Origin of the sequence: Variovorax paradoxus (genome assembly GCF_000834655.1) — a bacterium.
In the GTDB taxonomy this organism is placed as follows: Bacteria; Pseudomonadota; Gammaproteobacteria; order Burkholderiales; family Burkholderiaceae_C; genus Variovorax; species Variovorax paradoxus_F.
In genome coordinates, this window is the sequence record NZ_JXQQ01000005.1 from 1 (window position 1) to 97,498 (window position 97,498).

A 97,498-nucleotide genomic window follows, 5' to 3' on the forward strand; every position below is an offset into this window, starting at 1 on the left:
GCGGCGCATCCATCGCGCGCTCTGCCTGCCCCCATCCCAACCTTCCCCCAAAGGGGGAAGGGGCAAAACCGGTGCATAAGCCGACTCACATTCCGGCATAAGCGTTGCAGGACAATCCGCCTACCCATGGGAATCAGCCAATACATCAAGGAAATCGGCCGCGGCGCGCGAGGCGCCAAGCCGCTCACGCGCGAACAGGCCACCGACCTGTTCGGCCAGGTGCTGGACGGCACCGTCACCGACCTGGAGATCGGCGGCTTCTGCCTGGCGATGCGCATCAAGGGCGAAACGCCCGAGGAGATGGCCGGCTTCCTCGATGCCACGCATGCGCGGCTGCACCACATTCCCGCCGGCGACCGCCCGCTCGTCGTGCTGCCCAGCTACAACGGCGCGCGCAAACTGCCGGTGCTCACACCGCTGCTCGCGCTGCTCCTGGCCCGCGAAGGCCTGCCGGTGCTGGTGCATGGCAGCGCCACCGAAACGGCACGCGTGCTCGCCTCGAACGTGCTTGCCGCGCTCGACGTGCCGCCCATGGCCGCCATCGGCCCCATCGCCAACGGCACCGTGGGCTTCGCCGCGACCGAATTGCTGAACCCGGCGCTCAAGCGCCTGCTCGACGTGCGGCGCGTCGTCGGCCTGCGCAACCCCGGCCACAGCGTGGTCAAGCTGATGCAGCCCACCGCCGGCCCAGCCGTGGTGGTGGGCAGCTACACGCACCCCGAGTACGCGCGCGTCATGGCCGAGACCTTCGAGCTGATGGGCACCACCGCCCTGCTCTCGCGCGGCCTCGAAGGCGAGGTCGTCTCCGACCCGCGCCGCACCGCGCAGATCGACGGTTTCGCGCGCGGCGTGCGCACCGAGCTGCAGGCGCAGGCCAGCGGCACCGCGGCCGAGGTGCCGGGGCTGCCCAAGGAAATCGACGTCGCCACCACGGCCGGCTACACGCGACGCGTATTGAACGGCGAGCTTCCCGTGCCCGAAGCCATCGCCGCACAGGTCGGGCACATCAAGCAACTGGCATCCCACGCATGAACACCTCCTCGACACCCATCGCCGGCCGCTGCACGCTCGTGGGCGCCGGCCCCGGCGACCCGGAACTGCTGACCGTCAAGGCCGTCAAGGCGATCCAGGCCGCCACGGTGCTGCTGGTCGACGACCTCGTGAGCGAAGAGATCCTGGCCTATGCCCGCCCGGACGCGCGCATCGTGCACGTGGGCAAGCGCGGCGGCTGCAAAAGCACGCCGCAGGCGTTCATCGAGCGGCTCATGATCACCGCGGTGCGCGAAGGAGAGACCGTGGTGCGCCTGAAGGGCGGCGACCCGTTCATCTTCGGACGCGGCGGCGAAGAGGTGGAGCACCTGCGCGAAGCGGGCATCGAATGCGCGGTGGTCAACGGCATCACCGCGGGCCTCGCGGCCGTGACCTCGCTGGGCGTGCCGCTCACGCATCGCGACCATGCGCAGGGCGTGGTGTTCGTCACCGGCCATGCCAAGACCGGCGCGGGCGCGCAGGAGGACCCAACCGACTGGCGCGCCCTGGCCGCGATGGCGCACAACGCGCGCCTCACGCTCGTGATCTACATGGGCGTGGCGGGTGCGCGCCACATCGAGCGCGAGCTGCTGTACGGCCTGTCCGGCGACACGCCGGTGGCCGTGGTGCAGCACGCGACCCTGCCGCACCAGCGCCACATCGCGACAACGCTCGACGGTTTGCAAGCCCGCATCGCCGAGGCCGGGCTCGCGAGCCCCGCGGTGATCGTGGTGGGCGACGTGCTGCGTGGGCTGGCAGCGGCCGCGCTGCCGGCGGACGCGGACCGCTTCGGCACCTAGCCGCCCTCAGAAACGCCCGACAAGCCCGGGCCGCGCGCGCAACGCCGCGGCGCCCGGTTCGGGGCTGCCGCGCAAAACCACCGGCGTCGGGCTCCCAAGGCTCGCGACAAGCGCGATCCAGGCGATGGCCAGTTCGCCGTCGGCCGCGGCCAGGCGCTGCTGGTCGAGCATCAGGCCCTGGAAGTCTTCCAGCATCTGGACCTCCGACAACTCTCCGCGGCTCATCCGCACCTTCGATCGTTCGAACTCGTCTTTCGCCCGGCGCGCGCGCCCGGTCGCGCGGGCGGCCAGCTCGTTCGATGCCTGCAGACTTCGCAAGGCCTCGGCCACCTCCGCGCGGCCCTGCGCCACGGCCTGCGGAAAGAGCGGATAGCCGGGAAGGTCCGCGCCGGCCGACGAGTCGCCGTTGTCGCTGTCGCCCTGGCCGGCGTCGATGGTGCCCACGAGCAAGGCCTGCGGCTCGATGCCGTAGAGCGACGCCGCCAGCCGGATGTCGTCGCGATTGGCCAGCAGCGCAGCAGGCACGGCCTGCGGCAGCGAGGCCGCGAAACGGGGCAGCCTGCGCTGTGCGACCTCGTCGTCGATGGTTTTTTTCAGCGCCTCTTCCGTCAGGCCGCAGCGCGCCACGAGATAGGCCAGGTTCGCTTCGCGCTGCGCATCGATCTTCTTCATCGCCGCCGCGGCACCGGCTTCGCGACGCTCGAGTTCCTTGCTGAAGTCGTCGTGCAGCGCCGGGCTGGCCGCCATGAGCTGCGACTGCCGGCGCACCGCGGTGAGCGCGCTCTCGATGTAGGTCAGGCGCAGGGTCTGGACGAGCAACGCGACGTAGGCGGCCGAGACGCCGATCTCCGCGGCCGGCGCATCGAGGCCGTCGCCCGGAGCCGTGCCGCGGCCCGCATCGGCGATCAACGCGTTCAGCGTCTCGCTCTCGAAGGCCGACCACCAGGGGCGCGCGCCGGGGCGCAATGCGGGCGCCGCCAGCGGCATCGCTTCCCGGTGCGCCATGGCGTAGCTCGCGCTCACGCCCGAGCCGGCGCAGGCAACGCCCAGCGCACCGACAAGCATCGCAACCATCGAACGATTCACCACCATCGCAAGCTCCACAGGACTCCGGAAGCCGCGATGGTTCCTCGCAAATTCGGAGAAATCGGAGAGACGGCGGCGCGGTGTCGTCGCAGTCCATGGCATCCGTGCAACACAAGTTGCGATCCGTCGCGCCTCGGCAAGATTCCTCCCAGATTGGGCGAAACCATCCATCCGTCATCGGCAAGGCGCGCGTGTCGTTCGTGCCCAGCCTCACACGGAGAAGAACCCATGAAGACTTGCCCGCGCTCGCCGAGCGTCTTGCGAACGCGACCGCGCCGATGGATCGGCGCTGCGGTCCTTGCCTTCGCCTCGATCGCCGCGCACGCGCAGAACGCGATCGAAGCCGTCACGAGCACCGCGAGGGCCGGCGTGGAACTGGTGCGCATCGATTTCACCGAGCCGCTCGCCGCACTGCCCACCGGCTTCGTCGTGCAGGCGCCGGCCCGCATTGCGCTGGACTTTCCGGGCGTGCGCAGCGCGATCGGCCGCGCGGCCATCGAATTCAGCAGCGGCAACCTGCGCTCGGCCAACGTCGTGCAGGCCGCCGAGCGCTCGCGCGTGGTGCTGAACCTGCAGCGCGCGGCGACCTACCAGGCCGAAATCCAGGGAAAGTCGCTGCTGGTCTCGCTGCAGCCCGGCACCGGCCAGCCGGCGAGGACGCCCGCCAACGCCGAGTTCGCCGAAGGCAGGGACCGCCAGGTCACGCCGCTGCAGGACATCGATTTCCGCCGCGGCAACGACGGCGCCGGCCGCGTGCTCATCGCCATGGGCAGCAGCCAGCTCGGCGTGGACGTGCGGCGCCAGGGCGCGACGCTGGTGGCCGAGTTCATGCGGGCGTCGCTGCCCGAGGGGCTGCGGCGGCGCCTGGACGTGTCCGACTTCGGCACGGCCGTCGACACGGTGAGCGCGCAGCAGCTGGGCGACCGGGTGCGCCTGTCGATCGCCGCGCACGGCGACTGGGAGCAGAGCGCCTACCAGGCGGACGACCGGTTCGTCATCGAGGTGCGCCCGCGCAAGACCGATCCGGCCAAGCTCACGCAGGGCACCGGCTACACCGGCGAGAAGCTCACGCTCAATTTCCAGAGCGTCGACGTGCGCGCGCTGCTGCAGGTGATCGCCGATTTCACCGGCTTCAATGTCGTGACCTCCGACGCCGTCTCGGGCGCCCTCACGCTGCGGCTGAAAGACGTGCCGTGGGACCAGGCGCTCGAAGTCATCCTGCAGGCGAAGAACCTGGGACTGCGCAAGAACGGCAGCATCCTGTGGATCGCGCCCAAGGACGAGATCAACGCCAAGGAAAAGATCGAGCTGGAAGCGCAGGCCACCGTCGAGAACCTGGTGGCGCTGCGCACGCAGTCGTACCAGCTGAACTACGCCAAGGCGGCCACGGTGGTGCAGAGCCTGACGGGCACCGGGAGCGGAGGCGGCGGCGGTGGCGGCACCGCGACGACCCGCCTCCTGAGCACGCGCGGCAGCGCCATTGCCGAGGCGCGCACCAACCAGCTCTTCGTGACCGACACGCCGGTGCGCCTGGCGGAAGTAAGCGAGCTCATCCGCAAGCTCGACGTGCCGGTGAGGCAGGTGCTGATCGAGGCGCGCATCGTCGAGGCCTCGGACACCTTCGGCAAATCGCTGGGCGTGAAGCTGGGCGGCGGCGCCACCGGCAAGAACGCCTCCTTCGGCACCAGCCCCACGGGCACCGACAACGCCTTCACCGCGTTCACCAACAGCAACTTCGTGAACCTGCCGGCCGGCGATGCGGGCGGCACGGGCAACAGCGCAGGGGCCTTCTCGCTCTCGCTGTTCAACTCGAGCTTCACGCGCATGCTGAACCTGGAGATCTCGGCGCTGGAAGCCGAAGGCAAAGGCCGGCTGGTGTCGAGCCCGCGGGTGGTGACGGCGGACCAGACCAAGGCACTCATCGAGCAGGGCGAGGAAATTCCCTACCAGCAGGCCACGTCGAGCGGCGCGACGTCGATCTCGTTCCGCAAAGCGGTGCTGAAGCTGGAAGTGACGCCGCAGATCACGCCCGAGGGCAACATCATCCTCACGCTGGACGTGAGCAAGGACGCGCGCGGCGTGAACACCTCGGCGGGCCCGGCCATCAACACCAAGCATGTGCAGACCGAGGTGCTGATCGACAACGGCGGCACGGTGGTGATCGGCGGCATCTTCGAGCTGACCGAGACGAACGACGAATCGCGCGTGCCCGTTCTGGGCGAGGTGCCCTACCTGGGAACGCTCTTCCGCAAGCGCGAGCGGGTGGTCAACAAGGTGGAGATGCTGGTGTTCATCACGCCGAAGATGATCGGGCGCACCAACACGGCGCCCTGACCGCCGCCCCGTTCCGGGGCCCATGTGGCATGGAGCGTGCTTAGACCGTGCATGCACGCCTCCAGCCTGTTTTCCGCCCGGCAATGAACGCCGTCGCCCCGCTTCCGCCCGCCGCGGTCGAGATCGTCGCGCTCAGCAAGCGCTACGCCCCGGGCACGCCGGCCGCCGTCGATGCCATCGACCTGCGCATCGCCAGCGGCAGCTACTGCTGCCTGCTGGGGCCCTCGGGCTGCGGCAAGAGCACCACGCTGCGCATGATCGCGGGCCACGAGTCGGTCACCAGCGGCGACATCCTGCTGGACAACCGCAACATCACCAACCTGCCCGCGGCCGCGCGCGGCACGGCGATGATGTTCCAGAGCTTCGCGCTGTTTCCGCACCTCTCGGCCACCGACAACGTGGCCTTCAGCCTCAAGATGAAGGGCGTCGGCAAGGCCGAGCGCCAGAAGCGTGCGCGCGACCTGCTGGCGCGCGTGGCGATGGGCCACCTGGCCGACCGCAAGCCCGGCGAGCTCTCCGGCGGCCAGCAGCAGCGCGTGGCGCTGGCGCGTGCGCTCATCACCGAGCCGCGCGTGCTGCTGCTGGACGAGCCGCTCTCGGCGCTCGATCCGTTCCTGCGCATCCAGATGCGCGCGGAGCTTCGGCGCTGGCAGAAAGAGCTGGGGCTGACCTTCGTGCACGTGACGCACTCGCAGGAAGAAGCCATGGCGCTGGCCGACACGATGGTGGTCATGAACCATGGCGTGATCGAGCAGGTCGGCTCGCCGCACGAGATCTACAACCACCCCGCCAACGAGTTCGTCGCGCGCTTCATGGGCGGCCACAACGTGATCGACACGCCCGCCGGACCGATCGCGGTGCGCAACGACCACATGCGGATCGCGCCGGGCCCGGACGGCAACGGCATTCCCGCGGCGGTCACCGACGTCGAATACCAGGGCACCTATGTGCTGCTCGGCCTGGCACTGGAAGCCGCCGCGCCGGAGCGCCGGAACGTGTCGGTGCTGCTGGGCGAGGCCGCCTTTCTCGCGAGCCCGTACGCGCAGGGCGAGACGGTTCGCCTGTCGTGGGCCGAGGCCGATGCGCGCGCGCTCGCCGTGGCCCCTTGATTTGATTTTTCTCCCTTCCTTTCGTCCGCCACTTTCTACGGAGACCCTGCAATGACCGATTCCATCGACTCGTCCACCGGCGTCAAGCGCCGCGCCCTGCTGCAAGGCACCGCCGGCATCCTGGCCACGGGCATCGCGCCCTTCGTGCACGCACAGGAAAAGATCGTGCTGCGCTACCTGGGCACCGCGGTGAACCAGGACAAGGCCATCGCCGAGAAGTTCAAGGCCGACACCGGCATCGAGATCCAGTACGTGGCGGTGACCACCGACGACGTGACCAAGCGCGCCGTGACCGCGCCCAACAGCTTCGACCTGATCGACACCGAGTTCTTCTCGCTCAAGAAGATCGTGCCGACCGGCAACCTGAAGGGCATCGACAGCAAGCGCGTGAAGAACGCCGCCAAGATCACCTCGCTCTTCACCAAGGGCGAAGTCGGCGGCAAGAAGGTCGGCGACCAGGGCACGGCGCCCATCAAGGTGATCTACCTCGAAGGCGAGAAGAGCAAGGCGTTCGCCAAGTCGCCGACGCAGTTCATGTCGCTGATTCCGACCACCTACAACGCCGACACGCTGGGTATCCGCCCCGACCTGATCAAGCGCCCGATCGGCTCGTGGGCCGAACTGCTGAACCCCGAGTTCAAGGGCAAGGCGGCTATTTTGAACATTCCCTCGATCGGCATCATGGACGCCGCGATGGTGGTGGAGGCCAAGGGCATCCACAAGTACGCCGACAAGGGCAACATGACCAAGGCCGAGATCGACCTGACGATCAAGACCCTGATCGAGGCCAAGAAGGCCGGCCAGTTCCGCGCGCTGTGGAAGGACTTCAACGAGTCGGTCAACCTCATGGCTTCGGGCGAGGTGGTGATCCAGTCGATGTGGTCGCCCGCCGTCACCGCCGTGCGCGGCAAGGGCATCGACTGCACCTTCCAGCCCCTGAAGGAAGGCTATCGCGCCTGGGCCTCGGGCTTCGGCCTGCCGGCCACGCTCTCGGGCAAGAAGCTCGACGGCGCCTACGAGTTCATCAACTGGTTCCTCGACGGCTGGGCCGGTGCGTACCTCAACCGCCAGGGCTACTACAGCGCCGTGCTGGACACCGCCAAGACCAAGATGGAAGCCTACGAGTGGGCCTACTGGATGGAAGGCAAGCCCGCCGCGCAGGACATCAAGAGCCCGCAGGGCGACGTGATCGCCAAGGCCGGCGCGGTGCGCGACGGCGGCAGCTACGAGCAGCGCATGGGCGGCATCGCGTGCTGGAACGCGGTGATGGACGAGAACGAATACATGGTTCGCAAGTGGAACGAGTTCGTCGCCGCCTGAGCTCGCTTCCGATTCCGTGAGCGCTCCCGCCACCCGCGCCTCCGCAGCCGCCGACCCGCTCCACACCGTGAAGGCGTGGTGGCAGGCGGCGCCGTTCGCGCTGGTGTTCCTGTTGTTCTTCCTGATTCCGCTGGCGCTGGTCGCGATGGTCAGCCTGTGGAATTTCAACGAGTACGAGCTGATCCCCGCGGTCACGCTGCGCAACTACCTGAGCCTGTTCGAGGGGTGCTCGCGCCTCACCGACAACGGCGACCTGTGCGTCACGCTCAACACGTACCTGAGCACCTTCAAGTTCTGCGTGCTGGTCTGGGGCATCACGCTGCTGGTCGGTTTTTCGGTCGCGTACTTCCTTGCGTTCCACGTGCGCTCGTCGACCGTGCAGACGGTGCTGTTCGTGCTGTGCACCGTGCCCTTCTGGACATCGAACGTGATCCGCATGATCTCGTGGGTGCCGCTGCTGGGCCGCAACGGCCTGGTCAACCAGGCGCTGATGGGTGCGGGCCTGGTGAACCAGCCGGTCGAGTGGCTGCTGTTCTCCGATTTCTCGGTGGTGCTGGCCTTCGTGCACCTCTACACGATGTTCATGATCGTGCCGATCTTCAACAGCATGATGCGCATCGACCGCTCGCTGCTCGAAGCGGCGAGCGACGCGGGCGCCTCTGGCTGGCAGACGCTCTGGAACGTGGTGGTGCCGCTGTCGCGCACCGGCATCCTGATCGGCTCGATCTTCGTCATCACCATCGTGATGGGCGACTTCGTGACCATCGGCGTGATGGGCGGCCAGCAGATCGCCTCGATCGGCAAGATCATCCAGGTGCAGACCTCGTACCTGCAGTTTCCGCTGGCCGCTGCCAACGCGATGATCCTGCTGGCGGTGGTGCTGATGATCATCTGGGGATTGACCCGCCTGGTCGATATTCGCAAGGAACTCTAGAAAAAATGATGCCCCCACGCTCATCGCTTCGCGTATCGCTGCCCCCCAACGGGATGCGTCAGTGCCTTCGGGCGGCCGGGCGGCACTGACATGCAGACGCCCATCAGCGCACAGCGCGCCCCCGGCTTCTGGCCCCTGGCGATCGTGTTCGCCTTGTTCGTGCTGTTCCTCTACGGCCCGATGATCACGATCTTCGTGCTGAGCTTCCAGGGGCCCGAGGGAGGCCTGACCTTTCCGCTGCGCGGCGTGTCGCTGCACTGGTTCTACAAGCTGGCCGAGGGGCTGGGCACGGTCGACATCGGCGCGGCGTTCCGGCGCTCGCTGGCGCTGGGCGCGGTGGTGATGGCCTTCACGGTGGTGCTGTCGGTGCTGGCGGGGCTCGCGTTCCGCAAGAAGCTCAAGGGCGGCAACGCGCTCTTCTTCGTGACGGTGGCGAGCCTCATCATGCCGTCGATCATCATTTCGCTGGGCATCGGGCTGCAGTTCAGGCTGCTCGACACGGGCATCAAGGGCATGCTCACGGCGATGGACGCCACCACGCTGCTCGAAGGCTACGGCACGGCGCTCGGCCTCTTCAGCTCCGCCCTCGGCGCACACCTGACGTGGACCCTGCCCTTCGGCCTGCTCATCATGTTCGCGGTGTTCAACCGCTTCAACCCGGCCTACGAAGAGGCCGCGCGCGACCTCGGCGCCACGCCGTGGCAGGCCTTCCGCCATGTGGTGCTGCCGCTGATCGGCCCCTCCATCGTGGGCATCGGCATGTTCGGCTTCACGCTGTCGTGGGACGAGATCGCCCGCACCTCGCAGGCGATCGGCGACGTCAACACGCTGCCACTGGAGCTGCAGGGCCTGACCTCGACAGTCACCACGCCGTCGATCTATGCGCTGGGGACGGTGACCACCGTCGTCTCGCTGCTGGTCATGGGCGTGGCGCTGGGCGCGGCGGCGCTGCTGCGGCGGCGGGCCGTTCGGCCTATGTGAGATTTTTCCTACGCCGCCTAAAATCGCGCTCCAACAAAGCACAAGCGATAGAGAGAGAGGCGGACATGCTCGACAAACTGAACGATTTCACGGGGAGCCACGGCCAGCTGCAGCGCGGCCGCGGCCTTGTCACCGGCACCATTGCGCTGAGCCTGGGCATCCTGTGCTTCCTCGGTGTGCTGGCCTTCCACTTTCCGCAGTACCTCACCACGCCCGAGCTGCGCAAGAGCTACAACGTCGACGTGATGCGCTACATCCTGCTCACGGCGCTGGTCGTCTCGGGCGGGCTCTCGCTGGTCAACATCATCTTCAACCGCTCGCGCTGGCTCTCGTCGGCCGCGTTCCTGCTGGTGGCGGCCTCGGCGCTGCTGGGCGGGCACAAGGTGCCGGTGCACGACTTCGCGGACAACACGCCCTACATCGGCCTGGACTGGTTCATCCTCGACCTGCTGGGCTCGTCGCTGATCTTCATCTTCATCGAGAAGCTCTTCGCGCTGCGGAAAGACCAGCCGGTGTTCCGCGAAGAGTGGCAGACCGACTTCCACCACTTCGTGGTCAACCACATGATCGTGGGCTTCGTGCTGCTGGCCACCAACCTCATGGTGCACAAGCTCTTCGGCTGGGCAGCCAACGACGGCATCCGCGGCTGGGTGGGCAACCTGCCGTTCTGGGCGGGCATCCTGCTGATCATCCTGGTGGCCGACCTCGTGCAGTACTGGACGCATCGCGCCTACCACGAGGTGCCGGTGCTCTGGCGCCTGCACGCGGTGCACCACAGCGTGAAAAGCATGGACTGGATGGCGGGCTCGCGCCAGCACATCCTTGAATTGCTCATCACCCGCACGCTGGTGCTCGCGCCGATCTACGTGCTGGGTTTCAGCAAGGAAGTGATCGATGCGTACATCGTGGTGGTCGGCTTCCAGGCGGTGTTCAACCACTGCAACGTGAGCGTGCGCCTGGGGCCGCTGCGCTACCTCATCGTGACGCCCAACTTCCACCACTGGCACCACAGCCAGGACATCGAGGCGCTCGACAAGAACTACGCGGCGCACTACGCCTTCCTCGACTACATCTTCGGCACCGCGGTCAAGAGCACCAAGCTCTGGCCCGAGAAGTACGGCGTGCTGGGCGACTACGTGCCCAACGGCTTCTTCAAGCAATTGAAGTTCCCGTTCGTCTGGAAAGGATGATGCGCGCCGCTCTTCGTGCCGCCGCGCTCGTGGTCGCGGCGGGTGCAGCGCTGCTGCTTTCGGCCTGCGCCACCCGGGTCGACCTGCCCTCCAAGGACTCCGGCCTGCGCCTTCGGGTGCAGAGCTCGGTCATCGCGCCGGGCAACGGCGGCGAACTCATCACGGCCAAGGCGCTCGCGCCCGGCGACATCCTGCTGACCTCGATCGCGACGGTCAATTCCTTCGGCATCCGGCTAGGCACCTTCTCGCCGGTGAGCCATGCGGTGCTGTACCTGGGCGACGGGCTGATCGCCGAAGCCGTGGGCACCGGCGTGCGCGCGCGGCCGCTGGCCGACGTGGTGGCCGAAGAACAGATGGTGGTGGCCTTTCGCGTGCCGGGCCTGGACGACGCGGGCGTCGCGAAGCTGCGCACCTGGGCCAATTCGCAGGTCGGCACGCGCTACAACACCGCCGGCGTGCTGCTGAACGCGCCCTTCGTGCTGAACCGGCGCCTCTGCGAACTGCCGCTGATTCCCGCTTCGGTGAGCAACTTCTGCATCAGCGGCATGGCCATGGTGCAGTTGGGCGCGAGCCGTGACGACCAGTTCTTCTGCTCGCAGTTCGTGCTGGAAGCCTACCGCCAGGCGGGCCTGCCGATCACCGCGGCCGATCCGCGCTGGGTGAGCCCGGCCGACCTCTTGCACATGCGCGAGGGCGACGTGCCCTCCATCGCCGCCACGCAGCCGCTGCGCTATGTGGGGCACCTCAAGTACAACGCGCCGCCGCTGCTGGCCGCCGATGGGCCCTGACGGTTTGAACGCTCCTTTCCAATTCGACGTCGTGGTGGTGGGCGCCGGCGCGGCCGGGCTGTTCTGCGCCGGGGTGGCGGGCCAGCGCGGGCTCAAGGTGCTGCTGGTCGATCACAGCGAGAAGGTCGGCGAGAAGATCCGCATCTCGGGCGGCGGGCGGGCCAATTTCACCAACCGCGACCTCGACGTGCGCGCGCCGCAGCGCCACTTCATCGGCGACAACCCGAATTTCTGCCGTTCGGCGCTGTCGCGCTATGCGCCGCAGCAGTTCATCGACCTCGTGCAGAAGCACGGCATCGCCTTTCACGAAAAGCACAAGGGACAGCTGTTCTGCGACGGCTCCTCGCAGCAGATCGTGGACATGCTGCTGGCCGAATGCGCGGCAGGCGGGGTGACGCGGTGGCAACCATGCAAGCTGGGCAACATCGCTTTTTCTCCTGCATCCCCTGATGCAGCGGGCGCCGGAAGCTATCGAATCGATAGCGATCGCGGCGTGATCGAGACACCGAAGCTGGTCATCGCGACCGGCGGCCTGTCGATCCCCCAGATCGGCGCCAGCGACTTCGGCTACCGCCTGGCCGGGCAATTCGGCCTGCGCGTGGTTACGCCACGCCCAGCCCTCGTGCCGCTGACTTTCGGCGGCGAAGGCTGGGCGCCCTACGCCGAACTGGCCGGGCTGGCGCTGCCGGTACGAATCGAAACCGGGGCGAAAAAAGAAAAGATGGCGTTCCTCGAAGACCTGCTGTTCACCCACCGCGGCCTCTCGGGCCCGGCCGTGCTGCAGATTTCGAGCTACTGGAAGCCCGGCGCACCGCTCACCATCGATTTCGCCCCCGGCACGGATGTGGCCGAGGCATTGGGCGAGGCCAAGCTGCGCTCGAAGAAACGCATCGCCAACGAATTGGCCACGCACGTGCCCTCCCGACTGGCCGACGCCTGGGTCGGGCAGGACCCGGCGCTGCAGCGGCCGGTCAACGAGGCGGCCGACAAGGCGCTGGCGGTGCTGTCCGAGCGCATTGCCCGCTGGCAGATCACTCCGAGCGGCACCGAGGGCTACAAGAAGGCCGAAGTCACCGCCGGTGGCGTCGACACCCGCGATTTGTCGTCCCAGACGATGGAATCGAAGCAGCCGGGCCTTTATTTCATCGGCGAAGTGGTCGATGTGACGGGCTGGTTGGGCGGATACAACTTCCAATGGGCCTGGGCGAGCGCCCACGCGTGCGCAACCGCGCTATAATCTCGGGCTAACTTCTGGCCTCCCCTCAACGGCCGCAAAAGATTTTCAGTTGAGGAACCCCGGCTTTGGGCCTCGATCTCCCCGAGCCAACTTCAGTTCAACGATTCATCAATGACCACCATCCGCGTTAAAGAAAACGAGCCCTTCGACGTCGCTCTGCGTCGCTTCAAGCGCACCATCGAAAAGCTCGGCCTGCTGACCGACCTGCGTGCCCGCGAGTTCTACGAAAAGCCGACCGCCGAGCGCAAGCGCAAGAAGGCAGCCGCCGTCAAGCGCCACTACAAGCGCGTGCGCAGCATGCAGCTCCCCAAGAAGCTGTACTAAGCAACACCTGCGGGCAGCCGGCCCTCGACGAAAGTCACTGCCAGCGCCCCGTTGCCTCAGCCGCGCCAGGGAAACCTGCCGCGGCTTTTGTTTTTTCCGAAAGGCTGACGAATGACACTCAAAGAACAGATCACCGAAGACATGAAGACGGCGATGCGCGCCAAGGACTCCGAGCGCCTGGGCACCATCCGCCTCCTGCTCGCCGCCCTCAAGCAAAAGGAAGTCGACGAGCGCGTGGAGCTGGACGACCCCATGGTCGTGGCCATCGTCGACAAGATGGTCAAGCAGCGCAAGGACTCGATCGCCGCCTTCACCACCGGTGGCCGCGCCGACCTCGCCGACAAGGAAGCCGCCGAGATCAAGGTGCTGGAGGTCTACCTCCCCCAGCGCATGAGCGCCGATGAAACCGTCGCCGCCGTGAAGGCCATCGTGGCCGAACTGGGCGCCAGCGGCCCCGGCGACATGGGCAAGGTGATGGGCGTGGTCAAGACCCGCCTGGCCGGCAAGGCCGACATGGGCCAGGTCAGCGCAGCGGTCAAGGCCGCCTTGACGGGCGCCTGATGAGCGACAGCGGCGCCAGCCCCTCCGATCCGATCCTCAAGGCCTGCGCCTGCCTGGTCGACGCACGGGGCCGGCTGCTGGTGTTTCGCCACCCCGGGGACGGCAACACCCAGTTGCCCAAGGGCACCATCGAGCCGGGCGAATCGCCCGAGGTGGCGGTGCGGCGCGAGCTCCTCGAGGAGTCGGGCATCGATTTCACGGGCGAGCTGCATCCGCTCGGCACGCTCGACCGCGAATGCGAAGCCGGGGTCGAGGGCAACACGCACCGTCATCCGCAGCTCTGGCACCTGTTCCTGATGCGCGCCGAGGGCTCGCTGCCCGAGACCTTCGAGCACATGGCCACCGGCAGCCCCGAAGAAGAAGGCTTGGTGTTTTCGTTCCGCTGGCTGACCGCCGACGACGCTCTCGACGACTTCGCCCCACCCTATCGCCAGGCCATCGAGCGCGTGCGCGCCGCCCTGGCGCCCGTCGCCTGACGATCGTCGTCAAGCCATGGCGCGCAGCGCCATGTAGGCGCCCAGCAGCGCGAGCCCGGCCAGGAAGCAGCGCTTGAACACCGCCACCGGCAGCTTCTGCCGAAGCCAGGTGCCGATGACCATGCCGCCGATCGCCGGCACCAGCATCGCGACCGAACTGCCCACGGCCGCCATCGGATAGCCCCCGTTGCCCGCGAGGCCGATGCCCAGGACGATGGTCGAGGTGGTGAACGAGATCCCCATCGCCTGGATCAGCGAATCGCGCTGGAAGCCCAGCGCCTGCATATAGGGCACGGCCGGCACCGCGAACACACCGGTCACCGCCGTCACCAACCCGGTCGCAACGCCCACCAGCGGCCCCAGCCACCACTCGTGCGCCGCGGGCGCATGCAGCTGCCGCCCCGTGAGCCCCCAGAGCGCATAAGCCACCAGCGCCGCGCCGAGCGCCACCGAGGCCCATGCCCCGCCAGGCGCGCCGAACCACAGCGCCCCGCCCAGCGTGCCCACCACGATCCCCGCCTGCATGCCGCCGATGCGCCGCAGCACCGCCCCGAAGCTCTCGCGCGGCCCGGTCTGCCAGATGTTCGTGACGAGCGACGGCACGATCAGCAGCGCTGCCGCACGCACCGGCGGCATCCACAGCGCGAGCAGCGCCATCGACACGGTCGGCAGCCCCAGGCCGATCACGCCCTTGATCACCCCGGCCAGAAGAAACACGGCGGCGGCCGCGGCCCAGTGGCCCGCCGTCAGTTCGTTGGAAAAGATCGTCATTGCCGCCAAGTCTGCAGACCCGGCGCGCCGCTGGAAATGCGGCATTCGCGCACCCAGCCTCAGGCACAGACTGAGGCTCCCGTGCTACCTTGCGGCCCACCATGCGATTCGATCTCACCGACCTCAGGCTCTTCATCCACGTCGTCGAGGCCGGCAGCCTCACGGCCGGCGCGGAGCGCTCGCACATGACGCTCGCCTCGGCCAGCCAGCGCGTGCGCGGCATGGAAGACGCGCTCGGCAGCCCTCTCCTCACCCGCCATGCGCAGGGTGTGCGCCCCACCGAGGCCGGCCGTACGCTGCTGCACCATGCGCGCGTCGTGCTGCAGCAGATGGAGCGGCTGCGCGGCGAGCTCGGCGAATACGGCCAGGGTTTGAAGGGCCACGTGCGCTTCATGTGCGGCACCTCGGCGCTGACCGAGCACCTGCCCGAGGTGCTGAGCCGCTTTCTCGCGCAGCACCCGCGCATCTCGGTCGACCTGGAGGAGCGGCCGAGCCCCGACACCGTCGATGCGCTGCGCGCGGGCCTGTGCGACATCGGCATCGTCTCGGACGCGATCGATTCCGAGGGCCTCGAATGCCATCCCTTCCGCCGCGACGACCTCGTGCTCGTGATGCCGCGCGGCCATGCGCTGGCCGCGCGCCGCCGCGTGCACCTGGCCGAAGTGGTCGACGACGAATTCGTCGGCCTGCCCGCGGACACCGCGCTGCAGCAGCTGCTGACCGGCCACGTCCGCGCCCTCGGCAAGCACCTGGCCTACCGCGTGCGCGTGCGCAACTTCGAGGCGGTGTGCCGCATGGTCGAGTACGGCATCGGCGTGGGCATCGTGCCGCAGACCGCGGCCGAGCGCTGCGCCCGCTCGATGAAGATCGCGCGCGCCTCGCTCGCCGACGCCTGGGCCGAGCGCACGCTGATGGCCTGCGTGCGCTCGTCCGAAGACCTGCCGATCAACGCGCGGCGCATGCTCGAGCACCTGATCGCGCCGCCGGAAAAAGCTACGAAGAAGTGACCGGCCGCCCCTGCCGCGCAAGCGCCGCCACGAAGGCATCGAAGGCTTCGCTGCTGGTCTTTCGCGGCACGTAGCCGAAGCGCTCCTTCAGCGCGGTGTTGAGCAACACCGGCCGATAGCGAAGAAAGTCGAGCTGCTCCGGACCGTAGCGGCTGACGCCCAACGCAGAGCCCACCGCGAGCGCCGCCTTCAGCACGCCGGCCGGCCAGTCGGTCGCCTGCTTGCCCAGGCGCGATGCGATCTCGTGGATCGTGAGCGCACCGTCGCCCGCGAGGTTGTAGCAACCGGCCGGTGCATCGCCGAGGGCATGCGCGATGGCGCCCGTCACGTCTTCGTCCCACACGAACACGAACGGGCTCGCGCTGCCGCGGATCGCGATCAGCCGCTTCTTCTCGAACAACGCGGTGATCTGGTTGTCGACCCGTTCGCCGAGGATGGTGCCGATGCGCAGCACCGTCTGCGCGAGCGCGGGGTGCTTCTCGCGATAGTCCGCGAGCATCTCCTCGACCTGCCGCTTGTGGTCGGCGTACGCGAACACCGGGTTGCCCCGCAGCGGCTGCGACTCGGTGATCCACGCCGGGTTGTCCGCGTGGTACCCGTAGGCCGCACCGCTGGACGACACCACGATTCGCCGCACGTCCTGCGCCACGCAGGCTTCGAGCACGTTGCGCGTGCCGCCCACGTCGACCGAGTGCTCGAAGGCTCGGTTCGAGTCCTTGCCCGGCGTGACGATGGAGGCCAGGTGCACGACGGTGTCGATGGCGTATTCGGCCAGCGTGTCGCCGATGCCGGCATCGCGCACGTCCTGGCGGCGATAGGCCACGCCCGGCAGTTGCCGCCCTGCAGGCACCTCGCGCACATCGAGCGCCACCAGCGCCTCGAGCGATTTCCCCGCCAGCGCCGCGAGCACGCCGCGCCCGAGGAACCCATCGCCCCCCGTCACGAGCACGCGGCGCGCGCTCATGGCGTCGCGGGCTTGCGCCCCCACCAGCTCGCGAGCGCGAGGCCCGCGATGATGTCCCAGAAGCCCCACACGCCCGCCACCACCGCCATGCCGCCGAGGCCGCCGAAGAAGCTGAAGATCAGCACCAGCCCGAGCCCCGCGTTGCGGATGCCCACCTCGATCGACACCGCCCGCCGGTCGTAGTCGCCCAGCCCCGAGAGCCGCGCGCACAGGTAGCCCGTGCCGAAGGCCAGCGCGTCGTGGATCACCACGGCCATCAACACCAGCCCCACGTAGTCGAGAAAGTAGCGCCAGTTGCCCGCGATGGCACCGACGATGAAGGCGATTAGCGCGAGAAAACTCAATATGCGCGCTGGCTTCTTGATGCGTGCAGTGAGCCGCGGCAGCTGGTGCGCGCAGGCCACGCCCAGCACGAACGGAATGCCGATGATCATCACGATATGGCCCAGCATGTCGAGCGGGTCGAGCGCGATGGTCTTCAGCAGCGCCGAGGCCGTCGGATGCAGCCCGCCCCAGAACGCGAAGTTCAGCGGCATCACGACGATGGAAAGCGCATTCGAGATCGCCGTCATCGACACCGACAGCGCCACGTTGCCACCCGCGCGGTGCGTGAGGATCTGCGAGATGTTGCCCGGCGGGCAGCATGCCACCAGGATCATGCCCAGCGCGATGCTCGGCCCCGGCTTCAGGATGAGCGTGAGCGCGAAGGTCACGGCCGGCAGGACGATGAACTGTGCGCCGATACCCACCGCCATCGCGCCGGGCATACGCGCCACGCGCCTGAAGTCGTCGATGCGCGTGTCCAGCGCAATGCCGAACATCAGGAAGCCCAGCACCACGTTGAGCAGCACCAGCGAGGCGGGGTTGAAGTGAAGGCGGATCTCGTCGACGGGCAGCATGGGTGTCGTGGCCTCGTTCAGCGTGGATCGGCCAGCGCCGCCGAGGCGCTGCGCACCGCCGCGCGGTAGGTGTCCTTGTGCACGTAGTACGCCATGCGTTCGAGCTGCAGGTACTTGTAGCCACCCGAGAGGTCGGGCGCCGGACCCTGCACCGCCGCGCGCAGCGCCTCGGCCTTGGGCGATCCGTCGGCTCGCGCGCGGAAGTAGCGCGCCAGCAGTTCGGCCTGCTCGTAGCGCCCCTGCCAGCCGATGCCGCTCGCCTCGATCATGCCGAGCACGCCGATGCTCTCGAAGCGCGGCGAGAAGATGTTGAGGTACAGCCGCGGTGACATGCCCTCCCAGTTGAGGAATTCGCGATCGATGAACGGGTAGTGCAGCGCGTAGCCCGTCGCGGCCAGGATCAGGTCGTAGTCGCGCGCGCTGCCGTCCTTGAAGTGCACCGTGTGCCCGTCGAGCCGCGCGATGTCGCCGCGCACGCCGATGTCGCCGTGGCCCACGTGATGCAGCACCAGCGAATTCACGATCGGGTGCGACTCGTACATCCGGTAGTCGGGCTTGGGAAACCCGAAGCGAACCGGATCGCCGGTAAACCACTTGAGCACTGTCGCATCGACCCGCTGCTTGAGCCATGGCGGCAGCGGCCGCTTGCCGCCCAGCGTGTCGGCCGGCTTGCCGAACACGTACTTCGGCACGAAGTAGTAGCCGCGCCGCACCGAGATGTCGACGCTCCTCGCGTAATGCACCGCATCGACCGCGATGTCGCAGCCCGAGTTGCCCGCGCCGACGATCAGCACGCGCTTGTCCTTGAAGAGCTCGGGGTGCTTGTAGTCGCTGGTGTGCAGCAGCTCGCCATCGAAGCGGCCCTCGAACTTCGGGCGCTTGGGTTCGGCGAGCGTGCCGTTGGCGATGACCACGCCCTTGTACTCGGCGGTCTCCGCGCCCCCTGCGCCGGTGTCGATGGTCACGCGCCAGCGCGTGTCCGGCGCATCGCTCACAGGCGCCACGTGCAGCACGCGCGTGTTGAAGCGAAAGTGTTCGCGCAGCCCGAAGCGGTCGGCGAAGTCGCTGAAATAGCGGCGCAGCTCGCGATGGCTCGGGTAGTCGGCCACCGTGTCGGCCATCGGGAACTCGGCGAACTCGGTGGTGCGCTTGCTGGAGATCAGGTGTGCCGAGTGATAGACCGTGGAGCGCGGGTTGTCGATGTCCCAGAGGCCGCCCACGTCGCTGTGCGCTTCGAAGCCCTGAAACGGAACGCCGTGCTTCTGCAGGTTGCGCGCCCCGGCCAGGCCGGAAGGGCCGGCGCCGATGAGGGCGATCTTCTCGTGGGTGGGCGTGTTGTCTGCCATCAGGTGGGTGGAGGTTTTTCGGAAAGGCCTGGAATGGCGGTGGCGCCCGCCTCGCCCAGGCGCGGCTTGCGCGGCTGACCGCGCAACAGCCGGTCGTGCAGTTTCCCGGGCAGCAGGTCCAGCAACTTCGAGAGCCAACCGATGCGGCGCGGCAGCACGATCTGCTCGCGCCCCGCACCCACGCCGGCCAGCAGCTGGTGCGCGGCCTCGTCGGCTTCGAGCAGGCCCGGCATCGCGAAGCGGTTGCCCGCGGTCAAGGCGGTGCGGATGTAGCCGGGGCTGACGGTGTGCACCGTGATGCCGGTTTCGCGCAACTCGGCGCGCAAACTTTCGAGATAGCGGATCAGCCCCGCCTTGCTCGCGCAGTAGGCGCCGTTGCCCGGCATGCCGCGCCAGCCCGCGATGCTGGCGACGCCGACCAATGCGCCACCTCGCTGCGCGCGCATCGGCTTCACGAACGGCTGGAAGGTGGTCGCCGCGCCGAGCAGGTTGATCTCCAGCATCCGGCGCAGCACCGCGAGGTCATCGGCCTCGGCCGTATCGAAGCCGCCCGCCACGCCCGCATTCGCGATCACAAGGTCCGGCACGCCGGCCCTGGCCATCCAGTCGATGGCCATGGACTGCATCGCAGCGCTGTCCGACACGTCGGGCGCGTAGGCTGCGCATCGCCCGGGTGCCAGCGCAACCAGCGCATCGAGCTTGCCCACATCGAGCCCGACCAATGCCACCTCTGCACCGTCGTCGATCAGCTCGCGCGCCAGTGCCTGGCCGAGGCCACCACAGGCTCCGGTGAGGACGACGTTGCGAAACGCAAGGGGCATGGGTGAAGAAGCGGCGAGTGGCAAGACGCAGTCACTTTAGCCGCGCACCATCGGCGCGCTTCCCGGCGTTTTCCCTTGCGCGGCACGGGTGGTTCAGGTGACGTCCACCGCCACCTGCCCCGGCGTCACGACGCTGATCACGCCGCCCCACACGCACTGCAGCGTGCAGCCGTCGTGCAATGCGGGCATGCCACCGAGCTGCACCATCGCAGCCCCTGGGGTCCACGGCGCGGGCGTCACCGGCACGCAGGGCATCGGCGTCAACACGCCGGCCGCGGCCGCCGTGGCCGATGCCACCGAAGGATTGGCGGGACTGCGGCACATGCCGAAAGGCGTGATGTTGAGAAAGGGCACGCTGTCCTGCACGTTGCCCGGCGGCCCCGCGGGCATCGCGACCACCTTGGGCGTCGCGTTGAACGCCGAAGGCGCAAGGCCCATCGAGCACGAGACCTGGGCACCGCTGCACACCTGCTTGGGCATTCGCACGCTCCTTCGATCGTTCGTTGCGGGACGGTTTGCACCGGTTCCAGCTTAGCGGCGCACCCGTGGAGTTCAAGCGCCAGGCGGCAGATTCGTGCTCGGCTACACGGCCGATGGAGGTTCGTCGTACCTCCACAGGTCTAGCGCCGATGGCCTGATTGCGCTGGCCAGACCCCGGGAATATGGTTGCGCTCCCCGATCCCGAGGGATGCTTTTCGAAGGGTGCAAGGTGATCGACACAGCGCTTGCTTTCATCGCCGACGAGGTCAATGCCCACCTGCGCAAGCGCACGGGCAGCGAACTCGGTGCCGTGGACATCGGCCCGCTGGTGGACGACCGCGGCAACTGGGTCGGCGCGGTCGACACCACGCGCCTGACGCTGTTCCAGATCGACGAAGAGCGCGTGCTGCGCGAGCAGATGCCCGAGCGCGCCATCGTCGCCGGCCGCGAAGTGATGCTGCCGCCGCCGCTCAAACTCAACCTCGTGCTGCTGTTCTCGGGCCGCTTCCAGCAGTACGCACAGGCGCTGCGCACGCTCTCGCACATCATGGGTTTCTTCCAGGCGCGGCCGCTCTTCACGCCGGCCGACAGCCCTGCATTGCCGGTGGGCCTGGAGCGCGTGGCGCTCGACCTGCTGAGCTACGGCCCCGAGCAACTGAACCAGATGTGGACCTGCCTCGGCGCCAAGCACTTGCCCTCGGTGGTGTATCGCCTGCGGCTGGTCGCGCTGCAGGACATGGAGCCGATCGGCACCGGCATGCCGGTCACGTCGATCCAGACGTCCCTGCACGGACGCTGAAGACCATGGCACGCATCGACTTTCGCCCGCTGTGGACCGTCGAGGTGCAGCACGCCTTCTTCGGCGGTGCATGCGATGCCATCGAGTTCGTCGTGCCGCCCGCCACGCAGCGCGCGCTCGCCGGCGCGCACGCCATCGCAAGGCAACGCGACGGCCGACTGCATGTGCTGTACGAAGCCGACGAAAGCGGCCGGCCGCTCTCTTTGCTCGCCGGCCGCAGTTTTATCTTCGGCCTGCGGCCGCGGGAGCCGTCGTTCGAGCTCATCACCGTGCCCCTGGGCCTGCCGCCGGGCGACACGGCGCTGTGGCGCAACTCGCCCGATGCCGATGCACTCACCGGTCCCGCAGTTGTGCGAATGAGCGGCGAGCAGCTGCGCATCGAGCCGCGCTCGGCGCAGCGCCCGCTGACATTGCGGCTCTTCGATGCCACCGACACGCAGCGCGCGCAGGCCGTGCTCAACATCGGCGACGAGGCCTGGACGCCCTTGGGCCTGTTCACCCGCGGCATCTGGCGCATCGAGGAAGACGACGGCAACGCGCCGCCCCAGAGCTGGCGCCTGCAGGTCGAGCCCGAGCTGGCGGGCGCCTGGGGCCTGATCGAACTCGCGGTGGACGCTGGCCACATCGCCGCCGGCCACGCCTTCACGCTCGCCTTCGCCGCACGCAGCGACACGCTGCGCTACTACGTCGTGGCCAGCCGCTTCGGCGAGGCCGAGTTCAACCAAGTGCAGGTGCTGGACAACGGCTTCGCCGCCGAGTCGCGCCCCGCGATCCAGTTCAACCGCGTGCTGCCCGCCGCCTTCGGCGCCGGCCACCTGGCGCCCGGCTTGCTCGACCCCACGGGCAGCGCGCGCATCGCACTGTTCGAGGCCCAGGCCAGCGTGGCGCGCCGCGCGCGCGGGCCGTCGGGGCTGGAACTGCACCGCAACGGCGACCTGCTGATCGGCAACCTGCCGCAGCCCGGCGCCGACCGACCCGACGCGCAATTCGTCGTCCACCTCTCGCAATCCTGAATCACTTCCCAAGCACAGCAAAGGAGCCTTCGCCATGCCGACCTACCGCACGCCCGACGTCTACGTCGAAGAGATCTCGGTCTTTCCACCTTCGGTGGCAGAGGTCGAGACCGCGATCCCGGCCTTCATCGGCTACACCGGGCAAGCCCGCAAGGTGAGCGCTGGCGACCTGTCCAACCGGCCGACCAAGATCTACAACTTCGCCGAGTACGAGCAGTACTTCGGCGGACCGGATGCGCCCGACATCGACGTGGCACTGGTGGCCGACGGCCCGGGCTTCATCGCCACGGTCACACCGCCCGACATCACCTACCTCATGTACTACGCGGTCAAGATGTTCTTCGACAACGGCGGGGGCAAGTGCTACATCGTCTCGGTGGGCGGCTATGCCGACGCCATCGACCTGGCCGACTTCACCGCCGGCCTCGACGCCGTCGCGCTGGAGGACGAGCCCACGCTGCTCGTATGCCCCGAGGCCGTGCAGCTGGGCGGCACGGGCTACGACACCATGTCGCAGAACATGCTGATCCAGTGCGGCACGCTGAAGGACCGCTTCGCGATCCTCGATCTCTTCGGGGGCGAGGCCGCGCAGGACAACACGGCGCTAACCGCCAACCGCGCGCGCGTGGGCAACAACAACCTGAAGTACGGCGCGCTGTACTACCCGTTCCTGCGCTCGAGCTTCAACCATGCGGTGACAGACCTGGGCACCAATGTCAACGTCACCATCGACGGCGGCGCCGCGGCGACGCTCGACACCCTGCAGACCACCGCCACGGCAGCCTTCAACGCCGCCAAGGCGGCGCTGCTGGACCACTACATCGTGCTGCCGCCCAGCGGCGCGGTCGCCGGCGTGTATGCCGCCACCGATACCGCACGCGGTGTGTGGAAGGCCCCCGCCAACGTGGGCCTGGCCGACGTGGTGGAGCCGACCGTGCGGCTGGACAACGCGCACCAGGACGAGCTGAACGTCGACGCCACCACCGGCAAGTCGATCAACGCGATTCGCGCCTTCGCGGGCAAGGGCACGCTCGTGTGGGGCGCGCGCACGCTGGCCGGCAACGACAACGAGTGGCGCTACGTGCCGGTGCGGCGCTTCTTCAACATGGTCGAGGAGTCGGTCAAGAAGAGCACCTACTGGGCCGTGTTCGAGCCCAACGATGCCAACACCTGGGTCAAGGTGCGCGGAATGATCGAGAACTACCTGACGCAGAAATGGCGCGAGGGGGCCCTTGCGGGCGCCACCACCAAGGACGCCTTCTTCGTGCGCTGCAGCCTGGGCACCACGATGAACGCGCAGGACATCCTGGAAGGCCGCATGAACGTGGAGATCGGCATGGCCGCGGTGCGGCCGGCCGAGTTCATCGTCCTGAAGTTCTCGCACAAGCTGCAGACCAGCTGATAGCGATCGATTGAACGAACCCTCAAGGAGCCGACGCCATGCCGCAGCAATACCCTCTTCCCGTCTTCCACTTCACCGTCCAGTGGGGCGGCACACGCCTGGGCTTCTCCGAAGTCAGCGGGCTCACGCAGGAGAACCAGGCCATCGAATACCGCGACGGCTCGTTCCCCGAGTACTCGTCGATCAAGATGCCGGGCCTGCGCAAGTTCAGCAACGTGACGCTCAAGCGCGGGATCGTCAAGGCCGACAACGACTTCTTCAAGTGGCTCTCCACCGTCAAGCTCAACCAGGTGGAGCGGCGCGACGTGGTCATCTCGCTGCTCAATGAAGAGCACGCGCCGGTGATGACCTGGAAGATCCACAACGCCTTCCCGGTGAAGGTGGAAGGCCCGGGCCTGAAAGCCGCGGGCAACGAGGTCGCGATCGAGTCGATCGAGATCGCGCACGAAGGGCTCGAGCTGCAGAACGACTGACGGACCGATCGGCAGGCCCCGTCATGTTCACGCCCCCTCTGGGCTTCCACTTCAGGGTGGAAGTGCTCGGCATCACGCCCGTTGCGGACGACCTCCGGTTCACCGAGGTCGGCGGGCTCGCGCTGGAGATCGCCACCGAGGACATGCCCGAAGGCGGCGAGAACCGCTACGTGCAGCGCTACCCCGGCGTGGCCAAGTACGGCGACCTGGTGCTCAAGCGCGGGCTGCTCAAGGACAGTGAAGTGTGGAACTGGGCGCGCCGGTGTATCGAGGAACTCGACATCACGCCGCGCGACGTGGACGTGACGCTCCTGAACCCCGATCACGACCCGCTCATGACCTGGCATGTGGTGGGCGCCTTTCCGACCAAGTGGTCGATCGCCGACCTCAATGCATCGGCCAACACCTTCGTCGTCGAGACGCTGACGCTGGCCTACAAGTATTTCCGGATCGACAAGAGCTGAAGGAGCCTTCCATGCCCATCGTCGTCGATGAAGTGGTGATCACGGTCGAGGTCGGCAATGCGGCCGGCGGCGGAACCGCGACGCCGCCCGCGCCGGCGGACGACCGGCAGGCGCTGGTGGCGGAGTGCGTCGAGCGGGTGCTCGAGATTCTTCGTGATCGGGAGGAGCCGTGAAATGAAATCGCAGCTGTCGATTCGCGCCTGGCTGGGTCATTCAGGGCGCGATCCCGTCGACGGGGTACCTTGCTCCGCGAATGTCCCCCGGCCTTCGGCCTCCTCCTTTAGTTCGCTGCGCAAGGCACCCCATCGGCGTGCTCGTCATTCAGTGCGGTGGTTGATCGGCCAGCACAACGACGGCGCCTTGCGTGCGCAGGGCATCGGGTGCTCCCCGCAGCGAAATCAAGGAGGAGGCTGCAGGCCGGGGGACATTCGCGGAGGGGAGTACCCGGTGGCCTGCGCACGCGCCCCGAACACACGCGCCTCGAACGCACGCGCCGCGAGATGGAGTCACTGACATGCCCTCAGGACATCTAGAAAAACTGCTGGTGCAGGCCTTCACCACGCCCGACTGCGCACCCGGCAGCCAGATCGGCACCTTCGAGTCGTACGTGAACCCGAGCGAGATCACGCTCGCCTACGAGATGGAGTACGACGCCGCGCAAGGCTCGGGCACCACCGGCAGCCGCATGGACTTCAAGAAGGTCAAGCCCGGCGACATGTCGCTGAACTTCTTTCTCGACGGCACCGGCGCCAACGGCGTGAAGATCGATGTGCAGGAGCAGGTCGAGAAGTTCCAGACCGTCACCGGCTACAACGGCGACATCCACCGGCCCAACTACCTGCTGGTGGCCTGGGGCACGATCCAGGTCAAGCGCTGCGTGCTCAAGAGCGCATCGATTGCGTACAAGCTCTTCAAGGCCGACGGCACGCCGCTGCGCGCGACCATCGCCGCCACCTTCGTCGATGCGGTGGAAGACCAGACGCGCGTCGCGCTCTCGCAGGATTCGTCGCCCGACCTCACCCATGTGCGCGTGCTGCGCGCCGGCGACACGCTGGCCGCCCTGTGCGCGCAGATCTACGGCGACCCCGCGCTCTACCTGAAGGTGGCGCGCGCCAACAACCTGGACGGCGTGCGGCACCTGCCGGCCGGCACGCGCGTGCGCTTTCCGCCGCTGCGCAAGTGAGCGAAGGACGAAACATGCCCAACGCCGTCGCGCCCCCTCCGCCCGCGCCCGCCAAGCCCGCCGAGCGCACGCTCCCCATCAGGGCCGAGCACCGCGAATTCACCGTCAAGGTGAACGGACAGTCCGTGCCGCGCGAGCACGCGCTGCACTCGGTGAGCGTGGTGGCCACGGCCAACCGCATCGCTTCGGCGCAGCTCGCATACGTCGATGGCGCGGCGGGCGCGGGCGACTTTCCGCTGAGCAAGCTCGACCTGGTGAAGCCTGGCGGCACCATCGAGATCCTGGCGGGCAACGGGGCCGACCCGACGCTGGTGTTCAAGGGCCTGATCGTCGGACAGCGCCTGCGCATCCGCGAGGCCTCGTCGTCGATGCTGGTCATCGATTGCCGCCACGCGGCGACCAGGCTCGCACAGGTGCGCCGCAGCGCGAACTTCTTCGACCAGACCGATGCCGATGTCATCGAGTCGTTGCTGGGCGCGGCCACCATCGAGGCACAAGTCGATGCCACCACGGTCACGCACGCGCAGCTGGTGCAGCACGACTGCACCGACTGGGATTTCATCGTGACCCGGGCCGCCGCCAACGGGCGCATGGTCTTCACGCGTGGAGAAAAGCTCGCGGTGAGCGAGCCCGCGATCGGGGCTTCGGCGGTGCAGCTCCAGTTCGGTGCCACGCTGCTCGAATTCGATGCGGGCATCGACGCGCGCATTCAGGCGCAGGCCGTCAAGACCGTGAGCTGGAACCCGGTCGACCAGGCGGTCGAGGAGCAGGAGGGTGAAGCACCCGCCTTCAAGTCCACCGGCAACTTCCAAGCCGACGCGCTCGCTGCCGATGCGGGCATGGACACCGTGCGGCTGCCCCACACCGCCCTCGACGCCCCCGAAGGCGTGGCGCTCGCGAGCGCGGTGCGGCAGCGCACGGCGGTCGATCTGGCGAGCGGGCGCGCGATGTGCATCGGCATCGCGACCGTCCAGCCCGGCGACACCGTCAAGCTCGGCGGCGTGGGCGACCGCTTCAGCGGCGACGTGCTCGTCACCGGCGTGCGGCAGGCATTCGACACGCAGAAGGGCTGGAAGACGCACCTGCAGTTCGGCAGCGCCGAGCCCGACCCCGGGCTGCGCGAACGCCTGCAGCGCCAGCGCGCCGCCGACCTGCTCGCGCCCGCGGCCGGCCTGCAGCTGGGCGTGGTCACCGACAACGAAGACCCGCAGGGCGAATTCCGCGTCCGGGTGCGGATGCCGCTGGTGAACGGCGGCGACGACGGCGTCTGGGCCCGCGTGGCCGCGGCCGACGCGGGCAGCAGCCGCGGCCTGTTCTTCCGCCCGGAGATCGGCGACGAGGTGCTCGTCGGCTTCCTGGACGACGACCCGCGCCACCCGGTGGTGCTGGGCATGCTGCACAGCAGCGCCAAGGCCGCGCCGCTCGCGCCGAGCAACGACAACCACGTCAAGGGCTACACGAGCCGCAGCGGCATCACGCTCGCCTTCGACGACGAGAAGAAATCGCTCACGCTCGCCACGCCCGCGGGCAACACGCTGGTGTTGGACGACCAGAGCGGCGGCATCACCATCAGCGACAGCAACGGCAACAAGATCGTGCTGTCGGCGTCGGGCATCGCCATCGAGAGTGCGAAGGCGTTCTCGGTGAAGGCGAACACCGAGATGAAGTTCGAGAGCGTCGTGGGTACCGACGTCAAGAGCGTCGGCGTGGTCAAGGTCGCGGGCTCGGCGCTGCAACTGGGGTAAGCCATGGACGACACACCGCTCTTCCTCGGCCGCGGCTTCGGCTTTCCGCCGTCGTTCGCGAACGGCCAGGCGCGCATGGTCGAGGACGAGGTGGACATCCAGCAAAGCCTCGCGATCCTCTTCGGTACGGCGCCGGGCGAACGCGTGCTGAATCCGAAGTTCGGCCTGGATCTCTCGCCGCTGCTCTTCGAGCCGTTGAGCACCACGCTGCGCACGCTGCTCGAAGACCGCATCACCACCACGCTGCTGATCCACGAGCCGCGGATCCGCGTGCTCGCGCTCGCGGTGGACGATTCGCGCGCGTTCGAGGGCTTGCTGCAGATCCGGCTCGACTACACGGTGCGCAGCACCAACACCCGCTTCAACCTCGTGTTCCCCTACTACCTGGGCGATGCGAACGAGCTGCGTGAACGCGTGGTGCCCGCGTTACCGGCAAGGAGCTGAGATGGCCGCCCAAGACCTCCTGGCCGCCTTCGCCGCCGCACCCGGCACGGCGCAGGCCGAGCGAGACGATCCGCGCCTCGCGCCCGCGTCCACCCCGATCGACGACCGCAGCACCGCGCAGCTGCTGCAATCGCTGCATGCATTGGCCGGGCTGATCCAGCATCACGAGCAGTGGCCCGTGTCGGCGACGCCCGGCAACTGGCAGTCGTACTTTCCATCCGGCGACATCGCCGCGCTCGAAGCGATGGTGCAGGGCACCGACGGCAAGCAGCAGCCACATCACGGCCTGCTGATCGCGTTCCTGCAGCTGCTGGCCCGGCCGCAGGCCCGGCTGAACGACTTCACCGCGCAGCACCTGAACTACCAGATGCAGCGCGTGCTGGGCTTTGCCGCCCGCGGGCCGCAGCCGGACCGTGCGCACCTGGTCTTCGAGCTCAAGAAAGGCGCGGCGCCGGTCGAGATCGCCGCGCCGCAACTGTTCTCCGCAGGCAAGGATGCGAGCAAGGTCGAGCAACTGTTCGCGCCGGTGCGGGCCACTGTGGTGGGCCGCGCACGGGTGGCACGGCTCGCGAGCATCGTGCGCGACGGGCAGCGGCTGTTGTTCGCGCCCGTGGCCAATTCGGCCGATGGACTGGGTACGCCGCTCTCGCCCGCCGCACCGCACTGGCCGCCCTTCGGCCGCACGGGACTGCCGGCCGCGCCCGTGGGCTTTGCCATCGCTTCGCCGCTGCTGCGTCTGGCCGAAGGCGCGCGCACGGTGCGGCTCAAGTTGCGGCTGTCGGGTCTTCCCACGGGAGTGAGTGCCTCGGCGCTCGCCGCTGCCTTCGATGCCCACCTCACGGGCCCGACCGGCTGGATCGGCCCGCTGCCGATGAGCGGTACCTTGAGCGGCGACCTGCTGACGCTCGAAGTGGCCGTCGGCCCTGCGCAGCCTGCCGTGGTCGACCACAGTCCCGCAGTCCACCTTCACGCTTTCCCTGCCGCGCTGCCCGTCATTCAATGCCTGCTGAAACCGGGTGCCGAAGTCGCCTATGGCGCGCTCGAAGACGTGACCGTGCGCAGCGCGAAGGTGACGGTGAGCGCCGACGACATGCGCGCCCTCACGCTGGAGAACGACGACGCGCCGCTCGATCCCAGGAAGGCCTTCCTGCCCTTCGGTGCGCAACCCACGGTCGGCTCCCGCTTTCACGTCGGGTGCGCCGAGGCGCTGGCCAAGCCGGTCACCTCGCTGGCGATCCGCCTCGCCTGGCAAGGCGCACCGGCCGACCTGTACGACTGGTACGAAGGCTATGCACGCCGCGGCACGATGAGCAACGGCGTGAGCGCCGCCACCAGCTGGCGCGATGCCTCGGGCACGGAGCACCAGGCCGCCAACATCACGCTGATCGCGCGCGCTCCGGCCCCCACCACGCTGAACGTGATCGCCGGCGCGGCGAGCGGCCTCCAGGCCTATGCACCGGCGATGCAGATGCAGTCGCTCTTGCACGGCGGCAGCGCGATGGCGGCGCATGCGGCGGTGTCGATGCAGGTGGCGCAGCCGGTGGCGCGGTCGATGTCGTTCATGTCGAGGCCGGTCGCCGGGTTCAACGGCATCGGCGCGATCGCCGACATCACAGGCATCACAGGCATCACGGTCATCCCCGGGCTCTTCGGGAGCCTTTCGAACTCCGCGCTGGCCGCGGCCACGCCCACCGCACCGCGCGCGGGCTTCGTCACCGTCTCGCTGATCGACGACCTGCTGCACCGCGACTTCATGCGCGATGCCACCTCGGCCGCGACCGCCGTGCCGCCCAAGGTGCTGAACCCGCCCTATACGCCGAAGGTGCAGGAGATCACGCTCGGCTACGCGGCCGAGAGCGACGAGAGCCGCCTGGCCGATCCGTCGCAGGCCGCGTTCACCGACACGGACGTGCAGTTCTTCCAGATCGATGCACTGGGCCTGGCGCGCGAGCACGCGTGGCTCGACACGCGCCGGCCGTGGGCGCCGCAGCGTGGCGTCGGCCTGCTGCCGGCGCATGCGGCGTCGGCCGAGTTCCTGATCGCACTCGACGGCGCGCAGGCCGGCGATTCGCAGAGCCTGCTGATCCAGGTCGCCGAAGGCACGGCCGATCCGTTGGCCGAAGCAGCGGCCATTCAATGGTCGGTGCTCGCCGACAACGCCTGGCGCACGCTGGGCACCGGCGAACTGATGCAGGACGACACGCGGGGCCTGCGCGCGAGCGGCCTCGTCGGCTTGGTGCTGCCGCGCGAAACCACCACCGCCAACACCCGCCTGCCCGCCGGCCCCGTGTGGCTGCGCGCGACCACGGCGGGCGCGCCGCACGCGGCCTGCGACATCGTGGGTGTGCACGCCAATGCGGTCGAGGTGGTGTTCGCCGACCGGGGCAACGACCCCGCGCGCCTCGCGCGAGCGCTCCCGCCCGGCAGCATCGCGAAGGCGCGCACGCCGCTCGCGGCGGTGAAGTCCATCGCCCAGCCCTACGCCTCGTTCGGCGGCGCGCTGCAGGAAGACGACGCCTCGCTCTCGCGCCGCGCCGCCGAGCGGCTGCGCCACCGCAACCGCGCGGTGAACCGGTGGGACTGCGAGCGGCTGGTGCTGCAGGCCTTTTCCTCGGTGCACCGCGCCAAGTGCATTCCGCACGCGAGCGAGAGCTCGTGGCTCGCGGCCGGGCACCTGACGATGGTGGTCGTGCCCGACCTGCGCAACCGGCCGACGGGCAACCTTCTGCAGCCGCGCGTCGACCTCGACACGCTCGCGCGCATCCGCGAGCACCTCGCGGCGCGCTGCGGACCGCAGACCCGCGTGCATGTGCGCAACCCCGGCTACCGGCCGGTGCAGCTCGATTTCAAGGTGCAGCTGCGGCCCGGCTTCGGCTTCAACTTCTACGGGCCGCAGATCGACCGCGCCATCGTGCAGGCGCTCTCCCCGTGGGCCTTCGACAGCGCGACCGAGCTGGGCTTCGGTGGGCGCGTGGTGCGCTCGGAGCTTCTGGATTTTGTCGAAGCGCTGCCGTGGGTGGACTTCGTCACCGACTTCCGCCTGGCGCTCGAAGGCGACACGCGCGACCGCGACGAACTCGTGCCGGACTCGCCCGACGCGATCCTGGTCTCCGCGCCCTCTCACCGCATCGTGGAGATCTGAGCGATGTTCGACACCCCCGACACCATCACCGCGCTGCCGCCGATCTCGACAGCGCCGGAGGCCGACGCCGCCTTCGACCCGCGCGCGCTGTTCGACGAGGGCCTCGCCACGGTGCGCCGCCTGTCGCGGGGCCTGTGGACCGACCACAACACACACGACCCCGGCATCACGATGCTGGAGGTGGCCTGCTACGCGCTCACCGAGCTGTCGTACCGCCACTCGCTGCCCATCGAAGACCTGCTGACCGCGCCCGGCGAAGGCAATGCGCAGGCGATGGAGCGCCTGCACTCGCCGCGCACCGTGCTGCCCAACCGTGCGCTCACCGAACTCGACTGGCGCAAGCTGCTGATCGACCTGCCCGATGTGAAGAACGCGTGGATCGAGCCGGTGACGGATTCGCTTCTGTATGCCGACCTGCGCCGCCGCGAACTGCGAACGACGCCGCCCGCGCATCCGGCCTTCGAGCCCGTGCCGCTGGCCGGCCTGTATCGCGTGCGGATCGAGTTCATGGATTCGGTCAACACGCAGGTCGAGCGTGCGGCCGTGCTCGCCGCGGTGCGCAACACGCTGGAGACATCGCGCAACCTCTGCGAGGACTTCATCGAAGTGCGGCCGGTGCGCGCAGAGTACTTCGCGCTCTGCGCCGAGATCGACCTCGAAGGCGATGCCGATCCCGTCGAGGCCGCGGCGCGCCTGCTGTTCGACATCGGCCAGGCGGTCGCGCCGCCCGTGCTCAACCACGACCTCGCCACGCTGCTCGCGCGCGGTCTGACGCTGCCCGAGATCCTCGACGGCCCGCTGCTCCAGCACGGCTTCATCGACGACGCCGAGTTGCAGGCCGCTGCCCTGCCCGCCGAGCTGCGCCTGTCGGACCTGATCGGCGTGGCGATGGACGTGCCCGGCATCCGCTCGGTGCGCAACATGCTGCTGAACCCGCTGGTGCGCCTCGACGAGAACGACGAGGACGCGCCCGACGCCGACCCCACCGAGGTGCAGGCCGACCCGGCGCCGCTCGCCAATGCCTGGCGCATTCCGGTGCGCACGGGACGCCTGCCGCGCCTGTCGCTCGCGCAGGGCCGGCTGGTCTTCGCCAAGCGCGGGCTGCCGGTGCAGGGGTGGAACATCGCCGACATGCCAGCGTCGGTGGCCGCCCGGTTGGCCGAGCTGCGCGAGGCGGCGCGGGTACGCGTCGAGCAGCAGGCCGGCACCGACGTGCCGCTACCCGCATCGGGCCGCGCCCGCGTGCTCGATGCATGGACTTCATTTCAGCAGGACTTTCCGGCCGTCTACGGCATTGGCGCGCACGGTCTCGGCCTGCGGGCCACCGCAGAACGCCGCGTGCAGGCGCTGCAATTGCAGGGCTGGCTGCTGTTCTTCGACCATGCGATGGCCGGACAGTTGTCGATGCTCGCGAATGCGCGCCGGCAACTGTCGGTGGCGCCGGCCGACCTGCAGGACGTGGCGCAGCGCTTCAGCGGCGCGGGCAACAACCGCCACACGCTCTCGGCGCAGATCGTGACGAGCATCGCCGACAACGCGCTGCTCTACCCCGCCGGCGTCACGCCGCGCATGCTGGCCGATGCGATCGAAACCGGCGCCGAGGCCGCGTCGCGCCAGCAGCGGCTGCTCGATCACCTGCTGTCGCGCGTGGCCGAAGACTTTGCCGACTACGCCGGTGCCATGGCCTCGGCCTTCGGCTACGACAGCGACCGCCTGATCGGCGACCGTTGCCGCTTCCTGCAGGAAGTGGCTGAGCTCTCGCGCGACCGCGCAGGCGCTTTCGAGCAGCGTCCCGCCACCGCGGCCGAAGTGTGGAACACGCCCAATGTCTCGGGTCTGGAACGGCGCGTGGCGCGCCTGCTCGGCATTGCCGACTTCACGCGGCGCAACCTGGGCCTGCAGAGCTACGACACCTACAACGAGATCGACGCGGTGCCCGACAGCGTCAACGAGTTCCGCTTTCGCGTGCGGCATGCGGTGACGAACGCGATCCTGCTCTCGTCGAGCACGCGCTACCCGACGCCCGAGGCCGCGCGCGCCGCGATGATCCTGGCGATCGAACGCGCCCAGCTGCCCGCCAGCTACCAGCGGCTGATGACCGCGGGCGCAGAGGCCAAGCCCTACTTCAACATCGTCGACGCCACGGGCGAAGTCGTTGCGCGCCGCATACAGTATTTCGACAGCGCAGCGGCGATGGAAACCGCCATCGCCGACCTCGTCACCTACCTCGCGGGCCACTACGGCGGCGAGGGCATGTACCTCGTGGAGCACCTCCTGCTGCGCCCGCGCGCCGCGACCGACCGGATGTTCGACATCTGCACCGACGCGGGCTGCGGCGACTGCAGCGATCTCGATCCGTATTCGTACCGCGTGCACGTGCTGCTGCCGGCCTATGCCGGGCGCTTCCAGAACGAGGGCTTTCGCCGCTTCGCGGAAGAAGTCATCCGCGCCGAGATGCCGGCGCACATCCTGCCGACGGTGTGCTGGGTGGGCAGCAACGACATGGCCGATTTCGAAGGCGCATGGCGCAACTGGCTGACGGTGCATGCGGGCTTCGGCAGCACCACCGAAGCCACCCGCCAGGCGCGGCTCGATGCGCTCGTCGAGGTGCTGCAGCGCGCCAAGAACATCTACCCGAGCCGTGCGCTTTTCGACTGCACGAGCGACGAGGCCAAGCCGCCCTTCATGCTGGGCCGGACCTCGCTCGGCACCCAGCCGTCGGGCGGCAACTGAAGCGAACGTCAAGCGAACCCAAGGAGTCACCACCATGGCCGATCCACTGCAAGTGCTCAGCAGCCTCGAGACGCTGGCCGACCACTACACCGTCTTCGAGCCCGACCAGGTGCTCACGCACGGGCAGCTCAACAGCGTGTCCGACTTCTGGGGCGACCAGGTGCGGCTCTCGCGCGTGGCGCTTTCGGGCGTCGGGCTGGTGACGGGGCTTCACGTGTCGCGCGAAGGCGCCGGCGTGCGCGTGACGCGCGGCTTCGGCGTCAGCACCGACGGCGACCTGATGACGCTCGCGGCCGACACGCTCTACGACCGCTTCCGCCCCTACGACACCACCGCGCCGGTGTACCGGCCGTTCTACCGCGGCACCGCGGCGGACGGTTCGCCCACCGACATGATCGCGCTGCAGGAACTGGTGCCGGTGGGCGAGAGCGACGTGCTCGCGCAGCCGCTCTCGGCGCTTCCGGGCCCGCTCGCCGACCGCGCGGTGCTGATGCTGATGGAGAGCGTGGTCAACGACCCCGACATGTGCAGCGGCACCGACTGCGACAACCTCGGGCGCGATGCGCTGCACCGCGTTCGCCTGCTGCTCATCCGCCGCAGCGACGCGCAGACCCTGCTCGACCGGCTGCCGCTGCGCCCCGCGAGCGAGGCCGCGCAGGCGCTGCCGCCGGTGGCGATGCGCCGGCCCGTGCTGGGCAAGGACATCGTCAACACCGCGCTGCTGGCCGCGCGCTACCGCGACACCGCGCGCGCATCGCTCGAAGACCTGCAGCGCGCCCTGCCCTCGCTCGACGCCAACTGCCCCGAGGTGCTCACCGACATGTTCGGCGCCGATCCGACCACGCGCTGGCTGGGTGCGCTGACATCGCTCTCCACGCAGTTCGCGGGCGCGCCCGGCGCTGCGCAGAGCTGCTACGGCTTCGTGAAGGACCTCATCGACCAGTGGAACGCGCTGCGCGAGGCGCTGCTGGCCGACGACGCGGTGCCGCTGCCGGACGTGGCCGCGTTTCCGAAGCACCTGCTGCTGGGCGCCACCGCCGCGCCGCGCGAACTGCGCACGGGCCTGTACCCCTCGCCGCTGGACGCAACCGCGCGGGAGCACTCGGCGCATGCGCGCTTTCACGCATGGAAGTTCGATACGCTGATCGCGAGCTTCCAGATGCCCACCGACACCGCGGTACGCGTCACGCCGAGCCTCTCGGACCTGCACCCGCTGGAAAAGCGCGCGATCCCCTGGTATTACCGCGTGCTGGAGACCGCGCCGATCCACGCGGCGTGGAACTTCCGTCTTTCCTCCCGCCACCACGAGGGGCAGAACCTCGGCTACCGCGGGGCCGCGTGGGCCAGCACGGCGCAGGCGCGCGACCCGCTGGCCTTTGCGATCGGGCAGCACGACTTCTTTCGCATCGAAGGGCACTTAGGCCGCGCGGTGGAGACGGTGGGAAACGAGCTGCGCCAGCTGATCGCCGATCGCAACCTGCCGTTCCAGGTGCAGGCGGTGCTGGTGCACACGCAGCCCGATCGCATCCGCTTCAGGCCGCCGATCCGGTACACGCCGCTGCACACGTTGCACTACCTGTTCAGGCAGGACGTGACGTACCGGCTCGCCGAGGGCGCGAGCTTTGCCTTGAGCCAGCTGGACGACGTGACCGAAGCGGTCGACAAGCGGCTCATCCTGGGCAGCACCGACGCCGGCACGCCGGTCATCGGCACCATGCGCGCGACCAGCGATGCGGTGTCCCTCGCCGGGCAGGCCGCGGCGCCGGTGCTTTCGCAGAAGAACTACAGCGCCTACCGCACCGCCGCCAACGGTGCCGAGGGCGCAGCCTGGCGCAGCAGCTATGCCACGTCGTTGCAGTCGATGGGCCAGGCGCGCAACAACCTGGGCCACCTGTCGCGCACCGACTATGTCTCGCCGTTCGACAACCTGATCAGCAGCCGGCAGCCGCACTGGATCGACTGGCTGGACACGCTCATCCTGGACAAGGACCGCGCGGCCGACGCACGGCTGCTGTTCGCCCAGTTCGTGCAGGAGCACGCCGGCGTCGACCACCTGGGCGGCGTGTGGCGCGGCGGCACCTTCGTGCTGGTGTACGACGACCAGGGCCGCGTGGTGGCCGACCTCACGTTGCCCTATCCGGCTGCCGAGATCGACACGCCCGAGCCCGCCGAGCCCCCGCTGCCGCCACCGCCGAGGCCGCCTTCGCCATCGCCATCGCCCACCCCGGCGCCCACCCCCTTGCCTCCGGGGCCCCTGATGTTCGGCGGCACGCGCTACGTCAAGCCCATGGACCTCGTCGCCAAGGAGCGCGTGGACCTGGAACGCGCGGTGCTGAACAAGGACCTCGAACTGCAAAGCGCCCGCATCGAAGGGCTGGTGAAGGGCGCCTTCGTGCCGAGCAATGCGGTGGACCCCAGGAAGGCCGCGCTGGCGGACCTGACCGGCGACCGCTACCTCGACTACCAGACCCGCGAGATGACGCACCAGGCCGAACGCCTGCAGACGCTGCAGGACCTGCTGGTGCAGCCGGGCCTGCCGGACGACGCCCGCAAGCAGGTCGAGCGAGACCTCGACCGCGCGCAACTCGATCTTGCCGAGACCGTCGGCGGCGTGGCCGCACAACTGGTGACGGCCGGCGTCGACGTGGGCAGCCCGGCCGGCAAGCAGCTGACGCAGTCCATGACCAACAGCATGGGCGCGATCCGCAGCCCGGCCGCCAAGACGCAGCTGGACACGCGCCTTGCGACCGCGCAGGGCCGGGCAACCGGCAACCAGGCGGTGGTGCTGGGCAACCTGCGCAACATCGGGCGCTGACATGGACACCCACCGCGTGCGGCGCCTGCGCTGGCGGGCCTCGGCCTCCGACCCGGCCGAGGCCTTCGCCTTGCGCAGGCTGCTGCGCGAGCAGGGCGAAATCTGCGAGGCGGCGCTGGACCGCGCGTTCGACAAGGCGGTGCCGCCCAACGAGGTGTGGCACCTGCCGAGGCTGGCACTGGATGTGCGGCTGGCGGACCTTCGGGGGCTCCCGGCAGCCGAGTTGTCCGAACGCATCGAGGCCGCGGTGCGCGCGGCGCTGGCTGCGGCGGAGCGTCCGGTGACACGCGATGCGCGGACGGTGGAGGCCGGACATGAGCGCGGGTCGGGCAAGCCGCCGGCCACGCCGCCCTTTCCCGAGGCCGACATCGTTTTGTCGCAACGCTCGACTGCCCTCGAGGCACGCCAGGCCCTGAAGCACTACATGGCGAATGGCCTCCTGCCCTGGACGCTCGCCGGCCTCGCGCCCGAAGAGGCGCAGCGCGTGCTGGCCGAGGCGGCGATGCGGGCGGCGGAATCGGTGGCATGCGGCGCCGACCCGCTGCGCGCGGTGCTGCCCGAGGCGACCGAGGCGCGCGCGGCTTTCGGCGCACTGCTGCGCTGGCTGCCGCTTCTGCCGGCCGCACTGCGCCGCCGCCTGCTGGCCGTGCATTGGCCGTCGCAGCCGCTGAGCCCCGCGACGCTGGAGCGCTGGCGCGCGTGGATCGATGACGATGCCGTCGATCGCATCGAGTGGCAGGCCGTCTGGCTCGCCGCGTCACTCGGCACCGATGCACTTCGAGAGCTTGTCGTGCAGCAGCGCGCGGTGGCAGGCGCACCGCCGTTTCTTGCATCGCTGCAGGAAGCACTCGTCGGACGGGCAAACACCCGGAGAACCGCTCGTGCGCCCTCGGTGGCGGAAGGAACGAAGACCTCCGCCGCACCGGCAACCGAACAGCCTCACCACCCTGCGCAAAAGCATCCGGTGGAGAGCGATTCCGCGACAACCGCCGAGCCCCTGCTGGTCCCGCTCGCCGGCCTCGTGATGCTGCACCCCTGGCTGCCCCGCTTGCTCGCCGGTTGCGGCGTGCTCGACGAGGGTGGCAAAGAGATCGTTCCCGCCGAGTTCCCCCGCGCCTGCGCGCTGCTGCACGCGCTGGCCTGCGACGACGCGCCCATCGCCGAGCACCAGTTGCCTTTCATCAAGTTGCTGCTCGGCCGCCCGCCCGACGAGCCGCTCGACGCCGCGCTGCCCGCGCTTTCGCTGGCCGACTGCGAGGAGGTCGATGCGCTGCTCATTGCCGTGCGCGACCACTGGAGCGCCCTGCGCGGCACCGGCATCGAGGGCCTGCGCCTGAGCTTCCTGCAGCGGCGCGGCCTGCTCTCGCGCGACGACGGCGCGTGGCACCTGCGCATGCAGTCCGAGGCCTTCGACATGCTGATGGCGATGCTGCCCTGGCGCATCGAGCAGGTGCGCCTGCCCTGGATGCGCCGACTCCTCGTCGTGGAGTGGCCCACGCCATGAAGCCCGCCGACATGCCGCCCGTCGACGCCCGAGTCGATGCCGACACGCTCGAAGCCGAGCTCGAATGGCTCGCGCACGTGATCGAGCTGCGCCTGCACCATTACTTTCACGACAAGGCACCGGGGTCGCCGCCGCTGCCCGGCACGCTCGCGCCGCCGCCATCGTTGCGCCCGGGTGCCGGTCCGTATGCGGCCGCGCTGCAGCGCCACGGCTTCGACGCCGCCGAGCGGCTGCTGATGATCCTCGCGCTCGCGCCCCAGTTGCGCCCGCAGTTGCTCGACGTGCTGGCCACGCAGAACGCCACCACGCAGCGCCCCTACACCGAGTTCGGCGCGCACGTGGGACCCGGCGGCGCGATGCTGCCGACGGTCGAGACGGGCTGCTTCCTGCTCGCGGGCGACGACCTCGCGCGGCGCTTCGAGGCGTTGCAGCGCCTGTCGCCGCAGCAGCGCCTTGCGCGCGACGGCCTGCTGCACACCGAGACGCCGGCCTCGCCCGAGGCCGGCGGCCTGTTGCAATCGCTGCTCGCGCCCTCGCCCGCCTTTCTTGCCGAAGCCTTGCCCGGCCCCGCGCTGCCGGCGCCGCCCGATCGCACCGCGCTCGCCACCCGGGTGCAGACGGGCCTGCGCTGGGAAGACCTGGTGCTGCCCGCCACCACGCTCGGGCAGCTCGAGGACATTCATCTCTGGCTCGCCCACGGCCAGCGCCTGCTGCACGACTGGGGCTTCGGGCGGCGCACCGGGCGCGGCCATGTGAGCCTGTTCCACGGGCCCTCGGGCACCGGCAAGACGCTGTCGGCGTGCCTCATCGGCGAGCGCTGCGGACGCGAGGTGCACCGCGTCGACCTTTCGCTGGTGGTCTCCAAGTACATCGGCGAGACCGAGAAGAACCTCTCGCGCCTGTTCGACGCGGCCGAGCGCGGCGGCTGGATTCTTTTCTTCGACGAGGCCGATGCGCTCTTCGGCAAGCGCACCAGCGTGAGCGACGCGCATGACCGCTATGCGAACCAGGAGGTGAGCTACCTGCTGCAGCGCATCGAGGCGTTCGACGGCGTGGTGATTCTGGCGAGCAACCTGCGCCACAACATCGACGACGCGTTCCTGCGCCGCTTCCAGTCGGTGGTGCAGTTCCCGCTGCCGCGTCCGCCCGAGCGGCTGCGGCTGTGGCGCGAAGGCATTCCCGATGCGGTGCGGCCCGACCCGGCCCTGGACCTCACGCGCCTTGCGCAGCAGCACGAGCTCTCGGGCGGCACCATCGTCAACGTGCTTCGCTATGCGTGCCTGCGCTCGCTGGCGCGCGGCGACGGCCTGCTGCGCGCCGAAGACGTGGACGAAGGCGTGCGGCGCGAGCTCTTGAAGGAGGGCCGCGCGCTGTAGCGGGACGCCCATGGCCGACACCGCCACCCAGCCCTCCCCCGCCCGCGCGGCACTGCGTGTGCCCGACACGCGCAGGCCCCCGCCCCGACGCGTGCCCCCCGCCACCTCGAAGCCTGCGGCGCCCGTTGCGCCGGTGCGCGTGTCGCAACCCTCCGATCCGGCCGAGCGCGAGGCGGTGCGCGTCTCGCAGCGCGTGCTCGCCATGGCACCGGCCGCCGCGACACCGCAGGCGCGCCGCTTCGCCAAGACCGTGCCCGCGCGCGGTTCGGCGCGCAGCCTGCTGCCCTCGTCGCTGGGCGTGGGAGCGTCGGTGGGGCAGCCGCTGCCGCGCCATCTCAGGCACGACATGGAGCCGCGCTTCGGCGCCGACTTCTCGGCCGTGCGCGTGCACACCGGCGATGCGGCAGCGCGCGCGAGCCGTCGGCTCAACGCGGCCGCCTTCACGGTCGGGCACGAGGTGTTCTTCGGCCGCGACCGCTTTGCGCCGGGCAGCGTCGAAGGCCGCGGCCTCATAGCGCACGAGTTGACGCACACCATCCAGCAGGGCGGCGCCGCGCAGCCCGGCACGGCGCACCGCAGCGTGGACACGACCGTGCGCGTGCGCAGCGAGCCGCAGGTGCAGCGCCTGGGCGTGCAGGACGCGCTCGACTACTTCGCCGGCAAGGCCGACAGCATCCCGGGCTTCAGCATGTTCGCGCTGGTGCTGGGCATGAACCCGATCAACGGCCGCGCGGTGGACCGCTCGCCGGCCAACGTGTTTCGCGCGCTGGTGCGCTTCGTGCCCGGCGGCGACCTGATCGTGAAGGCACTGGACACCTACGGCGTGTTCGACAAGATCGCAAACTGGTTCTCGCAGCAGGTCGACAGCCTCGGCATGGTGGGCGCCACCTTCAAGCAGGCCGTGTTCGACTACGCGGACTCGCTCGGCCCCGGCGCGCTGCTGGACCTAGGCGGCGCCTGGAACCGCGCGGTGCGCATCTTCACGACGCCGTGGAACCAGATCAAGACCTTCGTGGCGGGCCTGGCGGGCGACATCCTGACCCTCATCAAGGACGCGGTTCTGAAGCCGCTGGCCGCGCTGGCCGCGACCACGCCGGCCTATCCCCTGCTCAAGGCGGTGCTCGGCAAGGACCCGGTGACGGGCGAAGAATCGCCGGGCGACGCGCAGGCGATCCTCGGCGGCATCATGACGCTGGCCGGCCAGGGCGAGGTGTGGGGCCGCGTGCAGTCCACCGGCGCCATCGGCCGCGTGGTTGCCTGGTTCAACGACGCGAAGAAGGCGCTGGTGGGCTTCGTCAAGCAGGTGCCGGCGCTGGCGATGGCGGCCTTCACCTCGCTGGAGCTGATGGACATCGTGGTGCTCCCGCGAGGCCTGGCGAAGGTTGCGGCCGTGTTCGGCAACTTTGTCGCGAGCTTCATCGGCTGGGGCGTCGATTCGGCGATGAAGCTCGCCGAAATCGTCTTCGAGGTGGTGAGCCCCGGCGCCTGGGGCACGATCCAGAAGACGGGCGGCGCGCTCAAGAACATCATCAAGGACCCGCTGCCTTTCGTGAGCAACCTGGGCAAGGCCGCCAAGCTGGGCTTCCAGAACTTCGCGGGCAACTTCCTCACGCACCTGCAGAACGGGCTGATCAAGTGGCTCACCGGCTCGCTCTCGGGCGTGTACATCCCCACCGCGCTCTCGCTGCCCGAGATCGTGAAGTTCGCGTTCTCGGTGCTGGGCCTGAGCTGGGGGAACCTGCGCGGCAAGCTGGTCAAGGGCATCGGCGAGACCGCGGTGGTGGCGCTGGAGAAAGGCTTCGGCATCGTCATGACGCTGAAGGACAAGGGCCCCGCCGCCGCCTGGAAGCAGGTAAAGGCGGAGCTCGCCGCGCTCAAGGACCAGGTGATCGAAGGCATCAAGGGAATGATCGTCGAGGCGGTCGTGACCAAGGCGATCCCCAAGCTGGTGGCGATGTTCATCCCCGGCGCAGGCTTCATCTCGGCCATCGTGTCGATCTACGACATGGTGATGGTCTTCGTGAACAAGATCTCCGAGATCGCCGCGGTGGTGAGCGCCTTCGTGGGCTCCATCTCGGCCATTGCGAGCGGCGCCATCGGGGCGGCGGCGGGCAAGGTGGAGTCGGTGCTCGCGGGCGGGTTGTCGCTCGCGATCAATTTCCTCGCGGGGTTCGCGGGGCTGGGCAAGATCGCGGCCAAGATCAACGGCATCCTGCAGAAGATCCGCGCGCCGGTGGACAAGGCGCTGGATTCGATGGTGGCGTGGGTGCGGAAGATGGCGAAGAAGTTCCTGGATGCGCTGCTGGGGAAGAAGGATGCCAAGGACAGCCGGAGTACCGCGCAGAAGCAAAGAGATCTCGACGCCGCGACGGCCGAGGCTACGGCGCTGCTGGAGGACAAGAGCATTCCAGTTGATCAAGTGGCCGCCAAGACGAACGCGATTCGTGCCAAGTACAAACTGACCAAGCTGGTCATCGTCGAAGACGACAAATCGCCGGACTCGCAGTTCTCCCATGTCGAGGGAGAAATCAATCCAAAGAAGAAGGGTAAGAAAACGGCTGTGGTGTCCAAGGAGGACATCAAGAACCGCCAGCAGGAAGAACAACTGAAATTCCCCGTTACCACGGATCCCGCTCGCATGCTGGGCCCGGGACGACCCACGACCTTGACGCATTCTCAAGTCGTCAATAGGCGCGGAACCGGGAAAGACCGGGGCACCGCAGCCGAGGTGCGCGAGCAGGAGGTTTCAGGCGGTCAGCGCGAAGTCACGGTCGACACTCAGCTGGGAGGGCGACGTCATGACGTGCGCGATACCGGCCAGGGCGGCACTGTCGAGATCGCAAAGGAAATCAAGAACTACAGGGTGTGGACGACAGTAAAAGGGAAGCGTGTGAAGAAGGAAGTGAAGGCAACCTCCGAAATACGAGCCCAGATCGACAAGGACACCCTCTGGCGCGCAGCAGCAAGCAAACAGATTCCGCCAGTCCGCAGGGATGTGTTCTGGATCTTCTATGGCGCGCCGCCAAATGCAGAATTGCGTTCCACGCTGCTGGCGAGGAACTTCGTGATCGTTGTCCACGGCTAGAACCGACCGGTCAGACGGAGGACGTTTCCGGAAACTCGATCTGGATCTTGACGTCGCTCGCACGCCCCGCCGCCGCTTCTTCAAAAGCCTGGATCCCATCCTCAAACGCAAAGGTGCGCGAGATGAACGGCTTCACATCCACCTGCCCCGAAGCGATCAACGCGAGCGCGCGCGGAAAGATGTTGGCGTAGCGAAACACCGACTCGATGCGCACTTCCTTCGCCTGGATCGCGACGATGTCGAACGCCACCTTGGCCGGCGGTATGCCCACCAGCACGAGGCAGCCGCCGGGGCACAGCAGGTCGAAGATGCCGTCGAAGGCGCGGGTGCTGCCGCTGGCTTCGAAGACGACGTTCGCGCCCCAGCCTTCAGTCAATGCCCTCACGGTGTCGGCGAGATTCGCATCGCGCACGTTCACCGTCGTCACCGCGGGGTTGCCGGCGAAGAGCGCGAGCTTCTCGGGCACGAGGTCCGCAAGGATCACGCGGGCCGCGCCGCCGGCCAGCGCCGCCAGCGCGGTCATCGCGCCGATGGTGCCCGCGCCGATGACGACTGCGACGTCGCCAGGCTTGAGCGCCGCCTTCTTCGCGGCCTGCAGGCCGATGGCCAGCGGCTCGACGATCGCGCCTTCGCCGAAGCTCACGTTGTCGGGCATGCGGAAAGTGAACGCGGCCGGATGCACCACGAAGGGCGTGAGGCAGCCGTGGATCGGCGGCGTGGCCCAGAAGCGCACGGCGGGGTCGAGGTTGTAGATGCCCTCGCGGGTGGCGCGCGAATCCATCTGGGGGATGCCTGGCTCCATGCACACGCGATCCCCCGGTTGGAGGTGCGTGACTTCGGCGCCCACCTCGGCGACCACGCCGGAGGCCTCGTGGCCGAGGATCATCGGCGCATCGACCGTGTAGGGGCCGATGCCGCCGTGCTGGTAGTAGTGGACGTCGCTGCCGCACACGCCCACGGTGTGCACGCGGATCATCACGTCGCGCGGCCCCATGTGCAGGGGAACGTCGACGTCGCGCAGCGTGATTTCGTGCGCCTTTTCCAGGACCAGTGCTCTCATTTCCATCTTTCGCTCAAAGGGTGTGTCGGGGGTTCAGTGAAAAGGGGCGCCGGTGCGCAACAGCGAGACGCCGGTGTCGATGTCGAACAGGTGCACCTGCTGCGGATCGGCAACGAAGCGCACGCGCTCGTGCAGGCCCGGGCCCTGGGCCGATGGCATGAGCGCGGAAATTTCGCCGCCGTCGTCGCCACCGTTCGGGCCGAAGCTCACCAGCACTTCGTTGCCGAGGTACTCGATGAGCTGCACCTCGCCCGCGAAGCCGCCCAGGCGACCCTCATGGGTGTCCGCCTGCAGGTGCGCAGGGCGGACGCCCAGCGTCACGCGCGCGCGGCCTTCGAGCTCGAAACGGCGCGGATCCACGTGCACCGTGCCGCACGGCCCGCGCAGCACGACATGCCCATCGGCGGGCGCCTCGATCCGCATCTCCACCAGGTTCATCGGCGGCGTGCCGATGAAGCCGGCCACGAAGGCCGAGCGCGGGCGCTCGAAGATCTCCCGGGGCGTGCCGACCTGCTCGATGCGCCCGTCGCGCAGCAGCACGATGCGGCAGCGCGCCGGCAGTGACGCGGCGAGTGGTTCGGTTCGTCATCGTTCGTCTCCTTGTGCTTGTGTGAGAGGAACGAAGCGTATGCAGGCCCAGCCGCACGCTGCGTACAGGCGCGCTGGCGGACTGGTATTTCCATGACCAGCGGACTTGGGGTTTAGCCGGGGGTCCGCGCCGATAGTCAGTTTTATTTCATTGCAACGCCTGGGTTGCAGGCCGGAACCGGGCGCGAAGAAATAGCTCGGCTCTAACGGCGCGATCGCGACCGACAGCACCTCGACGGCAGGGACCGGCGTCAACCTGCTCTCCACGGGCGGCGCGGCCATCGTTTTGCCCATATCGGTTGCAATGAAAAACCAGAACGATAGAATTTCTCCGGTCTTCTTTTGAAACCAGAGGCCATATCGCTTCTTCTCGCCGAAACGAACATCGCCATGGAACTGAACCTCGAGCCGAACGCGGCAAGCCTCCCTGACGCACGACCCGCTGCCCCCACCATCTCCGCCCCGATGGCGCTGCTGTTCGCCATCGCCTGCGGGCTCGCGGTGGCCAACGTCTACTACGCCCAGCCGCTGCTCGATACGCTCGCGGCCACCTTCGGCATCCGCCCCGCCACGGTCGGCATCGTCATCACGACCACCCAGGTCGGCTACGGCCTCGGGCTCCTCATGGTGGTTCCGCTGGGCGACCTGATCGACCGGCGGCGATTGATCGTCGGGCAGTCGCTGCTGTCGGTCATTGCCCTGCTCTGCGTGGCGCTGGCGCCCAGTGCGGCGATCCTGCTACCGGCGATGGCGGCGGTCGGCCTGCTGGCCGTCGTGACGCAGGTGCTGGTTGCCTATGCCGCGCTCATGGCGCCGGCGGGCGAGCGCGGCCGCGTGGTCGGCATCGTCACGAGCGGGATCATCGTGGGCATCCTGCTGGCACGCGCGGTGTCGGGCACGCTGTCGGACCTCTTCGGCTGGCGCTCGGTGTACCTGGTGTCCGCCGCGGGCACGCTGGTCGTCGCCGGCCTGCTGTGGAAGGCGCTTCCGCGGCAGGAGAGGCCATCGGTGCGCATCTCGTACGTGCAGCTGATCCGATCGGTGTTCACGCTATTTGCGGAGGAGCCCGTGCTGCGCATCCGCGCGGTGCTCGCCATGCTGATCTTCATGGCCATCACGATGCTGCTGACGCCGATGGTGTTGCCGCTGACCGCAGCGCCGTTCTCGCTGTCGCACACGCAGGTGGGACTGTTCGGCCTGGCGGGCGCGGCGGGTGCCTTGGGGGCCGCACGCGCGGGCCGCCAGGCGGACCGGGGCCGGGCGCAGCGCACCACCGCCATCGGGCTTGTGGTCATGCTGCTGTCGTGGGGGCTCATCGCGCTGCTGCCGTGGTCGATCTGGGCGATGGCGATCGGGGTGGTGACGATCGACTTCGGCCTGCAGTCGGTGCACGTTGCGAACCAGAGCCTCATCTACCGCGTGCGCCCCGAAGCGCAGAGCCGGCTGACCGCCGGCTACATGATCTTCTATTCGATCGGCTCGGCCACCGGATCGATCGCCTCGACGATGCTGTACGCGCACGGCGGCTGGAACAGCGTCTGCCTCGCGGGGGCCGCGACGAGCGGCGTCGCGCTGGCGTTCTGGGCCGCAACCCGGCACCTGACGCCGCGGGATTCCAACGCCTGAACGCTCACGCCGTGGTGGCGAGCGGTGTGTTCTGCGCGGTGCGCAGGCCGAAGCGATCCTGCGCCTGCTGGCGGTAGGCCGAGGGCGTCATGCCCTTGAGTTGCAGGAAGCGCCGGTTGAAGTTCGCCAGGTTCGCGAAGCCCACCTCGTAGCAGATGTCGCTCACCAGCCGGTCGGAGGTCTGCAGCATCTCGCAGGCCTTGGTGATGCGAAGCCGCGTCACGAAGTCGGTGAAGGTGCTGCCCATGTGCTTGTGGAAGTAGCGCGAGAAGCTGCTCTCGGCCATGTTGGCCACCGCGCACACGGCCGGCAGCGAGAGCTCTTCGGTCAGGTGCGCGTCGAGGTAGTCGAGCACCCGGCGCATGCGGGTGTTGGCGCTCGGGTCGTCGTCCAGCGGGCCTGTCGCGCTGGAGATCTGGCGCCAGTCTTCCCAATTGGCGAGTTCGTGCAGCACCCCGATGAATTCCGAGAGCCGCGCCATGCCCTCCTGGCCCTGCACACGGCCGAAGCGCTCGCGCATCCGCGCGCTGATGCCGAAGAACTCGATGCCGAGCCTGGCGCGGTCGAGCATCGGCAACACGGCTTCCAGTTCAGGAAAAAGACCCGCGGCCTTGCGCAGCGGCTCGTCGCGAAAGTGGATCACCATGCTGCGGTCGGCAATGCCCTCGGGCGGCACGTCGTGCGAGATCCAGGTGTGCGGCAGGCGCCCGCCGACCAGGGCCACGTAACCCGGCTCGAAACGGCCGATGTGGTTGCCGACGTAGGCATCGCCGCTGCTGCGGTTGATGATCTGCAGCTCGTACTCGTCGTGGTAATGCCAGCAGTCGAAGGGCCAGGGCACGCCATGCTGCAGGCAGCGCACCGAGCTGCCGCCGGCGGGCTCGAAACCCAGGCGCGGGTCGCGCATCAGCTCGTGTTCGAGCTCGGGCTTTCGCGCATTGTTGTACTTGCTCATGGCGTTTCCCTGGGTGCGACCGCGGGATGCTCCAGAGCCTCTGCCGACCGCCGGCAGCGCCGGTCAGGCGCCGGCCACCTTCATGCGGTTGACCAGAATCGATCCCGTGGTCTTTGCACCGAAAGTGTAGGCATCGGCGCCGATGGCTTCAATGCCCATCAGCATGTCCTTGAGGTTGCCGGCGATGGTGATCTCCTGCACGGGGAAGGCGATCTTGCCCTTCTCGACCCAGAAGCCGCTGGCGCCGCGCGAGTAGTCGCCGGTCACGTAGTTCACGCCCTGCCCCATCAGCTCGATCACGAAGAGGCCGGTGCCCAGCTTGGCGAGCATGGCGTCAAGGTCGTCGCCATGCTTGGTCAGGCGCGAGCTCAGCGTCAGGTTGTGGGAGCCACCGGCGTTGCCGGTGGTCTTCATGCCCAGCTTGCGGGCCGAGTAGGTGGAGAGGAAATAGCCCTCGAGCCGGCCCGCATCGACCACCTTGCGGGCACGCGTGGTCACGCCTTCGTCGTCGAAGGGCGAGCTGCCCTTGCCGCGCATCACATGCGGGTCTTCGGCCACGTCGATGTGCTTGGGCAGCACGGGCTTGCCAAGCGAATCGAGCAGGAACGTGCTCTTGCGGTACAGGGCACCGCCGCTCACGGCCTGCACCAGCCCGCCCAGGAGGCCCACGGCCAGCGGCGACTCGAACAGCACCGGGCATTCGGTGGTCTTGATCTTGCGCGACTTCAGGCGGCTCAAGGCCCGTTCGGCGGCGTATCGGCCCACGGCCTCGGGGCTCGCGAGTTCGTCGGCCGAGCGCATGGAGCTGTACCAGGCGTCGCGCTGCATGTCGTCGCCCTTGCCGGCGATGGGTGCCACCGAAATCGAATGCCGCGAGCTGGCGTAGCCGCCGCGGAAACCGTGCGTGTGGGCGCTGAAGAAGTGGCTCTGCTGGGCCGAGACGCCCGCGCCTTCGCTGTTGGTGATGCGCTTGTCGGTCGACAGGGCTGCCGCCTCGCATTCCAGCGCCAGCCTGGCGGCCTGCTCGCTCGTCACGTCCCAGGGGTGGAAGAGGTCGAGCTCGGGGTGTTCCTTGGCGATGTCTTCCTCGTCGGGAAGGCCGCTGACCGGGTCTTCGGCCGTGAAGCGGGCGATGTCGTAGGCGGCCTGCACGGTCTGCTTGATGGCGCCCTCGGAGAAGTCCGAGGTGCTCGCGTTGCCGCGGCGGTGGCCCACGTAGACGGTGATGCCGAGCGACTTGTCGCGGTTGCGCTCGACGTTCTCGAGTTCGCCCTTGCGGACCGAGACGCTGAGCCCGCAGCCCTCGGAGGCCTCGGCGCCGGCGTCGGTCGCACCGAGCTTCTTGGCGTGGGCCAAGGCGGTATCGACCAGGTTTTCGAAGAAGGAGCGGCTGTAGGCGAAGCCGGAATCGGCGCGCGAGGAGGATGTCGTCATGTGGTGGCTATGATACTTGCGCCCCCCATTTCCCGGTTTTCTCCCCAGCTTCCCGCTGCCTGTGCGGTCCATTGCGCACATTGCAACGCCGCACGGCGCGGCCCAGAATCCACCCACATGTCCCGCAAACCCAAAAAAGGCTATTTTGTCCGTGGCCAGTTCGTCGCCGAAGGCAGCGAACTCGACCTGGAGCTCAAGCGTGAGCTCAAGGGCACCGACGAAGCCAGCCGCACCGACCTCAAGCGCGAAAGCGACGAACTGCAAAAGCTCGGCACCGAGCTGCTCACGCTGCGCGCCGCCCTGTTCGACGCCCTCCAGCTGGACGAGAAACTGGTCGACGCCGTCGCCGAGGCCAAGCGCATCACCAACTTCGAGGGCAAGCGCCGCCAGATGCAGTTCATCGGCAAGCTGATGCGCAAGCTCGAACCGGAGGTGCTGGAGGCCGTGAAGCTCGCGCTCACCGAGCAGAACAGCACCCCGGCCGCCGAAACCGCCGCCCTGCACGAGGCCGAGCGCTGGCGCGACCGGCTGATCGCCGACGACGACGCCCTCGGCGGCTGGATCGAGACCCACCCGGCCACCGATTCGCAACAGCTGCGCGCCCTGGTGCGCCAGGCCCGCAAGGACATGAAGACCGGCCCGGCCGGCGAGGCGCCCCGCCAAGGCAAGGCCTACCGCGAGATCTTCCAGCTGGTGCGTGAACAACTGGCCGTGCATGGCGGCGACGACCACGCCGCCGCTGCCGCCGCTCAGGACCGGGAAGAGGACGCATGAGTTCGTTCGACCCGGTACGCATCGGCATCGTCTCCGTCAGCGACCGCGCCTCCAGCGGCACCTATGAAGACAAGGGCCTGCCCGCGCTGAAGGAATGGCTCGGCCGGGCGCTGAAGAACCCCATCGAGTTCGCACCCCGGCTGATCCCCGACGAAACGGCCCTCATCAGCGCCACGCTGATCGAGTTGGTCGACGCGGGCTGCTCGCTGGTGCTGACCACCGGCGGCACCGGCCCCGCGCTGCGCGACGTGACGCCCGAGGCCACGCTGGCCATCGCCCACAAGGAAATGCCCGGCTTCGGCGAGCAGATGCGCCAGATCAGCCTGCGCTTCGTGCCGACCGCGATCCTCTCGCGCCAGTTGGCGGTGATCCGCGACAAGAGCCTGGTGATCAACCTGCCGGGCCAGCCCAAGTCGATCGCCGAAACGCTCGAAGGGCTGAAGGATGCCGACGGCACGCAGCTCGTGCCCGGCATCTTTGCTGCGGTGCCCTACTGCATCGACCTGATCGGCGGGCCGTACCTGGAAACCGACGACGCGGTCTGCAAGGCCTTCAGGCCGAAGTCGGCAGTCCGGCCCGCGCGCTGAACCCGGTTACTTGACCAGCGTCAGCAAGGGCGCGCCCTTGTCCTTGACCATCGTCACCAGGAACTTCGCGGGCTTGGTCTTGCTGGCGTTGCGGCCGACCGTGTGGATGTCGTTCGGACCTTCGTAGAAGGTCTGGCCCGGGGTCAGCGTGACCTCCTTGCCGCCCTTCACGCCCATCACGATCGACCCCTCGAGCACGTAGATGAAGGCGTGGGCGTCGTGGCGGTGGACCGGGTCGACGGAGCCCGGCGGAAAGTCCACGATGAACGAGACCGCCTCCTTGCCGGGCATGTCGGCCAGGTCCTTCGTCAGGAGGACGGTTGCCGCGGCTTCGGGCGCGGCCACGGCGGGCATCGCGGCGAACACGCCGAGCGCGAGGCCGAGGGAAATGCAGGTCTTTTTGAAACAGGTCATGGGTTGTCTTTCCGGCCCGCATCGCGGACCTTGGGTCAATGGTTTGGTGAACAAGCAGCTGCCGAATCAGGCGCGTGCACGCTGCGCAAGCCAGTCGGCGAACAGCGTCGTGCCCAGGCGCGGATCGCGGCCGGGCGTGAGCGAACGGTCGTCCAGCTGCACGCCGAAGTAGCTCGCCCCTGCATCGGTGACGACCGGGCGCTTGTCGCCGGTCGCGGCGAAAAGGCGGCGCACCAGCGTGTCGAGCGGCAGCGCCTCGGGCCCCGCGATCTCGATGCGGCTGCGCGCCGGCGGCTCGCCCACCACCGCAGCCAGCGCGGCGGCCACGTCGTCCGCCGCCATCGGCTGGATCAGCGCGTTCGACAGCCGCACCTGGCCGCCCTGCACGCTCCCGTCTGCGATGCCAGCCACGAACTCGAAGAACTGCGTGGCCTGCACGATGGTCCAGGGCACGGGCGAGGCTTCGATCAGTTCCTCCTGGCGCTGCTTGGCGCGGAAATAGCCGCTGGCCAGAAGGCGATCGGTGCCGACCACCGACAGCGCGATGTGGTGAGCGACGCCCGCCTCCGCTTCGGCGGCGAGCAGGTTGCGCCCCGCGGTGTCGAAGAAATGCAGCGCGGCCGCGTCCTCGAACGACGGCGAATTCGCGACGTCGACGACGACCTGGGCGCCTGCCAGCGCTTCTTTCAGGCCCTCGCCCGTGAGCGTGTCGACGCCCGTGGAGGGCGATGCGGCCAGGACCTCGTGGCCGGCATGGCGCAGCAGGGGTGCGAGCTTCGAGCCGATGAGGCCGGAGCCTCCGATGATGACGATCTTCATGGTCGATTCCTTGGTGGAGCGAGTCAAAGAGGAACGCCCCCCGTGGGCGTCCATGCAAGGAAGACGTCCAGTGGGGAGTGTTTGTGACAAGCGAATCGAAAATCGTCGGAAGATCACGCGACCGGGCGCGGCAGTCCTCTCACCCCTTCAACAAACGGGCATCGAACGTCGGGTCGACCCGACAGCCGGAAGCACTATCTGGACATGACCAGACCTTGCGGGCCGATGCCCCCGGTCGCCACCGTCGACACGGCCATCGCGCTCAATGCGCCGGTGCCGGCATCGATGGTGTAGGTCGAGATGTCCTTGGAAATGTTGTTCGTTGCGTAGGCAAACCGGCCCGTGGGGTCCACGGTGATGGCGTTCGGCGCTGTCCTTGCGGGCACTGGCGGCATGGCCATCGGACTCAACGCGCCAGTGACGGCATCGATGGAATAGCCCGACACGGTGTTGTCGTTTCTGTTCGCCACATAGGCAAATCGCCCCGAGGGGTCCACGGCGATGGAACTGGGGCCGTTGCCTGTTCCCACCGTCGGCATGGACACCATCGGACTCAAGGCGCCGGTGCTGGCATCGATGGTGTAGGCCGACACATCGGTGGAGCCGAGGTTCACCACATAGGCAAACCGGCCCGTGGGGTCCACGGCGACGGAGCTGGGGGCAGTTCCTGCGGTCACCGTCGGCACGGCCATCGGACTCAGCGCGCCGGTGCTGGGATCGATGGTGTATGCCGACACATTGCCTGAGCCCGCGTTCGGCACATAGGCAAACCGGCCCGTGGGGTCGATGGTGATGGCGAAAGGGAAGCCCCCTGCCGCCACCGTCGGCGTGGCCATCGGACTCAAGGCGCCGGTGCCGGCATCGATGGCATAGCCCGACACGGTGCTGTCGCCCAGATTCGCCACATAGGCAAACCGACCCGTGGGGTCCACGGTGATGAAGATGGGAGAACTCCCTGTGGCCACCGGCGGCACGGCCAGCGGGCTCAGCGCGCCGGTGCCGACATCGACGGCAAAGGCCGATACGTTTCTATCGGCCAGATTCGCCACGTAAGCGAAGCGGCCCGTAGGCTCCACGGCAATGGAGGAAGGGGAGCGGCCCGTTCCCACCATCGGCCCGGCCGTGCCTAATGCGCCGGTGACGGCATCGACGGTGTAGGGAAACAGGTTGTTGGAATCCCTGTTCGTCACATACGCAAAGCGTGCCGCAGGCGCGGCACAGGTCACTGCCACGTCGGTGACGGCGGCATCGGCGACGGTGCCCGTGCCATTTCCGACCGTGCAGACCCGGGTGAGGATGTTGGACTGGGTCTTCACCGTGACCGCATAGCCCGCGCCGCCGAGCAGCTTGGTGGAAAAACTGAAGGCACCGTTCGCCGCGATGGCCAGGTCGTCGCCGGCGTTGTTCTGCAACACGAGGCCCGAGCCCAGCAAGCCGCTGACATTGCCGCTCACCGTGTAGGTGGCGCCCGGGCCTGCCGGTGGAGCGGGAACATCCGGCACCGGAACATCCGGTGCGGGCGCGGCAGGCTGCTGCGGCGGCGGCGTCAGTGCCAAGGGGACGAAGCCACCACCGCCTCCTCCGCCACCCCCACCGCAGGAGGCCAGGCCGACCAGCATGGTGCCCAGCAAGGCCGTGCCCAGTCGATCCGACCAGGAATGCCGGGTGAACTTCCCGCGCGAAGATTGAGAACAAGGGCCGTGGGTGGGGGCGAGTGCCGACATGCAGGAAACCTCTGAATCCAACGAGTTTCAAAACGTGTCGGAGTGTGAATTTTTTGTTCGTATCGATCCATCCCCGAGAACTGGTAGACGCCCTGACCGGTCGAGAACCGACAACGACGCTAGACGCGTGGCTCGGTCCTCGATGGCGAACTACGCCACAGCCGGCCCGAACCCATGGCTCTCTGCCGCCTGCTCGCAAGGCACGCGCTCGACCTGCACGGTCGAATGGTGGATGTCGAAGCGCTCGGCCAACAGCGCGCGCAGCTGCAACATCAGCGGCGCCATGTCGCCCACCTCGGACGTGCACACCACATGCACGCTCAGGCTCACCTTGCCGCTCGAAAGCGCCCACACATGCAGGTCGTGCAGGCTGGCGACACCCGCGCTGCCAAGCAGCGCACGCTCGACCTCGGGCAGGTCCACATCGTCCGGCACGCCTTCGAGCAGCACGTTCAGGCTCTCGCGCAGCAGTCGCCAGGTGCGCGGCAACACCCACAGCCCGATAGCCACCGCAATCACCGAATCGACCCACGCCCACCCGGTGAAGCGGATCACCAGCGCGCCGACGATCACGCCGACCGAGCCCAGCATGTCGGCCCACACCTCCAGGTACGCGCCCTTCACGTTCAGGCTCTCGTCCTTGCCGCTCGCGAGCAGCCGCATGCCGACGAAGTTGACGACCAGCCCGCCCACGGCCACCAGCAGCATCGTGGTCGACTGGATCTCGGCCGGCGCCGAGATGCGCCGCCAGGCCTCGTACAGCACATACATCGCCACGAAGAACAGCAGCACCGCGTTGAGCATGGCCGCAAGAATCTCGAAGCGGTAGTAGCCGAAGGTGCGCCGCTTGTCCGCCGGCCGCTTGCCGATCCAGATGGCCGCCAGCGAGATCGCGAGCGCCACCGTGTCGGTGAACATGTGGGCTGCATCGGAAAGAAGCGCGAGGCTCCCGGACACCAGCCCGCCCACCACCTCGGCCATGAGGTAGAGCGAGGTCAGCAGCAAGGCCCAGCGCAGCGCGCGCTCGTTGCCATTGCCGCCCACCGCGTGGGCATGGTCATGCGCCATGGGGCGTCACTCCTTGAGAACCTGGAGAAGGGTCGAGCGGCGCGCCGTGGCGCTGCTCGCGGGCGTCCTGCAATTCCTCGTCTTCGTCGCGCCGGTGGGCGATGCGGTAGAGCAGCGGCAGCACCAGCAGCGTCAGCGCGGTCGAAGAAAGAATACCGCCGATCACCACGGTGGCCAGCGGCCGCTGCACCTCGGCGCCGGTGCCGGTGGCAATGGCCATCGGCACGAAACCCAGCGACGCGACCAGCGCCGTCATCAGCACCGGCCGCAGCCGGGTGAGCGCGCCTTCGCGGATCGCCTCGTCCAGCGGCAACCCGCCTTCGCGCAGGTTGCGGATGAACGAGATCATCACCAGCCCGTTGAGCACCGCCACGCCCGACAACGCAATGAAGCCCACCGCCGCCGAGATCGACAGCGGTATGCCGCGCAGCCAGAGCGCCACGATGCCGCCGGTGAGCGCGAACGGGATGCCGGTGAACACCAGCAACCCGTCCTTCAGGTTGCCGAACATCGCGAACAGCAGCGTGAACACCAAGAGCAGCGACACCGGCACCACCACCTGCAGGCGCTCTGTGGCGGAGGCCAGGTTCTCGTACTGGCCGCCCCACACGGTCCAGTAGCCGGAGGGAATGCTCACCTTGCGCATCGCTTCTTCCGCCTCGGCGACGAACGAGCCCAGGTCGCGGCCGCGCACGTTGGCGCTCACCACGATGCGGCGCTTGCCGTTCTCGCGGCTCACCTGGTTGGGGCCCGGCGCGAGCTCCAGCGTGGCGACTTCGCCGAGCGGAATGAAGCTGGTGCGCGCGCCCTCCGCGCCCGCGCCCGCTCCTTTCGGCAGCGCGACCGGCAGGCGCTTGATCGCCTCCAGGTCGGTGCGCAGGTTCTCGGGCAGGCGCACGAGGATGTCGAAGCGCCGGTCGCCGTCGAACAGCGTGCCCGCCTCGCGTCCGCCGACGGCGATGGAAACCGCATCCTGCACGTCGCCCACGTTCAGGCCGTAGCGCGCCGTCTTCTGTCGGTCGATGTTCACCGTGAGCATCGGCAGGCCCGTGGTCTGCTCGACCTTCACCTCGGCCGCGCCGGAGATTCCCGCGAGCACCTTCGACACCTCGGCTGCCGTCTTGTCAAGCACGTCCATGTCGTCGCCGAAGATTTTCACGGCCACGTCGCTGCGCACGCCGGAGATCAGCTCGTTGAAGCGCAACTGGATGGGTTGCGAGAACTCGTAGTTGTTGCCCGGCAGCTTCTCGACCTCTTCCTGCACCGCGGCCAGCAGCTCGGCACGCGTGCGACGGGGCGCAGGCCACTCGCTCTCGGGCTTCAACATGATGTAGCCGTCGGAGATGTTCGGCGGCATCGGGTCCGACGCGATCTCGGCGGTGCCGGTGCGCGCGAACACGCGCTCGATCTCCGGAAACTTCTCCTTCAGCGTGCGCTCGAGCTGCTTTTGCATCTCGACCGATTGCGTGAGGCTGGTGCCCGGGATGCGCAGCGCCTGGATCGCGAAGTCACCTTCGCCGAGGCTGGGCACGAACTCCGTGCCCAGCCGCGTGGCGAGCAGGCCCGAGAGCACCACCGCCACCACCGCCGTGGTGATGACCAGCGGCTTGGCCGTCATCACGCGTGCGAGCAACGGCTCGTAGCCGCGCTTGGCCCACACCATCAGCCGGTTCTCCTTCTCGCCGACCTTGTTGCCGATGAAGAGCGCCACCGCAGCGGGAATGAAGGTGATCGACAGGATCATCGCGCCCAGCAGCGCGATCACCACGGTGAAGGCCATCGGGTGGAAGAGCTTGCCCTCCACGCCCGTGAGCGCAAAGATCGGCAGGTACACGATCATGATGATCAGCTGGCCGAACAGCAGCGGGCGACGCGCCTCCTGCGAGGCGGCGAACACCTCGTGGAAGCGCTCGCTGCGCGTGAGCGGTCGCCCGTGTTTCGCCTGTGCATGCGCCAGCCGCCGCACGCAGTTCTCGACGATCACCACCGCTCCGTCGATGATGATCCCGAAGTCCAGCGCGCCCAGGCTCATGAGGTTGGCGCTGACCTTCTGGTTCACCATGCCGGTGAAGGTGAAGAGCATCGACAGCGGAATCACCAGCGCGGTGATCAGCGCCGCGCGGATGTTGCCGAGAAAGAGAAACAGAACCGCGATCACCAGCACCGCGCCCTCGAAGAGGTTCTTCTTCACCGTGGCGATGGCCTTGTCCACCAGCACCGTGCGGTCGTACACCGTCACCGCCTTCACGCCCGCGGGCAGCGTGCGGTTGACCTCCTGCATCTTCTTGTCGACGGCTTGCGACACGGTGCGGCTGTTCTCGCCGATCAGCATGAACACGGTGCCCAGCACCACCTCGCGACCGTTGTCGGTGGCCGCGCCCGTGCGCAGCTCCTGGCCGATGCCGACCTCGGCCACGTCCTGCACGCGCAAGGGAATGCCGCCCGAATTGCCCAGGATCACGTTGCCGATGTCTTCCACCGACTTCACCTGCCCCGGCGCGCGGATGAGGTACTGCTCGCCGCGCTTTTCGATGTAGCCCGCGCCCACGTTGGCGTTGTTGCGCTCCAGTGCGGTGACCAGGTCGGTCATCGTGAGGCCGTGCGCCAGCAGCTTCGCGGGGTCGGGCGCGATCTGGTATTCCTTGTCGTAGCCGCCGATGGAGTTGATCTCGGTCACGCCCTTCACGTTGCGCAGCTGCGGCTTGATGATCCAGTCCTGGATCTCGCGCAGGTCCGTGGGCGTGTAGGGCTTGCCGTCGGGCTTCTTCGCGCCCTCCTCCGCCTCGACGGTCCAGAGGTAGATCTCGCCCAGCCCCGTGGAGATCGGCCCGATCACCGGCGAGATGCCGCTGGGCATGCTCTCGCGCGCCGACTGGATGCGCTCGTTCACGAGTTGCCGCGCGAAGTAGATGTCGGTGCCGTCCTCGAAGATCACCGTCACCTGCGAGAGGCCGTAGCGCGAGAGCGAACGGGTCTGCTGCAGGCCCGGCAGGCCCGCCATCACCGTCTCGATGGGGTAGGTCACGCGCTGCTCGGCCTCGAGCGGCGAATAGCCGGGCGCGGCGGTGTTGATCTGCACCTGCACGTTGGTGATGTCGGGCACGGCGTCGATGGGCAGCTTCTGGTAGCTGAAGATGCCGAGCGCGGCCATGCCGAGCACGGCGAGCATGACGAGCCAGCGCTGCGCGATGGAGAAGCCGATGATGCGTTCGAACATGCGGCGTCCTCAGTGGGTGTGCGTGGCGGAGCTCTTGCCCTGCTGCGACTTCACGACGAAGCTGCCGCTGGCCGCGTAGGGCGCGCCCGGCTTCAAGCCGCCCACGATCTCGATGCGCTTGCCGTCGCTGCGGCCGGTCTGCACATGCTGCGGCATGAAGCCGCCGGGCACCTTGAGGAAGACGGTTGGTTTGTCTTCCACCGTCTGCACCGCTTCGGCCGACACCGTGACAGGCGCGTCCGCCTCGGACGCCACCAGCTCCACGTTCACGAAGAGGCCCGGGCGCCACACGCGCTGCGGGTTGGTCAGAGTCACGCGCGCCGTGGCGGTGCGCGTCTGCGCGCCGATGAGCGAGCCCACGTACGACACAGTGCCGCTCGCGGTCTGGTCGAACGCGGTCGAGCGGATGATCACCGGCTCGCCGATGCGCACCAGGTTCAGGTTGTTGGCGGCCACGCTGATCTCGGCCCACACGGTCGAGAGGTCGGAAATGGTGAACACGTTGACCGCCTCGCCCACCGATTCGCCCAGCGAGATGTGCTTCTCGACCACCATGCCGTCGAAGGGTGCGCGCAGCTCGTAGCGGCCGAGCGCGGCCGAGCCCGGCGTGGCGCCCAGCGCGAGCAGCTTCTGGTTGGCGTTGGCCACGGCGATCTGCGCCTCCTGCATGGCCTGCTGGGCCTGCAGGTAGTCCTGCTGGGGCGAGATCTTTTCTTCCCAGAGCTTCTTCTCGCGCTCGTAGGTGGTGCGGGCCAGTTCCAGCCGCCGCTGCGCCGATTGCAGCGCGCTGCGCTGCTCCGAGAGCCCCGGGCTCGAGAGCACCGCGAGCACCTGCCCGCGCCTGACCTCCTGCCCCAGGTTGGCCGACACGCTGTCGACCACGCCCGCCACGCGCGGCACCACGTGGGCCGTGCGGTCTTCGTTGAACTTGATCTCGCCGGGCAACTGCAGCGAGGTCTTGATGCGCGCAGGGCCGGCGCTTTCGATGGACAGGCCGGCCGCCTTCACCTGCTCGTCGGTGAAGGCGATCTTTTCTTCTCCTTCCTTGTGTTCCTTGTGTTCCTTGTTCTCCTTCGTTTCGGCCTTCGCTTCGGCGGGAGCGCCCTTCTCCCTGGCGTCGGCCTCCCTGGCTTCCTCGCCGTGGTGCTCCTTGTCGCCATGGCCCTTGGCCTCTTCGTGCCCGTGTTCATGGCCGTGGTCCTTGCCTTCGGCCTTCCCTTCCTCGTGGTGCTCGCCGTCGGCATGGCCTCCGGCTTCCGAATGGCCGGCCGCCTCGGGCTTGGCCGGCGCGGTGCGCAGGATGAGGGCCCCGGCCACGAGGCCTGCAACGAGGACGGCCACGATGGCCATCCACTGCCTCTTGCCGATGCGGCCGGCGAAAGTCTTGCGTTCTTCTTGCATGTTCACGGTCTGTTGCGTCCTGGTCAGCGCACGGCAGCGGCCGTGCTGGGAATTTCTTCGCCGTCGGTGCCGAGCAGGCGATCGAGTTCGCCGGCCGCGCGGTGCGCATCGGCCAGCGCGACGAGGTACTGGTTGCGCACCTGGAACAGCGTGCGCTGCGCATCGAGCGCTTCGAGAAAACTGAACTTGCCCAGCTCGAAGCCCTTGGTCGCGGCCCTGTAGGCGGTCTCGGCGCCGGGAAGCGCATCGCGTTGCAGCGTCTCGGCCGTGGCGCGCGCCGAGCGCAGGCGCTCGGTGGCCTGCGCCACGTCGGCGCCCAGTTGCAGTTCGGCGGCGGCGAGGTCGTCGCGCGCTTTCTCCTCGCGGCTCAGCGCTTCGGCGAGGTTGCCGCGGTTGGTATCGAAGATCGGCAGCGGCACCGAGAGGCCGACGACGACCTGGTTGCGGCGGCTCGCGCCTTCGGTGTCGATGGACGCAGGCACGCGCTTGGCGCCGAGCGAGACGGTGATGTCGGGAATGCGCTTGGCCTGCTCCAGGCTGGAGAGCGCCTCGCGCCGTTCGACTTCGAGCCGCGCCTGCCGCAGCACGGGCGCCGCGAAGAGCCGGCCCTCGACTCCCTGCGCCGAGGCGAGCGCGGGCAACCGGTCGATCGCGCCATCCACCTGCGTGAAGCGCGGCGCCGGATTGCCCCACAGCGCGGCCAATTGCTGGCGCGCGGCGCGCAGCGCGCCCTCGGCCTGCAGCAGTTCGACGCGCACGCCCGCTTCGGCCACGCGCGCGCGGGTTTCCTCCAGCGGCGAGACCTTGCCGGCGGTAACGCGATTGGCGGCGGCCTTCGTCGCGGTCTGCGCAAGACCGACGGAGTCCTGCGCGAGCCGCAGGCGCTCCTGCGCCGTCAGCACCTCGAAGAACAGCGTGACGGTCGATGCACGCAGCTCCGAGCGCCGTGCTGCGAGCGCCGACGCAGCCTGGTCGCGCGCGCGCTCCGCGGCCGTCACGCGGGCCGCGCGCTTGCCGCCCAGCTCGATCGGCTGGCTCAGCTGCAGCGTGGTGGTGCGGTTGTCGCGGCGCAGGTCTTCCAGCTGCGCATCGAGCGTCGGGTTGGGCCAGGCGCCGGCCTGGACGATGGCGCCCTCGGTAGCCTCCTGCTCGCGGGAGGCCGCGGACAGGCTGGGGTTGGCCTGCAGCACCATCGCGACGGCGCTTCCGAGGGTGAGCGGTCCCGCGGGCTCCAGCGTCCTGGCGGCCGGGCGGGATGACGAGGTCGAGAGCCCAGCTATCGGCTGTGGCGACTGTGGCGACTGTGGCGATTGTGAAAAGGCCGGGGGCACCGCCAAGGCCAACACGGCCAGCGGCACGAAGAGCGTGCGCATCGAATTCTCCTGGGTTGCGAAACAACGGACGGACGAATTCGGCGAGAGCTCAGCTGATGAAGGGGATCAGTGGTGGTTGGTGTTCTCTCGCCGAATCAGATGGCGAGAGACCGTGCGGGTCGCACAGGGACTTCGGAGACGTGAGAAACGAAACGCTCTTCCGATCGAGCGTGCAGCACCTGGGGCAGCAGCGGCACATCGGCCGCATCGCCGGCCGCCACGTTCACATGCTGCGCGCATCCGAAATGGCTGACGATGCAATGGCCGACCGCACCATTGGGCTGCGTGGTGGAGTTCTTCTTCGCGCCGTCGCCCGTGTGCGTGCGGTCGGTGCCGCGGGCATCGTCCTCGTGGTGGCCCCAGTGCCCGGGCTGCGTGTCGCGCTCGTGCTCGCAATACGCCGCCGACGCCGCCCAGCTGAGCTGGAACGGAAGCAGGACGAGCAGAAAGATGAGGAGCCAGCGGCGCATGAGGCAAAAAGTATATCGGCGGGGGCGAACGCCGCGTCCCGCAAAGGCCCTGCTGATCGAGGGCCCGGCGCAATCTACGACTTCATCGCGGCGCTTTGTCCGTCAATAGGATTACTAAATCGTAACCAGTGTTTTGAGAGCTATTGGGTACGATCTGCGAATGCGAATTCTTGTCATCGAAGACGAGCCCAAACTGGGCGACTACCTGAAAAAGGGACTCGAGGAAAACGGATATGTCGTCGACATAGCCCGCGACGGCATCGAAGGCCGCTACCTCGCCACCGAGGGAGACTACGCGCTGGTTCTCCTGGATGTGATGCTCCCCGGCATCGATGGATTCGCCGTGCTGCAGGCCATACGCCGCACAAAGAACGTGCCCGTGCTGGTGCTCACCGCGCGCGACAAGGTCGAAGACCGCGTGCAGGGCCTGCAGCAAGGCGCCGACGACTACCTGGTCAAGCCCTTTTCGTTCTCCGAGCTGCTCGCGCGCGTGCAGGCGCTGTTGCGGCGCGGCAAGGCACAGGACTCGACGGTGCTGCGCCTGGCCGACCTGGAACTCGACATGGCCAGCCGCAAGGTGTTTCGCAACCGCGTGCGGCTGGAGCTCACGGCCAAGGAGTTCACGCTGCTGGTGGTGCTGCTGCGCAGGCGCGGCCAGATCCTCTCGCGCACCACGCTCGCCGAGCAGGTGTGGGACATGAATTTCGACAGCGACACCAACGTGGTGGAAGTGGCCATCCGGCGCCTGCGCAGCAAGATCGACGATCCGTTCGAGGTGAAGCTGCTGCACACCGTGCGCGGCATGGGCTACGTCCTGGAAGACCGCTCCTGGGTATGAACCCACCCCCAAGCTCGCCCGCTTCGTGTGGCCGCCCGCCCCCTCGCAGGAGGCAATGCCTGCGGCCCGGCAAAGCCGGTTCCGCGGCACTTTCGCGATGAGCCTGCCCAACTCGATCCAGCGCCGCCTCTCGCTCTGGATCGCCGCGCAGACGCTGTTCGGCCTGAGCGTGATCTGCCTGGCCATCTACCTCGTCACAGCCTGGAACTTCGGCCAGAAGCAGGAGGACGAACTCGACCAGAAGGCGGTGCTGGTGCAGCACCTGCTCAAGGAGGCCGAGAAAGGCGGCGACCTCGTCTTCCTCAAGCACAAGCTGGACGACTTCTTCTCGATGCAGGACGACGTGAGCCTGTCGATCACGCATGCGGGCCGGCAGCTCTTTCAGTCGCGGCCCACCACGGGCGGCCGCTGGATGCGGCGCGACCTCACGGTGCCTTGGCAGCAAGGCAGTCCCGCAACCGAGTTGCAGGTGCAGCTGGGCGTGAACGTCGCGCAGGAGGCGCGGCTGCTCGAGCGGCTCGCCTGGACGCTGCTCGGCGCCGTGGTGCTGGGCACCGCGCTGGTGTCGTTCACGGGCATGTGGCTGGTGCGGCGCGGCCTGCGACCGCTGAAAGCGCTGGCCGACCGGACCGCGGCCATGGCGCCGGACAAGGCGAACCAACCGATCGATGCCTTGGCCTTCGCCGCGGAGCTGCGCCCGTGGATCACGCAGTTCAACGCGCTGCTGCTGCGCGTGCAGCGCGCCTACGTGCAGCTCGAATCGTTCAACGCCGACGTGGCGCACGAGCTGCGCACGCCGCTCGCCAACCTCATCGGCTCCACCGAACTCGCGCTCACGCGGCAGCGCTCCAACGAGGAGCTGCAGGGCGTGCTGACGTCGAATCTCGAGGAGATCGGCCGGCTCTCGGGCATCGTCACCGACATGCTGTTTCTCTCGAAGGCCGACCGCGGCACCTCGACCCGCTCGCGCGCCGTCGTGAGTCTCGCGGCGCAGGCGCACGACGTGATCGACTTCTACGACGCAATGCTCGACGAGGCGGGGTTGAAGGCCGAGGTCGCCGGCGATGCCATGGCCGACGTGGACGCCGCGCTGGTCCGCCGTGCGCTCTCCAACCTGCTGGGCAATGCGATCCGCTTCGCCGCGCCGGCTTCCACCATCGGGATCGAGCTGAAGGCGGACCACGACGAGTTCATTCTTGCGGTCGAGAACCGCGGGGAGCCGATCGATCCAGCTGCGCTCCCTCGCCTCTTCGAGCGTTTCTATCGCGCTGCGCAGGCCCGCGACGGATCGACCCGGCACCACGGGCTGGGCCTTGCCATCGTCGAGGCCATTGCGTGCATGCACGGCGGGCGCGTGTTCGCGTCGAGCGAGGGCGGTGCGACGCGCATCGGCTTCACCGTGCGCCGCAACGGCTGAGCGAGGCCGCGACAACCGTTCGGACTGCGGCAACCGTGCGGGCCGCGACAACCGTGCGGGCTGCGGCAACAACGTCAGGCTGAGGTCCAACCCCCAGGCCGAGACCCCTATCGTTCGGGCTGAGCTTGTCGAAGCCTCGCGCGGCGCTTCGCCAAGCTCAGCGTGAACGGCCCTGTCGTCATGACGCCACCTGGCCTGAAATCAGGGCTTGGCGTGCGCCTCGGCTTCGACCGGCGCGGCCACGTCGGCAGCCGCCTTGGGCTTGCGGCCGATGCACAGCGTCATCAGCGGCCCGGTCATCGCGGTGGTGGCGAGCGCCATCACCAGCAGCATCGTGAAGAGCTCGGGGCCGATCAGGCCCACGTCGAAACCGATCTTGATGACGATCAGCTCCATCAGCCCGCGCGCATTCATCAGGGAACCAGTGGCCATGCTGTCGCGCCAGCTGTAGCCGGCCATGCGCGCGCCGGCCGCGCCGCCGGCGATCTTGCCGAAGGTGGCCACGCTGATGATCAGCAGCATCGCGCCCAGGCTCGCGCCCGTGAACGCGCTGGCGGTGGTGCCCAGCCCGGCGAGCGCGAAAAAGAGCGGCATCAGCACGACGATGGAGATGGGCTCGATGCGCTCGCTGAGCGAGCGCAGGAGGCGGTCGTCGCGCGGCAGGCAGGCGCCGAACAGGAAGGCGCCGAACACCGCATGCAGGTGCAGCCATTCGGTGAGCAGCGCGGTGACCAAGAGGCCGATCATCAGCGAGGCCATCACCGTGGTCGAGGGCTCGCCGTCGGGCGCCTTCACGCGCAGCAGCCAGGCAAAGGCCGGCTTCAGGCCGAAGAACAGGAAGACCAGCATCACCACCACGCCGACCGTGATCTTGATGAGGCCGGTGTAGCCCTCGCCCGCCCCCACCATCGCCACCACGAAGGCCAGCAGGATCCAGGCGAACACGTCGACCACCGCGGCGGCGCTGAGCGAGAGCTGGCCGAAGGGCGTGCGCGTCATGCCGCGGTCCTTCAGGATGCGCGCCATGACAGGGAAAGCGGTGATCGAGAGCGCCGCCGCCATGAAGAGCGCGAACGGCCAGAACGCGACGCCGGCCGGTGCCAGCGCGGGATACAGCGTGGGCGAGATCGCCAGGCCCAGCGCCAACGGCACGATCACGCTGAGCACGCCCACCGCACCGGCCGCCTTGAGCTGCGAGCGCATGTTCTGCGAGGACCGCAGCTCCAGCCCGACCACGAACATGAACAGCACCAGCCCCACGGTCGACAGCGACGACAGGCCCTGCAGGAGGTCCTTGGCGAACAGCTGCGCATGCAGCGAGGGAAAGAGCGCGCCCATCACGGCCGGGCCGAGCATCAGGCCCGCGGCCATTTCGCCCACCACGCTGGGCTGGCCCAGGTAGCGAAGCAGCCAGCCGCAGACGCGCGCGGTGGTGAGGATGACGACGAGTTGCAGCAGCAGGGTGGTAGCAGACATGGGAGATCGGGGCGCGAGAGCCAAAGGGCGTAGCCGCCGATGTTAGTGCCGCACGAGGGGCAGTTCAATCCGGCTGTCGGCCCGCCAGGATGCGCGCCAGGCACTCGGCCAGCTCCTGCAGCCCCAGCGGCTTGTGCAGCACCTCGGCCACGCCCGCATCGCGCGCCCGCTGCTCGAGCGCCACGTTGACATTGCCGCTCACCAGCGCCACCGGCAGCGCCGGACGCCTGGAGCGCAGCAGCCGGGCCAGCTCGCTGCCGGGCATGCCGGGCAGCATCTCGTCGGTGAGCACCGCGTCGAAGCGCAGCGGATCGGCCACGAACGCGGCCAGCGCGCGTTCGCTGGTGCCGAAGCCCACCGGCTCGTAGCCCAGGCTCGCGAGCAGTTCCTCGGCCAGCTCGAGCAGCGGCTGCTCGTCGTCCACGATCATCACGACCTCGCCGTTGCCGCGCGGGCAGCCGGGCACGGTGTCCAGCGGCGCCTGCTCGGGCTCGCCCTCCCCGGCCAGCCCCTGCAGCACCGGCAGCCACACCGACACGACGGTGGGCTGGCCCGCCCCCGTCGCCACGTCGATGGCGCCGCCGATGTCCGCCACGATGCCGTGCACCACCGAGAGCCCGAGCCCCGTGCCCTCGCCCACCTTCTTGGTGGTGAAGAACGGATCGAACATGCGCTGCAGCACCTCCGGCGGAATGCCCGGGCCGGTGTCGCCCACGTCCAGGCGCACATAGGCGCCGGCCGCGATGTCGCCGTGCAGGAGCGCCCGCTTGTGGGCGATGTCCACGCGGTCGAGCCTGAGGCTCACGACGCCTTCGTCGCCCATGGCCTGCACGGCGTTCGTGCAGAGGTTCATCACCACCTGGTAGAGCTGCGTGCCGTCGCCCACCACGGCCGCGCTGCCGGACTGCAGCCGCGCGTCCACGCGCAGGCCCGGCGGCAGCGTGGGCACGAGCATCGAGATCACCTCTTCCACCAGCGCCTGCATGTTGACCGGCACGCGCTCGGCGATGCCGCTGCGGCTGAAATCGAGAATGCGCCGCACCAAAAGGCGCGCGCGGGCGCCGGCCTGCATCACGCGGTCGATGTGCCGGCGCATCGCGCTGCCGGCCTCGGCCTGCTGCTGCGCCATTTCGCCGAAACCGAGGATGGCGCCCAGGATGTTGTTGAAGTCGTGCGCAATGCCGCCCGAGAGCGTGCCCAGCGCCTCCAGGCGCTGCGTCTGCTGCAGGCGCGCTTCGAGCCGGGCCTTGTCGGCCTCGGCGAGCTTGCGGTCGCTCACGTCGGTCGCCGCGCCGAAGAGGCGCAGCGCCGTGCCGGCCTCGTCGCGCACGCAGCGGCCGCGCGCGTGGATCCAGCGCCACTCGCCGCCGGCGTGGCGCACGCGGTATTCGAGTTCGACCGCGTGCGTGCGGCCGGCCAGGTGGTCGTCGATGGCGGCCTTGGCGTGCAGCGCGTCGTCGGGGTGCAGGTGCACGTGGCGCAGCACGTCGGCCGGGGTGCCCAGCGGCACCGACGCATCGACGCCGTGCAGCGCGCGCCACTTGTCGGAGACGAACACCGAGCCCTCCGCGACGTTCCATTCGGCATGGCCTTCGTTGGCGGCCTCCATGGCCATGGCGTAGCGCTCCTCGCTCTGGCGCAGCGCCAGTTCGCCGCGCTCCTGTCGCCGCAACTGGCGCAAGAGGCCGACGATGGTGAGCACCACCAGGAGGATCAGCAGCACCGTGCGGATGCCCGAGCTCCACATCTCGTCGTACCAGGGGCGCAGCGCCTCTTCCTCGTCGCGCATGATGGCCAGGATCAGCGGCCGCCTGCCCACGCCCACCGCGGCGATCAGCTTGGGCCGGCCGTCCATCGGGTTGATGGCGCGCGCCACCCTGCCGCCTTCCTTCAGTGCGGCGAGTTCGGGAAAACTCAGCCTCTTCGCGGGGTCGGTGGGGCCCGGCTGGCGTACCACCAGCATGCCGTCGCTCAGCGTGAGCAACAGCGAACTGCCCTTGCCCAGCTGGATCGCCGAGTACATACCCTCCAGGTGCTGCAGCGTGACGATCGCGGTGACCACGCCCGCGAACGCGCCATTGGGCCCATCGATGCGGCGCGACACCACCAGGCCCGGCATGCCTTCGGTGCGGGTGGTCATGGGCTCGCTGATGAAAAGCCCGGTGTCGCGCGAATCGCGCTGCGCGATGAAGTACGGGCGGTCGGACACATCGGCCAGCGGCCCGCCCGTGTCGCGCGAGCGGTGGCGCTGCATGCCATGGGCATCGACGACGGTCAGCACGCTCACCTGCGGCACGCCGACCGTGCGGGAGGCCAGGCCCGGCGACACCTCGCCGGGTCCGAAGTCGCCGCTCGCGGCCCCGTACCAGCTCGCGGTGTCGCGCAGCACCACGTCGACCGCCTGCATGCTGCGCAGCGACTGCTCGGCCAGCGCCTTGGCGAGGTTGCCGAGCTCGCGCTCGTTGGCCAGCATGATCTGCTGGTGCAGCCGCCAGCCGTCGTAGCCCGCCGAGCCGATGCACGCGGCGATCAGCAGCACGCCGGCGGCCACGATGCGGCGGCGCAGGCGTTCGGTGGTCTTCATTGCGTGACTCGTCCTCAGTGCGCCGCGCCGATGGTGTCGGCCACCGCCTGGAGCAATTCGCCGCGCGCGCAGGGCTTGGCGACGAGGCGTCGCAAGCCGAGGGCGCGGGCAGGGTTCGAATCGCTGTGCAGGCTGCGGCCCAGGCGGGTCGAGAGGCCGATCAGCGCCGCCTGCGGATAGCCGGCCCGCACCGCACGCACGGTGTCGGCGCCGCCGCCCCGCAGGTCGGGCACATCGACGATCACCAGGTCTGCATCGCTGCCGCCGCGGGCGGAGGCCGTGCCCTGCGCGGGCAGCGCCTGCACGGCGTAGCCCTCGCCCAGCAGCCATTCGCAAATCAGTGTTCGCATGGCGCTATCTTCCTCGATCACGACGACGGTCAGCATGGTCTCTCTGTTCGGTGCGGGCGACGCCGGTTGCCGCCATGACGCAATTGGCGCTCCCGCACATGCCGCCCTCATGTCGGCGGCGGCGCGGGCATTTCATCTGTAATGCGGACGTATGCCGCGCAGCGAAGTTGCATTACCCTTCGCCTCCATGAGCGCCAGCCACCACATCCTTGTCGTCGACGACGATCCGGCCATTCGCGAACTGATGGACGAGTACCTCACCGAGAACGAGCTGCGCGTGACCACCGCCGTCTCGGGCGCCGAGATGAAGAAGGCGCTCGCGGAATCGGTCATCGACCTGGTGGTGCTCGACCTGCGCCTGGGCGGCGAAGACGGCATGCACCTGGCGCGCCACCTGCGCGAGACGAGCGCCATCCCGGTCATCATCGTGACCGGCAAGCGCGACGAGGCCGACCGCGTGATGGGCCTGGAGATCGCGGCCGACGACTACATCACCAAGCCTTTCAGCAACCGCGAGCTGCTCGCCCGCATCCGCGCCGTGCTGCGGCGCTACCAGGTGCAGCGCGACGCCACCGCGGCGACGCCGGCCAAGGGTGGCACCGAGCGCAGGGCCTATCGCTTCGCGGGCTGGGAACTGAATGTGCTGGTGCGCCGCCTCACCGCGCCGGACGGCCGGCGGGTGGAGCTGAGCAACGGCGAATTCAACCTGCTGCTGGCGCTGTGCGAGGCGCCGCAGCGCGTGCTCTCGCGCGACCAGTTGCTCGAACTCTCGCGCCTGCACGGCGCGGAGGTGTACGACCGGTCGATCGACGTGCAGATCTTGCGCCTGCGCCGGAAGATCGAGGTCGATGCCTCGACGCCGCAGTTCATCCGCACCGAGCGCGGTGCGGGTTACGTGTTCGACACGCAGGTCGACGCGCTGAACTGAAAAGGCCTCAGAGCCCTTGCACCTGCACCGGCTTGCCGGGCTGCCCCGCCACCTGCGGCGCGATCACGAGGTAGCGGCGCGAGGCCTGTGCATTCGACTGCACGATCTGCCGGATCGGCCCGATCGCGTTCACGATGGCCGAGCCCGCCGGGTTGGTCATGAAGTTGGCCAGCGGCTGCAGCGCGCCGCCGCCATCCGGTTGCTCGGCGAGCGCGAGCACGTAGGGCGACCTGGGTTCGAGCCCCGTCGCGGAGGCCTGCAGCACCTGCGTCAATCCCTGGTCGAACAGCGTCACGCTGGTGGGCGCGCCAACCTTGTCGCCTTGCACGGCCATGAGCGTGAGGTGCGCGGCCTGCCCCGCCACGCCGAGCGGCTGCAGCCCCTGCATGCCGTCGCCCTCTGGCACCGCATTCGGTACATAGGCTATTGCCTGCGGCGCCTGGCCGATGGGCACTTCGCCCACGACCTTGTTCGTCGCGGTGTCGATGACAGCCAGGGCATCGGCGTTCTCCAGCCCCACGTAGATGCGCGAGCCGTCGCCCGAAGGCCAGATGCCGTGCGGCAGCTTGCCGACCGGGATGGTCGCGACCTGCGAGAAATCGTCGGTGCGGAACACCTTCACCTGGTTGAGCCCGCCGATGGTCACGTAGGCGAAGGTGCCCTTCTTCGTGGCGGCGAAGTTGACGTGGTTGGTGATCGGCCCGGTGTCGAACGACTTGATGACCGCGAACGGCGGCTTCGCATCGAACACCATCGTGCGGCCCACGTCCTTGAGGGTGAACCAGACCTGCTTGCCATCGGGCGTGGCGGCGATGTTGGGGCAGAAGGGGCTGTCCTGCTTCACACGGCCGGCGATCTGCTTGGTCGCGGTGTCGATCACCACGGTCTCGGGGTTGAACGACGAGCACACGTAGCCGTACCGGCCATCGGGCGAGAAGATCTGCATGCCGGGCCCTGCGGGCGTGACGATGCGGGTCTTCTCCTCGAAGGTGGCCGCGTCGATCACCGACACGTAATTTTCCCCGCGCACAGTGACCCACACCTCCTTGCCATCTGGCGTGAAGAAGGCCTCGTGCGGCGAGCGGCCGACGTAGGTGGTGTGCCTGACGGCGTTGGTCGCGGTGTCGATGAAGGTCACCGAGTTCGATCCGATCGACACGATGGCCAGCGTTCGGTGGTCGGGCGAGAAGCCCATGCCGTGCACCAGCACCTGGCCCTTGTAGAGCGGGCTGAAGTTGCCGGGCGACGGATCGCCCAGGCGAATCACGCCCAGCAGCCGGTTGTCGGCCGGGTCGGTCACGGAGACGGTGTTGGAGAACTGCTCGGCGGCGTAGATGCGATCGCGGTGGCTCACCGGGATGTCGGCCGATGCAGAGGCGCCTGGGGCCTGGCCCGCCTGCGCGAACGAGGCGGCAAGGGCGAGCGATGCGCACAGCAGCGCGGCGGCGTGACGAATGGGGGTCATGGGTTGTCTCGGTGCTCCATGTGCATGCCGGGCATCGAATGCCGATGCGGCATGGGATCTGTTGTTGTGTTGGTGGCCGAAAGGCCCTGCGTGGGCGCAGGTGCCGATGGCGGCAGCGGCTGGCCGAGCGCCAGGTGCATCGCGGCGATCTCCTGCTGCTGCTCGACGATGATTTCCTGCGCGATGCGGCGCAACTGCTCGTTGCGGCCGTAGCGCAACTCGGCCTGCGCCATCTCGATCGCGCCCTGGTGGTGCGGGATCATCATCGCGGCGAAGTCGCGGTCGACGTCTCCCGAGGGCTTGATCTCCATCGCGGCCATCATCCGGTTCATGGCGGCGTCGTTCTCTGCGGCGAAGGCGGCGGCGAGAGAGTCGGCTGCCGCGGGCATCACGCCCGCGGCAGCGACCCACGCTGCAACCGCCACGGCTGCCAGCGCAACGCCGCGCTGCCGGCGCGGTGACGTGGCGCTCACTGGCCTGCGCTTTGCGGCGTGGCCATCGCGACGGCGCTGTTCGTCGCCACGGCGTTGCCGCCGTGTGCAAGGAAGAACGAGCCGCTGTCTTCGCCATAGAGCGCGTCGAAGTGGCCGCTCTTCTCGGCCGCTGCCAGCTCGGCCTTGACCTCGGCGCGCGGTTCGGTCGACTTGAAATTGCGCGAGAGATACGCCGAGCCGCTGTCGGTGGCGACCAGCACGCCCAGCGTGCCGTCGGCCTTGGCCTGCGCCAGTTCGGCCTTTACTTCGGCGCGCGGTTCGCTCGACTGGAAGTGGCGCGACAGGTAGGCCGAGCCGCTGTCCTCGCCCGTGAGGGCGGCCAATTGGCCGCTGGCCTGCGCCGCCTTCAGCTGCGCGACGACTTCCGCGCGGGTCAGGCTCTGGGCCGAGGCGGCGCCGGCGGCGGTGAGCATCACGGTGGCGGCAAGGGCAGCCATGGCGGCATTGAGTTTCTTCATGATCGTTTCCTTCTTGCGCATCTGAAAAGTAGAAGAGGTGCGCCAGCAGATACGCGTCCGGCGAGCCCCAAGCCAACACTGGGTGATCCAGGCACCGGAGGGCTGTGCCTTGATCGGTGTCGATTCGGGCTCTACTTTGCAAAGCGCGCGTTGCGCACGGATTGCGCGCGCGGCGCGGCCGATTCAGATGAAGCGGGAACGATTGCAGATGAAATACAGGGGCGAGGTCGAGTGAGGTCAGCCGCTTGACGAGCTTGCGGCCCTACGCGGTGAGCCATGTGTGCAATGCAGCGCGCATGCCGCTGGCGAAGCGGGCGGCGCGGCCGCGGGTCTCAGCCCTTCTCCGCCCGCATCAGCCGCAGCCCGTTCGCCACCACCAGCAGGCTCGCGCCCATGTCGGCGAACACCGCCATCCACATCGTTGCGCTGCCGAACACCGCGAGCACGAAGAACACACCCTTGATGCCCAGGGCCAGCGTGATGTTCTGCCACAGCACCGCGTGCGCGCGGCGCGAGAGGCGGATGGTCTCGGGGATGCGGCGCAGGTCGTCGTTCATGATGACCACGTCGGCCGCTTCCATGGCGGTGTCGGTGCCCGCGCCGCCCATGGCGAAGCCGATGTCGGCCTGCGCGAGCGCCGGCGCGTCGTTGATGCCGTCGCCGGTCATCGCCACCGCGCCGTAGCGTTCCTGCATGGCCTTGATGGCGCCCAGCTTTTCCTCGGGCAGCAGGTTGCCTCGCACGTCGTCGATGCCGGCGTGCGCGCCGATGGTCTTCGCGGTCGCGGCGTTGTCGCCGGTGAGCATCACCGGCACGACGCCCAGGGCGCGCAGTTCGGCCACCGCGGCTTGCGACGATTCCTTGATGGTGTCTGCCACGGCGAAGAGCGCGAGCACCGCCTGGCTCGATGCGAGCAGGGTCACGGTGCGGCCGGCCTCTTCATGGCGCTCGAGTTCGGCTTCGAGCGCCGGCGTGCACAGGCCCTTCTCCTCGATCAACCGGTGGTTGCCGAGCATGTAGGCCTGGCCCGATAGCGTGGCCTGCACGCCGCGGCCGGGCAGCGCGGTGAAGTCGCCGACCTCTGCGCGGTCGCCCTTCAGTCCATCGGCGATGGCCTTGGACACCGGATGGTCCGAGCGGACCGCGATGCTCGCTGCAATCGCGAACACCGCCGCTTCGTTGCCCGATGCATCGAGCAGCGTCGACTCGACCAGCTTGGGCTTGCCTTCGGTGATGGTGCCCGTCTTGTCCAGCGCCACCGCCTTGAGCTTGCGCGCCTCTTCGAGGTACGTGCCGCCCTTGATCAGGATGCCGCGCCGCGCGGCCGATGCGAGCGCGCTCACGACCGTGACGGGCGTGGAGATCACCAGCGCGCACGGGCAGGCTATGACCAGCAGCACCAGCGCCTTGTAGAGGGCCTGCAGCCAGGTCCAGTCCATGAAGAGCGGCGTGAAGAGCGCGATCGCCAGCGCCAGCACGAAGACCGTGGGCGTGTAGATGGCGGCGAACCGGTCGACGAAACGCTGCGTGGGAGCGCGCGTGCCCTGCGCCTCTTCGACCGCGTGGATGATGCGCGCGAGCGTGGTGTTGGCAGCCACCGCCGTGACACGGAATTCCAGTGCGGCGGTCTGGTTGATGGTGCCCGCGAAGACCGGATCGCCGACGGTCTTGTCGACCGGAATGCTCTCGCCCGTGACGGGCGCCTGGTCGATGGCGCTCAGGCCCGCAGTCACCACGCCGTCCAGCGGCACGCGCTCGCCGGGGCGGATGCGGGCAATGGCGTCGAGCGGCACCGCGTCGGCCATCACGGTCTGCCAGCTGCCGTCGGGCTGCTTCACCTCGGCCTGTTCGGGGGCGAGCGCGAGCAGGCCCTGGATCGCGTTGCGGGCGCGGTCCACCGCGCGGGCTTCGATCAGCTCGGCAATCGCATAGAGCGCCATGACCATCGCGGCCTCGGGCCACTGGCCGATGACGAAGGCGCCGGTCACGGCGACGGCCATCAGCGCGTTGATGTTGAGGCGCCCGCGCACCAGCGCGCCGAAGCCCTTCTTGTAGGTGTCGAGACCGGCCAGGCCGATGGCCACGAGCGCAAGCACCATCTCGGCGGCCAGGAAGCCCTTGCCTTCGAGCGCGAGGAACGAGATCGACTCGGCCGCGATGGCCAGCACCAGCGCGGCGACCAGGCGCGCGAGGCCGATGCTCATGCCCGCGATGCGTGCGGGGGCGGCTGCCGCGCCGGCGGCCGGGGCGCTCGCATCGCCCAGCGCCTCGGGCTTGAAGCCGGCCTTGCGGATCGCATCGAGCGCATGGGGCAAGGCCACGTCGTCGGCCGTGATGGCCATCGTGCGTTCGCCGAGCCGGAAGCGCAGCCCCTTCACCCCGGCAACTGGCTCGAGCGCGCGGCGGATTTCGGATTCTTCGACCGCGCAGTCCATCGTGGGAATGCGAAAGAGCAAGGCGCCCTTGGGGAGGTCGGCGGTGTCGGCAACGGGCGACGAACCGCAGACCGGGCTGCCGCAGCAGGCCGTCTCCACATGGGCATGTGCGTGTCCATGCGCGTGATCGTGACCATGGTCGTCAGGGTCTTGATGGAGCGCCGGCGTCACCGGCTTCAGGGCGTTCTGGTTCGTCATGAAGTCGATTGGAAACCCTGAAGCAGGTGTAGAGTCAAACGCAATCCCTTCACTTCGATTTGCCGCATCATGAAAATCGGTGAACTCGCCAAGGCCGCGAACACCCCGGTCGAAACCATCCGGTACTACGAGCGCGAGCAACTGCTGCCCGCGCCCGCCCGCACCGACGGCAACTACCGCATCTACGACGACGAGCACGCCCAGCGCCTGGGTTTCATCCGGCGTTGCCGCTCTCTCGACATGACGCTCGACGAGATCCGCAGCCTTCTCAAATTCCGCGATGCGCCGCAGGACGACTGCGGCCAGGTCAACCAGCTGCTGGACGACCACATCGGGCACGTGGCCGCGCGCATTTCCGAACTCAAGACCCTCGAGAAGCAATTGAAGGCGCTGCGCCTGCAATGCTGCGGGCCCGAATCGGCGAACGCCTGCGGCATCCTGCAGGAACTGGACACCGCCACCCCCGCACCCGAGACCTTCGGCCAGCATGCGGGCCATGTGCACGGTTCGCTGCACGGCACGTCCGCCAGGCGCCCGGCCTGAAATCGGCTTGAGGTCAGCCTCGCCATGATCTCGCCCGACCTGCTGCGCCGCATGTGCGAAGCGCGCGACCGGCTCCAGTTCGAACTGGAGCCTCCGGCCAGGGTGGCGGACCTCGCGCGGGAGGCGGGCCTCTCGACCTCGCACTTCATCACCCAGTTCAGCGCGCTCTTCGGCGAGACGCCCCTGCAATGCCGCACGCGCGCACGGCTGGAGCGCGCGCGGGCGATGCTGCTGGCCACCGACGAGCCGGCCACGCAGATCGGCCTGGCCCTGGGCTTCACGGACCTCGGAAGTTTCTCGCGCCTCTTCACCCGGCACTTCGGTGTGCCGCCCCGGGCCTACCGGCGCAGCGGCCAGCCGTGCGCGGCGCCCGCAGGGTGCATCGCGCTCATGAACCTGGCGCATGCGGGCGACCGCAATTTCGGCGAAGTCGCGAGCGGGCATGTTGGGCAGGATGGCGGCTTTCCACCTCACTGAACCCATTCATCATCATGCGCATCAACCTGACGAGCATCTTCGTGGACGACCAGGACAAGGCCCTGGCCTTCTACACGCAAGTCCTCGGCTTCGTGAAGAGCCTGGAGATCCCGGCCGGGGAGTACCGGTGGCTCACGGTGAAGTCGCCCGAAGGCGGAGACACGGAGCTTTCGCTGGAGCCCAACGCCAACCCCGCGGCCCGCACGTACCAGCAGGCCCTGATGAGCCAGGGCATCCCGGCCACGGCGTTCCAGAGCGACGACCTGGAGGCCGACGCGAAGCGCCTGCGCGGGCACGGCGTGCGCTTCACGATGGACCCCACCGAGCAGGGGCCGATCAAGCTGGCGATCTTCGCGGACACCTGCGGCAACCTGATCCAGCTGTACCAGCCGCTGAACAGCTGACCAGTCGCCCAGCCCCGGGGGGCTATTTCCCGATGAGCTGCGTGAGCTTGTCCGCCTCGAAGCATTCGTCGCGCGCCGCATCGCCGGGCACGCAGTCCCTTGTGCCGGGGTGCGCCGACAGCTTCTCGATGGCCTGCCACAGCAGCGCGATCTGGTGCTCCTGCCCGGAGGCGTTGTCGATGAGCCCGCGCATCGCCTGGCTCAGCGGGTCGTCGTTCTGCGTCACGCCGTAGGCCGAGAACCCCATGCGCGAGGCGGTTTCCTCTCGCCGCGCCGCGGCTGCGGCCTCGATGACGCGCGCCGGATTGCCGACCGCCGTGGCGCCCGCGGGCACCGGCTTGGTGACCACCGCGCCGGAGCCGACGCGCGCGCCCGCCCCGACCGTGAAGCCGCCCAGGATCGATGCATTGGCACCCACGATCACGCCGTTGCCCAGCGTCGGATGGCGCTTGGCGCCGCGGGCCAGCGAAGTGCCGCCCAGCGTCACGCCCTGGTAGATCGTGACGTTGTCGTGGATCTCCGCCATCTCGCCGATGACGACCCCCATGCCGTGGTCGATGAACAACCCCTGGCCGATGGTCGCGCCCGGATGAATCTCGATGCCGGTGACCCAGCGCGCGAACTGCGAGATGAAGCGCCCGCCCCACTTGAAGCCGTGCGTCCAACACGCGTGCGCCCAGCGATGCAGCACCACGGCATGGAAGCCGGGGTAGAGCGTCATCACTTCCCAGGCGCTGCGGGCGGCCGGGTCGCGTTCGAGGATGCACCGGATGTCGGCGCGCAGTCGAGAGAACATCGCTGCCTTTGTTGTCGTTATATCGATAGGGCCGGGCAGTCTAAAGCCCGGTGTCTTCGCGTACTTCCGATGGGGTTTTAGCCCTCGGAGCCGCCTTCGGCGCGGCCCTTCGGGGGCCGGGTCGCGTCGGTCATGGCCTTGGCGATGCCGCGCAGGATATGGATTTCCTCGGGCGTGGGCTGCGCCCGGTTGAACAGCTGCTGCAGCCGCGGCATGAGCTTCTTGGGCGCGGCCGGGTCGAGAAAACCGATGTCCACCAGCGAGCGCTCCCAGTGGTCCAGCATGCCCGCCACCGCCTGCGCATCGGCTGCCTGCGCCGGTGCCGTGGCATCGCGCACCTCGTAGCCGCCCAGCGCCAGGCGCCATTCGTAGGCCACCACCTGGATCGCCGCGCCCAGGTTCAGCGAGCCGAATTTCGGGTCGGTGGGAATGCTCAGCGCCACGTTGCAGCGGTAGACGTCTTCATTGCGCATGCCGAAACGCTCCGAGCCGAACAGGAAGGCCACGTGCTGCGCGTCGCCCTGCTTTGCCAGCGGCTCCAGGTGCTCCCGGGGGGTCCGTGTGGGCGGGCCGAAGTCGCGCGGAATCATCGCCGTGGCGCACAGATGGGTCACGCCGTCGAGGGCCTCGTCGAGCGTCTCGACGATGCGGGCATTGGTCAGCACGTCCAGGGCGCCGCTCGCGCGCTGGATGGTTTCTTCACGCCGCAGCACGTTGGCCCAGCGCGGCGCGACCAGCACGAGGTCGTCGAACCCCATGGTCTTCATGGCGCGGGCGGCGGCGCCCACATTGCCGGCGTGGCTGGTCTGGATCAGGATGAAACGGGTGCGCATGGGGGGTTTGGAGACACTAACGGGGCGGAGCCGGTAAAATGCCCGATTCTCGCCGCCCGCATCGCCGGGCCGCAGGGTCGCCAGGTGATCGCTTCCTGGGGACCATTCCCACCGTTCTTCTCACAATCCAGAATGTCGTCCCCCAACCTGCATCCCATGCTCAATGTGGCCGTCAAGGCCGCACGCGCCGCCGGCGCCATCATCAACCGCGCCGCGCTCGACGTCGAATCGGTGCGCATCTCGCAAAAACAGGTCAACGACTTTGTCACCGAAGTCGATCACGCCAGCGAAAAAGCGATCATCGAGACGCTGCTTGGCGCATACCCGGGGCACGGCATCCTGGCCGAAGAATCGGGCACCGAATACGGTGCAAAAGACTCCGATTACGTCTGGATCATCGATCCGCTCGACGGCACCACCAATTTCATCCACGGCTTCCCGGTCTACTGCGTGTCGATCGCGCTGTCGGTGCGCGGCAAGATCGAGCAGGCGGTCATCTACGACCCGAGCCGCAACGACCTCTTTACCGCCACCAAGGGCCGCGGCGCCTACATGAACGACCGGCGCATCCGCGTCTCCAAGCGCACGCGCCTGAACGAGTGCCTGGTGTCCACGGGCTTTCCGTTCCGCACCGGCGACAACTTCAAGCAGTACCTGGCCATCATGGCGGACATGATGCCCCGCATGGCGGGCCTGCGCCGCCCCGGCGCCGCGGCGCTCGACCTGGCCTACGTGGCGGCCGGCTTCACCGATGCCTTCTTCGAAACCGGCCTGAACCCCTGGGACGTGGCCGCGGGATCGCTGCTGGTGACCGAGGCCGGCGGCCTCATCGGCAACTTCACGGGCGAGCCCGACTTCCTGGAGCAGCGCGAGTGCCTGGCCGGCGCCCCGCGCATCTACGGCCAGATCGTGCCGCTGCTCGCCAAGTACTCCAAGTTCGCCAACGTGGACGACAAGCTGCGCGCCAGCGACCGCGTGCGCGCCGTGTCGGCCTCGACCAAGTCGAACGCCGACGATGCCTCGGTCGATCTCTACGCCCGCAGCACGGTGGTGGATTTCGCCGACGAATCGGCCGAGGGTGAAGCACCTGCCGTGGCCGCCAAGCCCGTGCAGCGCAAGCTCACGCGCATCCGCCGCGACACAGCCCCCTCCAGCCCCTCCGAGGGCGACGCTTCCGCCAAGTGATGACGGGGCCCAGCGCAGCCGTCCGGGTCCGAGCCGCGTTGCGCATTGCGCTCAGCCACTACGTGGCGAGCGGGCTCACGGTCGCGCTCGGCCTTTTGTTCATCTCGGGCGGCATCCACTTCTGGCTCGGCACCATCGCCGCGTCGGCCGCGGCCACGGGCGTGATCGTCACCGCCCCGCCCGACCTGCCCGGCCCGCGCCGCGGCAAGTTCTTCCAGATGCTGCCCGCGCCGCTCATCGGGCTGCCGCTCTTCTTCGCGGTGCAGATGCTGCACACCGCGCCCATTCGCCTCGGGCTCCTGCTGGTGCCCGCCACCTTCATGGCGTTTCTCGCCATGGCCTGGGGCAAGCGCGGCATTCCCATCGCCATCGCGGTGATGTTCTCGATGGTCTTCTCGATGGCCACGCCCGCACCGGTCGACCTGGCCGAGGCGGTGGAGCGCACCTGGCACTTCGGCCTCGGCGCGGGCCTCTACGTGATCTGGGCGACGCTCGCCAACCTCGTGCTCAACGGGCGCTTTCGCACCCAGTCGGTGGCCGACGTGCTCTATTCGCTGGCCGCGCTGATGCGCACCGAGGCCGGCCAGTTCACCCCGCAGGACGAGACCCGCGACATCCGCGACACCCCCGCCCCGGTGCTGGGCCAGCTGCTGCGCGAGCAGGCCGCGCTGGCCGACCAGCTGCAGGCCACGCGCGACATCGTGCTCGAATCGCCCCGCACGCCGCGCCGCCAGCGCCTGGCGGCGATGCTGGTGATCGTGCTGGAGATGCGCGACCAGCTCCTGGCGAGCGAGCTCGACCTCGACGCGCTGCTGGCCCACCCGGCCCATTCCGACGCGCTGATCGAAATGCGCCGCGTGCTCGAGGAGCTTTCCGACGAAACCGTCGCCCTGGCGGACGCGCTGTTGATGCGCCGGCACCCCGCCCCGGTGACCGACCGCCGCCCGCGCCTGGCGGCCATCCATGTCTCGGCGGACGACGAGCACCACCACGGCCACCCCGGCCCCACCGCGGCGATGCTCGCGCGGGGCCTGGCCAGCCGCATCGGTCACATCAACGACGAGGTGCTGCGCCTGTCGGCCGTGGCGCGCGGCGACGCCGAGCCCAACCTGGCCGTGGTGCGGGCCAACTGGCAGCTTTTCGTGAGCCCGACCGACTGGTCGTGGCGCCCCTTCTTCACGCTGTGGCGCTGGGACCAGCCGCCGCTGCGCCACGCGATCCGCGCGGCGCTGGCCATTGCCGCCGGCTACGCCATCGCGGTGTCGTTGCCCTGGGGCTCGCACGACTACTGGATCCTCCTGACCATCGTGGTCGTGCTGCGCGGCAGCCTCTCGCAGACGCTGGAGCGGCGCAACGCCCGCGTGGCCGGCACGCTGCTCGGTTGCGTGTTCGCGGTGGGGCTGCTCTCGGCGCATCCTTCGGCGCTGTGGCTGCTGGTCATCGTGACGGTGGCGCAGGCCATCGCCCACAGCTTCGCGGTGCGGCGCTACCTCATCACCGCGGTGGCGGCCACGGTGCTGGGCCTCGTGCAGGCGCACATGCTCAACACCGGCACCGCACCCATCTTCGCGCTCTTCGAGCGCATCGCCGACACCCTCATCGGCGCCGCGCTCGCCTGGGGCTTCTGCTATGTGCTGCCCTCGTGGGAGCGCACGCAGATTCCGGCGCTCGTGGCGCGGGTGCTCACCGCGCAGGCCCGGCATGCGCGCCTGGCGCTGGGCCTGGGCCAATTGCAGGCGATCGACAGCAGCCCCGAGCTCGAATGGCGGCTCGCGCGCCGCGAGGCCTTCGACAGCCTCTCGGCGCTGGTGCAGGCCACGCAGCGCTCGCTCTCCGAGCCGCGCGCGGTGCAGCCGCCGCTGGAGCCGCTCGAACACCTGCAGGCCCACAGCTACCAGATGCTCGCGCAGTTGAGCGCCGTGAAATCGATGCTCGTGCTGCGGCGCGACCGCCTCACGCCGGGCGAGGTCGAAGGTCCGCTCGCGCGCACGGCGCAGCGCATCGACGCGGCCATCGGAACCACGCCGACCACCGGCCCCTCTCAACCCGAGAGCCCGGGCTCGACCGGCGTGGGTGGCCCCATTCCCCTGCCCGACCCGTTCGACAACGACATCAGCCCCTGGCTGCTGCGGCGCCTGGACCTGGCGACGGCCCTTTCCACGCAGCTGCGCGACGACGCGGCGCGAATTCTTCAACACCTGAACGAGACAACGCCAACCACGACCACCACCGCCTGATGACCCGAGAGATTCTTGCCCACCCCTGGTTCGGCACCTGGCTTGCCGTCCTCATCGCCGTCCCGCTCGCTCTTCTGGTCCACCGCATCGGCGGGCTCGTTCTCGGGCGCATCACGCGGCCCGCGCCCGCGGTGCATGCCATGGTCGTCAACTGCCACTCCCCCGCGCGGCTGGTGCTGCCGCTGGTGGCATTGCTGCTGATCTTCCAGGCCGCCCCCGACGACCTGCGCTTCATCGCCAGCGTGCGGCACCTGAACGGGCTCGTGCTCATCGCCGCGGCCACCTGGCTCATCGTGCGCGCCATCAGCGGCTTCGCCGACGGCGTGCTCGCGCAGCACCCGTCCGACGTGGCCGACAACCTGCAGGCGCGCCGCGTGCTCACGCAAACCCGCGTGCTCGCGCGCACCGCGATGTCGGTGGTGATCGTGGCCGGCGGCGCGATGATGCTCATGACCTTTCCGGGCGCGCGCCAGGTGGGTGCGAGCCTCCTGGCCTCGGCCGGCGTGATCGGCATCGTGGCCGGTCTTGCGGCCAAGCCGGTCTTCAGCAACCTCATCGCGGGCCTGCAGATCGCGCTGGCGCAGCCGATCCGCATCGACGACGTGCTGGTGGTCGAGGGCGAATGGGGCCGCGTCGAGGAGATCACAGGCACCTTCGTGGTGGTGCGCATCTGGGACGACCGGCGCCTCATATTGCCGCTCACCTACTTCATCGAGAAGCCGTTCCAGAACTGGACGCGCCACTCGGCGCAGCTGCTCGGCTCGGTGTTCATCTACCTGGACTACGGCATGCCGCTCGCGCCGCTGCGCGCGGAGGCCGAGCGCATCGTGAAGGCCGCGCCCGAGTGGGACGGCCGCTTCTTCAACCTGCGCGTGACCGACGCCACCGAGCGCACCATGCAGGTCCGCGTGCTGTGCACCGCCGCCACCTCGGGCCTGGCCTTCGACCTGCGTTGCAGCGTGCGCGAAGGCCTCATCGACTTCATGCAGCGCGAGTACCCGCAGCACCTGCCCAAGATGCGCATCGAGGCCGACCCGGCCATGGCGACACCCTCGGCCGCAGCCGCCTGAGGCCGGCCCCGCGGCGCCCGGCGCGTCCGGGCCGACTTGAGCACGCCGCCCCGGCATGGCACGATCCCGCGGATGACCGGCAAACTCACCGACGCGCAGCAACTGCGCGAACTTGCGAGGCTGCGCCGCGTGCGCGACCGCATCGACCGCGACTACGCGCAGCCGCTGGACGTCGAGACGCTCGCGCATGACGCGGGCATGTCGGGCGGCCACCTGAGCCGCCAGTTCCGCATCGCCTACGGGGAGCCGCCCTACGCCTACCTCATGACGCGGCGCATCGAGCGCGCGATGGCGCTGCTGCGCCGCGGCGACCTGAGCGTGACCGAGGTCTGTTTTGCAGTGGGCTGCGGGTCGCTGGGCACCTTCACCACGCGCTTCACCGAGCTGGTGGGCGTGCCGCCGGGCGTCTACCGCCGCCAGGACACGAACACCACCGAGGGCATGCCCTCGTGCGTGGCCCGGCAGGTGACACGACCGATCAGGAATCGAGAAGCGCCCGAGGCCGACCCGCAACTAGCATCGGCGCCTCACTCCAACTAGCACCACTGCCATGGACATCACCATCCACTCGACCTTTCTTCCGCACACCGATCCGGAGGTTTCGCTGGCCTTCTACCGCGACACGCTGGGCTTCGAGATCCGCAACGACGTCGGCTACGGCGGCATGCGCTGGATCACCGTCGGCCCCGTGGGACAGCCCGGCGTGTCGATCGTGCTGTATCCACCCGCGGCCACGCCCGGCATCACCGACGACGAGCGCCGCACCATCGCCCAGATGATGGCCAAGGGCACCTACGCCACGATGCTGCTCGCCACCCGGGACCTGGAGGGCGCCTTCGCGAAGCTGCAGGCCGGCAAGGCCGAGATCGTCGAGGAGCCGACCGACCAGCCCTACGGCGTTCGCGACTGCGCGGTGCGCGACCCCGCAGGCAACATGATCCGCATCCAGCAACTGCGCTGAACCGAACTACAAGAACACGACGGAGACCCGATGAGCAGCAAAGCCCCGAAGAAGGAAACGATCAAGGGCACGCCCAAGAACACGCCCAAGACAACGCCCAGGAAAGCGCCGAAGCCCACGCCCCACGCCGCCGACCACCACGACACGATCCGCGTGCAGGGCGCGCGCGTGAACAACCTCAAGGACATCAGCGTCGAGCTGCCCAAGCGCCGGCTCACCGTGTTCACCGGCGTCTCCGGCTCGGGCAAGAGCTCGCTCGTGTTCGGCACCATCGCGGCGGAGTCGCAGCGGCTCATCAACGAAACCTACAGCGCCTTCGTGCAGGGCTTCATGCCCACGCTCGCGCGGCCCGAGGTCGATGTGCTCGATGGCCTTACGACCGCGATCATCGTGGACCAGGAGCGCATGGGCGGCGACCCGCGCTCCACGGTCGGCACCGCGACCGACGCCAACGCGATGCTGCGCATTCTCTTCAGCCGCCTGGGCAAGCCGCACATCGGGTCGCCCAGCGCCTTTGCCTTCAACGTGCCCTCGGTAAAGGCGACCGGCGCCATCACCGTGGAGCGCGGGGCGCGCAAAACGGTCAAGCAGACCTTCAACCGCACCGGCGGCATGTGCCCGCGCTGCGAGGGCCGGGGCGCCGTGACGGACTTCGACCTCACCGCGTTCTACGACGACACCAAGTCGCTCAACGATGGCGCGCTCACCATCCCGGGCTTCAGCATGGAGGGCTGGTACGGCCGCATCTTCAACGGCTGCGGCTTCTTCGACCCCGACAAGCCGATCCGCAAGTTCACCAGGAAAGAACTCGACGCCCTGCTGCACAAGGAGCCGACCAGGATCAAGGTCGACGGCATCAACCTCACCTACCAGGGCCTGATCCCGCAGGTGCAGAAGTCCTTTCTCGCGAAAGACGTCGATGCGATGCAGCCGCACATCCGCGCCTTCGTGGAGCGCGCGGTCACCTTCAGCACCTGCCCCGAGTGCAACGGCACGCGACTGAGCGAAGGTGCCCGCTCCTCGAAGATCAGGAAGATCAACATCGCCGATGCCTGCGCGATGCAGATCAGCGACCTTGCCGAATGGGTGCGCGGCCTTCGCGAACCCTCGGTGGCGCCGCTGCTCGAGAAGCTCGCGCACACGCTCGACTCGTTCGTCGAAATCGGCCTCGGATACCTGAGCCTGGATCGCCCCTCGGGCACGCTCTCGGGCGGCGAGGCGCAGCGCACGAAGATGATCCGGCACCTGGGCTCCTCGCTCACCGACGTGACCTACGTGTTCGACGAGCCCACCATCGGCCTGCACCCGCACGACATCCAGCGCATGAACGGCCTCCTGCTGCGGCTGCGCGACAAGGGCAACACCGTGCTCGTGGTGGAGCACAAGCCCGAGGCCATCGCCATCGCGGACCACGTGGTCGACCTGGGCCCCGGCGCGGGCTCGGCGGGCGGCACCATCTGCTTCGAGGGCACGGTCGATGAACTGCGCGCGAGCCGCACCCTCACCGGCCGCCACCTGGACGACCGCGCCACGCTCAAGGAGAAGGTGCGCACGCCCACCGGCACGCTGCCGATCCGCGGCGCGAAGGCGCACAACCTGCGCAACGTGAGCGTCGATGTGCCGCTGGGCGTGCTCGTCGTCGTGACCGGCGTGGCGGGCTCGGGCAAGAGCTCGCTCGTGCACGGCTCGATTCCGGCGGGCGCGGGCGTGGTGTCGGTCGACCAGGGCTCGATCCGCGGCTCGCGGCGCAGCAACCCCGCCACCTACACCGGGCTGCTCGATCCGATCCGCAACGCCTTCGCCAAGGCCAACGGCGTGAAGCCCGCGCTCTTCAGCGCCAACTCCGAAGGCGCCTGCCCCGCGTGCAACGGCGCGGGCGTCATCTACACCGACCTCGCGATGATGGCCGGCGTGGCCACCGTCTGCGAGGAGTGCGAGGGCAAGCGATTCCACGCCTCGGTGCTGGCGCACAAGCTGGGCAAGCGCGACATCAGCGAAGTGCTCACGATGTCGGTGACCGAGGCGACCGAATTCTTCGGCTCGGGCGATGCACGAACGCCGGCCGCGCACGCCATCCTCGAGCGGCTCGCAGACGTCGGCCTCGGCTACCTCAGCCTCGGCCAGCCGCTCACCACGCTCTCGGGCGGCGAGCGCCAGCGCCTGAAGCTGGCCACGCACATGGCCGAGAAGGGCGGCGTCTACGTGCTCGACGAGCCGACCGCCGGCCTGCACCTGGCCGACGTCGCGCAACTGCTGGGCCTGCTCGACCGGCTGGTCGATGCGGGCAAGTCGGTCATCGTGGTGGAACACCACCAGGCGGTGATGGCGCATGCGGACTGGATCATCGACCTGGGCCCCGGTGCGGGCCACGACGGCGGGAAGATCGTGTTCGAAGGCACGCCGGCCGATCTGGTCAAGGCGCGCGGCACGCTCACCGGCAAGCACTTGGCAGCCTACGTCGGCGGGTGACCCCGGCCGGCGTGGCTACGACTGCCGCGCGAGCCACTCGCGCGGCGATGCGCCCAGCTTCTGCGCGAAGAGCCGCGACAGCGCCGATGCGTTGGCATAGCCGAGCTCGTCGGCCACCGTCTTCACCGATGCGCCGCCGCGCAGCGCGGCCTGCGCGATGGTCAGGCGCCAGCCGGCGAGGTAGTCCGCCGGCGTGGCGCCCACCACCGCCTTGAAGCGGGCGGCGAAGGCGCTGCGCGACATGCCCGCCTTCGCGGCCATCTGCTCGAGCATCCAGGGCTCGCCGGGCTGCTCGTGCAGCGCGACGAGCACGCGCGCGAGCTGCGCATCGCCGAGCCCCGTGAGCAGCCCTGCGGGCAGTCCGGCCTCCTGCGGATGATCGAGCAGCCAGCGCAGCAACTGGATCAGCACCACCTCGAAGAGCCGGTCGGCCAGCAGCCGGTGCCCGCACTGCACCCGGGTGGTCTCCGAGAAGAGCAGCCCGAGCGACTGTTCGAGGCCATCGACCGCGTGCAGCGGAAGGCGAATCAGCGCGGGCAGCGCACGCACCAGCGGATGCGCGCCGCCGCCCTCGAAGTCGAGCGTGGCGCAGACGAAATCCGATCCTTCGGACGGCGCGTTGTGGAAATCGTGCGCGAGCGGCCGCGGGTAGAAAAGCAGGCTCGGCTCCTTCACGACCACCTTGCGCGGCACGCCCGCGCGCGCCCGATGCGTGACGACCATCTCGCCGCGGCGCAACACATGCAGGAAGCCTCGTCCTTCCTTGGCGGCGAACGTGGTCACGCCGCACAACGGGCCGGAATGGAACAGGTGCGCGCGCACATGAAAGCGCTCCAGCAACGCGGACAGGCGATCGAGAGGCGGTGCGGCGGCGGCAGCAGCGACGTTGGACATTGGACGAATAGGTATCTTATCTGGACAAAATCATCCAAATCATACGCCCGAAGCGCAGACACTTGTTTCACCGACATCACTTCAAAGGACCACACCATGTCTCGCATCGAACTCGTCTCCGACACCGCAGCCACCGGCGAAGCCAAGGCCCTGCTCTCGCAGATCCACGGCGCCTTCGGCGCAACGCCCAACATGTTCCGCGCCGTCGCCAACTCGCCTGCGGCGCTCAAGAGCATGTGGGGCGCGTTCGGTGCGCTGGGGGGCGGCGTGATCCCCGCGCCACTGGGCGAGCAGATCGCCGTGGCCGTGGCCGATCGCAACGCCTGCCGCTACTGCCTTGCGGCGCACACCGCGCTGGGCCGCAAGGCCGGCGTATCGGCGGCGGACATGGCGGCCGCGCAGGCCGGCGAATCGTCCGACCCGCGCACGGCCGCGGCGCTGCGCTTTGCGCTCAAGCTCGTCGATGCACGCGGCCAGGTCGACGCGGCCGACGTGCAGGCGCTGCGCGCGGCGGGGTTCGACGACGCGCACATCGTGGAGATCGTGGCGCACGTGGCCTTGAATCTCTTCACCAACTATGTGAACGTGGCGCTCGAGGTGCCGGTCGATTTTCCGGGCGTGAAGCTGCGCACGGCCACCTGATATCCGCCGATCCGCCGATCCACCGATCCACCGCCACCCGGCCCCGAAGAAAGGAACCTCCGACATGTCCGCAACCTACGCCGAAGCGCCGGCCCTGCAGGTCGACCGCTGGCTCAACACCGAGGTGCCCCTCACGCTCGAATCGCTGCGCGGCCGGGTGGTGGTGCTGCATGCCTTCCAGATGCTCTGCCCGGCATGCGTGTCGCACGCGCTGCCGCAGGCGAAGAAGACGCGCCAGCTCTTCGCGGCCAGCGACGTGGCCGTGATCGGGCTGCACACGGTGTTCGAGCACCACGACGTCATGACCGCCGCGGCGCTGGACGCGTTCGTGCGCGAATACCGCTACACCTTTCCGATCGGCATCGACACCCCTTCGCGCGGCAGCATTCCGGCCACCATGCGCGAATACCAGTTGCAGGGCACGCCGAGCACCGTGCTCATCGACCGGCAAGGCCGCATCCGGCTGAGCCACTTCGGCCTGCTGGACGACATGGCGCTCGGCGGCGCGATCGGACAGTTGGCTGCAGAGACCGCCCCCGCCGCACTGGCTGCGGCTCCGTCCAGCCAGGGCCAGCCTGGCCCGCAAGCTGCTGGCGTTTGCGACGACGATCGCTGCCCCACCGGCACAGCCCGAAGGAACCCGAACGCATGACACTTTCCGCCTGCCCCATCGACGCGCTGCTCGTGGGCGCCGTCGCCCTGCTGCCCGACGGCCGCTCGCCAAGCGGCATTCGCAAGTCCGCTTCCGCGGGCGCGCTCTGGCTTTCGCCGACCGGCCTGCAAGGCGATGCGCAGGCCGACCTGCGCGTTCACGGCGGCCCGGAGAAGGCCGTGCACCACTATCCGCGCGAGCACTACGCGCACTGGGCCCTGCGCAGCGGTCGCGCCGACCTGCTCGCCAACGCGGGCGCATTCGGCGAGAACATTTCCACGCGCGGCTGGGACGAATCGAATGTCTGCATCGGCGATGTGGTGAGGCTGGACGAGGCGCTGGTGCAGGTGTCGCAAGGCCGCCAGCCCTGCTGGAAACTCGATGCGCTATTCGGCGAGCCCGGCACGGCGCGCGAGATGCAGGAGAGCGGCCGCACGGGCTGGTACTACCGCGTGCTGAAGCCCGGCTGGGTGCGCAGCGGCGCCCGGATGACGCTGGCCGAGAGGCCCCATCCGCAGTGGCCCCTGTCCCGCCTCATCGCGCTGCTGTTCTCGCGCGATGCACGCTTTGCGCCCGAATGGGCACTGGCCGCCGAACTGCCGGCGCTGGCCGAGCGCTGGCGGCGCACGTTCGCCAAGCGCGTGGCGTCCAGCAGCGTGGAAGACTGGGAGCCCCGGCTGCGCACGCCGCCGCCGGATGCGTGATTCCCGCCGGGTGGCAATCGCCTCGCAGCGCACGCCGGCAGCCGACCGCCCTCAGGCGACGGCCTTGCGCCCCGCGTCCGTCACGGGAAAGCCGCCGTGCACTTCGAGCAGGCGCACCAGCGCTTCGGAGCTGTGCGCCTTGGCCCAGTCCTTCTCGGAATCGGTGATGCCGACCGCGTGCAGGAAGTCGAACTTGCCCGAGGCGAGTTGCGCGGTGGCGGGGTAGTGCCTGGGCTCGGCGAGCACCACATTGCGCAGGCCGATGGCGCCCTTCTCGCGGATCACGTCGCCGATGGGGATGCGGCCGCCGTAGTCGAGCAGCGGCTTGTCGTCGCCGAACTGGCCGTGCGCGAGCAGCACGTTGTAGGCGAGCAGGCGGCGCAGCAGCTTGATGGTCCACTGGTTCCCGGGCTTCGAGGGCACCTCGATGACCAGCTCGGCGCCGAGCCACGAATAGTCCTCGGGGTCGTATTCGCCGGGCTCCGTTTCCCAGGGCGTCGATCCGCCGGAGGTCACGTAGAGCCACGAATTCCGGGCGGGCGTCGGCTCGAACTCGAACACGCCCAGGTGCAGCCAGCGCGGGTCGATGTCTTCGGCGCCCAGCGCCTTGAATACGTCGAAGTCCAGCACGTAGATGCCGCTTCGCTTCTCGCCGAACAGTTGCGGGTACAGAGTTTCCTCGCGGTACGCCCAGACCTCTTCAAGGGAACTCATCGGCATCTCCTTCTCGTCGCTGTCTGCGCGCCGGCGAGAGCATAAGCGCGAGAACCGACAGACGCCACCCGCCTAAAGGACTAGAGTGGCCGGACGCGGGAGTCTTCCTGCGCATCCGTCCAAAGGAATCTCCTTGACACACACGAAGCCACGCCATGGCTGACGCCCCCTTCTTCCACGACGCTTCGGGCACGGTCAGGTTCTCGGTGACTGTGGAGGGCCAGGACGTGAATGCGAGCATCGGACGCGAAGTCCTGCGCTACCACTACCGCACCGCCGAGAACGCCGACCCGCTCGACACCTACGGCATGCACATCGAGGAGTTCGATGCGGCCGTGCGCCGCCGCCTGGCAGCGGGCTCCACGGCGCCCATCATGCTGCGCGAAAACGACCTGCGCGCCCCGGCCTGAAACCCCGGGCCATCGGCCCGGGGCAATCGCTCAGGCCGTCACGGGCGACGCTGCCACCAGGTGCTCCGTCAGGAACCACACCTGCAGCTCGTTGGTGCGCAGCACGTTGCTCACGAACACGTCGTTGCTGCCCGGATCGCCCGACTTGTCGACCTTCTCGGCCGCCTCGCGCGCGCCCACGATGATGTGCTCGTGCGCTTCGGCCAGACGGCGCAATTGCACCGCGGCGGGTTCGCGGCCGCGCGGCGGACGGGCGATCTTGGTGGTCTCGGCGATGTCGGCCGCCATCGCGAGCGCGATGCCGCCCAGCAGCTGGATGCGCTCGGCCAAGATGTCCACCAGCAGCACCTGCCCTTCGTAGTGCTGGTCGTACATCAGGTGCAGCTGGTTGAAGGTCGGGCCCACCACTTGCCAGTGGTGCTTCTTGTACATGTCGCGCAGCGTGATCGTGTCGGCCAGGCACTGGTTGAGCAGCGCCACGCTTTCCTTGCAGACCTTTTCGGAAAGGCCGTTGGGCAGCTTGACGATTTCGCCGAAGCGCTGCGTCTCGTGGCTCTTCTGGTCGAGATCGGGCTTGACCTCCTGGTTCGAGCGGGCGGGCGACGTGCGCGCGGCGGGCTTGGTGTTCTTCGAGGTTGCCATTGGGGATGCTCCTGAGTTGGTGATGATGGAATCGATCGACAACTTCTAGCACCCGTCAACCGGGCTGCGCGTAGGCGAGTCGGCAGTGTTCGCGCGGTGCGGGGCGCATGTGCCCCTCGGACTCAGGCCTTGACCCCGCGCCGCCCCCGGTCGGCTTTGGGCAGCACCGCCGATTCGACCATGCGCTCGGCCTTCGCCTGCAACAAGCTCAGTGCGGCATCGAAACGCGCCGCATCGTCCGCATCGAGCGCGCCCATCAGGTCGGCATTGATCCTGGTCACCAGCGGAAAAAGCTCGTCGTACAGCGCCTGCCCCGCGTCGGTGAGGCCCAGCTGCACCTGCCGCCGGTCGCCCGCCCTGGCCACGCGCGAGACCAGCTGCTTGGCGACCAGCGAGCCCACCGCCTTCGAGGTGCGCGCCCGGTCCAGCTGCGCATGCCCGGCCAGTTGCGACGAGCCCAGTTCGCCCCTGCTTGCCAGCACCGCGATGAGCCGCCACTCGCGCCGCGTGATGCCGAAGCGCCCTTCGCACAGGCGGATCACCATGCTCCCCGCCACGGCCAAGAGGCGCGAGAGGCGGTAGAGCAGCAGGTCGTCCAGCGGACGGCGGGGCGCGGCGGCGGCAACAGCGGCTGGTGCAGCGGCAGGCATGTGGGGTTAGTCCGGGGGATGGTTGATTAGATCAATCGAATGTAGCGTCTCTAAAGTCGTTCTCCACCAGCCGAGAACCCGGAGAACCGCCCATGCCCAGCCGCCTCGCCCTCGACCGCCGCCATGCCCTCGACCGCCGCCATGCCCTCGCCGCCCTGGGCGGACTCGCGCTCTCCCCGCTTTCTCCGCTCGCCGGGCTCGCGCGCGCGCAGCAGGCCTTCGTGCCAGGCCAGCCCATCAAGGTGCTGATCGGCGTGCCCGCGGGCGGCACGCAGGACGTGCTCACGCGCGCCGTTGCGCAGCAGGTGCGCGAATCGCTCGGGCCGCTCGTCATCGACAACCGCTCGGGCGCGGCGGGCCGCATCGCCGTGGAGGCCGTGAAGACCGCGCCGCCCGATGGCCACACCCTGCTGCTCGGCACGGCCAGCATGATGACGATGTTCCCGAGCGCCTACCGCAACCTCTCGTACGACCCGGTGAAAGACTTCGTTCCGCTGCTGAACGCGGCCCGCTTCGAGCTGGCGCTCACCGTGCACAAGGACGTGCCCGCCAGCACGCTCCCCGAATTCATCACCTGGGCCAGGGCGCAGGGCGACAAGCTGAGCTTCGGCTCCTACGGCTCGGGCACGCCCTCGCACTTTCTCGGCGAAATGCTCAACCGCGCGGCCGGCCTGAAGATGGTGCACGTGCCCTACCGCGGCTCCACCCCCGCGCGGCAGGACCTCATGGGCGGCACCGTGCCCGTGTACTTCGACACCATCGGCGGCGCACAGCAGATGCTGCCCTCGGGCCGCGTGAAGGTGCTGGCCACCAGCGGCGAGAAGCGCTCGCCGCTCATGCCCAACCTGCCGTGCTTCGTGGAGGCCGGCTACAAGGACGTGGTCGCGACCGCATGGTTCGCGTACTACGCGCCGCTCAAGACCCCGCAGGCCACCGTCGACAGGCTGCGCACCGAGCTCACCCGCGCGGTCAACTCGCGCGAGGTGCGGCAGCTCCTGCTGCAGAACGGCATGTACCCCATTGCCGACGGCAGCGAGGCGCTCCTGAAAACCATGCGCGAAGACACGACACGCTGGGCCGGCATCATGAAGGCCGTCAATTTCCAGGCGAACGACTGAACGACTGCCAACCGAACGAATGACCGAACGACCGAACGAACGACCGAACGAGGAGGACCCGACACCATGCCAACCAACCACCCCACCCCCCATCGAATGACCCGCCGCGCAGCCGGCCTGCTGGCCGTGGCCGGCGTCATGGCGTCCATCGCCGCCGCGCCCACGGCCGCGCGCGCGCAGGCGCAGCTCGACAGCCCCCTGCACATCGTCGTCGGCTACGCGCCCGGCGGCGCCACCGACCGCGTGGCACGCATCGTGGGCGAGAAGCTCGGCACCAAGCTGGGCGTTCCCGTCATCGTCGACAACAAGCCCGGCGCGGGCGGGCGCCTGGCAGCGCAGCAGGTCAAGCTCACGCCCGCCAACCAGAACGTGCTGATGCTGGCCAACCCGGCCGTGATGGTGGTCGCGCCCCTGGTCTTCAAGGACAACAACTACGACGCCGAGCGCGACTTCGTGCCCGTGTCGCACGTCAATGCCTACGACTTCGCGCTGGCCGTCTCGCCCACCCTGCCCGTGCGCGAACTGCCGCACCTGCTCGCGTGGATGCGCGCCAACCCGCAGCAGGCCAACGTGGGCGTGCCGGCCACCGGCAGCCTGCCGCACTTCTTCGGCCTCATGGTCGGCGAGAAGGCCAGGGTGCAGACGCAGGTGATCGGCTACCGCGGCTCCGCGCCGCTGCTCAACGACCTGATCGGCGGCCAGGTGCCCATTGCCGTGGACACCGAAGACGTGGTGCTGCCTCAGCACAACGCGGGCAAGCTGCGCATCCTGGCGCTGTCGGGCGAAAAGCGCTCGCCGTTCGCGCCGAACATTCCGACATTCAAGGAAGCGGGCCTCGACCTGGCGGCCACCGGCTGGAACACCTTCTTCGCGCCCGCCACCATGCCCAAGGACAAGGTCGAGCGCTTCGCCGCGAGCATTCGCGAAGTGATGCAGGACCCCGACACGCAACGCAAGTTCAAGGACTCGGGCATGACCCCGGTCGTGAGCACCCAGGCGCAGACCGCAGCGATGCTCAAGGCCTACAAGACCCAGTGGGCGCCCGTCGTGCAGAAGTCCGGCTACCAGCCCTGAACCCCATTCGCCACCCATGACCCGACCCAACATCATCTTCATCGTCGCCGACGACCTCGGCTATGCCGACCTCGGCTGCTACGGCGGCCGCGATGCCGCGTTTGGCCCCGTGTCGCCGGTGCTCGACAGGCTGGCCGCCAACGGCCTGAAGCTCACGCAGGGCTACTCGAACTCGCCCGTGTGCTCGCCCACGCGCTTCGCGATGATCACCGCGCGCTACCAATACCGCCTGCGCGGCGCGGCCGAGGAGCCCATTCGCAGCAGCAGCCGCGGCAGCACCACGCTGGGCCTGCCGACCGACCATCCCACGCTGCCCTCGCTGCTCAAGGCCAGCGGCTACCAGACCGCGCTCATCGGCAAGTGGCACCTGGGCTACCCGCCCAGCTTCGGGCCGCTGCGCTCGGGGTACGACGAGTTCTTCGGACCCATGTCGGGCGGCGTCGACTACTTCACCCACTGCGACTCCACCGGCCAGCACGACCTGTGGTTCGGCGAGGAAGACAAGAAGGAAGACGGCTACCTCACCGACATCCTCTCGAAGCGCGCCGTGGACTACGTGGAGCGCATGGCCGCGAAGCAGAAGCAGGAGGAAGCGCCCTTCTTCCTGAGCCTGCACTACACCGCCCCGCACTGGCCGTGGGAGACGCGCGACGACGCCGAGAAGGCGCCCGCCGTGAGGGACAACCTCTTCGACCTGGCCGGCGGCAACATCCACGTGTATCGCCGCATGATCCATCACATGGACGAAGGCATCGGCTGGATCATGGCCGCGCTGCAGAAACACGGCATGGCCGACAACACGCTCGTGGTGTTCACCAGTGACAACGGCGGCGAGCGCTTCTCGGACAACTGGCCGCTGGTGGGCGGCAAGATGGACCTGACCGAAGGCGGCATCCGCGTGCCATGGATCGCGCACTGGCCCGCGGTGATCGCCAAGGGCGGCCAGAGCACGCAGCTGTGCATGACGATGGACTGGTCCGCGACCATGCTCGATGCGGCCGGCGTGAAGGCCGATGCGGCGTATCCGCTCGATGGCGTATCGCTCATGCCCGTGCTGAAGGACGCGACGCACAGCTTTCGCCGCCCGCTGCACTGGCGCATGAACCACCGCGGCCAGCAGGCGATGCGCGATGGCGACTGGAAGTACCTGAAGGTCGACGGCAACGAGTACCTGTTCAACATTCCGGCCGATGAGCGCGAGCGCGCGAACCTTGCGAAGAAGGAGCCCGAGCGGCTGGCGGCGATGCGGGCGAACTGGGATGCGTGGAATGCGACGATGCCGGCAATTCCGGAGGATGCGACGGTGAGTTTGGGGTATTCGGTCAAGGACATGCCGCAGCGTTGAGACAGACCGATCGCGCGGGCCGGGTCTGCAGCCTCAGTCCTCGCGAACCAGCACGTCGTTATCGAAACGGTAGCGAAAGCTGAACCACTTCTCGAGAGCTGAGCCGGTTTCGATGCGAAACGCCGTCATCAGCCGGTCGCCATCTGTCTTCAGGTAGATCGCCCCGTAAACCTCGACGTTGCTGCGCCCGAGCGTTTTCACATCGTCCTTGAGCTGCGCGATTTGCCCGGCCGCCAGCTTGCCCGCGGCCAGCTTGTCGATGGCGGCCAGCAGCTTGTCGACGGCGCCCTTGTCCTCACGCTCGCGCGAGGAGCGCTGCAGCTCCGTCGAAAGGATCACCGGCGCGCCGCCCCTGCCGAAGCGCCCGAGCCGGCCCAGCAGGTCGGGCCTGGGGTGGATGTGAGGCTCCGAGTCGCCCGACGAGATGACGAAGGCCGCGGGATTCACCGCGTCCAGGAAGGCATCGGTGACCTTCTCGGAACCGTGATGGCACGACTTCATGACGTCGGAGCGAAACGTGTCGCGGGCCTTTGCCACCATGTCGTCGTAAGCCGGCGTGCCCATCTTCGGAAACTTGCTCGCACCGGTGTAGTGCTGCAGCAGGAACTTCTCGGCGCCCGCGTTCAGGTCGCCGCCGAACAGCACGCTGAACTTGCCGTACTGCAGCCGCAGGATGACCGAGTGCGCGTTCTTGGTTTCGTTGTACGAGCCCAGTTGCCGCAGGGCCGGCAGTCCGTCGGGCCCCTCCTCGACCACGGGCGCCAGCACGCGGATGGTGTAGCCGCGCGCGTCGGACGGTGCGAAGTCGGGCATCCACGCCATGTCGTCTTCCATCGTCGCGTGCTGGACCGACAGCATGCGGATGTCATCGATCTTCGGGTTCTCCAGCGCGGCCCGCATGACCTGCGGAAACTTCGCGGTGCTCGCAACCCCATCGAAGATCGCCTTCACGGTTTCGTGGTCCTCCGCAAGGTTGCCGATGTAGGCGACGGAAGAACCGTCGGCCTTCACGGGCTTGCCGCCCAGCTTGGCCCATTCGGCTTCCTTGACGGGCCGCTCCACGAGCCCGTTGTGATAGACCGTGCCGAATCCGATGCCCGGGTCGGCAAAGACGTCCTTGAAGCCGAAGTAGTGGTCCTGGTCGGGATGCGTCATTACCGCGGCGGCGAAGTCGAAGCCGCGGTAGGTCTGGAACCTGGCCGCGAGAAAGGCGCGCATGTTGCCGCCCTCGCCCGCATCGATCACGACGATGCGTTCTTCGCCGTCGGTCTCCGGCGATATCAGCACCGCGCCGTCGCCCTGGCCCACGTCCAGGAAGATGATTTCCAGCGGCCGGCGCTCGGCCGTATCCGCCTTGGGGATGTAGAGCGTGCGCCGCTTCTCGGGCGAGCGGGCGGCCCAGTCGATCTCGAGCCAGCCGTCGCCCAGGTCTTTCTTGACCTTGAGGAAGTCGCCCCAGATCACCTCGCGGAATTTCTTCTTCTGGCCCGCCACCTCCTCGAACAGATGGATCGGACTTCCGTTCGCGCGCAAGCTGACAAACCGGTGTGCCATGTTCACTCCTCGCTCCGTGGAACCTCGAGCTTTTAGCAGCACCTGCGAGGCGACACATCCGCCGAACGCGGTATGGCGGAAACGAATGGCGTGGCATAGGCGGCGGCGAACAGCAAACTACCGCGCCAGGACCGGGCCTCGCGCCCGTCCGGCACGGGGCCTGCGGCTGCACGGCAGACAACATCGCAACTTGGCAGAAAACGACGCATCGCCAAAGAAACGGCCAGCTTTGCCGTGACCCAGACTGGCGCGCATGAAAAACGACGCCAATGCATCTTTGCAGCAGGCCCTGATGCCTGCGCCCTCTTCCACCCTCGGCACGGTGAGCGCCCGCCCTGTCGGCGGCGCCTCCATCAAGAACCTTCCCGTCAGCCTTTTCGCTGCCGTCATGGGCCTCTCGGGCCTATCGATGGGCTGGCGCTTTGTGCACACCGAGTACGGTGTGCCGCGCGTGATGTCGGATGCAATCGGCCTCTTCGCCACCTTCGTCTTCGTCGTGCTGCTCGTGGGCTATGGCGCCAAGTTGCTGCGGCACCCGGCGGCCGTGAAGGCGGAGTTCAACCATCCGATTGCCGGCAACTTCTTCGGCACCATCGCCATCGCGCTCTTGCTGCAGTCGGCCGTGCTCGGCACCTACGAGAGCGCGCTGGGCCGCGCGGTGTGGGTCGTGGGCACTGTCGCCACACTGCTGCTGGCCGCGCATGTGGTCTCGCGCCTCCTGGGCGGCAACTGCCACCCGGCGCACGCGGTGCCGGCGTGGATCATTCCGGGCGTCGCTGCGCTGGACATTCCCGTGACCGGGAGCCACATGCCCATGGCCTGGGCCGGCGAGGTGCTGCTGCTGTCGGCGGCCGTGGGCTCGGTGCTGGCGCTCGTGCTGTTCACCATGATCGTCACGCGATTGATCCAGCACGAGCCCCTCGCGCCGGCGATGACGCCCTCGCTGCTCATTCTTGTCGCGCCGTTCGAGGTGGGGCTCGCGGCGTATGTGAACCTCACGGGGCGGGTGGATCTGTTTGCAGGGCTGTTGTTTTACTTCGGGGTGTTTTTGTTTGTCGTGCTGGCGCCGAAGGTGTTCAGGCGGAGCGTGCCGTTTGGGGCGGGGTGGTGGGCGATCAGTTTTCCGCTGGCTGCGATGGTGAATGCGGGGTTGAAGTACGCGAGTGTGCGGGAAGTGGTGCCGTTGAAGATCGTCGCGGGCGCTTTCCTGTTCGCTCTCACTGCAGCGCTGTTCGTGTTGACGGTCCGAACGGTGCGAGTTCTTTTTAACGGACGGTTGCTGGCAAGTTAGAGGCGACGTCGCATAGCGACAGTAGGTGCAACTGAAATCTATGCCTATCCTCAGACGCTCAGGCTTCAACCAATAACTTCCGTCAAGAAGCGAAGCGCAGCCCTGGCTGCTGGGCTGCTGGGGATGCGAGAGAGGTCCGCTTAGCGGGCCAACATCGAAGTGGCGGCCAGCTAAGGGACGCGAGATGCCGCCCCGGGTTGAAACCGCGGCGGCCATCCCACTATCCCTTCACACTCCCCTGCACCAGTTCCTCCACCTCCATCGCCAGATCCGCAGCGATCCAGACGATGTTCGCTCGGTGTTTCTCCCCTGCTTCTTCGAACCATCCGTTGCCGTCGCCGTAGCAGCACCACAGCAGCGATCTGAGCTGTGCGACTTTGTTTTCGAGGAGGTCGAATGCGTCACCATCTGTCGGGGGCATCGGGGGTGTGCCGCTCGGGGTGGTGGCAGCCGTGGGACGGGAAGATTTGGGCGTAGAACGCCCGGCCATAATTCGAGTAGCCATTTGGTGTGCTCTCTTTCAAGGTAGTTGCACGTCATGTGGTTAGACGGTCGAGGTGTTCACGCACCTTGGCCGTCGCCTTTTGCGCCTCACATTCGCATCGCCGGCACAGGGCCATCGACACCCGCCGTGAGGCAAGGCGGTTCATTCATTCATTCGTTTTCCGGGGTTGCTCCTTTCACGCGACTCGTCGCCACTCAGTGCGGTGTCTTGTCGCAGGGGCATTCACTTTAGAGAAGCAAAGCCGCGCAAGAGAAAAAACTTCGTCGAGGATTTCTCGAATTGGCGAGGTATCTGCAGTGCTATTTCCGAGAGATCGCCAGGGGACACAAAGCACTGACAGTTGAAGGCCTGTCGCTGCCGGCGCGGCGCCGATTCGGCTGCATCCATCGAAGAAAAAGGAGGCGACTGCAGCGCTGCTCGCGCGAGCAACTGCCCGACCTCCGCCTTGGAGAAACCGGGACGACGGGCAATGGAATCTCGCCTTCACGAACGTTGACGCCGGGCCGTTCGATCTCGTGGTCGGCGCAGACGGCGCGTGGTCGCGCGTGCGGCGTCGCAGAGCGCCCCAGTCCCCCCTCTGCGGATGATGGATGCATGCCTGTTTGACTTTTAAATCGATATATCTAAAATACTTTCGATACCAGTCAAGAAGGACATCGACATGAGACACCCCCACTTCGGCCATCACCACCACAGCCATCACTGCCACGCCCCCCGCAGCGAACACGAAGACGGCTGCTCCGGCGGCCGTGGCCGTCACCACGGTGCCCCCGGCGACGAGCGCATGCACGGAGGCCGTGGCGGTCGCGGCGGCGGGCGCGTGTTCGGCCATGGCGGCCTGCGCTTCGTGCTGCTGCAGCTCATCGCCGACAAGCCCTCGCACGGCTACGAGCTCATCAAGGCCATCGAAGACCGCCTGGGCGGGAGCTACGCGCCGAGCCCCGGCGTGGTCTACCCGACCCTCACGCTGCTCGAAGAGATGGGCTACCTGAGCGTGGAAACCGCCGATGGCGGCGGCCGCAAGCGCTACAGCATCACCCCGAGCGGCCAGGAGTTTCTGGCCGCCAACCGCGAGACGGCCGACGCCATGATGGCCCGCATGTCGGGCGGCGTGGACGGCGCAGGCCCGCGCGGCGGACGCCCGCCGCAGGTCACGCGCGCCATCGAGAACCTGAAGCTCGCCATGCGCATGCGCCTGTCGGGCACGCCCCTCACAGAACAACAAGCCCACGATTTCGCCGCGGTGCTCGACAGCGCCGCTCAACAGCTAGAGCGCATCTGAACTTCCTCTTTTGAAATGACCGACTTCACAACCACTCCCCCTTCTTCTTCCAACACACCCGACCGCACGCCGCGCCGCGTGCGCCACGACCTTCGCTTTCGCCAGCTCACAGTGAAGACGGTGCAGCGCGTCACGCCGCACCTCATTCGCGTCGTGCTGACGGGCGACGACCTCGCGGGCTTCACGAGCCCGGGGTTCGACGACCACGCGAAGATCTTTTTTCCCGAAGCCGCCACGGGCAAGCTCACGCTGCCGACG

At 68.5% G+C, this 97,498-nt stretch carries 88 protein-coding genes; 54 read left to right on the forward strand and 34 right to left on the reverse strand.

Annotated features, from left to right (window positions below; genetic code table 11):
• Positions 1 to 126: 126 nt before the first annotated feature.
• A complete protein-coding gene (ybiB, locus tag RT97_RS01200) occupies positions 127 to 1,032 on the forward strand; it encodes a DNA-binding protein YbiB (protein ID WP_042576963.1) in 906 nt (301 codons plus the stop codon).
• On the forward strand, positions 1,029 to 1,829 hold the full coding sequence (gene cobA, locus RT97_RS01205) for a uroporphyrinogen-III C-methyltransferase (RefSeq protein ID WP_042576964.1): 801 nt from the start codon (positions 1,029 to 1,031) through the stop codon (positions 1,827 to 1,829). Before ybiB ends, cobA begins: the two co-directional genes overlap by 4 nt.
• Positions 1,830 to 1,835: 6 nt before the next feature.
• Here cobA and RT97_RS01210 read toward each other — a convergent pair whose 3' ends face one another.
• Positions 1,836 to 2,903, reverse strand: coding sequence for a hypothetical protein (locus tag RT97_RS01210; protein ID WP_155403701.1), 1,068 nt, complete (start codon positions 2,901 to 2,903; stop codon positions 1,836 to 1,838).
• A 240-nt stretch (positions 2,904 to 3,143) separates the two neighbouring features.
• Between RT97_RS01210 and pilQ the strand changes: the two genes are divergently transcribed.
• The 11 genes from pilQ (at position 3,144) to RT97_RS01265 (ending at position 14,169) form a co-directional block, all read left to right on the forward strand.
• The gene (pilQ, locus tag RT97_RS01215; RefSeq protein ID WP_042576966.1) at positions 3,144 to 5,249 is read left to right on the forward strand and encodes a type IV pilus secretin family protein; all 2,106 of its coding nucleotides are present in this window, start codon (positions 3,144 to 3,146) and stop codon (positions 5,247 to 5,249) included.
• A gap of 83 nt (positions 5,250 to 5,332) precedes the next feature.
• Positions 5,333 to 6,358, forward strand: a complete 1,026-nt coding sequence (locus tag RT97_RS01220) for an ABC transporter ATP-binding protein (RefSeq protein ID WP_042576967.1) — start codon at positions 5,333 to 5,335, stop codon at positions 6,356 to 6,358.
• Between the two features lie 51 nt (positions 6,359 to 6,409).
• Positions 6,410 to 7,678 carry an ABC transporter substrate-binding protein gene (locus tag RT97_RS01225; RefSeq protein ID WP_042576968.1) on the forward strand — a complete coding sequence of 423 codons (1,269 nt, stop codon included), beginning with the start codon at positions 6,410 to 6,412 and terminating at the stop codon, positions 7,676 to 7,678.
• A gap of 16 nt (positions 7,679 to 7,694) precedes the next feature.
• Entirely contained in the window at positions 7,695 to 8,612 is a 918-nt protein-coding gene (locus tag RT97_RS01230) for an ABC transporter permease (protein WP_042576969.1), read from the forward strand.
• Positions 8,613 to 8,702: 90 nt separating this feature from the next.
• Positions 8,703 to 9,593, forward strand: a complete 891-nt coding sequence (locus RT97_RS01235; protein ID WP_042576970.1) for an ABC transporter permease — start codon at positions 8,703 to 8,705, stop codon at positions 9,591 to 9,593.
• Positions 9,594 to 9,658: 65 nt separating this feature from the next.
• Positions 9,659 to 10,783 carry a sterol desaturase family protein gene (locus RT97_RS01240; RefSeq protein WP_042576971.1) on the forward strand — a complete coding sequence of 375 codons (1,125 nt, stop codon included), beginning with the start codon at positions 9,659 to 9,661 and terminating at the stop codon, positions 10,781 to 10,783.
• Positions 10,780 to 11,571, forward strand: coding sequence for a YaeF family permuted papain-like enzyme (locus RT97_RS01245; protein WP_437184083.1), 792 nt, complete (start codon positions 10,780 to 10,782; stop codon positions 11,569 to 11,571). Before RT97_RS01240 ends, RT97_RS01245 begins: the two co-directional genes overlap by 4 nt.
• Positions 11,561 to 12,808 carry an NAD(P)/FAD-dependent oxidoreductase gene (locus RT97_RS01250; protein ID WP_080898123.1) on the forward strand — a complete coding sequence of 416 codons (1,248 nt, stop codon included), beginning with the start codon at positions 11,561 to 11,563 and terminating at the stop codon, positions 12,806 to 12,808. The genes RT97_RS01245 and RT97_RS01250 overlap by 11 nt, the downstream gene beginning before the upstream one ends.
• 111 nt (positions 12,809 to 12,919) lie before the next feature.
• Positions 12,920 to 13,132: a 30S ribosomal protein S21 gene (gene rpsU, locus RT97_RS01255; RefSeq protein WP_007833691.1), complete on the forward strand. Its 213-nt coding sequence runs from the start codon at positions 12,920 to 12,922 to the stop codon at positions 13,130 to 13,132.
• Between the two features lie 111 nt (positions 13,133 to 13,243).
• The gene (locus tag RT97_RS01260; protein ID WP_042576974.1) at positions 13,244 to 13,693 is read left to right on the forward strand and encodes a GatB/YqeY domain-containing protein; all 450 of its coding nucleotides are present in this window, start codon (positions 13,244 to 13,246) and stop codon (positions 13,691 to 13,693) included.
• The gene (locus RT97_RS01265; RefSeq protein WP_042576975.1) at positions 13,693 to 14,169 is read left to right on the forward strand and encodes an NUDIX domain-containing protein; all 477 of its coding nucleotides are present in this window, start codon (positions 13,693 to 13,695) and stop codon (positions 14,167 to 14,169) included. The genes RT97_RS01260 and RT97_RS01265 overlap by 1 nt, the downstream gene beginning before the upstream one ends.
• Positions 14,170 to 14,178: 9 nt before the next feature.
• Here the strand turns inward: RT97_RS01265 and RT97_RS01270 are convergent, their stop codons facing one another.
• Positions 14,179 to 14,940, reverse strand: a complete 762-nt coding sequence (locus RT97_RS01270; RefSeq protein ID WP_172672137.1) for a sulfite exporter TauE/SafE family protein — start codon at positions 14,938 to 14,940, stop codon at positions 14,179 to 14,181.
• Positions 14,941 to 15,041: 101 nt separating this feature from the next.
• On the opposite strand from RT97_RS01270, the gene RT97_RS01275 reads away from it, so the two are divergent.
• The gene (locus tag RT97_RS01275) at positions 15,042 to 15,947 is read left to right on the forward strand and encodes a LysR family transcriptional regulator (protein WP_042576977.1); all 906 of its coding nucleotides are present in this window, start codon (positions 15,042 to 15,044) and stop codon (positions 15,945 to 15,947) included.
• On the opposite strand, the gene RT97_RS01280 is transcribed toward RT97_RS01275, so the two are convergent.
• The 5 genes from RT97_RS01280 to RT97_RS01300 all read right to left on the reverse strand — a co-directional run bounded on the left by RT97_RS01280 (position 15,934) and on the right by RT97_RS01300 (position 20,457).
• A complete protein-coding gene (locus RT97_RS01280; RefSeq protein WP_042577032.1) occupies positions 15,934 to 16,911 on the reverse strand; it encodes an SDR family oxidoreductase in 978 nt (325 codons plus the stop codon). The genes RT97_RS01275 and RT97_RS01280 overlap by 14 nt on opposite strands.
• Entirely contained in the window at positions 16,908 to 17,810 is a 903-nt protein-coding gene (locus tag RT97_RS01285; RefSeq protein WP_080898124.1) for a bile acid:sodium symporter family protein, read from the reverse strand. The genes RT97_RS01280 and RT97_RS01285 overlap by 4 nt, the downstream gene beginning before the upstream one ends.
• 17 nt (positions 17,811 to 17,827) lie before the next feature.
• A complete protein-coding gene (locus tag RT97_RS01290) occupies positions 17,828 to 19,156 on the reverse strand; it encodes a flavin-containing monooxygenase (RefSeq protein WP_042576978.1) in 1,329 nt (442 codons plus the stop codon).
• The gene (locus tag RT97_RS01295; RefSeq protein WP_042576979.1) at positions 19,156 to 19,977 is read right to left on the reverse strand and encodes an SDR family oxidoreductase; all 822 of its coding nucleotides are present in this window, start codon (positions 19,975 to 19,977) and stop codon (positions 19,156 to 19,158) included. Before RT97_RS01295 ends, RT97_RS01290 begins: the two co-directional genes overlap by 1 nt.
• A gap of 93 nt (positions 19,978 to 20,070) precedes the next feature.
• The gene (locus RT97_RS01300) at positions 20,071 to 20,457 is read right to left on the reverse strand and encodes a DUF4280 domain-containing protein (RefSeq protein WP_042576980.1); all 387 of its coding nucleotides are present in this window, start codon (positions 20,455 to 20,457) and stop codon (positions 20,071 to 20,073) included.
• Positions 20,458 to 20,686: 229 nt separating this feature from the next.
• On the opposite strand from RT97_RS01300, the gene RT97_RS01305 reads away from it, so the two are divergent.
• The 15 genes from RT97_RS01305 (at position 20,687) to RT97_RS01370 (ending at position 42,635) form a co-directional block, all read left to right on the forward strand.
• Positions 20,687 to 21,256, forward strand: a complete 570-nt coding sequence (locus RT97_RS01305; protein WP_042577034.1) for a DUF4255 domain-containing protein — start codon at positions 20,687 to 20,689, stop codon at positions 21,254 to 21,256.
• A gap of 5 nt (positions 21,257 to 21,261) precedes the next feature.
• Positions 21,262 to 22,269: a hypothetical protein gene (locus RT97_RS01310; RefSeq protein ID WP_042576981.1), complete on the forward strand. Its 1,008-nt coding sequence runs from the start codon at positions 21,262 to 21,264 to the stop codon at positions 22,267 to 22,269.
• A gap of 34 nt (positions 22,270 to 22,303) precedes the next feature.
• Positions 22,304 to 23,671 (forward strand): phage tail sheath family protein, encoded by a 1,368-nt coding sequence (locus RT97_RS01315; RefSeq protein WP_042576982.1) that lies wholly within the window; start codon positions 22,304 to 22,306, stop codon positions 23,669 to 23,671.
• A 38-nt stretch (positions 23,672 to 23,709) separates the two neighbouring features.
• Positions 23,710 to 24,144, forward strand: a complete 435-nt coding sequence (locus RT97_RS01320; RefSeq protein ID WP_042576983.1) for a phage tail protein — start codon at positions 23,710 to 23,712, stop codon at positions 24,142 to 24,144.
• Between the two features lie 23 nt (positions 24,145 to 24,167).
• The gene (locus RT97_RS01325; protein WP_042576984.1) at positions 24,168 to 24,608 is read left to right on the forward strand and encodes a phage tail protein; all 441 of its coding nucleotides are present in this window, start codon (positions 24,168 to 24,170) and stop codon (positions 24,606 to 24,608) included.
• 11 nt (positions 24,609 to 24,619) lie between these two features.
• Entirely contained in the window at positions 24,620 to 24,781 is a 162-nt protein-coding gene (locus tag RT97_RS33355) for a DUF5908 family protein (protein WP_172672138.1), read from the forward strand.
• 341 nt (positions 24,782 to 25,122) lie between these two features.
• Positions 25,123 to 25,791, forward strand: a complete 669-nt coding sequence (locus tag RT97_RS01330) for a CIS tube protein (RefSeq protein ID WP_042576985.1) — start codon at positions 25,123 to 25,125, stop codon at positions 25,789 to 25,791.
• Between the two features lie 14 nt (positions 25,792 to 25,805).
• Positions 25,806 to 27,536: a type VI secretion system tip protein VgrG gene (vgrG, locus tag RT97_RS01335; protein WP_052810513.1), complete on the forward strand. Its 1,731-nt coding sequence runs from the start codon at positions 25,806 to 25,808 to the stop codon at positions 27,534 to 27,536.
• 3 nt (positions 27,537 to 27,539) lie between these two features.
• Positions 27,540 to 27,980: a GPW/gp25 family protein gene (locus RT97_RS01340; RefSeq protein ID WP_042576986.1), complete on the forward strand. Its 441-nt coding sequence runs from the start codon at positions 27,540 to 27,542 to the stop codon at positions 27,978 to 27,980.
• A gap of 1 nt (position 27,981) precedes the next feature.
• Positions 27,982 to 31,122, forward strand: coding sequence for a baseplate J/gp47 family protein (locus RT97_RS01345; RefSeq protein ID WP_042576987.1), 3,141 nt, complete (start codon positions 27,982 to 27,984; stop codon positions 31,120 to 31,122).
• Positions 31,123 to 31,125: 3 nt separating this feature from the next.
• Positions 31,126 to 33,855, forward strand: a complete 2,730-nt coding sequence (locus RT97_RS01350) for a hypothetical protein (protein ID WP_080898125.1) — start codon at positions 31,126 to 31,128, stop codon at positions 33,853 to 33,855.
• Positions 33,856 to 33,889: 34 nt separating this feature from the next.
• The gene (locus RT97_RS01355) at positions 33,890 to 36,670 is read left to right on the forward strand and encodes a hypothetical protein (protein ID WP_042576988.1); all 2,781 of its coding nucleotides are present in this window, start codon (positions 33,890 to 33,892) and stop codon (positions 36,668 to 36,670) included.
• 1 nt (position 36,671) lies between these two features.
• Complete coding sequence (locus RT97_RS01360) at positions 36,672 to 38,174, forward strand: contractile injection system tape measure protein (protein ID WP_042576989.1); 1,503 nt, start codon at positions 36,672 to 36,674, stop codon at positions 38,172 to 38,174.
• Positions 38,171 to 39,550: an ATP-binding protein gene (locus RT97_RS01365; RefSeq protein WP_216595150.1), complete on the forward strand. Its 1,380-nt coding sequence runs from the start codon at positions 38,171 to 38,173 to the stop codon at positions 39,548 to 39,550. Before RT97_RS01360 ends, RT97_RS01365 begins: the two co-directional genes overlap by 4 nt.
• A gap of 10 nt (positions 39,551 to 39,560) precedes the next feature.
• A complete protein-coding gene (locus RT97_RS01370; RefSeq protein ID WP_052810514.1) occupies positions 39,561 to 42,635 on the forward strand; it encodes an eCIS core domain-containing protein in 3,075 nt (1,024 codons plus the stop codon).
• Between the two features lie 10 nt (positions 42,636 to 42,645).
• Here RT97_RS01370 and RT97_RS01375 read toward each other — a convergent pair whose 3' ends face one another.
• Together RT97_RS01375 and RT97_RS01380 are read right to left on the reverse strand one after the other, a co-directional pair.
• The gene (locus RT97_RS01375; protein ID WP_042577039.1) at positions 42,646 to 43,695 is read right to left on the reverse strand and encodes an NAD(P)-dependent alcohol dehydrogenase; all 1,050 of its coding nucleotides are present in this window, start codon (positions 43,693 to 43,695) and stop codon (positions 42,646 to 42,648) included.
• Between the two features lie 33 nt (positions 43,696 to 43,728).
• Positions 43,729 to 44,235 (reverse strand): TOBE domain-containing protein, encoded by a 507-nt coding sequence (locus tag RT97_RS01380; RefSeq protein ID WP_253278102.1) that lies wholly within the window; start codon positions 44,233 to 44,235, stop codon positions 43,729 to 43,731.
• A gap of 438 nt (positions 44,236 to 44,673) precedes the next feature.
• Between RT97_RS01380 and RT97_RS01385 the strand changes: the two genes are divergently transcribed.
• A complete protein-coding gene (locus RT97_RS01385) occupies positions 44,674 to 45,909 on the forward strand; it encodes an MFS transporter (protein WP_042576990.1) in 1,236 nt (411 codons plus the stop codon).
• 4 nt (positions 45,910 to 45,913) lie between these two features.
• Here RT97_RS01385 and RT97_RS01390 read toward each other — a convergent pair whose 3' ends face one another.
• Both RT97_RS01390 and pmbA read right to left on the reverse strand, forming a co-directional pair.
• A complete protein-coding gene (locus RT97_RS01390; RefSeq protein ID WP_042576991.1) occupies positions 45,914 to 46,864 on the reverse strand; it encodes a helix-turn-helix domain-containing protein in 951 nt (316 codons plus the stop codon).
• A gap of 63 nt (positions 46,865 to 46,927) precedes the next feature.
• Entirely contained in the window at positions 46,928 to 48,298 is a 1,371-nt protein-coding gene (gene pmbA / locus RT97_RS01395) for a metalloprotease PmbA (protein ID WP_042576992.1), read from the reverse strand.
• A gap of 117 nt (positions 48,299 to 48,415) precedes the next feature.
• On the opposite strand from pmbA, the gene yjgA reads away from it, so the two are divergent.
• Entirely contained in the window at positions 48,416 to 49,072 is a 657-nt protein-coding gene (yjgA, locus tag RT97_RS01400) for a ribosome biogenesis factor YjgA (RefSeq protein ID WP_042576993.1), read from the forward strand.
• A complete protein-coding gene (mog, locus tag RT97_RS01405) occupies positions 49,069 to 49,659 on the forward strand; it encodes a molybdopterin adenylyltransferase (protein WP_042576994.1) in 591 nt (196 codons plus the stop codon). Before yjgA ends, mog begins: the two co-directional genes overlap by 4 nt.
• A 6-nt stretch (positions 49,660 to 49,665) precedes the next feature.
• Here the strand turns inward: mog and RT97_RS01410 are convergent, their stop codons facing one another.
• The 8 genes from RT97_RS01410 to RT97_RS01445 form a co-directional block, all read right to left on the reverse strand.
• Positions 49,666 to 50,073, reverse strand: coding sequence for a cupin domain-containing protein (locus RT97_RS01410; protein ID WP_042576995.1), 408 nt, complete (start codon positions 50,071 to 50,073; stop codon positions 49,666 to 49,668).
• Positions 50,074 to 50,139: 66 nt separating this feature from the next.
• A complete protein-coding gene (locus RT97_RS01415) occupies positions 50,140 to 50,892 on the reverse strand; it encodes an SDR family oxidoreductase (protein ID WP_042576996.1) in 753 nt (250 codons plus the stop codon).
• Between the two features lie 194 nt (positions 50,893 to 51,086).
• A complete protein-coding gene (locus RT97_RS01420; RefSeq protein ID WP_172672139.1) occupies positions 51,087 to 52,523 on the reverse strand; it encodes a lactonase family protein in 1,437 nt (478 codons plus the stop codon).
• 243 nt (positions 52,524 to 52,766) lie between these two features.
• Positions 52,767 to 53,684, reverse strand: coding sequence for a cation diffusion facilitator family transporter (locus RT97_RS01425; protein WP_042576997.1), 918 nt, complete (start codon positions 53,682 to 53,684; stop codon positions 52,767 to 52,769).
• Entirely contained in the window at positions 53,674 to 56,901 is a 3,228-nt protein-coding gene (locus RT97_RS01430; protein ID WP_042576998.1) for a CusA/CzcA family heavy metal efflux RND transporter, read from the reverse strand. Before RT97_RS01430 ends, RT97_RS01425 begins: the two co-directional genes overlap by 11 nt.
• Positions 56,902 to 56,910: 9 nt before the next feature.
• Positions 56,911 to 58,308 carry an efflux RND transporter periplasmic adaptor subunit gene (locus tag RT97_RS01435; protein WP_080898128.1) on the reverse strand — a complete coding sequence of 466 codons (1,398 nt, stop codon included), beginning with the start codon at positions 58,306 to 58,308 and terminating at the stop codon, positions 56,911 to 56,913.
• Positions 58,309 to 58,325: 17 nt separating this feature from the next.
• A complete protein-coding gene (locus RT97_RS01440; RefSeq protein WP_042576999.1) occupies positions 58,326 to 59,675 on the reverse strand; it encodes a TolC family protein in 1,350 nt (449 codons plus the stop codon).
• A gap of 95 nt (positions 59,676 to 59,770) precedes the next feature.
• Positions 59,771 to 60,145: a hypothetical protein gene (locus RT97_RS01445; protein WP_042577000.1), complete on the reverse strand. Its 375-nt coding sequence runs from the start codon at positions 60,143 to 60,145 to the stop codon at positions 59,771 to 59,773.
• Between the two features lie 160 nt (positions 60,146 to 60,305).
• Here RT97_RS01445 and RT97_RS01450 point away from each other — a divergent pair, with 160 nt between their 5' ends.
• Both RT97_RS01450 and RT97_RS01455 read left to right on the forward strand, forming a co-directional pair.
• A complete protein-coding gene (locus RT97_RS01450; protein WP_042577001.1) occupies positions 60,306 to 60,983 on the forward strand; it encodes a heavy metal response regulator transcription factor in 678 nt (225 codons plus the stop codon).
• A 97-nt stretch (positions 60,984 to 61,080) separates the two neighbouring features.
• Positions 61,081 to 62,400, forward strand: a complete 1,320-nt coding sequence (locus RT97_RS01455) for a heavy metal sensor histidine kinase (RefSeq protein WP_042577043.1) — start codon at positions 61,081 to 61,083, stop codon at positions 62,398 to 62,400.
• A 201-nt stretch (positions 62,401 to 62,601) separates the two neighbouring features.
• Here RT97_RS01455 and RT97_RS01460 read toward each other — a convergent pair whose 3' ends face one another.
• From RT97_RS01460 to RT97_RS01470, 3 genes are all read right to left on the reverse strand, one after another.
• Entirely contained in the window at positions 62,602 to 63,876 is a 1,275-nt protein-coding gene (locus RT97_RS01460) for a cation:proton antiporter (RefSeq protein WP_042577002.1), read from the reverse strand.
• 64 nt (positions 63,877 to 63,940) lie between these two features.
• Positions 63,941 to 66,460: an ATP-binding protein gene (locus tag RT97_RS31975; protein WP_052810516.1), complete on the reverse strand. Its 2,520-nt coding sequence runs from the start codon at positions 66,458 to 66,460 to the stop codon at positions 63,941 to 63,943.
• Positions 66,461 to 66,474: 14 nt separating this feature from the next.
• Positions 66,475 to 66,846, reverse strand: a complete 372-nt coding sequence (locus tag RT97_RS01470) for a response regulator (protein WP_042577003.1) — start codon at positions 66,844 to 66,846, stop codon at positions 66,475 to 66,477.
• A 151-nt stretch (positions 66,847 to 66,997) separates the two neighbouring features.
• Here RT97_RS01470 and RT97_RS01475 point away from each other — a divergent pair, with 151 nt between their 5' ends.
• Positions 66,998 to 67,738, forward strand: a complete 741-nt coding sequence (locus tag RT97_RS01475) for a response regulator (RefSeq protein ID WP_042577045.1) — start codon at positions 66,998 to 67,000, stop codon at positions 67,736 to 67,738.
• A 7-nt stretch (positions 67,739 to 67,745) separates the two neighbouring features.
• Here the strand turns inward: RT97_RS01475 and RT97_RS01480 are convergent, their stop codons facing one another.
• The 4 genes from RT97_RS01480 to RT97_RS01495 all read right to left on the reverse strand — a co-directional run bounded on the left by RT97_RS01480 (position 67,746) and on the right by RT97_RS01495 (position 72,788).
• Positions 67,746 to 69,203, reverse strand: coding sequence for a YncE family protein (locus RT97_RS01480; protein WP_042577004.1), 1,458 nt, complete (start codon positions 69,201 to 69,203; stop codon positions 67,746 to 67,748).
• On the reverse strand, positions 69,200 to 69,676 hold the full coding sequence (locus RT97_RS01485; RefSeq protein WP_080898129.1) for a DUF305 domain-containing protein: 477 nt from the start codon (positions 69,674 to 69,676) through the stop codon (positions 69,200 to 69,202). The genes RT97_RS01480 and RT97_RS01485 overlap by 4 nt, the downstream gene beginning before the upstream one ends.
• A complete protein-coding gene (locus RT97_RS01490) occupies positions 69,673 to 70,155 on the reverse strand; it encodes a DUF4148 domain-containing protein (RefSeq protein WP_172672140.1) in 483 nt (160 codons plus the stop codon). Before RT97_RS01490 ends, RT97_RS01485 begins: the two co-directional genes overlap by 4 nt.
• Positions 70,156 to 70,487: 332 nt before the next feature.
• Positions 70,488 to 72,788 carry a heavy metal translocating P-type ATPase gene (locus RT97_RS01495; RefSeq protein ID WP_042577006.1) on the reverse strand — a complete coding sequence of 767 codons (2,301 nt, stop codon included), beginning with the start codon at positions 72,786 to 72,788 and terminating at the stop codon, positions 70,488 to 70,490.
• Positions 72,789 to 72,857: 69 nt separating this feature from the next.
• On the opposite strand from RT97_RS01495, the gene cadR reads away from it, so the two are divergent.
• The 3 genes from cadR to RT97_RS01510 are packed head-to-tail and all read left to right on the forward strand — an operon-like array spanning position 72,858 to position 74,212.
• Complete coding sequence (gene cadR, locus RT97_RS01500) at positions 72,858 to 73,331, forward strand: Cd(II)/Pb(II)-responsive transcriptional regulator (RefSeq protein ID WP_042577007.1); 474 nt, start codon at positions 72,858 to 72,860, stop codon at positions 73,329 to 73,331.
• 24 nt (positions 73,332 to 73,355) lie between these two features.
• The gene (locus RT97_RS01505; RefSeq protein ID WP_052810517.1) at positions 73,356 to 73,808 is read left to right on the forward strand and encodes a helix-turn-helix transcriptional regulator; all 453 of its coding nucleotides are present in this window, start codon (positions 73,356 to 73,358) and stop codon (positions 73,806 to 73,808) included.
• Between the two features lie 14 nt (positions 73,809 to 73,822).
• The gene (locus RT97_RS01510; protein WP_042577008.1) at positions 73,823 to 74,212 is read left to right on the forward strand and encodes a VOC family protein; all 390 of its coding nucleotides are present in this window, start codon (positions 73,823 to 73,825) and stop codon (positions 74,210 to 74,212) included.
• A gap of 22 nt (positions 74,213 to 74,234) precedes the next feature.
• On the opposite strand, the gene cysE is transcribed toward RT97_RS01510, so the two are convergent.
• Together cysE and RT97_RS01520 are read right to left on the reverse strand one after the other, a co-directional pair.
• Positions 74,235 to 75,047: a serine O-acetyltransferase gene (gene cysE / locus RT97_RS01515; RefSeq protein ID WP_301280742.1), complete on the reverse strand. Its 813-nt coding sequence runs from the start codon at positions 75,045 to 75,047 to the stop codon at positions 74,235 to 74,237.
• A gap of 38 nt (positions 75,048 to 75,085) precedes the next feature.
• A complete protein-coding gene (locus RT97_RS01520) occupies positions 75,086 to 75,841 on the reverse strand; it encodes an RNA methyltransferase (protein WP_042577010.1) in 756 nt (251 codons plus the stop codon).
• A gap of 132 nt (positions 75,842 to 75,973) precedes the next feature.
• Here RT97_RS01520 and RT97_RS01525 point away from each other — a divergent pair, with 132 nt between their 5' ends.
• The 6 genes from RT97_RS01525 (at position 75,974) to RT97_RS01550 (ending at position 83,763) form a co-directional block, all read left to right on the forward strand.
• On the forward strand, positions 75,974 to 77,026 hold the full coding sequence (locus tag RT97_RS01525) for an inositol monophosphatase family protein (RefSeq protein WP_042577011.1): 1,053 nt from the start codon (positions 75,974 to 75,976) through the stop codon (positions 77,024 to 77,026).
• Positions 77,026 to 79,263, forward strand: coding sequence for an FUSC family protein (locus tag RT97_RS01530; RefSeq protein WP_042577012.1), 2,238 nt, complete (start codon positions 77,026 to 77,028; stop codon positions 79,261 to 79,263). The genes RT97_RS01525 and RT97_RS01530 overlap by 1 nt, the downstream gene beginning before the upstream one ends.
• A complete protein-coding gene (locus RT97_RS01535; RefSeq protein ID WP_042577013.1) occupies positions 79,263 to 80,333 on the forward strand; it encodes a mechanosensitive ion channel family protein in 1,071 nt (356 codons plus the stop codon). Before RT97_RS01530 ends, RT97_RS01535 begins: the two co-directional genes overlap by 1 nt.
• Positions 80,334 to 80,405: 72 nt before the next feature.
• The gene (locus tag RT97_RS01540) at positions 80,406 to 80,873 is read left to right on the forward strand and encodes a helix-turn-helix transcriptional regulator (RefSeq protein WP_042577014.1); all 468 of its coding nucleotides are present in this window, start codon (positions 80,406 to 80,408) and stop codon (positions 80,871 to 80,873) included.
• Between the two features lie 10 nt (positions 80,874 to 80,883).
• Positions 80,884 to 81,294, forward strand: coding sequence for a VOC family protein (locus RT97_RS01545; protein ID WP_042577015.1), 411 nt, complete (start codon positions 80,884 to 80,886; stop codon positions 81,292 to 81,294).
• Positions 81,295 to 81,324: 30 nt separating this feature from the next.
• Positions 81,325 to 83,763, forward strand: coding sequence for an ATP-binding cassette domain-containing protein (locus RT97_RS01550; RefSeq protein WP_042577016.1), 2,439 nt, complete (start codon positions 81,325 to 81,327; stop codon positions 83,761 to 83,763).
• A gap of 15 nt (positions 83,764 to 83,778) precedes the next feature.
• Here RT97_RS01550 and RT97_RS01555 read toward each other — a convergent pair whose 3' ends face one another.
• A complete protein-coding gene (locus RT97_RS01555) occupies positions 83,779 to 84,657 on the reverse strand; it encodes an AraC family transcriptional regulator (RefSeq protein ID WP_042577017.1) in 879 nt (292 codons plus the stop codon).
• A 96-nt stretch (positions 84,658 to 84,753) separates the two neighbouring features.
• Here RT97_RS01555 and RT97_RS01560 point away from each other — a divergent pair, with 96 nt between their 5' ends.
• From RT97_RS01560 to RT97_RS01570, 3 genes are all read left to right on the forward strand, one after another.
• Positions 84,754 to 85,299, forward strand: a complete 546-nt coding sequence (locus RT97_RS01560; RefSeq protein WP_042577018.1) for a carboxymuconolactone decarboxylase family protein — start codon at positions 84,754 to 84,756, stop codon at positions 85,297 to 85,299.
• A gap of 64 nt (positions 85,300 to 85,363) precedes the next feature.
• Positions 85,364 to 85,951, forward strand: a complete 588-nt coding sequence (locus tag RT97_RS01565; RefSeq protein WP_042577019.1) for a TlpA disulfide reductase family protein — start codon at positions 85,364 to 85,366, stop codon at positions 85,949 to 85,951.
• Complete coding sequence (locus RT97_RS01570) at positions 85,948 to 86,655, forward strand: MOSC domain-containing protein (protein WP_042577020.1); 708 nt, start codon at positions 85,948 to 85,950, stop codon at positions 86,653 to 86,655. The genes RT97_RS01565 and RT97_RS01570 overlap by 4 nt, the downstream gene beginning before the upstream one ends.
• Before the next feature lie 51 nt (positions 86,656 to 86,706).
• Here RT97_RS01570 and RT97_RS01575 read toward each other — a convergent pair whose 3' ends face one another.
• A complete protein-coding gene (locus RT97_RS01575; protein WP_052810518.1) occupies positions 86,707 to 87,369 on the reverse strand; it encodes a suppressor of fused domain protein in 663 nt (220 codons plus the stop codon).
• Positions 87,370 to 87,524: 155 nt separating this feature from the next.
• Between RT97_RS01575 and RT97_RS01580 the strand changes: the two genes are divergently transcribed.
• A complete protein-coding gene (locus tag RT97_RS01580) occupies positions 87,525 to 87,779 on the forward strand; it encodes a DUF1488 family protein (protein WP_042577022.1) in 255 nt (84 codons plus the stop codon).
• A 30-nt stretch (positions 87,780 to 87,809) separates the two neighbouring features.
• Here the strand turns inward: RT97_RS01580 and RT97_RS01585 are convergent, their stop codons facing one another.
• Together RT97_RS01585 and RT97_RS01590 are read right to left on the reverse strand one after the other, a co-directional pair.
• Positions 87,810 to 88,421, reverse strand: a complete 612-nt coding sequence (locus RT97_RS01585; protein ID WP_042577023.1) for a Dps family protein — start codon at positions 88,419 to 88,421, stop codon at positions 87,810 to 87,812.
• Positions 88,422 to 88,543: 122 nt separating this feature from the next.
• Positions 88,544 to 89,071 (reverse strand): MarR family winged helix-turn-helix transcriptional regulator, encoded by a 528-nt coding sequence (locus tag RT97_RS01590; protein ID WP_042577024.1) that lies wholly within the window; start codon positions 89,069 to 89,071, stop codon positions 88,544 to 88,546.
• Between the two features lie 92 nt (positions 89,072 to 89,163).
• Here RT97_RS01590 and RT97_RS01595 point away from each other — a divergent pair, with 92 nt between their 5' ends.
• The 3 genes from RT97_RS01595 to RT97_RS01605 all read left to right on the forward strand — a co-directional run bounded on the left by RT97_RS01595 (position 89,164) and on the right by RT97_RS01605 (position 92,608).
• Positions 89,164 to 90,189 (forward strand): Bug family tripartite tricarboxylate transporter substrate binding protein, encoded by a 1,026-nt coding sequence (locus RT97_RS01595; protein WP_042577025.1) that lies wholly within the window; start codon positions 89,164 to 89,166, stop codon positions 90,187 to 90,189.
• A gap of 66 nt (positions 90,190 to 90,255) precedes the next feature.
• Positions 90,256 to 91,263, forward strand: coding sequence for a Bug family tripartite tricarboxylate transporter substrate binding protein (locus RT97_RS01600; RefSeq protein WP_437184084.1), 1,008 nt, complete (start codon positions 90,256 to 90,258; stop codon positions 91,261 to 91,263).
• Positions 91,264 to 91,279: 16 nt separating this feature from the next.
• Positions 91,280 to 92,608, forward strand: coding sequence for a sulfatase family protein (locus RT97_RS01605; RefSeq protein WP_042577027.1), 1,329 nt, complete (start codon positions 91,280 to 91,282; stop codon positions 92,606 to 92,608).
• A 33-nt stretch (positions 92,609 to 92,641) separates the two neighbouring features.
• Here RT97_RS01605 and RT97_RS01610 read toward each other — a convergent pair whose 3' ends face one another.
• Entirely contained in the window at positions 92,642 to 94,162 is a 1,521-nt protein-coding gene (locus RT97_RS01610; protein ID WP_042577028.1) for a ComEC/Rec2 family competence protein, read from the reverse strand.
• A 253-nt stretch (positions 94,163 to 94,415) separates the two neighbouring features.
• On the opposite strand from RT97_RS01610, the gene RT97_RS01615 reads away from it, so the two are divergent.
• Positions 94,416 to 95,453, forward strand: a complete 1,038-nt coding sequence (locus tag RT97_RS01615; protein ID WP_367379250.1) for an SLAC1 anion channel family protein — start codon at positions 94,416 to 94,418, stop codon at positions 95,451 to 95,453.
• Positions 95,454 to 95,673: 220 nt separating this feature from the next.
• Here the strand turns inward: RT97_RS01615 and RT97_RS01620 are convergent, their stop codons facing one another.
• On the reverse strand, positions 95,674 to 95,874 hold the full coding sequence (locus RT97_RS01620; protein WP_042577029.1) for a hypothetical protein: 201 nt from the start codon (positions 95,872 to 95,874) through the stop codon (positions 95,674 to 95,676).
• Between the two features lie 745 nt (positions 95,875 to 96,619).
• Between RT97_RS01620 and RT97_RS01625 the strand changes: the two genes are divergently transcribed.
• Both RT97_RS01625 and RT97_RS01630 read left to right on the forward strand, forming a co-directional pair.
• Entirely contained in the window at positions 96,620 to 97,240 is a 621-nt protein-coding gene (locus tag RT97_RS01625) for a PadR family transcriptional regulator (RefSeq protein ID WP_042577030.1), read from the forward strand.
• A gap of 15 nt (positions 97,241 to 97,255) precedes the next feature.
• On the forward strand, positions 97,256 to 97,498 hold a 243-nt coding region (locus tag RT97_RS01630; RefSeq protein ID WP_042577031.1), incomplete at its 3' end, for a siderophore-interacting protein.

Excerpts from the sequence above, each read along its gene's own strand:
- ybiB (WP_042576963.1), top strand. The coding sequence starts at position 127 with ATGGGAATCAGCCAATACATCAAGGAAATCGGCCGCGGCGCGCGAGGC.
- cobA (WP_042576964.1), top strand. The coding sequence starts at position 1,029 with ATGAACACCTCCTCGACACCCATCGCCGGCCGCTGCACGCTCGTGGGC.
- RT97_RS01210 (WP_155403701.1), bottom strand. The coding sequence starts at position 2,903 with ATGGTTGCGATGCTTGTCGGTGCGCTGGGCGTTGCCTGCGCCGGCTCG.
- pilQ (WP_042576966.1), top strand. The coding sequence starts at position 3,144 with ATGAAGACTTGCCCGCGCTCGCCGAGCGTCTTGCGAACGCGACCGCGC.
- RT97_RS01220 (WP_042576967.1), top strand. The coding sequence starts at position 5,333 with ATGAACGCCGTCGCCCCGCTTCCGCCCGCCGCGGTCGAGATCGTCGCG.
- RT97_RS01225 (WP_042576968.1), top strand. The coding sequence starts at position 6,410 with ATGACCGATTCCATCGACTCGTCCACCGGCGTCAAGCGCCGCGCCCTG.
- RT97_RS01235 (WP_042576970.1), top strand. The coding sequence starts at position 8,703 with ATGCAGACGCCCATCAGCGCACAGCGCGCCCCCGGCTTCTGGCCCCTG.
- RT97_RS01240 (WP_042576971.1), top strand. The coding sequence starts at position 9,659 with ATGCTCGACAAACTGAACGATTTCACGGGGAGCCACGGCCAGCTGCAG.
- RT97_RS01245 (WP_437184083.1), top strand. The coding sequence starts at position 10,780 with ATGATGCGCGCCGCTCTTCGTGCCGCCGCGCTCGTGGTCGCGGCGGGT.
- RT97_RS01250 (WP_080898123.1), top strand. The coding sequence starts at position 11,561 with ATGGGCCCTGACGGTTTGAACGCTCCTTTCCAATTCGACGTCGTGGTG.
- rpsU (WP_007833691.1), top strand. The coding sequence starts at position 12,920 with ATGACCACCATCCGCGTTAAAGAAAACGAGCCCTTCGACGTCGCTCTG.
- RT97_RS01260 (WP_042576974.1), top strand. The coding sequence starts at position 13,244 with ATGACACTCAAAGAACAGATCACCGAAGACATGAAGACGGCGATGCGC.
- RT97_RS01265 (WP_042576975.1), top strand. The coding sequence starts at position 13,693 with ATGAGCGACAGCGGCGCCAGCCCCTCCGATCCGATCCTCAAGGCCTGC.
- RT97_RS01270 (WP_172672137.1), bottom strand. The coding sequence starts at position 14,940 with ATGACGATCTTTTCCAACGAACTGACGGCGGGCCACTGGGCCGCGGCC.
- RT97_RS01275 (WP_042576977.1), top strand. The coding sequence starts at position 15,042 with ATGCGATTCGATCTCACCGACCTCAGGCTCTTCATCCACGTCGTCGAG.
- RT97_RS01280 (WP_042577032.1), bottom strand. The coding sequence starts at position 16,911 with ATGAGCGCGCGCCGCGTGCTCGTGACGGGGGGCGATGGGTTCCTCGGG.
- RT97_RS01285 (WP_080898124.1), bottom strand. The coding sequence starts at position 17,810 with ATGCTGCCCGTCGACGAGATCCGCCTTCACTTCAACCCCGCCTCGCTG.
- RT97_RS01290 (WP_042576978.1), bottom strand. The coding sequence starts at position 19,156 with ATGGCAGACAACACGCCCACCCACGAGAAGATCGCCCTCATCGGCGCC.
- RT97_RS01295 (WP_042576979.1), bottom strand. The coding sequence starts at position 19,977 with ATGCCCCTTGCGTTTCGCAACGTCGTCCTCACCGGAGCCTGTGGTGGC.
- RT97_RS01300 (WP_042576980.1), bottom strand. The coding sequence starts at position 20,457 with ATGCCCAAGCAGGTGTGCAGCGGTGCCCAGGTCTCGTGCTCGATGGGC.
- RT97_RS01310 (WP_042576981.1), top strand. The coding sequence starts at position 21,262 with ATGGCACGCATCGACTTTCGCCCGCTGTGGACCGTCGAGGTGCAGCAC.
- RT97_RS01315 (WP_042576982.1), top strand. The coding sequence starts at position 22,304 with ATGCCGACCTACCGCACGCCCGACGTCTACGTCGAAGAGATCTCGGTC.
- RT97_RS01320 (WP_042576983.1), top strand. The coding sequence starts at position 23,710 with ATGCCGCAGCAATACCCTCTTCCCGTCTTCCACTTCACCGTCCAGTGG.
- RT97_RS01325 (WP_042576984.1), top strand. The coding sequence starts at position 24,168 with ATGTTCACGCCCCCTCTGGGCTTCCACTTCAGGGTGGAAGTGCTCGGC.
- RT97_RS33355 (WP_172672138.1), top strand. The coding sequence starts at position 24,620 with ATGCCCATCGTCGTCGATGAAGTGGTGATCACGGTCGAGGTCGGCAAT.
- RT97_RS01330 (WP_042576985.1), top strand. The coding sequence starts at position 25,123 with ATGCCCTCAGGACATCTAGAAAAACTGCTGGTGCAGGCCTTCACCACG.
- vgrG (WP_052810513.1), top strand. The coding sequence starts at position 25,806 with ATGCCCAACGCCGTCGCGCCCCCTCCGCCCGCGCCCGCCAAGCCCGCC.
- RT97_RS01340 (WP_042576986.1), top strand. The coding sequence starts at position 27,540 with ATGGACGACACACCGCTCTTCCTCGGCCGCGGCTTCGGCTTTCCGCCG.
- RT97_RS01345 (WP_042576987.1), top strand. The coding sequence starts at position 27,982 with ATGGCCGCCCAAGACCTCCTGGCCGCCTTCGCCGCCGCACCCGGCACG.
- RT97_RS01350 (WP_080898125.1), top strand. The coding sequence starts at position 31,126 with ATGTTCGACACCCCCGACACCATCACCGCGCTGCCGCCGATCTCGACA.
- RT97_RS01355 (WP_042576988.1), top strand. The coding sequence starts at position 33,890 with ATGGCCGATCCACTGCAAGTGCTCAGCAGCCTCGAGACGCTGGCCGAC.
- RT97_RS01360 (WP_042576989.1), top strand. The coding sequence starts at position 36,672 with ATGGACACCCACCGCGTGCGGCGCCTGCGCTGGCGGGCCTCGGCCTCC.
- RT97_RS01365 (WP_216595150.1), top strand. The coding sequence starts at position 38,171 with ATGAAGCCCGCCGACATGCCGCCCGTCGACGCCCGAGTCGATGCCGAC.
- RT97_RS01370 (WP_052810514.1), top strand. The coding sequence starts at position 39,561 with ATGGCCGACACCGCCACCCAGCCCTCCCCCGCCCGCGCGGCACTGCGT.
- RT97_RS01375 (WP_042577039.1), bottom strand. The coding sequence starts at position 43,695 with ATGAGAGCACTGGTCCTGGAAAAGGCGCACGAAATCACGCTGCGCGAC.
- RT97_RS01385 (WP_042576990.1), top strand. The coding sequence starts at position 44,674 with ATGGAACTGAACCTCGAGCCGAACGCGGCAAGCCTCCCTGACGCACGA.
- RT97_RS01390 (WP_042576991.1), bottom strand. The coding sequence starts at position 46,864 with ATGAGCAAGTACAACAATGCGCGAAAGCCCGAGCTCGAACACGAGCTG.
- pmbA (WP_042576992.1), bottom strand. The coding sequence starts at position 48,298 with ATGACGACATCCTCCTCGCGCGCCGATTCCGGCTTCGCCTACAGCCGC.
- yjgA (WP_042576993.1), top strand. The coding sequence starts at position 48,416 with ATGTCCCGCAAACCCAAAAAAGGCTATTTTGTCCGTGGCCAGTTCGTC.
- mog (WP_042576994.1), top strand. The coding sequence starts at position 49,069 with ATGAGTTCGTTCGACCCGGTACGCATCGGCATCGTCTCCGTCAGCGAC.
- RT97_RS01410 (WP_042576995.1), bottom strand. The coding sequence starts at position 50,073 with ATGACCTGTTTCAAAAAGACCTGCATTTCCCTCGGCCTCGCGCTCGGC.
- RT97_RS01415 (WP_042576996.1), bottom strand. The coding sequence starts at position 50,892 with ATGAAGATCGTCATCATCGGAGGCTCCGGCCTCATCGGCTCGAAGCTC.
- RT97_RS01425 (WP_042576997.1), bottom strand. The coding sequence starts at position 53,684 with ATGGCGCATGACCATGCCCACGCGGTGGGCGGCAATGGCAACGAGCGC.
- RT97_RS01430 (WP_042576998.1), bottom strand. The coding sequence starts at position 56,901 with ATGTTCGAACGCATCATCGGCTTCTCCATCGCGCAGCGCTGGCTCGTC.
- RT97_RS01440 (WP_042576999.1), bottom strand. The coding sequence starts at position 59,675 with ATGCGCACGCTCTTCGTGCCGCTGGCCGTGTTGGCCTTGGCGGTGCCC.
- RT97_RS01445 (WP_042577000.1), bottom strand. The coding sequence starts at position 60,145 with ATGCGCCGCTGGCTCCTCATCTTTCTGCTCGTCCTGCTTCCGTTCCAG.
- RT97_RS01450 (WP_042577001.1), top strand. The coding sequence starts at position 60,306 with ATGCGAATTCTTGTCATCGAAGACGAGCCCAAACTGGGCGACTACCTG.
- RT97_RS01455 (WP_042577043.1), top strand. The coding sequence starts at position 61,081 with ATGAGCCTGCCCAACTCGATCCAGCGCCGCCTCTCGCTCTGGATCGCC.
- RT97_RS01460 (WP_042577002.1), bottom strand. The coding sequence starts at position 63,876 with ATGTCTGCTACCACCCTGCTGCTGCAACTCGTCGTCATCCTCACCACC.
- RT97_RS31975 (WP_052810516.1), bottom strand. The coding sequence starts at position 66,460 with ATGAAGACCACCGAACGCCTGCGCCGCCGCATCGTGGCCGCCGGCGTG.
- RT97_RS01470 (WP_042577003.1), bottom strand. The coding sequence starts at position 66,846 with ATGCTGACCGTCGTCGTGATCGAGGAAGATAGCGCCATGCGAACACTG.
- RT97_RS01475 (WP_042577045.1), top strand. The coding sequence starts at position 66,998 with ATGAGCGCCAGCCACCACATCCTTGTCGTCGACGACGATCCGGCCATT.
- RT97_RS01480 (WP_042577004.1), bottom strand. The coding sequence starts at position 69,203 with ATGACCCCCATTCGTCACGCCGCCGCGCTGCTGTGCGCATCGCTCGCC.
- RT97_RS01490 (WP_172672140.1), bottom strand. The coding sequence starts at position 70,155 with ATGAAGAAACTCAATGCCGCCATGGCTGCCCTTGCCGCCACCGTGATG.
- RT97_RS01495 (WP_042577006.1), bottom strand. The coding sequence starts at position 72,788 with ATGACGAACCAGAACGCCCTGAAGCCGGTGACGCCGGCGCTCCATCAA.
- cadR (WP_042577007.1), top strand. The coding sequence starts at position 72,858 with ATGAAAATCGGTGAACTCGCCAAGGCCGCGAACACCCCGGTCGAAACC.
- RT97_RS01505 (WP_052810517.1), top strand. The coding sequence starts at position 73,356 with ATGATCTCGCCCGACCTGCTGCGCCGCATGTGCGAAGCGCGCGACCGG.
- RT97_RS01510 (WP_042577008.1), top strand. The coding sequence starts at position 73,823 with ATGCGCATCAACCTGACGAGCATCTTCGTGGACGACCAGGACAAGGCC.
- RT97_RS01520 (WP_042577010.1), bottom strand. The coding sequence starts at position 75,841 with ATGCGCACCCGTTTCATCCTGATCCAGACCAGCCACGCCGGCAATGTG.
- RT97_RS01525 (WP_042577011.1), top strand. The coding sequence starts at position 75,974 with ATGTCGTCCCCCAACCTGCATCCCATGCTCAATGTGGCCGTCAAGGCC.
- RT97_RS01530 (WP_042577012.1), top strand. The coding sequence starts at position 77,026 with ATGACGGGGCCCAGCGCAGCCGTCCGGGTCCGAGCCGCGTTGCGCATT.
- RT97_RS01535 (WP_042577013.1), top strand. The coding sequence starts at position 79,263 with ATGACCCGAGAGATTCTTGCCCACCCCTGGTTCGGCACCTGGCTTGCC.
- RT97_RS01540 (WP_042577014.1), top strand. The coding sequence starts at position 80,406 with ATGACCGGCAAACTCACCGACGCGCAGCAACTGCGCGAACTTGCGAGG.
- RT97_RS01545 (WP_042577015.1), top strand. The coding sequence starts at position 80,884 with ATGGACATCACCATCCACTCGACCTTTCTTCCGCACACCGATCCGGAG.
- RT97_RS01550 (WP_042577016.1), top strand. The coding sequence starts at position 81,325 with ATGAGCAGCAAAGCCCCGAAGAAGGAAACGATCAAGGGCACGCCCAAG.
- RT97_RS01555 (WP_042577017.1), bottom strand. The coding sequence starts at position 84,657 with ATGTCCAACGTCGCTGCTGCCGCCGCCGCACCGCCTCTCGATCGCCTG.
- RT97_RS01560 (WP_042577018.1), top strand. The coding sequence starts at position 84,754 with ATGTCTCGCATCGAACTCGTCTCCGACACCGCAGCCACCGGCGAAGCC.
- RT97_RS01565 (WP_042577019.1), top strand. The coding sequence starts at position 85,364 with ATGTCCGCAACCTACGCCGAAGCGCCGGCCCTGCAGGTCGACCGCTGG.
- RT97_RS01570 (WP_042577020.1), top strand. The coding sequence starts at position 85,948 with ATGACACTTTCCGCCTGCCCCATCGACGCGCTGCTCGTGGGCGCCGTC.
- RT97_RS01575 (WP_052810518.1), bottom strand. The coding sequence starts at position 87,369 with ATGAGTTCCCTTGAAGAGGTCTGGGCGTACCGCGAGGAAACTCTGTAC.
- RT97_RS01580 (WP_042577022.1), top strand. The coding sequence starts at position 87,525 with ATGGCTGACGCCCCCTTCTTCCACGACGCTTCGGGCACGGTCAGGTTC.
- RT97_RS01585 (WP_042577023.1), bottom strand. The coding sequence starts at position 88,421 with ATGGCAACCTCGAAGAACACCAAGCCCGCCGCGCGCACGTCGCCCGCC.
- RT97_RS01590 (WP_042577024.1), bottom strand. The coding sequence starts at position 89,071 with ATGCCTGCCGCTGCACCAGCCGCTGTTGCCGCCGCCGCGCCCCGCCGT.
- RT97_RS01595 (WP_042577025.1), top strand. The coding sequence starts at position 89,164 with ATGCCCAGCCGCCTCGCCCTCGACCGCCGCCATGCCCTCGACCGCCGC.
- RT97_RS01600 (WP_437184084.1), top strand. The coding sequence starts at position 90,256 with ATGCCAACCAACCACCCCACCCCCCATCGAATGACCCGCCGCGCAGCC.
- RT97_RS01605 (WP_042577027.1), top strand. The coding sequence starts at position 91,280 with ATGACCCGACCCAACATCATCTTCATCGTCGCCGACGACCTCGGCTAT.
- RT97_RS01610 (WP_042577028.1), bottom strand. The coding sequence starts at position 94,162 with ATGGCACACCGGTTTGTCAGCTTGCGCGCGAACGGAAGTCCGATCCAT.
- RT97_RS01615 (WP_367379250.1), top strand. The coding sequence starts at position 94,416 with ATGAAAAACGACGCCAATGCATCTTTGCAGCAGGCCCTGATGCCTGCG.
- RT97_RS01620 (WP_042577029.1), bottom strand. The coding sequence starts at position 95,874 with ATGCCCCCGACAGATGGTGACGCATTCGACCTCCTCGAAAACAAAGTC.
- RT97_RS01625 (WP_042577030.1), top strand. The coding sequence starts at position 96,620 with ATGAGACACCCCCACTTCGGCCATCACCACCACAGCCATCACTGCCAC.